The 115,343-nt window shown below is 44.0% G+C and carries 94 protein-coding genes, 1 tRNA gene, 1 other RNA gene, 2 pseudogenes and 1 riboswitch (1 of these 99 running past the window's edge); of the genes and pseudogenes, 56 read left to right on the top strand and 42 right to left on the bottom strand.

The genetic code is table 11. The features are described from left to right. The 5 genes from KFE98_02045 to KFE98_02025 form a co-directional block, all read left to right on the top strand. A protein-coding gene (locus KFE98_02045) for a hypothetical protein (GenBank protein ID UTW62963.1) crosses the window boundary here: on the top strand, positions 1–520 show its final stretch. The gene continues 656 nt to the left of window position 1, outside the view; the window shows 520 of its 1,176 coding nt (coding positions 657–1,176); the start codon falls outside the window, past its left edge; it ends in the stop codon at positions 518–520. Positions 521–681: 161 nt separating this feature from the next. Further along, positions 682–2,157, top strand: a complete 1,476-nt coding sequence (gene proS, locus KFE98_02040; GenBank protein ID UTW62962.1) for a proline--tRNA ligase — start codon at positions 682–684, stop codon at positions 2,155–2,157. Between the two features lie 40 nt (positions 2,158–2,197). Beyond that, complete coding sequence (locus KFE98_02035) at positions 2,198–2,989, top strand: hypothetical protein (GenBank protein ID UTW62961.1); 792 nt, start codon at positions 2,198–2,200, stop codon at positions 2,987–2,989. A 32-nt stretch (positions 2,990–3,021) separates the two neighbouring features. Next, positions 3,022–3,393 (top strand): hypothetical protein, encoded by a 372-nt coding sequence (locus KFE98_02030; protein UTW62960.1) that lies wholly within the window; start codon positions 3,022–3,024, stop codon positions 3,391–3,393. Positions 3,394–3,405: 12 nt separating this feature from the next. Further along, on the top strand, positions 3,406–4,260 hold the full coding sequence (locus KFE98_02025) for a prohibitin family protein (GenBank protein ID UTW62959.1): 855 nt from the start codon (positions 3,406–3,408) through the stop codon (positions 4,258–4,260). A gap of 95 nt (positions 4,261–4,355) precedes the next feature. Here the strand turns inward: KFE98_02025 and KFE98_02020 are convergent, their stop codons facing one another. The 5 genes from KFE98_02020 to KFE98_02000 all read right to left on the bottom strand — a co-directional run bounded on the left by KFE98_02020 (position 4,356) and on the right by KFE98_02000 (position 10,202). Continuing rightward, positions 4,356–5,189 carry an exopolyphosphatase gene (locus tag KFE98_02020; protein ID UTW64616.1) on the bottom strand — a complete coding sequence of 278 codons (834 nt, stop codon included), beginning with the start codon at positions 5,187–5,189 and terminating at the stop codon, positions 4,356–4,358. A gap of 56 nt (positions 5,190–5,245) precedes the next feature. Next, a complete protein-coding gene (gene ppk1, locus KFE98_02015; GenBank protein ID UTW62958.1) occupies positions 5,246–7,309 on the bottom strand; it encodes a polyphosphate kinase 1 in 2,064 nt (687 codons plus the stop codon). Beyond that, positions 7,290–7,811 (bottom strand): histidine phosphatase family protein, encoded by a 522-nt coding sequence (locus KFE98_02010; GenBank protein ID UTW62957.1) that lies wholly within the window; start codon positions 7,809–7,811, stop codon positions 7,290–7,292. Before KFE98_02010 ends, ppk1 begins: the two co-directional genes overlap by 20 nt. A gap of 104 nt (positions 7,812–7,915) precedes the next feature. Continuing rightward, positions 7,916–8,998: an iron-containing alcohol dehydrogenase gene (locus tag KFE98_02005; GenBank protein ID UTW62956.1), complete on the bottom strand. Its 1,083-nt coding sequence runs from the start codon at positions 8,996–8,998 to the stop codon at positions 7,916–7,918. A 10-nt stretch (positions 8,999–9,008) separates the two neighbouring features. Continuing rightward, complete coding sequence (locus tag KFE98_02000) at positions 9,009–10,202, bottom strand: DegT/DnrJ/EryC1/StrS family aminotransferase (GenBank protein UTW62955.1); 1,194 nt, start codon at positions 10,200–10,202, stop codon at positions 9,009–9,011. A gap of 79 nt (positions 10,203–10,281) precedes the next feature. Here KFE98_02000 and kdsB point away from each other — a divergent pair, with 79 nt between their 5' ends. From kdsB to KFE98_01980, 4 genes are all read left to right on the top strand, one after another. Then, positions 10,282–11,052, top strand: coding sequence for a 3-deoxy-manno-octulosonate cytidylyltransferase (gene kdsB, locus KFE98_01995; protein UTW62954.1), 771 nt, complete (start codon positions 10,282–10,284; stop codon positions 11,050–11,052). A 140-nt stretch (positions 11,053–11,192) separates the two neighbouring features. After that, on the top strand, positions 11,193–12,041 hold the full coding sequence (gene kdsA, locus KFE98_01990) for a 3-deoxy-8-phosphooctulonate synthase (GenBank protein ID UTW62953.1): 849 nt from the start codon (positions 11,193–11,195) through the stop codon (positions 12,039–12,041). Positions 12,042–12,091: 50 nt separating this feature from the next. After that, a complete protein-coding gene (locus tag KFE98_01985; GenBank protein ID UTW62952.1) occupies positions 12,092–13,102 on the top strand; it encodes a CBS domain-containing protein in 1,011 nt (336 codons plus the stop codon). Positions 13,103–13,117: 15 nt separating this feature from the next. Continuing rightward, positions 13,118–13,831: a phosphatase gene (locus tag KFE98_01980; protein UTW62951.1), complete on the top strand. Its 714-nt coding sequence runs from the start codon at positions 13,118–13,120 to the stop codon at positions 13,829–13,831. Positions 13,832–13,915: 84 nt separating this feature from the next. Here KFE98_01980 and KFE98_01975 read toward each other — a convergent pair whose 3' ends face one another. Next, the gene (locus KFE98_01975) at positions 13,916–16,471 is read right to left on the bottom strand and encodes a T9SS type A sorting domain-containing protein (GenBank protein UTW62950.1); all 2,556 of its coding nucleotides are present in this window, start codon (positions 16,469–16,471) and stop codon (positions 13,916–13,918) included. Positions 16,472–16,804: 333 nt separating this feature from the next. Between KFE98_01975 and KFE98_01970 the strand changes: the two genes are divergently transcribed. From KFE98_01970 to KFE98_01905, 14 genes are all read left to right on the top strand, one after another. Further along, positions 16,805–17,686 carry a hypothetical protein gene (locus KFE98_01970; GenBank protein UTW62949.1) on the top strand — a complete coding sequence of 294 codons (882 nt, stop codon included), beginning with the start codon at positions 16,805–16,807 and terminating at the stop codon, positions 17,684–17,686. 211 nt (positions 17,687–17,897) lie between these two features. Continuing rightward, the gene (locus tag KFE98_01965; protein UTW62948.1) at positions 17,898–18,170 is read left to right on the top strand and encodes a hypothetical protein; all 273 of its coding nucleotides are present in this window, start codon (positions 17,898–17,900) and stop codon (positions 18,168–18,170) included. 84 nt (positions 18,171–18,254) lie between these two features. Further along, on the top strand, positions 18,255–19,952 hold the full coding sequence (locus tag KFE98_01960) for an ATP-binding cassette domain-containing protein (protein UTW62947.1): 1,698 nt from the start codon (positions 18,255–18,257) through the stop codon (positions 19,950–19,952). Between the two features lie 11 nt (positions 19,953–19,963). Next, complete coding sequence (locus tag KFE98_01955; protein UTW62946.1) at positions 19,964–21,322, top strand: HlyD family efflux transporter periplasmic adaptor subunit; 1,359 nt, start codon at positions 19,964–19,966, stop codon at positions 21,320–21,322. Continuing rightward, complete coding sequence (locus tag KFE98_01950) at positions 21,319–22,137, top strand: TolC family protein (protein UTW62945.1); 819 nt, start codon at positions 21,319–21,321, stop codon at positions 22,135–22,137. Before KFE98_01955 ends, KFE98_01950 begins: the two co-directional genes overlap by 4 nt. Before the next feature lie 53 nt (positions 22,138–22,190). After that, positions 22,191–22,721, top strand: coding sequence for a TolC family protein (locus KFE98_01945; GenBank protein ID UTW62944.1), 531 nt, complete (start codon positions 22,191–22,193; stop codon positions 22,719–22,721). 151 nt (positions 22,722–22,872) lie between these two features. Then, a complete protein-coding gene (locus KFE98_01940) occupies positions 22,873–24,555 on the top strand; it encodes a formate--tetrahydrofolate ligase (GenBank protein ID UTW62943.1) in 1,683 nt (560 codons plus the stop codon). Positions 24,556–24,648: 93 nt separating this feature from the next. Continuing rightward, positions 24,649–25,314, top strand: coding sequence for a hypothetical protein (locus KFE98_01935; protein ID UTW62942.1), 666 nt, complete (start codon positions 24,649–24,651; stop codon positions 25,312–25,314). A 105-nt stretch (positions 25,315–25,419) separates the two neighbouring features. After that, positions 25,420–26,481 (top strand): class I fructose-bisphosphate aldolase, encoded by a 1,062-nt coding sequence (locus KFE98_01930; GenBank protein UTW62941.1) that lies wholly within the window; start codon positions 25,420–25,422, stop codon positions 26,479–26,481. Positions 26,482–26,517: 36 nt separating this feature from the next. Further along, a complete protein-coding gene (locus KFE98_01925) occupies positions 26,518–27,363 on the top strand; it encodes an acetyl-CoA carboxylase carboxyltransferase subunit beta (GenBank protein UTW62940.1) in 846 nt (281 codons plus the stop codon). Positions 27,364–27,440: 77 nt separating this feature from the next. Then, a complete protein-coding gene (gene rpsO / locus KFE98_01920; protein UTW62939.1) occupies positions 27,441–27,710 on the top strand; it encodes a 30S ribosomal protein S15 in 270 nt (89 codons plus the stop codon). Positions 27,711–27,808: 98 nt separating this feature from the next. Further along, entirely contained in the window at positions 27,809–29,944 is a 2,136-nt protein-coding gene (pnp, locus tag KFE98_01915) for a polyribonucleotide nucleotidyltransferase (protein UTW62938.1), read from the top strand. A gap of 281 nt (positions 29,945–30,225) precedes the next feature. Then, positions 30,226–30,885, top strand: a complete 660-nt coding sequence (locus KFE98_01910; GenBank protein ID UTW62937.1) for a ribulose-phosphate 3-epimerase — start codon at positions 30,226–30,228, stop codon at positions 30,883–30,885. 11 nt (positions 30,886–30,896) lie between these two features. Continuing rightward, positions 30,897–31,685: a M48 family metallopeptidase gene (locus KFE98_01905; protein UTW62936.1), complete on the top strand. Its 789-nt coding sequence runs from the start codon at positions 30,897–30,899 to the stop codon at positions 31,683–31,685. Positions 31,686–31,695: 10 nt separating this feature from the next. Here KFE98_01905 and KFE98_01900 read toward each other — a convergent pair whose 3' ends face one another. Both KFE98_01900 and KFE98_01895 read right to left on the bottom strand, forming a co-directional pair. Further along, positions 31,696–32,124 (bottom strand): hypothetical protein, encoded by a 429-nt coding sequence (locus KFE98_01900; GenBank protein ID UTW62935.1) that lies wholly within the window; start codon positions 32,122–32,124, stop codon positions 31,696–31,698. A gap of 1 nt (position 32,125) precedes the next feature. After that, a complete protein-coding gene (locus KFE98_01895) occupies positions 32,126–34,633 on the bottom strand; it encodes a T9SS type A sorting domain-containing protein (protein ID UTW62934.1) in 2,508 nt (835 codons plus the stop codon). A 241-nt stretch (positions 34,634–34,874) separates the two neighbouring features. Here KFE98_01895 and KFE98_01890 point away from each other — a divergent pair, with 241 nt between their 5' ends. The 5 genes from KFE98_01890 to KFE98_01870 all read left to right on the top strand — a co-directional run bounded on the left by KFE98_01890 (position 34,875) and on the right by KFE98_01870 (position 43,568). Continuing rightward, positions 34,875–36,308 carry a T9SS type A sorting domain-containing protein gene (locus KFE98_01890; GenBank protein UTW62933.1) on the top strand — a complete coding sequence of 478 codons (1,434 nt, stop codon included), beginning with the start codon at positions 34,875–34,877 and terminating at the stop codon, positions 36,306–36,308. Between the two features lie 127 nt (positions 36,309–36,435). Beyond that, positions 36,436–37,869 carry a T9SS type A sorting domain-containing protein gene (locus KFE98_01885; protein UTW62932.1) on the top strand — a complete coding sequence of 478 codons (1,434 nt, stop codon included), beginning with the start codon at positions 36,436–36,438 and terminating at the stop codon, positions 37,867–37,869. Positions 37,870–38,007: 138 nt separating this feature from the next. Further along, the gene (locus KFE98_01880) at positions 38,008–40,665 is read left to right on the top strand and encodes a T9SS type A sorting domain-containing protein (protein ID UTW62931.1); all 2,658 of its coding nucleotides are present in this window, start codon (positions 38,008–38,010) and stop codon (positions 40,663–40,665) included. A 268-nt stretch (positions 40,666–40,933) separates the two neighbouring features. After that, the gene (locus KFE98_01875; protein ID UTW62930.1) at positions 40,934–42,577 is read left to right on the top strand and encodes a tetratricopeptide repeat protein; all 1,644 of its coding nucleotides are present in this window, start codon (positions 40,934–40,936) and stop codon (positions 42,575–42,577) included. A 115-nt stretch (positions 42,578–42,692) separates the two neighbouring features. Continuing rightward, entirely contained in the window at positions 42,693–43,568 is an 876-nt protein-coding gene (locus tag KFE98_01870; protein UTW62929.1) for a T9SS type A sorting domain-containing protein, read from the top strand. Between the two features lie 76 nt (positions 43,569–43,644). Here KFE98_01870 and KFE98_01865 read toward each other — a convergent pair whose 3' ends face one another. Genes KFE98_01865 through KFE98_01850 form a run of 4 tightly spaced genes read right to left on the bottom strand, consistent with a single transcriptional unit; the run spans position 43,645 to position 45,943 of the window. Then, positions 43,645–44,151: a GNAT family N-acetyltransferase gene (locus KFE98_01865; GenBank protein UTW62928.1), complete on the bottom strand. Its 507-nt coding sequence runs from the start codon at positions 44,149–44,151 to the stop codon at positions 43,645–43,647. A 12-nt stretch (positions 44,152–44,163) separates the two neighbouring features. Beyond that, positions 44,164–44,427: a hypothetical protein gene (locus KFE98_01860; GenBank protein ID UTW62927.1), complete on the bottom strand. Its 264-nt coding sequence runs from the start codon at positions 44,425–44,427 to the stop codon at positions 44,164–44,166. After that, entirely contained in the window at positions 44,428–45,042 is a 615-nt protein-coding gene (locus KFE98_01855) for a leucine-rich repeat domain-containing protein (protein UTW62926.1), read from the bottom strand. It lies immediately after the preceding gene. After that, positions 45,014–45,943: a bifunctional riboflavin kinase/FAD synthetase gene (locus KFE98_01850; GenBank protein ID UTW62925.1), complete on the bottom strand. Its 930-nt coding sequence runs from the start codon at positions 45,941–45,943 to the stop codon at positions 45,014–45,016. Before KFE98_01850 ends, KFE98_01855 begins: the two co-directional genes overlap by 29 nt. 183 nt (positions 45,944–46,126) lie before the next feature. Here KFE98_01850 and KFE98_01845 point away from each other — a divergent pair, with 183 nt between their 5' ends. From KFE98_01845 to KFE98_01820, 6 genes are all read left to right on the top strand, one after another. Further along, positions 46,127–47,632, top strand: coding sequence for a F0F1 ATP synthase subunit beta (locus tag KFE98_01845; protein ID UTW62924.1), 1,506 nt, complete (start codon positions 46,127–46,129; stop codon positions 47,630–47,632). A gap of 11 nt (positions 47,633–47,643) precedes the next feature. Beyond that, complete coding sequence (gene atpC, locus KFE98_01840; GenBank protein UTW62923.1) at positions 47,644–47,877, top strand: ATP synthase F1 subunit epsilon; 234 nt, start codon at positions 47,644–47,646, stop codon at positions 47,875–47,877. A gap of 498 nt (positions 47,878–48,375) precedes the next feature. Then, positions 48,376–51,081, top strand: a complete 2,706-nt coding sequence (locus KFE98_01835) for a gliding motility-associated C-terminal domain-containing protein (protein UTW62922.1) — start codon at positions 48,376–48,378, stop codon at positions 51,079–51,081. An 11-nt stretch (positions 51,082–51,092) separates the two neighbouring features. Then, positions 51,093–51,674, top strand: a complete 582-nt coding sequence (locus KFE98_01830; protein ID UTW62921.1) for a DNA-3-methyladenine glycosylase I — start codon at positions 51,093–51,095, stop codon at positions 51,672–51,674. A 147-nt stretch (positions 51,675–51,821) separates the two neighbouring features. After that, the gene (locus KFE98_01825; protein UTW62920.1) at positions 51,822–52,568 is read left to right on the top strand and encodes a hypothetical protein; all 747 of its coding nucleotides are present in this window, start codon (positions 51,822–51,824) and stop codon (positions 52,566–52,568) included. Between the two features lie 23 nt (positions 52,569–52,591). Then, a complete protein-coding gene (locus KFE98_01820; GenBank protein UTW62919.1) occupies positions 52,592–53,914 on the top strand; it encodes a hypothetical protein in 1,323 nt (440 codons plus the stop codon). Positions 53,915–53,927: 13 nt separating this feature from the next. On the opposite strand, the gene KFE98_01815 is transcribed toward KFE98_01820, so the two are convergent. From KFE98_01815 to KFE98_01770, 10 genes are all read right to left on the bottom strand, one after another. Continuing rightward, a complete protein-coding gene (locus tag KFE98_01815) occupies positions 53,928–54,254 on the bottom strand; it encodes a nucleotide pyrophosphohydrolase (protein UTW62918.1) in 327 nt (108 codons plus the stop codon). Further along, positions 54,254–54,706, bottom strand: a complete 453-nt coding sequence (dtd, locus tag KFE98_01810; GenBank protein UTW62917.1) for a D-tyrosyl-tRNA(Tyr) deacylase — start codon at positions 54,704–54,706, stop codon at positions 54,254–54,256. Before dtd ends, KFE98_01815 begins: the two co-directional genes overlap by 1 nt. A gap of 27 nt (positions 54,707–54,733) precedes the next feature. Beyond that, positions 54,734–55,390 (bottom strand): fructose-6-phosphate aldolase, encoded by a 657-nt coding sequence (gene fsa, locus KFE98_01805; GenBank protein UTW62916.1) that lies wholly within the window; start codon positions 55,388–55,390, stop codon positions 54,734–54,736. An 82-nt stretch (positions 55,391–55,472) separates the two neighbouring features. Further along, positions 55,473–56,093: a uridine kinase gene (locus tag KFE98_01800; protein ID UTW62915.1), complete on the bottom strand. Its 621-nt coding sequence runs from the start codon at positions 56,091–56,093 to the stop codon at positions 55,473–55,475. 88 nt (positions 56,094–56,181) lie between these two features. After that, positions 56,182–58,299, bottom strand: coding sequence for a helix-hairpin-helix domain-containing protein (locus KFE98_01795; GenBank protein UTW62914.1), 2,118 nt, complete (start codon positions 58,297–58,299; stop codon positions 56,182–56,184). After that, on the bottom strand, positions 58,265–59,113 hold the full coding sequence (locus KFE98_01790) for a hypothetical protein (protein UTW62913.1): 849 nt from the start codon (positions 59,111–59,113) through the stop codon (positions 58,265–58,267). Before KFE98_01790 ends, KFE98_01795 begins: the two co-directional genes overlap by 35 nt. Before the next feature lie 94 nt (positions 59,114–59,207). Beyond that, a complete protein-coding gene (purE, locus tag KFE98_01785) occupies positions 59,208–59,699 on the bottom strand; it encodes a 5-(carboxyamino)imidazole ribonucleotide mutase (protein ID UTW62912.1) in 492 nt (163 codons plus the stop codon). Between the two features lie 19 nt (positions 59,700–59,718). Then, positions 59,719–60,480, bottom strand: coding sequence for a 23S rRNA (guanosine(2251)-2'-O)-methyltransferase RlmB (rlmB, locus tag KFE98_01780; protein ID UTW62911.1), 762 nt, complete (start codon positions 60,478–60,480; stop codon positions 59,719–59,721). Positions 60,481–60,483: 3 nt separating this feature from the next. After that, complete coding sequence (locus KFE98_01775; GenBank protein ID UTW62910.1) at positions 60,484–61,761, bottom strand: GWxTD domain-containing protein; 1,278 nt, start codon at positions 61,759–61,761, stop codon at positions 60,484–60,486. Between the two features lie 31 nt (positions 61,762–61,792). Beyond that, positions 61,793–63,457 carry a hypothetical protein gene (locus KFE98_01770; GenBank protein UTW62909.1) on the bottom strand — a complete coding sequence of 555 codons (1,665 nt, stop codon included), beginning with the start codon at positions 63,455–63,457 and terminating at the stop codon, positions 61,793–61,795. Positions 63,458–63,752: 295 nt separating this feature from the next. Here KFE98_01770 and dnaB point away from each other — a divergent pair, with 295 nt between their 5' ends. From dnaB to KFE98_01750, 4 genes are all read left to right on the top strand, one after another. Beyond that, positions 63,753–65,273, top strand: a complete 1,521-nt coding sequence (gene dnaB / locus KFE98_01765) for a replicative DNA helicase (protein UTW62908.1) — start codon at positions 63,753–63,755, stop codon at positions 65,271–65,273. Between the two features lie 86 nt (positions 65,274–65,359). Continuing rightward, positions 65,360–65,782, top strand: a complete 423-nt coding sequence (locus tag KFE98_01760) for a hypothetical protein (GenBank protein UTW62907.1) — start codon at positions 65,360–65,362, stop codon at positions 65,780–65,782. 111 nt (positions 65,783–65,893) lie between these two features. Continuing rightward, on the top strand, positions 65,894–67,153 hold the full coding sequence (locus KFE98_01755; protein UTW62906.1) for an asparagine synthetase B: 1,260 nt from the start codon (positions 65,894–65,896) through the stop codon (positions 67,151–67,153). A gap of 175 nt (positions 67,154–67,328) precedes the next feature. Beyond that, positions 67,329–67,412: transfer RNA gene (locus KFE98_01750), tRNA-Leu, on the top strand. Between the two features lie 187 nt (positions 67,413–67,599). On the opposite strand, the gene KFE98_01745 is transcribed toward KFE98_01750, so the two are convergent. Genes KFE98_01745 through KFE98_01735 form a run of 3 tightly spaced genes read right to left on the bottom strand, consistent with a single transcriptional unit; the run spans position 67,600 to position 69,304 of the window. Next, entirely contained in the window at positions 67,600–68,124 is a 525-nt protein-coding gene (locus KFE98_01745) for a hypothetical protein (protein ID UTW64615.1), read from the bottom strand. Next, on the bottom strand, positions 68,025–68,837 hold the full coding sequence (locus KFE98_01740; protein ID UTW62905.1) for a hypothetical protein: 813 nt from the start codon (positions 68,835–68,837) through the stop codon (positions 68,025–68,027). The genes KFE98_01745 and KFE98_01740 overlap by 100 nt, the downstream gene beginning before the upstream one ends. Positions 68,838–68,875: 38 nt before the next feature. Further along, positions 68,876–69,304 (bottom strand): hypothetical protein, encoded by a 429-nt coding sequence (locus tag KFE98_01735; GenBank protein ID UTW62904.1) that lies wholly within the window; start codon positions 69,302–69,304, stop codon positions 68,876–68,878. 167 nt (positions 69,305–69,471) lie between these two features. Here KFE98_01735 and KFE98_01730 point away from each other — a divergent pair, with 167 nt between their 5' ends. Beyond that, entirely contained in the window at positions 69,472–70,770 is a 1,299-nt protein-coding gene (locus KFE98_01730) for a hypothetical protein (protein UTW62903.1), read from the top strand. A gap of 8 nt (positions 70,771–70,778) precedes the next feature. Here the strand turns inward: KFE98_01730 and KFE98_01725 are convergent, their stop codons facing one another. The 4 genes from KFE98_01725 to KFE98_01710 form a co-directional block, all read right to left on the bottom strand. Further along, positions 70,779–71,372, bottom strand: coding sequence for a GNAT family N-acetyltransferase (locus tag KFE98_01725; protein UTW62902.1), 594 nt, complete (start codon positions 71,370–71,372; stop codon positions 70,779–70,781). Positions 71,373–71,408: 36 nt separating this feature from the next. Then, on the bottom strand, positions 71,409–72,449 hold the full coding sequence (locus KFE98_01720; protein ID UTW62901.1) for a hypothetical protein: 1,041 nt from the start codon (positions 72,447–72,449) through the stop codon (positions 71,409–71,411). 95 nt (positions 72,450–72,544) lie between these two features. Then, positions 72,545–73,357 carry a hypothetical protein gene (locus KFE98_01715; GenBank protein UTW62900.1) on the bottom strand — a complete coding sequence of 271 codons (813 nt, stop codon included), beginning with the start codon at positions 73,355–73,357 and terminating at the stop codon, positions 72,545–72,547. 49 nt (positions 73,358–73,406) lie between these two features. Then, complete coding sequence (locus tag KFE98_01710; GenBank protein UTW62899.1) at positions 73,407–74,486, bottom strand: hypothetical protein; 1,080 nt, start codon at positions 74,484–74,486, stop codon at positions 73,407–73,409. Positions 74,487–75,040: 554 nt separating this feature from the next. On the opposite strand from KFE98_01710, the gene KFE98_01705 reads away from it, so the two are divergent. Continuing rightward, entirely contained in the window at positions 75,041–79,582 is a 4,542-nt protein-coding gene (locus KFE98_01705) for a hypothetical protein (protein UTW62898.1), read from the top strand. Between the two features lie 263 nt (positions 79,583–79,845). On the opposite strand, the gene KFE98_01700 is transcribed toward KFE98_01705, so the two are convergent. Then, complete coding sequence (locus KFE98_01700) at positions 79,846–80,742, bottom strand: lysophospholipid acyltransferase family protein (protein UTW62897.1); 897 nt, start codon at positions 80,740–80,742, stop codon at positions 79,846–79,848. A gap of 100 nt (positions 80,743–80,842) precedes the next feature. Between KFE98_01700 and KFE98_01695 the strand changes: the two genes are divergently transcribed. Together KFE98_01695 and KFE98_01690 are read left to right on the top strand one after the other, a co-directional pair. Next, a complete protein-coding gene (locus tag KFE98_01695; protein ID UTW62896.1) occupies positions 80,843–83,053 on the top strand; it encodes a carbohydrate binding family 9 domain-containing protein in 2,211 nt (736 codons plus the stop codon). 73 nt (positions 83,054–83,126) lie between these two features. Next, a complete protein-coding gene (locus tag KFE98_01690) occupies positions 83,127–84,110 on the top strand; it encodes a PAS domain-containing protein (protein ID UTW62895.1) in 984 nt (327 codons plus the stop codon). 187 nt (positions 84,111–84,297) lie between these two features. Here KFE98_01690 and KFE98_01685 read toward each other — a convergent pair whose 3' ends face one another. The 6 genes from KFE98_01685 to KFE98_01660 all read right to left on the bottom strand — a co-directional run bounded on the left by KFE98_01685 (position 84,298) and on the right by KFE98_01660 (position 93,055). Further along, entirely contained in the window at positions 84,298–86,415 is a 2,118-nt protein-coding gene (locus KFE98_01685; GenBank protein ID UTW62894.1) for an IPT/TIG domain-containing protein, read from the bottom strand. Positions 86,416–86,644: 229 nt separating this feature from the next. Continuing rightward, positions 86,645–89,116, bottom strand: coding sequence for a TonB-dependent receptor (locus KFE98_01680; GenBank protein UTW62893.1), 2,472 nt, complete (start codon positions 89,114–89,116; stop codon positions 86,645–86,647). Positions 89,117–89,189: 73 nt separating this feature from the next. Next, positions 89,190–89,299: riboswitch (TPP riboswitch) on the bottom strand. 4 nt (positions 89,300–89,303) lie between these two features. Next, positions 89,304–89,843: an ATP-binding protein gene (locus KFE98_01675; protein UTW62892.1), complete on the bottom strand. Its 540-nt coding sequence runs from the start codon at positions 89,841–89,843 to the stop codon at positions 89,304–89,306. 122 nt (positions 89,844–89,965) lie between these two features. Continuing rightward, positions 89,966–90,547: an HNH endonuclease gene (locus KFE98_01670; protein ID UTW62891.1), complete on the bottom strand. Its 582-nt coding sequence runs from the start codon at positions 90,545–90,547 to the stop codon at positions 89,966–89,968. A gap of 93 nt (positions 90,548–90,640) precedes the next feature. Next, positions 90,641–91,855 carry an alanine dehydrogenase gene (locus KFE98_01665; GenBank protein ID UTW62890.1) on the bottom strand — a complete coding sequence of 405 codons (1,215 nt, stop codon included), beginning with the start codon at positions 91,853–91,855 and terminating at the stop codon, positions 90,641–90,643. Positions 91,856–91,930: 75 nt separating this feature from the next. Then, a complete protein-coding gene (locus tag KFE98_01660) occupies positions 91,931–93,055 on the bottom strand; it encodes a metallophosphoesterase (protein ID UTW62889.1) in 1,125 nt (374 codons plus the stop codon). Between the two features lie 178 nt (positions 93,056–93,233). Between KFE98_01660 and ssrA the strand changes: the two genes are divergently transcribed. Continuing rightward, positions 93,234–93,626: a transfer-messenger RNA gene (gene ssrA, locus KFE98_01655) on the top strand. Between the two features lie 541 nt (positions 93,627–94,167). On the opposite strand, the pseudogene KFE98_01650 reads toward ssrA, so the two are convergent. The 6 genes and pseudogenes from KFE98_01650 to KFE98_01625 all read right to left on the bottom strand — a co-directional run bounded on the left by KFE98_01650 (position 94,168) and on the right by KFE98_01625 (position 97,454). Next, positions 94,168–94,410, bottom strand: a pseudogene (locus KFE98_01650) (recombinase zinc beta ribbon domain-containing protein). A gap of 276 nt (positions 94,411–94,686) precedes the next feature. Continuing rightward, positions 94,687–95,145, bottom strand: a pseudogene (locus tag KFE98_01645) (recombinase family protein). Positions 95,146–95,239: 94 nt separating this feature from the next. Beyond that, complete coding sequence (locus KFE98_01640) at positions 95,240–95,419, bottom strand: hypothetical protein (GenBank protein ID UTW62888.1); 180 nt, start codon at positions 95,417–95,419, stop codon at positions 95,240–95,242. 84 nt (positions 95,420–95,503) lie between these two features. Continuing rightward, positions 95,504–95,917 (bottom strand): hypothetical protein, encoded by a 414-nt coding sequence (locus tag KFE98_01635; GenBank protein UTW62887.1) that lies wholly within the window; start codon positions 95,915–95,917, stop codon positions 95,504–95,506. Positions 95,918–95,942: 25 nt separating this feature from the next. Then, the gene (locus KFE98_01630) at positions 95,943–96,863 is read right to left on the bottom strand and encodes a hypothetical protein (protein UTW62886.1); all 921 of its coding nucleotides are present in this window, start codon (positions 96,861–96,863) and stop codon (positions 95,943–95,945) included. Between the two features lie 108 nt (positions 96,864–96,971). Next, positions 96,972–97,454, bottom strand: a complete 483-nt coding sequence (locus KFE98_01625; GenBank protein ID UTW62885.1) for a hypothetical protein — start codon at positions 97,452–97,454, stop codon at positions 96,972–96,974. 888 nt (positions 97,455–98,342) lie between these two features. Between KFE98_01625 and KFE98_01620 the strand changes: the two genes are divergently transcribed. From KFE98_01620 to KFE98_01560, 13 genes are all read left to right on the top strand, one after another. Then, positions 98,343–98,633, top strand: a complete 291-nt coding sequence (locus KFE98_01620) for a hypothetical protein (protein ID UTW62884.1) — start codon at positions 98,343–98,345, stop codon at positions 98,631–98,633. Between the two features lie 4 nt (positions 98,634–98,637). Beyond that, positions 98,638–100,083: a hypothetical protein gene (locus KFE98_01615; GenBank protein ID UTW62883.1), complete on the top strand. Its 1,446-nt coding sequence runs from the start codon at positions 98,638–98,640 to the stop codon at positions 100,081–100,083. Next, positions 100,080–100,715 (top strand): response regulator transcription factor, encoded by a 636-nt coding sequence (locus tag KFE98_01610; GenBank protein UTW62882.1) that lies wholly within the window; start codon positions 100,080–100,082, stop codon positions 100,713–100,715. Before KFE98_01615 ends, KFE98_01610 begins: the two co-directional genes overlap by 4 nt. Before the next feature lie 680 nt (positions 100,716–101,395). Next, positions 101,396–103,222, top strand: coding sequence for a hypothetical protein (locus KFE98_01605; GenBank protein UTW62881.1), 1,827 nt, complete (start codon positions 101,396–101,398; stop codon positions 103,220–103,222). Beyond that, positions 103,156–108,882 carry a hypothetical protein gene (locus KFE98_01600; protein ID UTW62880.1) on the top strand — a complete coding sequence of 1,909 codons (5,727 nt, stop codon included), beginning with the start codon at positions 103,156–103,158 and terminating at the stop codon, positions 108,880–108,882. The genes KFE98_01605 and KFE98_01600 overlap by 67 nt, the downstream gene beginning before the upstream one ends. After that, positions 108,780–110,876: a hypothetical protein gene (locus tag KFE98_01595; GenBank protein UTW62879.1), complete on the top strand. Its 2,097-nt coding sequence runs from the start codon at positions 108,780–108,782 to the stop codon at positions 110,874–110,876. Before KFE98_01600 ends, KFE98_01595 begins: the two co-directional genes overlap by 103 nt. A gap of 29 nt (positions 110,877–110,905) precedes the next feature. Beyond that, complete coding sequence (locus KFE98_01590; GenBank protein ID UTW62878.1) at positions 110,906–111,559, top strand: hypothetical protein; 654 nt, start codon at positions 110,906–110,908, stop codon at positions 111,557–111,559. Next, on the top strand, positions 111,556–112,230 hold the full coding sequence (locus tag KFE98_01585) for a hypothetical protein (GenBank protein ID UTW62877.1): 675 nt from the start codon (positions 111,556–111,558) through the stop codon (positions 112,228–112,230). The genes KFE98_01590 and KFE98_01585 overlap by 4 nt, the downstream gene beginning before the upstream one ends. A gap of 97 nt (positions 112,231–112,327) precedes the next feature. After that, on the top strand, positions 112,328–112,795 hold the full coding sequence (locus KFE98_01580) for a tetratricopeptide repeat protein (GenBank protein ID UTW62876.1): 468 nt from the start codon (positions 112,328–112,330) through the stop codon (positions 112,793–112,795). Positions 112,796–112,827: 32 nt separating this feature from the next. Further along, the gene (locus KFE98_01575) at positions 112,828–113,103 is read left to right on the top strand and encodes a transposase (GenBank protein UTW62875.1); all 276 of its coding nucleotides are present in this window, start codon (positions 112,828–112,830) and stop codon (positions 113,101–113,103) included. Between the two features lie 23 nt (positions 113,104–113,126). Continuing rightward, entirely contained in the window at positions 113,127–113,876 is a 750-nt protein-coding gene (locus KFE98_01570) for an IS3 family transposase (protein ID UTW62874.1), read from the top strand. 177 nt (positions 113,877–114,053) lie between these two features. Beyond that, positions 114,054–114,464, top strand: a complete 411-nt coding sequence (locus KFE98_01565) for an SRPBCC family protein (GenBank protein UTW62873.1) — start codon at positions 114,054–114,056, stop codon at positions 114,462–114,464. 168 nt (positions 114,465–114,632) lie between these two features. Continuing rightward, positions 114,633–115,178 (top strand): SRPBCC domain-containing protein, encoded by a 546-nt coding sequence (locus tag KFE98_01560; protein UTW62872.1) that lies wholly within the window; start codon positions 114,633–114,635, stop codon positions 115,176–115,178. The last annotated feature ends 165 nt before the right edge of the window (positions 115,179–115,343 follow it).

Raw genomic sequence — 115,343 nt, 5'->3', positions numbered from 1 at the left:
GGAATACAAAACCATTGAGCGGCTTATCCTATGTTATACCGGTAGGGGACAAATTGAGAAAAGCGATAGCCTATTTGATGTGATGCGAGCGGGATACGAGGAGGAAGCTTTACCCTCAAAAATGATGGAATATGCCATGTGCCGGTTCGATGAATTTGAAATCGGAGATCAATACGTTTCCGTTTATCAGCTGTTTAAAATACCAGAGGAAATGTTGGAACAGCAATACATTTTCTACGTGTACAATGCAGAAGGAGAATTGGATATTCGAATTCAAACCGAAAAAACCATCAAGTTTTCAGACGACGGACCCAGCCATTTACTCTGTGCCTGGAAAGGGGATACCCATCTGAATTATGGTTTCGGCTGGCCCGAAGAAAACATTCCCTACGCTAAGGCCAAAGCTGGCGTGATTGAAGTGCTAAGTAAAGAGCGGTCACCGGCAGCGAGTTCTACCTCCAATACGAAGTCAGGGAAGTCCAAAAAGAAGAAAAAGAAGAAGGGAAAGAAGAAAGAGTGAGGATGCGATTGCAGACCTCATTATTACCCCAACATTCATCTGAGATTTAGTCCCGTTTTTCTCGATTTATTAAGCTTCTTAAAATAAAAGTTAAACTAAGTACGTCACCACTATGAAGGGTACCGGAAACGGATTATTTTTGCCGGTCAAATTCAATAACAATGGCGAAAGACTTTACCAAACGATCTGAAGACTATTCCAAATGGTATAACGAGTTGGTCATCAAGGCTGACTTGGCTGAATCTTCAGACGTTAGAGGGTGTATGGTTATCAAACCCTACGGATATGCAATTTGGGAAAAAATGCAGGCCGAATTGGATCGTATGTTCAAGGCGACCGGTCACGTAAATGCGTACTTCCCGCTTTTCATCCCGAAGTCTTATCTAAGTAAAGAGGCCGATCACGTTGAAGGATTTGCCAAAGAATGCGCTGTTGTAACCCACTACCGGTTGAAAAACGATCCGGAAGGAAATGGGGTAGTAGTAGATCCTGCTGCTAAATTGGAAGAAGAATTGGTGGTTCGTCCTACTTCGGAAACCATCATCTGGAATACGTACAAAAACTGGATTCAGTCTTACCGCGACCTACCTATTTTGGTCAACCAATGGGCCAATGTGGTGCGCTGGGAAATGAGAACCCGTTTGTTTTTAAGAACTGCGGAATTCCTTTGGCAAGAAGGTCACACGGCCCATGCCACTAAAGATGAAGCCATCGCTGAGGCAGAACAAATGCTTCGTGTTTATGCTGAATTTGCAGAAGAGTGGATGGCCATGCCTGTCATTCAGGGATTAAAAACTGAAAACGAACGTTTTGCAGGTGCCTTGGAAACTTATTGTATCGAAGCATTGATGCAAGACGGAAAGGCGCTGCAGGCTGGGACTTCTCACTTTTTGGGACAAAACTTCGCTCGTGCTTTTGATGTGAAGTTTACCTCGAAAGAAGGAAAAGAGGAACTCGTTTGGGCTACATCCTGGGGTGTTTCTACCCGATTGATGGGAGGTTTGATTATGACCCATTCCGATGACAACGGATTGGTGCTTCCTCCTAAATTGGCTCCTATTCAGGTGGCCATTATTCCAATCTACCGGAAAGAAGAGCAACTGGCTGCGGTAAGCGAAAAGATTCTTCCCATCAAAAAAGAACTGGAAGCTGCGGGAATTAGCGTGAAGTATGATGACCGAGATACACACAAGCCAGGTTGGAAATTCAACGAATACGAATTCAAAGGAGTTCCTGTAAGGTTGGCTGTGGGGCCACGTGATTTGGAAAACGGCACCGTAGAAGTAGCTCGGAGAGACACCCTGGAGAAGCAAGTGGTATCCATGGAAAACCTGGTACAGTATGTCCAGGATCTGTTAGAGGATATTCAGAAAAATCTGTATAAAAAAGCGGCTGATTACCGCAAAGAACACACTACTCAGGTTAACACCTGGGAGGAATTCAAAGACGTTCTCGATTCTAAGGGCGGATTTGTTTTGGCCCATTGGGACGGAACATCGGAAACCGAGGACAAAATCAAAGAGGAAACGAAAGCTACCATTCGCTGTATTCCATTGGATGCAGAAGAGGAGGGTGGTACGTGTATTTACAGTGGAAAACCCTCCACGAAAAGAGTCATTTTTGCCCGTGCTTATTAAATCTTTATCGCCTGCTAAACTTGTTATAGTATTTGTTTTTTTGCTGGGTCTGGCCCTTGAAGGTCAAGCCCAGGACGCCATTCGTAAAGGGCGTGTATTCTTCTATTGGGGGTACAATCGCAGTTGGTATACCAAAAGTGATATCCACCTTCAGGGGAAAAATTATGACGTAACCATTCACGATGCGAAAGGCCAAGACAAACCTGAGCCAGTGGACTTGAGTGTTTATTGTCATCCTGAGCGATTCACCGTTCCGCAATACAATTACGCCTTAGGTTACCACCTCAGTGAAAAGTGGAGTATTGCTGGAGGCTTCGACCACATGAAGTACTTCTTCGTGGCCGATCAGTCCTACAAGATTACAGGGTATGCTCAAACGGAAGAACATCCTGAAGTGAATGGAGAATACCAAGAGGATTTGGTGTTTATCCCATCCGAAGATTTCGAATACGAGCATTCCGATGGATTGAACTACGTGTTTCTGGAAGGAACCTATCACCAGTCCGTTTGGATGAGCCCATCTCAACGCTTCTACCTGGATGTCAATGGAGGATTAGGGGCAGGATTACTCATTCCCAAAACTCGCTTCAGAGCTTTCGATCATGAATCGGATAATCGATTTCATGTGGCCGGTGGTGGATTTAATGGGAAGCTTGAAATGCGATTTACCTTCTACCGCAATTTCTTTCTGCAAACTGCGGCTAAAGGAGGATATCTGTGGATGGGAAATATTCTAACCACTTCAGACCCGGCTGAAAAGGCAGATCAGCGTTTTGGCTTTCTGGAATATTTTGTCTCCCTGGGTTTTAGTGTACCTTTGAATAAGCAATGAAGACAAAACTTCCCTCATTAAATCAACTCACTTTGGCTCTTGTAGTAGCTGTGTTTTCTTTTTCAGGAATCAGTTGCCAGGATAAGAAGTGTAAGGATTTTAAGACCGGTACCTTTCAGGCTGCCGACGAAAAGATTAGCGATATCAAAATCGTTCGAAACGACTCGATTCAAATTGAAACCAGTGAGGCTCGTGGCTTTGAGAATATTTATAAAGTCATCTGGATCAACGATTGTGAATACAAACTCGTCTTGATGTCTTCCAACGAAAGTTACAAGACGCTTTTGAGTCAGTATGACACATTGAATGTAACCATCACCGCTATTGAAGGTGATGCCTATCAATACACCGCATTTTTAAAAGGAAAACAGTTTATTGGCGACCTCGTTCAGGTAGCCGAGTAATACCAAGAAATCATGGCAGAGTATTATCAACAAAACACCGAATTCGATTTTAGAAAGCTCCTTCCCGTAGTGGTTATCGGAGCCATTATTCTAATTCTAATCCTATTTTCATCCAGTATTTTCTACACCATTCAGCCCAATGAAAGAGCAGTGCTCTTCTTGCGGTTTAGCGGTGGGTTAGACAAGGAGAATATCATTCGTCCAGGGTTTCATGTAAAAGCTCCCTGGAACGACTTGATTCGCTACGATGTGTCTGAGAACAAAGCGGAAGAAAGTATGGACGTATTGGATAAAAACGGTCTTTCCATCAAAGTAGAGATTTCCGTTCGTTTCCACCCGAAATATGATCGCATTGGAGACATCCACGAAACCTTCACCAAGGATTATGTGAATCGTTTGGTTATTCCTGAAGTACGTTCAACGGTTCGTCAGGTAATGGGGCGTTACACGGCAGAGGAAATTTACTCAACCAAGCGTCCGGAGGTGGAAAGTGCCATCATTCGCGAAACAGCTGAGGTGTTGAGTAACGATAACAACAACATCGAAATGAAGGCCCTGTTGATTCGTTCCATCATTCTTCCGGCAGAAATCAAGCAGGCGATCGAAAGCAAGCTGAAACAAGAGCAGGAAGCATTGGCCTACAAATTCCGTTTGGAAAAAGAAAAGAGTGAGGCCGAAAGAAAGCGAATTGCCGCTCAAGGGGAAGCCAAAGCAAATGATATCATCAACAGCAGTTTGACCGGAAATCTACTTCGGATGAGAGGTATCGAGGCTACTTTGAAATTGGCCGAATCTGAAAACTCTAAAGTGGTTGTGATTGGATCTGGCGGCGATGGAATGCCGTTGATTCTAAACTCTGATCGCTAAGCTTGTTTTGAATTCTGAATTCTGAATTTCGATGGATTTTGTCCTATTGGATGGACCTCAAAATTCAGAATTCAAGATTCAAGTTTGAAACATCCTTATCTGCTAAAAGTAAGGCCCTGATGCATGCCTTTAATGAGGCCATCGGCAAGTCCCATCTTAGGTACCTGAACTTCGTTTATAGCAGCCCATTTCATCACCTTTAAGAAGATTTTACCGGCAGGTACAATTACGTCGGCACGATCTGGGTGTAGGTGGAAGTTCATAATCCGTTGATCCACATTCATGTCGGAAAGCTCGTCAATCAGAGACTTGATTTCGTTGTAGTATAGGGATTCCCAATTGCTTTTTTGGTGAAGCTTATAGATCTTATTGATGTTTCCACCCGATCCAATAACGACCAAATCCTTGTGTCCTTGGGTGACGTCTTTGACCCATTTTTTCATGTCATCCCAGCGCTCTTCCTTCACTTTGTTTTTTAGTACTCGAATTGTACCAATATCAAAACTGCGTGATTCTTTAGGAACGGTGCCTTCAAACAAACTGATTTCCGTACTACCACCACCTACATCTACGTAGAGGAAGTTCTGGTGATCTTTGATTCGTTCTTCAATATGGGTAGAGTAAATGATCTGCGCTTCTTCGTAACCAGGAATGATATCAATTTTAATTCCTGTTCTTTCAAAGATACCGTCAGCCAGCTCCTGTCCGTTTTTCGCTTCACGCATGGCGGAGGTGGCACACGCTCGGTAACTATCCACTTTGTGAACATGCATTAGGTGATTGTAGGCAATCATGGTGCGTTCCAGATCTTCCGCCTTTTTGGCCGAAATCTGTTGATCTACAAATACATCTTCTCCTAAACGAAGGGGAACCCTAACCAGGGATACTTTTTTATAACTCGTTTGCCCCTTATCTTCAAACACATTCATCAGCAACAGTCGAACGGCGTTCGTACCTATATCGATTGCTGCGTACTTCTTTCTCTTCAATTTCGTTGCATTTTTTTGTAGTAGGTATACAAAACCTGCTGCGAGTCGATCTTCTGCCTTGTGTTTTGAGGAACGTAGGTGTTTGATATTTTGTCATCCAACAGCCTGGCTTTCTGATTGTCCTTCCACTGCAGGTCAAAAATATCCCGAATTTGCTGTTGCAAATGCGGATCGTAAATGGGGCAAGTAACCTCTACACGACGGTCGAGATTCCGTTCCATAAAGTCCGCGGAACCGATGTAGTACTTCGGGCTATTTTCGTTGCAAAATATAAAAATTCGGCTGTGTTCAAGGTATTGTCCGAGAATACTGATGGCTTCAATGTTATCGCTCAATCCACGAACCTGAGGTTTAAGACTACAGATTCCGCGAATGTTGAGTCGAACTTCCACTCCTGCCTTGCTGGCTTGGTAGAGTTTGTCGATCAAATCCGGGTCTACCAAGCTGTTGAGCTTGAGGTGAATATAAGCGGGTTTGCCCTCTCGGGCATTGCGAATCTCTTGGTTGATCATCCTTACCATTCGGTTTCGGGTGCTCAGCGGAGATACGATCAAATGCTTGTAGTAATAAGGCGTGAAATTTCCTTCCAGCAATTCAAATACCCGGCGAACTTCTCCGGTTAAGTTCGGATCCGCCGTCAATAAGCCCAGGTCGCTGTAGATTTTGGCAGTTCCTTCATGGAAGTTTCCGGTGCCTACATAAACATATTCCGTTGTTTTGCGATCCGATTTTCTGCGGATGTAGCAAATCTTGGAGTGCACCTTGAGTCCTTTAAAACCGAACAACACATTCACGCCTTCGTCCTGAAGAACCTTGGACCATTTGATATTAGCTTGCTCATCAAATCGAGCCTGAAGTTCCACCAATACAGTTACATTCTTACCGTTTTTGGCGGCGTTGATTAGTGCGTTGATGATGTGCGAATTGCTCGCTACCCGATAAAGCGAAACCTTAATTTCCTTCACCTTCGAATCAATCGCGGCTTCGCGGAGCAAATCGATAATGTGGTTAAAGGTCTGGTAAGGGTAATGGAGTAAAATGTCTTTTTCCTGAATGGAAGCCAATACACTTTTGAAAGGCTCCAGATTGGGATGTCTTAGAGGCTGCTTTTTGGAAAATTGAAGTTGCTTCTTTCCAACCGTAGGGAAGCCGATAAAGTCCTTAAAGTTGTGGTAGCGACCACTGGCAATCAGGTTGTCATTTTTGAGGGAAAGCCCCAATTTACGAATCAGGTATTGGAGCATGTGATCCGAAATCTCGTTGTCGTAGATAAAGCGGACCGGTTCTCCTTTTTTGCGTCGATTTAAACTCTTCTGCATCGTTTCCAGAAAACTCTTGGAAACATCAGCATCCAGGTCCAATTCCGCGTCGCGCGTCATTTTTATGTTGTGCGCTTCGATGCGTTCGTAGCCAAAGGAACCAAATACATCTCCCAGGCAATAACGAATTACGTCGTCGAGTAGAATGATGAACTTTTTGTTGCCAATGGAAGGCAAAACAAGAAAACGTCCCAATTTCGATGGGATCTCAATCAATACGTATTTCGGGTTCTTTTTCCCGCCTTGGTAAAGGGAGACAGCGAGGTAGGTAGACTTGTCTTTGATCCGTGGAAACTGATCCGCATTTTGCAATACGATTGGAATGAGAGCAGGATAGACCTTTTCGGTAAAGTATTCTTTGATGAACTTTCCTTGCTCTTCGGTCACCTCTTTTTCGTTGACCAGGTAAATGTCTTCCGTTTCCAGTTCTTTGACAATTTCCGCATAGATGCGGTAAAAGTCCTTCTGCTGCTTGAGAATCCTTTTTTGAATTTCATCCAAAAGCACCTGAGCATCTCCTTCGATCAGGTTCTCGGATTTTTTTTCCAATTGGATCCGACGACGCACAGTAGCCACTCGCACCCGAAAAAATTCATCCCGGTTGTTGGAGTAAATTCCTAAAAAACGAAGTCTTTCTATGAGTGGGTTTGAACGGTCTGCCGCTTCTTGCAGCACTCGGGCATTAAAGCCCAGCCAACTAATTTCTCGATTGATGTAGCGATTAATAGTTCTGTTTGGCATATTTCAGTTCTCGGGTTTCTTCACGTTTAAAGTACACGATACGTATTGGATTGGCCTGACGAATATGAGTCCATTTATCAGTCTCCAAGTCCAGTTGAATAATACCTGAGGTTTGCAACTTTTCAAGAGGTACAGCCATGTATTCGTTCACAAAATGGGTGAGCGTAGGATCATGACCGGTAATCATAATGGAATTATAGTCTTCATTGACCTGCTTCACAAGCTCATAAATTCCTTCCTTCCCTTTGTTGTAGAGAGAAGGGCGAATTTCCACGCGATTTTCTGGAAATTCCAGCGTACGCGCATAGATGATAGCCGTGTGCATAGCCCGAATCGCAGGACTGGAATAAATAGCATCCAAGTTCACTTCAGCTTCGATCAATCTTTTGGCCACTTTATAAGCCATCATTACACCACTCGATTTGAGCGGGCGATCGATATCAATCAAGCTCGTATTTCTCCAGCTGGACTTAGCGTGTCGTGCGATATAGAGTGTTTTCATTCGGGGTTACTGTTTTGCGCAAAAGAAGCACACGGCCCAAACTATAAAGTTAAGGTAAGATTAAGAATAAAAGAAGAAGAAAGCCAGCTATTTACAGGCGGTTATTACATTCTTCGGTACAAGTCTTTTATGTAGTCCATGTCTACCTTTTCCTTCCAGTTTTCACCGAAGGCATGGTGCCACATATGCTCCAATCGAATAGCGATTTCGGCCATGGCGGTAATCTCTTCTTCTGTCCAGCCAGCGGCCAAATTTTGAGGAAGATCAATGCCAAATCGATCCAACATTACGTGGAAATCATCTACAGCGTCACCGTAAACATCTTTCAAGTGGTTAAATGCTAAGCAGTTTGCATAACCATGACGGGTTCCGAAAACAAAACTTAATCCGTAGGAAAGGGCGTGACAAACACCCACTTCTGAATAGGTCAAACTCAATCCACCAAACAAGGAGGCCAGCATAAGCTTTTCATCGTTCTCTGGAGTTTGTCCGGCGTTTTCACCCAGGAAAACTTCTTTACAAAGCTCGATGGACTGATCGCCATAAGCCTTAGAGAAAGTATTGTACTTAATACCCGTAGCACTTTCGATGCAATGGATGAACGTGTCCATACCGGTGTAGAACCACTGATCAGTAGGCACTGTTGCCGTTAAATCCGGGTCCAAAACAACTTGGTTGAAAACCGTCCACTCACACTTCAATCCCAATTTTTTCTCAGGTCCACTCAAAACAGCCGTCATCGAACATTCAGCACCCGTACCTGAAATAGTAGGAACACCACAGTGGTAGATACCCGGCTTTTTAATCAGGTTCAATCCCTGATAAAGGGTAGAAGAACCTTCATTGGTCACCATCAAGGACAGGGCTTTGGCAATGTCCATAATGCTACCACCACCAATACCAACGATTCCGGAAGGCAAGCCTTGCTTTTCCAAAATCTCATCTCGCATTTCATCAATTTGAGAAGTCTTGGGTTCATCATGACTTGCATCGATAAAGTAGACCATATCCCTGGATTCCACAGGAAGACGATCCGCCAGTTCTTTACCCTCGAAGTAATCGTCTACACAGAAAACCATGTAGCCTTGGTTATCCGAACGGCGAGGTTCTAAGATTTCTCCGAGTTGATTGAAGCTACCTTTTCCGTAGCAGATCTTACCGATGTTGTTGAAATTAATGTGCTGCATGGTAGGGGAATTACAAGCTTTCACGTACAGCCGCTGCAACCGCATTGGCTAATTCAGTCATTTCTTCTTCGCTCTTAGCACAGCTAATGCCGAAGGAAATCAATCGTCCAACCACTTCCTGAGATTTAGGTAGCTCCAGGTTGTTGTAGTCCTGAGGCAAGTCCATCACATTGATAGGAAGTTTAGAAACCGTGCTCAAATTTTTGAGGTGATCCCATTGATTGATGAAGTGGTACATATTCGTATACCAGTAATTGGCTCCTGGAATTCCTTTTTCGGCCAAAGTGGCTACTACCTTTTGAGAAAGCTCAGCCGTTGGCATAAAGAAGGAAAGGAAAGTACCTGAATCTCCATCCGGATCAGGAATATGACGGAAGCTTACTTCTGGAATAGCAGCAAGCGTGTCTTTTAAAATCTTTTTGTTTCGTTTTTGAGCCTCGATGATTTGAGGTACTCGTCTCATTTGAGCCAAACCTACGGCAGCGTTCAATTCACCCAAGCGGTAATTTACACCCAAGTAGGGGTGAGGCTCCATTCCACGGTTACTTCCCTGGTGGTTGTGTCCATGATCGGAGTAGGTGTCCGCTTTGTGATAAGTATCTGCATCGTTGGTGATCATTACACCACCTTCACCACAGGTAGCAATTTTGAAGAAGTCAAAAGAGAATGCTCCGGCAGCTCCAAACAGACCTACGTGCTTTCCTTTATAAGAAGCACCCAAAGCCTGACCAGCGTCTTCTACCAAAATCAGGTTGTGTTTCTCACACACCGCCATGATTTCATCCATACGGGCCATGGCGCCACACATGTGAACCAAACAAACAGCCCTGGTATTAGGAGTAATAGCCGCTTCAATTCCTTCCGGAGACAAACAAAGTGTTTCATCTACTTCAGCAAATACCGGAATACCTCCTAAGAAGACTACAGCTTCGTTCGTAGCCATAAAGGTGAAAGGCGTGCAAATCACTTCGTCACCATGTCCAATTCCTGCTGCAGCAAGAGCGGTGATAATCGCTGCTGTTCCACTGCTTACGGCATGAGCGTGAGCAGCTCCGGTGAAGGAGGCAACTTCCTGTTCAAAATCACGAGTTTTCCAATGACCATTGCGCTGGGCATCGTGTCCGTAGCGAAATAGAATGCCTGTTTCCAGTACATCATTTACTTCTTTTCTCTCTTCGGCTCCAAATAACTCTGTTCCTGGCATAGTGACGTTTTGATTTAAGCTGTTAAAGGGCACAAAAGTAGGATAAAGTTTGCTCTATATTTGTGCCAAATTCCAAGGAATGAAGAAAGCCGTAGCCATTATTCCCGCTCGATATGGATCCACTCGCCTGGAGGGAAAACCATTGGTTGATATTTTGGGTAAAACGATGATCCAACGGGTCTACGAACAAACGCGTCAAGCTATTGATACTGTATTCGTTGCAACGGATGATGAGCGGATCAAAATGGCGGTGGTTGAATTTGGTGGAAACGTAATTATGACCTCACCGGATCATGAGAATGGTACTACCCGATGCTTAGAGGCCTATGAGCGTATCATGGAATTGACCGGGGAATCCTTTGATATTATAGTCAACGTACAAGGCGACGAGCCTATGCTCGACCCTCAACAACTTAGGGATTTGCTGAGCTGTTTTGAGCAACCCAATACGCAATTGGCCACTTTGGTATTGCCCGTGAGCTCTCAGGAAGATCTGTTTAATGAGAGCGAAGTCTTTGTGGTATTCAACCGAAGAAAGGAAGCGCTTTATTTCAGTCGGGCGGTAATTCCCCACATCAGAGGAGTACATAAAACCCGCTGGATGGAGTTCAATACTTTCTACAAGCACATCGGGCTGTACGGCTATTCCTATGAAGCCTTGAAAGAATTTGCCGGGCTACCCATGTCCAATTTAGAAAAGATGGAATCACTCGAGCAAAATCGCTGGATTGAAAACGGAAATTCCATCCGTATCGAAATCACCGATCACGACTCCATTCCAGTTGACACCATCGACGATCTGGAAAAGGTTCGGTACCTCCTGAAAAGTAGGGAAGAAGGAGAACGGTAAGCCGTAGATTTGGAGGCCGTTTGCAGGTTAAATCCTCGATTCCTGACCCAATTGCGATCAGATTGAAAATTGAGCGTTGAAAATTCAACATTCAAATTTCGAATTAGTCTATTTTTGCCGCTGAAATTTAAACCGGTAGTATGTCCGAAAAAATAATTCAGGTAGGAGATATCTCCTGCGGTTCCGATGAGCTCTTTCTCATTTCAGGACCTTGTGTGATTGAAGATGAGCAGGTGATGTTAAAGACCGCCGAGAAGCTAAAAGAGGTTTCTGAGCGGATGAACCTGAAAATCATTTACAAATCTTCCTTTACCAAAGACAACCGTTCTTCCCTTAAGTATTACCAGGGACCGGGATTGGATGAAGGCCTGAAAATGCTTCAGCGCATCAAAGACGATTTTGGTTTTACCCTGTTGAGTGACATTCACAATCCTTCTCAAGCAGCACCAGCTGGCGAAGTGTTGGATGTAATTCAGATTCCTGCCTACTTGTGTATGCAATCGGAGTTGCTTGTTGAGTCTGCTAAAACCGGTAAGGTAGTTAACCTGAAACATGGACAATTCCTGGCTCCTGAAAACATGATTAAGCCGGTTCAAAAACTGGAAGAATCAGGAAACAGTCAAGTGATATTGACCGAAAGAGGGTACACCTTCGGATACAACGACTTGATTGTTGATCCCAGAAGTTTCTACCATTTGCGTCAATCCGGTTACCCGGTGGTATTCGACATTACGCACTCCATTCGTAAGTATGGAATTCCAAGTGCGGATCCTAAAGGTGGAAACCGTGAGTTCTTGCCTACCATTGCTCGTGCAGGTGTAGCTGCCGGAGTGGATGGTGTATTTATTGAAACGCATCCCGAACCGGAAAAAGCTTTGTGCGATGCTGCCAGTCAACTTTGCGTATACGACCTGGAAGAGTTTATTAAACCGTTAATTGACATACATAATTTAGAAGTGAATTACCGAGAGAAAGTTGTGAATTCTTAATATTGCCTCTCGGAACTCCTATATTCCCATTCACGTAACAACAAAACAACATGGAATTATACCTCGATTCTGCCGATATCAATGAAATTGAAGGAGCCTTTAAATTAGGTTTCCTTACCGGATTGACTACTACTCCTACCTTCATGCACCGTGAAGGAGTGACCGATCTGGATGAAATGATTCTCAAACTGGCTGACATGGTGCCTATCCTTCAGATTGAAGCCCTGGGTTCTACAGCTGAGGAAATCGTAGCAGAAGCCGATCGTCAGCTCGACATGGGCTTGAGCAAGGAAAAAACAGTGTTCAAAATTCCCGTTTCTCTGGAAGGGGTGAGAGCTTGTAAAATGCTTGCCGATCGCGATATCATGGTAAACGTTCACTTGGTGTACACCCTCCAGCAAGCTTATATGGCCATGGAAGCGGGTGCTACCTACGTATGTCCATTGGTTGGACGTCTTCAGGATCAAGGTCACGATGCCTTGGGCTTGATTGAGCAATGTGTGAATGCGGTTAACTACTACCACTACGATTCTAAAATCATGTTCTCCTCGGTACGTCACGCTGAGCACGTTCGCAATGCGATCAACGCCGGTGTACACGTTTGTACGGTACCTTGGAAAGTGATGAAGCAATTGACCGACAACAACTTTACCCGCGTTGGAACGGATCAATTCTTTGAGCACACCCGTTTGATTACAAACACGGTTAAGTCTGCGATTAGCAATGTGAATCCTACTGTTGCCATCAACACGCCACTTCCTGAAGCGGTGATCAAGATGACTGAATATGGATTTGGCTGCATCGTGGTAATGAATGCTGATGGTTCTATGGCTGGTATCTTTACAGATGGCGATCTTCGTCGTTTGATGGGTACTGCTGGTGGAAACATCATGAACATGACCTTGGCCGATGTGGATTACGGTACGCCTGTTTCTATCGAATCTTCAGCTCTATTGGAAGAAGCCAACGGAGTATTCAAGAAGACTCACGTAGACAACTTGTTGGTGCTGGAAAACGGTCAGCCTATCGGTGTGCTGGATATCCAGGACTTGGCGGGTTAATAAAACCCAGAAATTATGGACGACATAGCAACCCTTTTCCTCGAAAGGGGAGGGAAGTTTCACATTTCTGTCAACGAGCTGGTCGAACGATACAGCCAGGTGAAAGCCTTTTTGTTTGATTGGGATGGTGTGTTCAACTCCGGATGGAAAGGGGGAAATGCTTCCAGCGGGTTCTCCGAAATTGATTCCATGGGCACCAATTTGATGCGCTTTGGAAAGTATCTGGAGTCCAACGGGCAAGTTCCCATTACCGCTATTTTGACGGGAGCCGATAATCAAGCGGCTTACGATTTAGCCGGACGTGAGCATTTCAATCAAGTCTATTTTAAGGTTCCTAATAAGACCTTGGCCTGGAAGCATTTTCTGGAGCTCAATTCCTTGAAAGCAGAAGAAGTAGCCTTTTTCTACGATGATGTGCTCGATATTCCTGTGGCTCGAGAAGCGGGGGTTAAAATCTTCATTCATTCTTCGTCCAAAATTTTGTTTGCGGAATACGTTCGAAGCAAACACCTGGCTCATTACGAAACCGGGGGTAGTGGAGAAGAACATGGTGTAAGAGAATCCTGTGAATTGTTGATGGGGCTTTCAGGTCGCCACCAGGAAATATTTGATAACCGTATCGCTTTTAGCGATTCTTATGCAAACTATCTTGGTCAGCGAAATAGCCAGTTAACCACGCTCTACTCCATGAATAAAGAAGGGGCGGTGGCTGAGCATCATGTAATTTGATTTCTCAAAATCGATAACGATAAAATAGAAAGAGGACGACCTATATAGGATCGTCCTCTTTTTTTTACCCATTTCGCTGGTTGTCTATTCCTTAATAAACGATTGGGTTATCGGGTTCCCAAGGTCCGGTATAACTTTAAGAAGATAACTGCCCGGAGAAAGGGTGTGGGTACTAACCTTAATCTCTTCTGAGTCATAAAGTTGTTCCTGTCGGCTTAATACCTGGCCATCTACCGTCAAAATTTCCAGGACAAGGGTTTGCGCCTGATCCGATTGAAATTGAACGTGCAAGTCTCCGTCAGTGGGATTCGGATAAACCTGAAGTTCACCGTGAGTGGATGAACTATTGCCATTTGGTGCCTGCGGTGTATTGTGGTGGCAATTGTTAATCGTAATGGTGATGCACTTCGTGATATGATCTATGCAATTTGGATTTGAGGTGGATTGCACAAAGTAGGTCGCACACACCGTATAAACGCCGTTTGAACTGTAGTTGTGAACTGGGCTCACGTTGTAAGGAAGAGTAACAACCCCACCATCGCCAAAGTCCCAGATAATGTTGGTCGGTTGGCAATCGGAGGAACTGATTACAGGACTGATCGCTGAAAAGGCGGCCGTACAGCCATTTATGTTCGGGTTCAATAGGGTGAAATCACTGATGTCACAGTCGCAAGGTTGGCAATTGGTCACATGGGCAATGACGCATCTGGTCAACGTGTCAAAACATCCTTGATCGAGGGTGGACTGAACTACTGCCGTAGCACAAACCAGGTAATCACCACTGCCCGAATAGGTGTGAACGGGACTTGTACCTGGAGCCAGTGTGGTTGTGTTTCCATCACCAAAATCCCAGTTAATATGCGAGATGTAACAATTGGTGTCTGTAAAACTGAATCCACCAACCGAAAATGAAACTTCACATCGGTTGATCCAATCGATAGCCAGGTTAAAATAATTGAGCTCGCAATGGCAGGTGTCGCATTCGATAAGAATGGAATCAACGGCGGAGCACTCTTCGGTATCTGTAACGGTAACCGAAACCGGGGTATTGACAAAACCGGAGGTAAAGTGTGTGGTGGCTCCATCATCCCACAAGAAGGTATAAGGAGGGGAGGTAAGCGCTTCACCGGTCACCGCGTCAATTACGTAGAGTGTAACTGGAATTTCCGGATTTTCACAAGGGTCGTAACAAGTGTCTCCAGCAAAGGTGATGACGGGAACAAAGTCGCAGCAATCGAAACTTACATCGTTTTCAATTCCCGGTTGTGTATGTATGTCTGTTTCGGTGTGAGTACCACCGGTTAATCCAAATTCTATGGCTACTTCAAAGTCGTATGAACCTGATGGAAAAGGGAAATCGGCTTCGGTAAGGGTAAAACAGAAGGTTTGATCCACCATATTAATCACAGGGGTAACGGTTACTGGGTAAGATGTGGCTCCTTGAATCACGTTAAGCGTGATGCTATTCACCGTTGCTGAAGTACAGGCAACCACCGCCATTTCGAACGAACCGCAAACGGTGTAAGTGCTATCAGTAAAGCAGGTGTCCGATGGATTTAGATCGATGCTTCCGGTAAAGTTGCAGGAGTCGGCGATACAAGGTTCGCAGATGTCATCTACATAGGCGTATCCAAAGTGAGCACCGGCGGCACAGTCAACGGCGTAAAATTCCAGAGTAATTACATCTCCAGGAGATCCACTAACTTCAAGCTCGTCGCAGGTCCAGTCCGAATAGACCACTTGAGATATGGAGCATCCCCCATAAGTTGTGAAGGGAACATTGCCGAAGAAGGGGCTACTTGGATCCGAAACCCGACAGACTCTATCCAGCTCGTTGCCGGAAGCATCCAGAGCACGTGCCAAAAAGAAAGGATTTCCATTGACATGGTTAGGATATTCAAGAACCAGGGCATAATAAAAGCCAATTTCTTCAATCTCTGATGAGGTAAGGGTTACGGTTCGTGACAAACGATTTACACCTTGGTAGGGGCGACAAGGACCTAATGGCCCCAAAGGATTAGCAAGAGGTTTTCCTCCATTGATTCTGGCAGCATAGTTTCCACCTAATCCCGGTGCCGGGTTGATCTGCTGAATGGGAGCGTAGGGATCAGTTCCAACGCCAACAATGTCCAAATTATCCGTATTGATAAGTGGGGTCTCAGGAGTCAGTGACCCAAAGGTGGTAGTAGGAACAAAGCTGCATTCCCCTCCGCTGTAGCCGTTACCCGCTTCCGAATTGCCCGAAGCCAAAGAATATCCGGTAAAATTGCCGAGTTCAAAATCTCCGTTGTTGCAATTGGCCACAGCTTTGGCTTCAAAAACACCATAGGCATCCGGGTTTTCAATAAAATATTGAACTCTCCAATACTGCTTTTTTAGTGTTTCCAGGTGGGCTTCCTTTTGGGCCTCATCAAAATGAAACGATCCGTGATGTTCGTCCTCGTGTTCATAATGGTGGTAAAATTGATCCAAATGTGACTCGGGAATTGGATCATTTAGATGCTCTTGAATAAAGAGTTTGATCTTGCCTTCTTCCTGGTGCATTCTTTCCAGGCGCTTTTCATAATCAGTTTGAGCCTGCAGACCAAATGCAAAGGCAAGCAGCAGTCCAAGGCTTATGAGTATTCTATTCGATTTCATTTTAGTTTCTATTTATTAGGAATTGGGAAGTATTAAAGGAGGTTGGTTGACCGATTTTCGTCGGAATCTGTTTTAAGTTGGGTAGTTAGATAAATGTGAATTTTAAAGGAATGGTGAGATCGTGGACGCTGCGTTCCAGTTAGGTTGAATGATTTCATAATTAGTGAATTAAGGTTTACCCAACAAAGGTCTTTGGCTCGTCTGTTTTGCTTGTCACCATATGTTTTTTATCCGTCAGCTTATGGTTTTTTCTTGGCTAAAGCTTTATTCTTTTGATCTTTCGAACCTTAACGATGCTTGTTTATATTTGACCTGTTCATACTTGACTTGACTATGGCATCATATGACCCACACAGTTGGTTTGCACTAATTTTTAATAATTACAGCAAAGCGATTTACAAACAATTGGCTCCGGCCATGATTCTACTTGCCGTTTATACCACGGCCATTGTTTTGATAATGGAGCACTATTGGACCTTTGAGTACAAGGGAGCTACCACCATTCATAATATTCTGGGTATTGTACTCGGTTTGTTCCTGGTGTTTCGAACCAACACGGCCTACGATCGCTGGTGGGAAGGTCGAAAACAATGGGGAGCTTTGGTAAACTGCTGTCGTAACCTGGCTCTTAAGATCGATGGATTGGTTGGTCCTGAGCATCAAAAGGACCGCGTAGCCTTTGCACGGCTGATCAGCAACTTCGTGTTTGCCATGAAAGAGCACCTGAGAGAAGGAGTGAACATGGATGAAATTCAAGAGCTGGAAGAAGGTGGGTTGAAAGAGGCTATGATGAAAAAAGGCCACAAGCCCATGTACATGGTAGATCTCATCTACAAGCGCTTGAATCGCCTGTTGAAAGATGGAGATATTACTGGTGAGCAAATGATTGTTATCGATCAGGATGCGCAAAAACTCATGAACATTATCGGTGCTTGTGAGCGAATTAGAAACACTCCGATTCCAAGATCTTACAACATGTTCATCAAGAAATTTATCTTCATCTATTCGGTTTCCTTACCCTTTGGATTGATCACGTTGACTCAATATTGGACCATTCCAATTGTGTTGATCATCTTTTACCTGTTGGTAAGCACTGAGTTAATCGCTGAAGAAATTGAAGATCCATTTGGCCGTGACGACAATGACTTGCCGACGGACGAATTGAGTGTTAAAATTCGCGGTAACGTAGAAGAAGCCTTACTTCCCGGAAAGTAGTCCCCTTTTTTTCTGAGTTTTTTTGAACATCATGGAACCTTATTTCCAAGGATGCGTATTCCTATGCGTAAGTGTTAAAATGGTATAATACCTAACACATTGCGATTAAAAATATCAACGTTGATAGTATTACTATTATATTTGAACGGAATTGTATTAGGATTGTCTTGGTAGAGTAAGTTAGGAAACGCCCATGAAAACCAGTTATGTCTTGAGAGTATTATTCATTTTGCTTTGCGCACTTTATGTAGCCAATGATTTACAGGCTGTTTTGGTGTGTGAGGTTGAGACTGAGCAATTCTCAAACGATGGCGAATCCAGTAAAGATTCTACCGAAAAAGAAAAGGAAGAGAAAGAGCTGAACGAAAACTCAGCTTGGTCCTTAAGTATAATGACCAAAGACTATTTCCACTGCTACTCCTTTATGGCAGTCAACTCCCACAATTACTCAGAAATTGTGACTCCCCCTCCCGAACATTCTTGATTTCTTACTGAGTACCGTTTGCCCCATTCCATTGGTTTAGGGCCATTTGTTATAGGCCGTATTGGTCATTAACCTAATATTACAATGAATCAAGAAAACACCTTATCTCCCACCCAACGTCTTTGGCGACTGTTAAACCCGGATCGAAGGGAGATTACCAATATTTATGTCTACTCCATTTTTAATGGATTGGTCAACTTATCGCTGCCCTTGGGTATCCAAGCCATTATTAACCTGATCCAGGGTGGTCGGGTGAGTACTTCTTGGGTAGTCCTCGTAGTCATGGTAGTGTTGGGAGTTGCCGTAACTGGAATACTCCAAATTTTTCAGCTGAGGATTACAGAAAATCTGCAGCAAAAAATCTTTACCCGATCGGCATTTGAGTTTGCCTACCGAATTCCTCGAATTCGAATGGAAGCTCTTTATCGCCACTATGCACCGGAATTGATGAACCGATTTTTTGATACCATTTCGGTTCAAAAAGGATTGTCTAAAATTCTGATCGACTTTTCAGCGGCTGCCCTTCAGGTAATTTTTGGCTTGGTTCTGCTTTCCCTTTACCACCCCTTCTTCATCATCTTTAGTTTTATTCTGGTGGTGATGGTTTATGCCATTTTCAGGCTTACCGGAGCTCGGGGATTGCGCACCAGTTTGGCAGAATCGAAGCATAAATACGAAGTGGCTCACTGGTTAGAAGAGTTGGCCCGAACGAATACCACCTTCAAGCTTGCCGGTAAAACGAACCTTCCTCTGGCTCGAACAGACAAGCAGGTGGATCATTACCTCACAGCACGTGACGGGCACTTTAGAGTATTGGTTCAGCAATATTCTCTTATGGTCATCTTCAAAGTGTTAGTGGCTACTGGGCTTCTTGCCATTGGAGGGATATTGGTGATGCAACAGCAAATGAACATTGGACAGTTTGTGGCCGCCGAAATCATCATTCTATTGGTTATGACTTCAGTGGAAAAGTTTGTACTCAGTCTGGAAACCATTTACGACGTACTTACCTCCCTGGAAAAAATTGGTCAGGTTACCGATTTGGAGTTAGAATCGGACGAAGGATTGGATTTGAATGAGCAATGTCGTGAACCAGGAGTTGCGGTAGAATTGGATCGCGTGGGCTTTACCTACCCGGGTAACAGACAACCTACCTTAAATGACCTTTCCTTAAAGATTGCTCCGGGTGAAAAGGTATTGGTGACTGGTGAAAATGGTTCCGGGAAAAGCACCCTACTTCAGATCATAGCAGGATTGTATCAGGTGCAAGAAGGCGTATTGACTTTTAATGGCTTTCCCAAAGGAAATCTTCATCCGACTTCATTAAGGGCGGTTATTGGTGACTCCCTTTCTCAAGAGCAATTGTTTGAAGGAACGGTACTCGAAAATATTACCATGGGTCGGGAAGCGGCCACTTTTGAAAATGTAAAATGGGCCGTAGAGCATTTAGGACTTTCCCATTTCATTAATCGGATGCCCATGGGCTACAACACCGTATTGGACCCTGAAGGGAAAAGGTTACCCAAGAGTGTGGTGCAGAAAATGCTTCTGGCTCGAAGCATTGCCGACCGTCCAAAATTGCTTTTGCTGGAGGATACATTTGAATTGGTCGAAGTATCTGAACGTCGCCGGATTATTGACTTTTTGACCAATCCAGAAAATGGATGGACCCTGGTAGCCGTATCCACCGACCCCTATTTGGCTCGTCGATTTGATACAGCCGTGTTGCTGGAAAAAGGAAGAGTGACTTCTATTGACATTCCCAATATCCATCAATTTTAAAGCATCGAACCATGTTAAATATTTCTCAAAAGAGTGTGACTCCCTACATTGACAGGGAAAAATACCCAGCATTGAATGGGATTGAGAGCCGGAAATCCAATCGGGTTGTATTGAGTTTACTGGGTATGGTATTTCTGATCGCTTTCATTTTGTTGTTGTTGCCCTGGACCCAGAACATTCGTTCTCAAGGGCAGGTTACCACCCTGAAGCCCGGGCAACGTCCACAAACGATTCATTCCGTTATTGCCGGTAGAATTGAGCGTTGGTATGTACAGGAAGGTGATTATGTGCAACAAGGAGACACCATTATGTATATCTCCGAAGTCAAGGACGAGTACTTCGATCCTCAACTGTTGGGCCGTACCGAATCTCAAATGCAGGCCAAAGAGCAATCGGTTTCCTCATACCGTGAAAAGGTGAAGGCCCTGGATGCTCAAATTGAAGCCTTGGAGAACATGCAAACCCTGAAAAGAACCCAGGCGACCAATAAGGTAGAACAGGCTCGATTGAAAATGGTTAGCGATAGCATCGATTTCGAAGCCGCCCGGATCAACGAGTCCATTGCATTGAAACAGTACGATCGAATCCGTCAGTTGGAAGAACAGGGACTTAAGTCAAAGACCGAACTTGAAAACAGAAAACTGCGCCTTCAAAAGGCTCAGGCTGGGGCTGTGGCTGCTGAAAACAAATGGCTGACCAGTAGCAACGAATGGGTGAATAGCCAGGTAGAGCTTAATGCGGTAAATACTCAATACCAGAAGGATATAGCCAAGGCTCAGTCTGACAAGTATACAGCCATGTCCAATCAATTTGATGCAGAAGCCAGTGTGACCAAATTGCAGAATCAGTATGCTAATTACTCCGTTCGAACTGGACTGTATTACATCACAGCTCCTCAAGATGGATATGTTACCCAAACGATTCAATCCGGAATCGGGGAGACTCTGAAAGAAGGCGAAGCCATTTTGAGCATTATGCCAGCTAAATATGACCTTTCCGTTGCCATGTACATCGATCCTATTGATCTCCCACTCTTGGATAAAGGACAGGAAGTGAGAATTCAATTTGACGGTTGGCCTGCGATTGTGTTTTCCGGTTGGCCCAATACCAGCTATGGAACCTACGGAGGTGAGGTCTTTGCCATTGACAATTTCATCAGTGATAACGGTAAATACCGAATATTGGTTAAACCTGATCCCAAGGATCACCCCTGGCCAGATGCGTTGCGTGTTGGTTCTGGAACCACCAATATGGTATTGCTAAAAGATGTGCCGATCTGGTACGAGCTGTGGCGAAACATTAATGGGTTCCCACCTGATTATTACAAACAGAATCCGTCTAAAGACGCGGTACATATTACGGGAAAATGATCCGATACTGTGCGTTGTTTTTGACCTTGTTTGGGTTAGTTACTCAGGCAACCGGTCAACAGGATAGTACCGTTTTGAGCTTCGATCGATTTTTGAATCAAGTTCAGCAACATCATCCTGTCGCTATTCAAGCTTCTTTGCAAGAGCAGTATGGTAAAGCCAGTCTCCTGAATGCACGAGGTGGGTTCGATCCAAAGGTGTTTGCCGATGTCCGCCAAAAGTATTTTGATGGGACCCAATATTATGCCCTGGGTGGCGGAGGACTTTCGGTTCCAACCTGGTTTGGTTTGGAATTTAAGGGAGGTTATGAGCAGAATCAAGGAGTATATCTAAATCCGGAACAGACGACACCTCGGGCCGGACTCTGGTATTTGGGCCTATCCGTTCCATTGGGTCAGGGATTGCTCATGGACGATCGAAGAGCGCAATTGAAGCAGGCTAAAACCTTTGGGCAAATAACCCTGGCCGAACAGCAGCTCATGTTAAACAAGTTGCAACTCGAAGCAGGTAAAGTTTACTGGGATTGGTTTGTTAGCTTTCATACGCTTAAAGTTTATCGGGAAGCCCTTCAATTGGCTCAATTGCGATTTGATGCCGTTCGTGAAGGAGCTCTCTTAGGTGATCGTCCTTCCATCGATACCGTTGAGGCAGGAATCCAGGTTCAAAATCGCCAGTTGGTTTACCAACAAGCCTTGCTTATGTGGAGCAATTCCTCAGCCTTGCTCGAATCATTTTTGTGGGGCGATGGAGTCATTCCTTTGGAACTGGATTCCACCACTATCCCGAACCCTTCCAAGGATCTGTTCAAGGGGTAGAAGAACCATCCGAATTAAATGCTTTGGATAGCCTTATGGTTAATCATCCGGCCTTGAGAAAGTCCCAACTTCGGATCGATCAAATGGAAGTGGAGCAAAAGCTAAAAAAGGAACAGCTCAAACCCGACCTCCGGTTGAAGTACAATCCTATAGCCGAGGCCAGTAGTGCCGGAATCGCAGAAACCTATTCTCTGGCCAATTATACCTGGGGCGTGTCATTCAGTATGCCTGTGTTTTTGAGAAAGGAGCGGGGAGATGTGCAATTGATGCAACTAAAAATTCAAGAAGCCGAACTCAAATTGAGTAACCAAAATGCCCAATTGAATTATGCGGTAAACGCTTCCTTCAATGAATGGAATACAACACGGCTTCAGGCCGAAATCTACGGGCAAAACGTAGAGGATTACCGAGCGCTTTTAGAAGGGGAGAAGAGACTGTTCAATTCTGGAGAAAGCTCTCTGTTCATGGTAAACGCTCGGGAAGTAGGCTACATTGGTGCACAGATTAAATGGATTGAGGTTTTGGGCAAAGGCAGGAAAGCCGCCCTGAAGACCGCATTTGCTCTGGGCACGTTTGAATTTTGAATTCTGAAATCCCAATTCTGAATTTCGATTCTCGTCTATCAAATCTCGCTTCTCGTTTCTCGAATCTCGTTTCTGTACTTGAAAATTCAGAATTCAAGATTCAGAATTCACAGAATCCCTATTATTGTATTCGCCCAAAAAATTCACAACGATGATTACGAAAGTTCCTACCGATTTAGAGATTGCACAGGATGCGTCCATGCAACATATTAATACTATCGCTGAGAAACTCGGAATTCCTGCCGATGATCTGGAGCACTATGGAAAATACAAGGCGAAACTTCCCTTGGATTTGATTGATGAAAGTAAGTACCAAAACAACAAGTTGATTCTGGTTACCGCTTTGACTCCGACTCCTGCTGGCGAAGGAAAAACCACAGTTTCCATTGGGTTGACCGAAGGGTTAAACAAAATTGGTAAGCAGGCTACCGTTGTGTTGCGGGAACCTTCATTAGGACCCGTTTTTGGAATTAAAGGTGGAGCCGCCGGTGGTGGTTACTCTCAGGTAGTACCAATGGAGGATATCAACCTTCATTTTACCGGAGACTTTTCGGCCGTTGAAAAAGCGAACAATCTCCTTTCCGCTTTGATCGACAACAACCTTCAGAGCAAAACCAAGAATTTGAATTTGGATCCACGCCTGATCTACTGGAAACGGGTGATGGACATGAACGATAGGGCCTTAAGAAACATTACTATCGGATTGGGTGGAGTGACCAATGGCGTTCCTCGTCAAGACGGCTTTAACATTACTCCAGCATCAGAGGTAATGGCCATTCTTTGTATGTCGAACGACATGGAAGATTTGAAGCGTCGTTTAGGTAATATTTTCGTTGGTTTTACCCGTGATCGCAAACCGGTTTACGCCCGTGATTTGAAAGCGGAATCGGCCATGGCTATTTTGTTGAAAGATGCGATTAAACCAAACTTGGTTCAGACCCTGGAAGGCAACCCAGCAATTATCCACGGTGGACCATTTGCTAACATTGCTCAGGGAACCAATACCATTATTGCTACTAAAATGGGGCTATCCCTTAGCGATTATGTAGTTACCGAAGCCGGTTTTGGATCAGATCTGGGTGCTGAGAAATTCCTGGATATTAAGTGTGGATACGCTGGATTGAAACCGAAAACCATCGTATTGGTTGCTACTATTAGAGCATTGCGTCACCATGGTGGAGCCACCAAGGATGAGTACGGAGATATTTCTTTGGAAAGAGTACAGGCCGGTTTTGCAAACCTCGAGAAGCACATTGAAAATGCCCAGCAGTTTGGAATTACACCAGTGGTTGCTATTAACCACAGAACAGGTGACGGCGAAGATGAAATTGCTTTCGTGCAGCAGGCGTGTGAGGCCATGGGCGTAAAAGCCGTGGTAAGTAAAGGTTGGGCAGAAGGAGGAAACGGAACAGCCGCTTTGGCTGAAGCTGTTGTAGACAACATTGAAAATGCCGGTAACGACTTTGCTCCACTTTACGATTGGAACCTATCCGTAGAAGAAAAGGTAGAAATTATTGCCAAGAAAGTTTACGGTGCCGATGGAGTCGATTTCCAGGGAAAAGCAAAAACAGATTTGAAGCGCATTTACAACTTAGGATTGGATAAGCTTCCTATTTGTATGGCTAAAACCCAAAAGTCTTTCTCCGATAACGACAAGCTCATTGGCCGTCCTACTGGATTTACCCTGACCGTAAGGGAATTTGAAATCGCTGCCGGAGCCGGATTTGTGATTCCAATTACCGGAGCCATGATGCGTATGCCAGGATTGCCAGCAACTCCTGCATCCGAAGGCATGGATATCGATGCCAATGGGGTGATTTCAGGGCTGTCTTAAATCAAAAAACACAATATAGAATTGGAAGAGGCGTACTACGGTACGCCTTTTTTGCGTTAAATCAATCTCTGAATTACGTACTTTTGCCCAGTCATGTCGCTCGCTTCTTACAAATCATCTCGTATCCTTTGGATCGCCCTTTTGGGGGTGATGGTACTTTCGTTTGAGGCCTGTAAAAAGGAAGAAGAGTTTGAAATTGTTGAAGAAGAAACTCCCGTAGATACGACTCAGTACTGGGTGTTCGCTGAACAATTTACTTCCAACAGCGATTGGGAGCTTAGCGTGAATGATAGCCTGGTACCCACTTCGGCAGTAGGAAATGGCAATTTGCATTTATCCTCCTCCCAAGGCACGGGTTGCGTGCGTAAACGATTGAAGCGTCCGATTACTATTCCCAGTGAATTTCGTTCAGGGTTCTGGAGCAAGCGGGTAGAAATTGAAATTGATCTGGTGAACTATGATCAAAATGCGATGGGCTACGCCCACGGTTATTTAGATCTGGGAGGTAAACGAATTACCATCAGTTTTACCAAAACCAATACTCCCGTTAAGGCCAAGGCGATCGTCGAAAATGATACCATCGTTATCGAAACCGATTTGGATGAAAAGGACCAAAGCTATCCCGGGGTTTATTTCATAATCGAAGAACCGAAAGAAACCGGCGATCAAATTCAATTCCTGGCCAGTGCCTGTGGTGCCGACCTTTATGCTGCGGCCAGCATTCATATCCAGCATCTTAGAATCCGTCGCTTTTTGTAATTCGACGGTTCCCATTACCTCCATCAACGTTTTTCAACAAAAGGCCTAATCAACGGCCAATAATATTTACATTTGCCGGCTTAAATCGGATTAAAAATTGTTCCTATGAGCACATATGCCCGGATACAAGAATTATTAGGAGATAAAGCGAGTTACTTACTCGACCACACAAGCCAGACGATTGCCAAAGAGGACATCGCTCAACCCAACCCGGATTTTGTTTCCGGTGAATTCATTCAGTCAAACCGAAGCAACCAGGTATTGAACAGCCTGGCCAGATTGTACAATCATGGACGCTTAGGTGGTTCTGGATACTTGTCTATCCTTCCGGTTGACCAGGGAATTGAGCACTCGGCTGCGGCTTCTTTTGCTCCAAACCCTCGTTATTTTAACCCCGATAATATCGTTGAGCTGGCTATCGAAGCTGGATGTAACGGAGTTGCTTCCACGTTTGGTGTTTTGGCTAAATGCTCTCGTAAATATGCCCACAAGATTCCTTTCATTGTAAAGATTAATCACAATGAATTGATGACTTATCCCAATACCTTTAATCAGATTTCTTTCGGTTCCGTTGAGGATGCCTGGAACATGGGTGCTACCGCTGTTGGTGCAACTATCTACTTTGGATCTGATCAGGCCGAGCGCCAAATTGTGGAAATTGCTGAGGCATTTGAGCGTGCTCACGAATTGGGAATGGCTACCATTCTATGGTGCTACTTGCGTAACTCCGGATTCAAGAAAGACGGTGTAGACTACCACACTGCAGCTGACTTGACTGGACAAGCAAACCACATCGGTGTAACTATCCAAGCCGATATCATTAAGCAAAAGATGGCTACCAACAACGGCGGATTCAACGCTGTTGGCTTTGGTAAGACCCACGATAAAGTATACAGCGAATTGTCCTCTGATCACCCCATTGACTTGGTACGCTACCAAGTGGCAAACTGCTACATGGGTAAAATCGGATTGATCAACTCAGGTGGTGCTTCTGCAGGAGACTCTGACTTGCAAGAAGCCGTAATGACAGCTGTAGTAAACAAACGTGCTGGTGGTCAAGGATTGATCATGGGACGTAAAGCCTTCCAAAAACCGGTCGCAGAAGGAGTTAATCTAATTCAAGCGGTTCAAGACGTATACTTGGAGTCTCAGGTAACGCTCGCTTGATTTTCTTTAATTTTATCCGGTTAATGAAGGACGCGTATGAGTTGGTTTAAAAGGATGAAGCAAGGGGTGAACACCCCAACCAAAGACAAAAAGGAAACTCCTGAAGGACTTTGGTACAAATGTCGTCAGTGTAAGCATGTAACCCCATCAGAAGATCACGCCACCAATGTGTGGGTATGTGAAAGCTGTGGGTATCACGAACGTATTGGATCCATTGAATATTTCCGTATCCTGTTTGACGAGAATAAGTTCGATGAATTGAATCGTAACCTTTCTTCAGGCGATCCCCTGGAGTTTGAGGATACTAAGAAATACACGGACCGTTTGAATTCGTCCAAGAAGAAAACAGGATTGGTAGACGCTATTCGTACGGCTACGGGTAAGCTGAAAGGCCATGAAGTGGTAATCGGCTGTATGGACTTCAATTTTATTGGAGGTTCCATGGGTTCAGTTGTGGGTGAGAAAATTGCCCGGGCTGTTGATTACTGCATTGAGCACAATCTTCCCTTCATTATGATTTCTAAATCAGGTGGAGCTCGGATGATGGAGGCTGCCTTCTCGCTGATGCAAATGGCGAAAACTTCGGCAAAATTGACCTTGTTGGCTAAAGCAGGTCTTCCTTATATTTCCTTGTTGACTGATCCTACTACCGGAGGTGTAACCGCATCTTACGCTATGTTGGGTGATATCAACATTGCAGAACCTGGCGCATTGATCGGTTTTGCAGGACCTCGTGTCGTTAAAGAAACCATTGGAAAAGAACTTCCTGAAGGATTTCAAACCTCTGAGTTTCTGGTGGAACACGGGTTCTTAGATTACATTGTAGAAAGAAAAGATTTAAAGACGAATCTGGCTCAAATGATTCGTCTATTTAAAAATTAAAATTATTTTCCGACAGACTCAAAATAAATGGCTACATTTGCACCCTTAATTTTGAGACGGATAATTTGTTGATAGATATGTATTTAACAGCAGAGAAGAAAAAAGAGTTTTACAAGCAGTTTGGAGGTTCAGAAACCAACACGGGTAATGCCGAGGCACAAATTGCCCAATTTACCTTTAAAATTGCTCACTTGACCGAGCACCTAAAAAAGAACCGAAAAGACTTTAATACTCAGCGCTCGCTGATTAAGATGGTAGGAAAGCGGAGAAGTCTGTTAGACTACCTGAAGCACCGAGATATTGAAAGATATCGTAAGGTGATCAAAGACCTGGGATTAAGAAAATAATCGTACGCTATACGAAACAGAAAAGGCAATTGAAAAATTGCCTTTTTTGGTATATTGACCTTTCGTTTCCCACTAAACAAGAGAATAAATTAAAATAGATGAATAAAATAGGAACAACCCACACATTTGAAGTCGACGGGCAGGAGATTACCCTCGAAACGGGAAAGTTGGCCAAGCAGGCAAACGGATCCGTAGTTGTGAAATGTGGTGGAACAATGTTACTGGCTACGGCAGTTGCCGCAACGGAAGCCAGAGAAGGGGTAAACTTTATGCCTCTTACGGTAGATTACCGTGAAAAATTTGCAGCCGGAGGACGATTCCCTGGTGGATTTATCAAAAGAGAAGCTCGTCCTTCTGACGTTGAAGTATTGACCTCTCGTTTGATTGACCGTGCTCTTAGACCTATGTTCCCTGAAGATTTCCATGCGGAAACTCAGGTGTTGGTTTATCTGATTTCAACAGATGGCCAAACCATGCCAGACTCATTGGCCTGTTTAGGTGCCTCTGCAGCTATTGCTGTTTCAGACATTCCTTTTCAGGAGCCTATCTCCGAAGTACGCGTTGCTCGGATCGATGGACAGTTTGTGATCAACCCGACTAAAGATGCTTTGGAAAGCGAAGGAACCGATATCGATATCATGGTTGCTGCTACCAAGGATAGCATCGTAATGGTGGAAGGTGAGATGAAAGAAATCTCTGAAGAGGAAATGCTCGAAGCGATCGAAAAAGCTCATGATGCCATTAAGATTCAGTGTGAGGCGCAATTGAAATTGGCCGAAATGTTTGGCGCTCCTAAAGAGAAGCGTGAATATTCACACGAAACTCACAACGAAGAACTTCGTCAGCAAGTACACGCTGCTTGTTACGATAAAGTATATGAGTTAGCCAAAAAAGGTACTTCTAAAAAAGAACGTGGCGAAGGTTTTGCTGCGATCCGTGAAGAGTTCAAAGAAACTCTTAGCGAAGAAGTATTGGACGAATGGGGCGGCTTGGTAAATGAATACTACCACGATGTAGAAAAAGAAGCCATGCGTAACATGATCTTGAATGATCGCGTTCGTTTGGATGGTCGTGGAACTGAAGATATTCGTGCCATTTGGTCAGAAGTTGATTACTTGCCTTATACACACGGTTCTGCAGTATTTACCCGTGGAGAAACTCAGTCTTTGACTACCGTTACTTTGGGTAGCAAAACGGATCAGCAAGACATCGACGGTGTTATGCACCAAGGTTCTGAGAAGTTTATGTTGCACTACAACTTCCCTCCATTCTCAGTAGGAGAAGCCAGAATGATTCGCGGTGTATCTCGTCGTGAAGTAGGTCATGGTAACTTGGCTTACCGTGCATTGAAGCCAATGATTCCAGACGGAGCAGATAACCCATACACAGTACGTGTTGTATCTGATATCCTGGAGTCTAATGGTTCCAGTTCGATGGCTACTGTTTGTGCCGGTTCTTTGGCCTTGATGGATGCTGGTATCAAAATTCCTAAGGGAGTTTCTGGTATCGCCATGGGATTGATTTTGGATAAATCAGGTAACTACGCTGTATTGTCTGACATCTTGGGTGATGAAGATCACTTGGGAGATATGGACTTTAAAGTGGCAGGTACCAAAGACGGTTTGACAGCTTGTCAAATGGATATCAAAGTAGGTGGTTTGACTTACGAGATTATGAAAAACGCCTTGGCTCAGTCCAAAAACGGTCGTTTGCACATTCTCAATGAGATGAACAAAACCCTTGAAGTTCACAACCCAGATTACAAACCACACGCTCCAAGAATCGAGGAAATGACTATTCCAAAAGATTTGATTGGTGCTGTGATTGGCCCTGGTGGAAAAGTGATTCAGGAAATCCAAGCCGAAACCAATACCACTATCGCTATTGAAGAGGTAGACGGTAAAGGAATCGTTCAGATTGCTGCTGTTGGCGCTGAAGATATGGATCAGGCATTGATGCGTATCAAAATGATCGTAGCTGTACCAGAAGTAGGTGAAACTTACCAAGGTAAAGTGAAGTCGATCCAGGCTTACGGAGCATTTGTTGAAGTGTTGCCAGGTAAAGACGGTTTGTTGCACATCTCTGAAATTGACCACAAGCGGGTTAAAGATGTGAACGAATACCTGAAAGAAGGTGACGAAGTGGAAGTGAAAATTATCGGCATCGATGAGAAGTCAGGTAAAATGAAGCTTTCTCGCAAAGTATTGATTCCAAAACCGGCTCAGCAAGATTAAGCAAGAACTGGTTGATTGATATAAAGAAAAGCCCTTCGAATTCCGAAGGGCTTTTTTATTACCCATACTCATCCGGATTTGCAATCCGGATGTCTGAGCCTCGGATTTGTAATCCGAGAAGTCATAGCAGATTACATACTGAGTTTGCGACCTCATGAACGAAGGGAGCAATCCGCATCTTTAGCTATCGGATAACATATCCGAAAGAATTGAGCACTTGTTGGCTATTGAATAATTATTATCCAGCCCCTTTTTTACCTAACAAATTTTACTTTTGAAGCATGAATAAACCGGTGATTGCTCCGTCACTATTGGCGGCTGATTTTGGGAATTTACAACGCGATGTAGAAATGATTCAACGCTCCGAAGCCGAGTGGCTTCACATGGATGTGATGGATGGAGTTTTCGTACCCAACATTTCTTATGGTCCTTCTATTATCAAGAAAATGGCCAGCTACACCGACAAGTACATCGATACGCATTTGATGATCGTTGACCCAGATCGCTACATTGAAGATTTTCGCCAAGCCGGAACTCACAACCTCACCGTACACTATGAAGCTTGTACGCATTTGCATCGCACCGTAGCGGCTATCAAAGATGCCGGAATGCAAGCTGGCGTTTCTCTAAATCCACATACCCCGGTTCATCTGCTTAACGACATCATTGGTGACCTGGACTTGGTTTTGTTGATGTCAGTTAACCCGGGATTTGGGGGGCAAAAATTCATCGAAAATACCTACTCCAAAATCACCGATCTTAAGAATTTGATTGAGCAAAAGAACGCTTCAGCCAAGATTGAAATTGATGGTGGGGTAAACAGTGGAAATGCTGGAAAACTTGTAGAACACGGTGCCGACGTGCTGGTTGCCGGAAGTTTTGTCTTTCGATCGGAGAATCCTGAACAGACCATCACAGATTTAAGAAATTGCGTCGCCTAAAATTGAATGTCATGAGAAAGCTTTTTTGGATTGTATTTGCCATCACCTTTGTTGCTTGTAATTCTGTGCCCATTACGGGACGTAAGCAGCTCAAATTGGTTAACAACAGTGAACTTCTGCCCATGAGTTTTGGCCAGTACAAAGAAGTGTTGGCTGAGAGTCAGCTGTCCAACAATTCGGAGCAGGTTCAAATGATTAAAAGAGTAGGAACTCGTATCCAACAAGCTGCCGAAAAGTACTACGCCGATCACGGAATTTCTTCGAAACTCGATGGCTATGCCTGGGAGTTTAATCTAATTGAATCCGAGCAGGTAAATGCCTGGTGTATGCCCGGTGGAAAGGTGGCTTTTTACACTGGAATTCTACCCGTTTGTAAAGATGAAACTGGAGTGGCAGTTGTTATGGGGCACGAAGTGGCCCACGCCTTGGCGAATCACGGAAACGAAAGAATGAGCCAGGCTATGGTTGCCAATATGGGTATCGGAAGTTTGTCTGCCGCCATGGGCGAGAACCCAACGATGACCAAGCAGATCTTCATGCAATCGGTAGGAATGGGAACCCAAGTAGGTATGCTTAAGTTTTCTCGTAACAATGAATCTGAAGCCGATCACATAGGATTGATCTTGATGGCTATGGCGGGTTATGATCCCAATCAGGCCGTTGAATTCTGGCAACGTATGGATGCGATGGCTGGCGGTGGACAGCCTATGGAGTTTATGTCGACTCACCCTTCACACGACACCCGTGTTTCTGATCTCAAGGCTTTGATGCCTGAGGCCATGAAATACTACAAGCCCTAATTACTGAAGGTTAGCGCCTGTTTATATCCTCTATTTTAAAGGAATCCACTTCGAATGTTTTAGCCTTGCCGTTTTCGGTGAGGTAGAGAATGACCTTTTCCTCTGACGAGTCGCAACTTCTTTCTGAGGCAATCTGCTCTTTTCGCATAGATGCCTCGATTAAATAGGTCCCTTCGGAATCCATTTTCTGGAGTTGCATGGAGCTACCCGATTTGACCAGAGAAAAACCCACATTATAGCAGGTTTGCCCGTCTCTCACAATCACACTATCTATTTGAGCGAGCTGTGCGCTTTTGCGTAGTATTTCGATGGAGTATTGACGATAGGCCGGAGCAGAAGGGACTCCAGGGCGTATGTTTTGTTTGGACGCCTGTGTGATTTGAGAGCTATTACAGCCCCAGATCAGAACAACGATTAATGGAATTAGAAGCTTTTTCATCCTACTCAATAACCAATCTATGGGTCGTGATTTTGCCCCCTTGTTTTAATCCAACCAGATAAATACCTGAGGGAGGATTTCCAAGGTTCACCTGATTTTCCATTCCTCTTAGGGTGCTGTGATGAAGTACACCACCAATCAAGTTGTAAACCACTACCTCAAATTCAGATTCTTGATCCTGTTTAATATGGAAAGACCCTTGATTCACTGTCGGATAAACCTGGAACCCATTATCTCCTTGATCCGTATGATCCAATCCGAGAGTAGAGTGGTTTTCTAAAGGAGATTTCCAAACTCCGCGACCGTAGGTGGCTGCAAATAGCGTTTGACTCGCATAGTTGATTTCCAATTCATAGACTTGAGTATAGGGTAAGTTTGCCTGAAAAGGAACCCAATTGGAAGAACCGTTTGTATTCAGGTATACACCCAGGTCCGTAGCGACATAAATATCGTCGTTGGTTCCTGTCGCATAAGCAATGTGATGCACCGCGATGTTGGGTAGATCATGAGAGATATTACTGAACGTTTGTCCTCCATCCGTCGTACGATAAACCTTCTCGCCGGCCGAAAACCCGGAAATAGAAACATAAAAGATGTCTGGATTAGTCCCGTGAATAGAAATCCCTGAAATCCGATGGTTTTGAGGGGCCGGTGAAGAGAGCTTCGTCCAGTTTTGTCCACCATTGGTAGTTCGTTGTATTTCGCCATCGCTATCTGCCACCACAATTACATCGCCATTGGATGGGGCAATATCCATTTCAGCCAGCGAGCTGAAGTTACCCGCCAGCTGCAAAATAGACGTCCAGTTATCGCCGTTATCCGTGCTTTTCATTAAGTGATTACCTCCCACAAAAACAATGGCAGGATTAGTCGGGTGCATCGCCATAGGAACTTCCCAGGCAGAGCCAAAGTTGTTGGGAGTTACCTCATTCGAAGTAGCCCAGGCATCCTCCGTTTTGTGAATGGCACCACCTGTTATCGAGATTAAGCCAATATCTGGGTTGGAGTAGTTGATTAGTCCATCGAAACCGTCGCTTCCCGGGATCAATCCAATAGCGCTATTGCCAGACATAAAGACACCGTCATTATCCTGAGCGCCCCCAATAATTTTACTCGCATCCGATCGCAAAACACCGATGCCATAGTACTGAGTAGTGTACAGTCCTTCGGTAATGTCCGTAAAAGAAGAGTCCTTGGACAGATCACCATAAAAAAGGCCACCGTCATTGGCATCATAAAGAATATTTGTTCCCGGCTTAAAGGCTGCATCATGGTGGTCAGAGTGCACATAAAAATAGGGTTCACCCTGTTCCCAGTAACCATCCAGGTATTTCTCCCAGGAAGTTCCTCCATCAGACGAACGCCAGCCTTCTATACCTCCAATGAGGATGAGATTGGTATCCAATGGCGAAACGGCCAAGGTCATATTGTAGCCTTGTTGAGAATCGTAATTTCTTATTCGGGTAGCGGTAGTCCAAGTGGCACCAGCATCATTGGACTTTAGGGTAGTTCCTTGCATGTCGATAGCAAAAAGGAAATTTGAATCCAGATCACTTACAGCCAATTCTACTCGGGCAAATAAAGAAGTTCCTTGCGGAGAAATATCCGTCCAGTTGCTTCCACCATCCGTTGATTTTAGAATTTCTCCGCCTCGAGTTCCCACGTAAAAGGTGGTAGAGCTTCCAGGTTTTTTGACCAAAGCAGAACCTCCCTTTTTGGAATCAACGACCGTCCAGTTACTTCCACCATCCGTGGACCGTTGAATGCCTGAGCTGGTGGTCGCCAGGATCGTGTTGGCCGGACTTTCGGGCATAGCCAAGCGCCGAATGAAAAGCTTATCGCTTAAATCCCGGGGTAATCCAACAATACTCCAGGTTTCCCCACCATCTGTCGATTTGTAAATTCCAGTGGAGTAAACAGCCCTGTTTCCATCGGCATCTCCTGTGGCCGCGTATATGATGTTGTGGTCATTGGGATCGAAAACAATATCGCTGATGCCAATACTGGGTAGATGTTCCGTTTTTGATGTCCAGGTTTTTCCATTATCCGTCGATTTCCAAATGCCACTGCTCGCACCACCAGCGAGTAGGATTTGGTGATTAACCGGATGGATGGCAATTGCGTTAATTCGACCTAATCCAGGATAATATTCCACCGATGAGGTAACCATTTTTTTTGGCCCCACGTAGCTCCAATTAGCCGCATTATCGGTTTTGTTTCGGGCAAGATACTCAGCTTGTTCCCAAGCCGTGTAGATGAGTGAACTCGAAGCAAAGTCCCCATTTGACGTTAATCGATGTTTCCAGAAAAATTGCCAACGCTTAAATTGTTTGTAAGCCCGCGAATAATTGGGGGTGCCTTTGATGACCGAGCGGCCTTCAAAACGAGTTTCCATGATCCTGGAGATCTCCTCAAATTTTTTCCCCTGGCTCATTAGCTCCTCCACCGATTGACCAAAAGAGCTGGCAACCAGAATGATGGCTGATAGAGTAAGCACAAAACTTCTCATGATTAAATGCAGATTAGATATAAAACACGAATGCCTCGAATATAGGGCTACATTTTTGAATGAAGCTTAGGGATATCCCCTAATTCAGGGATGGGTCATATGCTCTACTTTTCCAGCAAACCAACCTTAAAAAATGGATTTCGTTTAAGGGTAAGGCGAGCAGATTCATGTGGAGATTTAATTTCTGCGATACTATGTATCTTCACCCGAGGTTATTCTGAATAAGTAAAACCTAAACAACATGCCCCTTAAACTGTACATATCCTTTATCCTTTCCATATTGAGCTTGGGTTCAGTACAAGCCCAGCATTGGGAAGCACTTTCACCAAGATTAGAGTCGCAGTTTGTGGGAAGCTTTTACCACGATACCGTAACCGATCACCTTTATCATACTGGTCAATACTTGGTCAACGGTTCACCTGGTGGACTCTTTCGCTGGGATTCCCTGGGCAATTTTGAAAAACTGGACAGTACTGTAAGTCAAACTCCACATAGTAACTACTCCAAATCGGTCCTCCGGCACAACAATGAATTGTTTGTTGGGGGAGTCTACAAATACATGGGTGACACCAATAACCCGATTAATTGCTTATCCATTCTCGATAATGACTCCTTTTATCCAACTTCGGTACGATTGGATACTTGGAATCCGAGCATCAATACATTGTATAGTTATAAGGGGAATTTACTTATAGGTGGGGCCTTTGATTCAATTAATGGCTTATTTGCTCCGGGAATGGTTCTGTGGGATGGGGTAGAATTTAGAACGATGCCGGTAATTCAATCCAGAAACTACTTGGCGGTGGATGTTCATGTCTTTGCCGAGTATAAGGACAACCTGTATGTCGGGGGATTGTTTAGTAAATCCAAGCAAGAAAGGAATTTGCAGGTTTTGGCTAATGACCGGTGGCAAAAAGTAAACGGCTGGCAAGTTTTGGGTCTATTTGGAGAAGTTTTTACCATGAAGGTCTATAAAGGGGAGCTTTATATTGGCGGTACTTTTAGCAAACAACATGGAGGAATTGCCAATTACATTGTGAAATACGACGGAGAGCACTTTTACGAGTTAGGTGAGGGTTTTGATTTTTATGTGTATGATTTTGAGGTATACAATGACTACCTCTATGTGTTTGGACTATTTGAAGAAGTTGATGGCCTGCCATGTCCCAGTAAGGTAGCCAGATGGGATGGAGAGCGATGGTGTCGCTTTTCTTCGGATTCTATAGAAACGTATCGTGGAATTTCAGATGGTATTTTTTACCACGATTCCTTGTATGTGACAGGTAGGTTTGATTCAATTTCGAATGATAAGAGCATAGTGAATACGGCCAAATGGACAGGAGATTTGGAAACCACCATCTGCCACCCAGATAAAGCCAATATCCAAAAGGTGGGTGTTTATGATGTAGGAGTCTCAGAGCTCGAAGGAGAACAAGAAACATTTTCATTCTACCCGAACCCAACGTCAGGTTTGGTGACCATCCAGAGCGAGAAATGGATGGATATCGGGGTAGTGGATTTAAGTGGTCGGGTGCTTTTGCGGCAAAGTATTCATCCGGGAGGTCAGAGCATGGATCTTAGTAATCTTTCTTCCGGAGCGTATTACCTGATTAGTATTGACCCAAAAGAATTGCCTGCCCGAAATGGTCATTCGGGTTTGCTTATTAAATACTGATGCTAATTTGAATATGGCGTTGAATTATAATGCGTTAAGAAGGTTGAGTGCCTATTGGATTGAAATTTTAAATGGTACTATGTATCTTCACCCAAGGTTTTACCTGAATGAGTAAAACTAAAACATCATGAGCCTTAAACTGTACATATCCTTTATCCTTTCCGTATTGAGCGTGGGATCAGTTCAGGCCCAGCATTGGGAGGCGCTATCGCCAAAAATGAAGTTAGGGGCCGTGGGTAGTTACTACCATGATACCGTTACAGATCATCTTTATCATACTGGAGAGTACTTGGTGAGCGGAAATTGGGGGGCACTTTTTAGATGGGATTCTATAGGGAATTTTGAAATGCTCGATAGCTCCAGAAGTAACACTCCGCACGGTAATTCCACCTCCTCCTTAGTCAGAGTTGATAATGAATTGTATGTAGGTGGAAATTATAAGTACCTCGGAGATACCAATAATCCATTAAATTTTCTTTCCGTTCTTGAGAATGATACATTCTGGCCTACTTCCCAACATATAGACGATACCGGATGGAATACGAGTATAAGAACTCTGAAAAACTACAAAGGGGATCTGCTAATTGGTGGAATATTTGACAGTATTAACGACATGCTTGCCCCGGGCATGGTTTTATGGGACGGATTCCAATTTAAGCCCATGCCTTTGATTCGATCTAGAAACTACTTTGCGGTCGGAGTGGAAACCTTTGCGGAGTATAAAGACAAACTTTATGTTGGAGGATTGTTTCGCGAAACGGTGTACGATCGAAATTTGCAAGTGCTTGAAGGGGATGAATGGCAGGCGGTAAATGGTTGGCAGGTTCTGGGTTTGTTAGGTGATGTACTAACCATGAAAGTCTATAAAGGGGAGCTTTACATCGGAGGCGGATTTCAGAAAAAATATGGTGGGATTGCCAATTGCATTGTTAAATACGATGGAAAACATTTCTACGAATTGGGTGAAGGCTTTGATTATGCGGTGTATGACTTAGAAGTTCACAATGGTTATTTGTATGTCTTTGGGCATTTTACATCGGTTGATGGTGAGCCATGCAAGAGTAATGTGGCACGTTGGGATGGTGAACGATGGTGCCAATTTTCATCGGATTCCATGGATAATAGCATAGATGACGGGATCTTCTACCATGATACGATGTACATCACAGGAGGATTTCAACACATTTCCGGGAATTCATCTATCGCCTATCAAGCCAAATGGACAGGAGATTTGGAAACCACCATCTGCCACCCAGATAAAGCCAATATTCAAAAGGTGGGGGTTTATGATGTAGGAGTTTCAGAGCTCGAAAGAGAACAAGAAACATTTACATTCTTCCCGAATCCAACTTCAGGTTTGGTGACCATCCGGAGCGAGGAATGGATGGATATCAGGGTAGTGGATTTAAGTGGTCGGGTCCTTTTGCAACGAAGCATTCATCCGGGAGGTCAGAGCATGGATCTTAGCGATCTTTCTTCCGGAGCGTATTACCTTATTGGAGTTGACCCAAAAGATTTGCCGGCCCGAAATGGTCATTCGGGTTTGCTTATTAAATACTGATTGTAGCAGTGAACAAGACTAAAATCCTAGGAAGGAATTCTGGAACTGTTGCTTGACCATTGAATTATAAACCGGCCTGTGCATTCCGGTTATTACACAGCTTATTTTACCGGCTCAGGTCCCTTAAACTTGACAGTAATGTGTTATTTCAAACCCCTGGGATTGTCCTTACTCGGATGTATCCTTACTTTTTCTATTTATTCTCAAACCTATCAACTTCCGGATGGGAAAGGGGAACCACCTTCTGATCGTTTGTATTTCCGAGAAAACCTTGGGCAGGTATGTGATCCCAATTTTGACTCAGTTCCTCGAGTGAAGTTTGCTTGTACGGGAACTCCGTTGGATCTTTATTTATTGGATAGTACCCGAATTTCCTGGGTTCATCTTGTTCCGGCCCTTGATTCCTTGGCTCCAGATAGCCTAAGGCGATTGGATATGTTTCATGTAAACAACGATGAGATAACCTCTCAGGTTTTTTCCAGTCCGGTAGGATGGGATTCTCTACCGGGAGAGGATAATTTCTGGTTACCGCAATGTCCCCAAGGAGTAACGGGTGTTAGGTCCTTTAACCGGGTGGTCTATCCAGACATATACCCTCAAATTGACGAACATATCTACAGCAATGCGGGAGGCTATAAACTCTATTGGGTAATTCATCCGGGTGGAGATCCGGCCGATATTCGGGTCAAATTTGAGGGGTATGATTTAATGAATGTAACACCTCAGCAGATCACTCTTTTTCAAAATCAATTACAAATTGCCCTGGAGCAGGCCATCGCCTACCAAGTGGACGCTAATGGTCAGGTCCTTTCTCTAAACTGGCAACCCGGGTATACCCAATTTCCTGATCATACGGTAGGTATAACAATTGGAGCTTTCGATCCAGCTAAAATGTTGGTGATTCAAGCTGGGCCACCTATACCTCTGAGCACTCCTTCCATATCTGGTAATCCAGATGGGTTGGAGTGGAGTACCTATGTGAGTACTAGTCTAAATGATGAACCGCTTGGCCTGTTTCAAAGCAATCAAGGATTCACCTATATGGTAGGACATACAGGAAGTTCAGCGTTTCCAATTTTTTTAAATACCCCCCAGAGGTTTCAAGGAAATCAAGATGCCTTTATAGGATCATTTACCGATTTAGGGGAGAAATTTTATGGTAATTATTATGGTGGGAGGTTGGAAGACCGGTTTACATGTGGTGAGGTTCTTCCGAATGGTGAAATTTTGGTAGCTGGTCATACTAAAAGTGATTCTCTAAGAAATTTAGGAAAGAATCCTTCCTTGGATAGCAACGATTATACAGGTGTACTGGTTCGATTTAATGCCCAATTGGACCAGCCAATAATAGAAACCTACATAGGCGGCGAAGAAAACGACGAAATCTATGACCTGGATTATGCCGGAAACAACGAAGTCATTATCGTGGGTAAAACCAATACACCCCAAGGAAAGTTTCCTCTTGCCCGTCAAACCAGCAACAGTAGCTATTACCAGATCATGCAATCGGATGACGAGGGGTTTATTGGACGGTACAATGTCAATAATTTTAACCTTTCCTATGGATCTTATTTTGGTGGTGGATACGATGATGCAGTTACTGCGGTAGAACATGATGGCGAAGGGAATTATTACATCGCCGGGTATACCAAGACCAAGGATGGCTTAACGGGAAGTTGTGTGTGGCCGCATAGCAATTTAAACCTCCATCGCCACCTCTTTCCCGTATGTGACAAATCGGGTAACTCCTACATCCAAGCCAATGGAAAAGGCAATTGGGGACACGACTACTTCATTGCCGCCTTAAATGACCAGGATGAAATGCAGTGGTCTACCTTTTTAGGTAGTGACTGGGAAGAAATCACCGATCCCAGTTTGGCGATCGATCCAAACGATTCTTCTCAGGTTTATTTAGGTGGAACTACCAAGGACCCTTCTACCTTCCCAGGGGCAACCACAAGCAACGGTTATCAATGGGTGCCCACCGTATCCAACCCAGGTCAGGGAGTGATTGTCCGTTTCAAAGACCGCCAACAAATTGAGTGGCGCACCTTCGTGGGCTGTAACGATGCGAATTCCTTTTCTTCGGTGGAGGATTTGGAATTTGTTCCGGGCGTAGGCCTCTATGTAACTGGTAGTACTACCTGCAATCAACCTCAGTCACGAGCCAATTATGGAACACCTCCTACAGGTTCGACCTTTGTTTTAACAGACAATGATCAGGAACTCTGGCTTCAGGAAGACACCAACGGAAATGCCTGGCAAAAGGGTTCTCAGGATTCTTACATTCAAGCCTACAGCCGTACTGATCGATTGGCCTGGAGCAGTTGGTATGGAGGCGGAGCTGGAGAGCAAAAGCAGTTGATTTCCTATAACTCGGGAACGGACCGGGTGTTTATTTCAGGAGGAATCAATCCGGACCCATCCAATACCATTCCGCTTAAGAAACCGAATCCGAGCAGTTACCTTCAGTCTAATGTGACTGGGCATGGTGGACAGACGGGAGGTTACCTGGCTCGCTTTGAAAGTGGATTTACTCCGGTTTCGGTGGCTGAGCTTACTAGCGAATTTGCCCGTTTTACTGTTTGGCCAAATCCGAGCTCAACTCTGGTTCATGTGGAACTTGAGGAAGAGGCAGAATTCGAAGTTTACTCCCTAACAGGGCAACGGGTTTTAAGCGGTAGATTAACGGCTTCTGTTAATGCCATTCATGTGGAAGCTCTTGCTCAAGGAAGCTATGTGGTAAGGGTTCGATCTCAAACCAAAAGCGGCTCATTCAAATTGATTAAAGAATAGCCTTTTACTTGAATTCAGATGGCTGTTCCTTGAGGACACCTAAAGAATGAAGGACATTTAAAACTCCCATTCCAGTCAAAGAAGTTTTACCGGATTGGGAGTTTTTGTTTTCCGCCTTTCAACAGATGGATTTGTACTTGGGTACACTCTTCAAACTCACCCTTACGCTCAATAAAACCAAACCGCCTCTTGGTAGATTGAAGGCGTTTTTTTGACCAACGACTTAATTTAGAGCTTGTTTCGATCATTGGATAAGTAGAATTTGTAAATGACCAAACCAATATTTCGGGTGATTACTCGCTTCCTGTTCCTGTTGGGATCTCTGGGGATGCCCTGGCTTTCCGCTGCGCAAACCCCGGATACCGAAGTATACACCTATTACAGTGATCACTACAACCAATACAGACACAGTCAGACCGATTCCTCTCGACTTTACCTGGATTCCATGAATCGATCGGTGGTGGCTATTTCGGATTCGGTTTACCATGCCTACAACGACCTGGCCAATGGCGCCTGGTATTGGATTGCAGGAGATTTGGATTCAGCATTGTTCTACTATTTCCGATCACTCAAACTCTCTCAGACTCATCAATACGATCACCTTACCGTTAGAGCTTGCAACGGTCTGGGCATCCTATACATTGATTTAGGCGAATGGGAATGGGCAGAGAAATACCAGCGCCAATCCCTTGAACTTGGCAAGCAACGCAAGGATCGGTATGCTCAAATGCTGAATTTAATCAACCTCGGAGTAATCTATCAAAAGCAGCAAAGGAGTCAGGAAAGCCTGGAGCATTTGAACCAAGCTTTGCATTTGGCAGATAGCCTGTCTGATTCAGCCTGCCTCGCATTGAGCTACCAAAACAAGGCCTTGGTCTTTTCGGATTTGGGTGAAGGGGATTCTGCGGTTTTCTATGGGCGTAGGGGGCTTTACTGTGCGCAACAATCGGGTGATAGGAAAGCGGAGGTGCACTGCTGGATTAATGCCAGTAAGGGCTACCTCATACAAGGATTTCCAGATTCGGCGCGATGGGCTGCGGATAAGGCCTTGAAGTATGCGGACGAACTCGAATTCACAGAAGGGCAAAAAGATGCCCACCGGCTTTGGAAAGATTTGGAGCAACAAGCAGGTAATCATAAAGCAGCTCTCTTTCATGCTGAACAGGCTAAGATCTATGAGGATTCATTGTACAGCCTTCGAAAAATGAGCAATATTAAGGCCCTCGAGAAAAAGCAGGTGACCGAAGAAGCTCAGCGGGATTTGGCGTCCACCCAAAACTTTTGGAAAAGGCAATTGAATAAAAGGCAAAAACTACTGACTTGGTTGGCCATCGCTCTCCTTGTAATCCTGGTTTTGGCTATGGTCTACATGGTGTTGTATCGAAAAAGCCGCTTGAAGGGTAAGCAGAAAGAAGTTTTATGGGATGCCGAGAGAAAATCCAGGTCCGCTCATATTGAGCAACTGGAGTCGGATGCGGAACAACTTCATTTGAAATTGGAAGAAAAAGAAAAGCACCTGCTTACCTACACCCTCGAACTGGAGCGCAAACAGAAGATCATTCGCCAGGTGGAAGAAAAGCTGGCTACAGGAAATCCAGGTAGGGAGGAGGCGATCGAGCTGAGAACCTATTTGAAGAGTACTCAATTGAACGAGCAGGAGTGGAAGGAATTCAACCTGCGATTTGAAGCGGTTCATCAATCCTTTTTTCAGAAACTAACCCAGCTTTATCCCGGATTGTCTTCTACGGATTTAAAACTCTGTGCATTTCTGCGCATGAATTTATCCTCCAAACAGATGGCATCCTTGCTCAATATTGCCCCCCAAAGTGTGGATATGGCCCGTTACCGATTGCGTAAAAAACTGGGGTTGTCTTCCAAAGATGGGCTTTCAGAAGTCATACATTCAATTTGACTAAATTGATTTATAGGTAGTTATCGGTTTTGTATAGATAATGTAGAGACCCGATTTGCCAACGATCAGGCTACCCCCTCGTCTGTCAGGCTAAGTCTCATTTAATTATCTACTTATGAAAACCATTATTTATCTCTTTTCCATTTGTTTTTTGATCGGCACCCAACTTTCCGCTCAAACCTACACTACCTTACTAACAGATCAATCTGGCGATGGGAGTAATGCCATGCTCCTTGACGGTACGGAATTGGCCGTTTCCTACGAGCCTGCATCCGACAGCCTCTGGTTTCGAATAGCCGTGAATAACCTCTCAGGAATAAATCTGAATCAGCTTGGAGTAAACCTCATGATCAATATTCCTGGCGGAGGAGCCACCTTCAACTTTTGGGGGCAAACCAATACAGCACCTTACCACAAGCTACTCACTTTTTGGGTAACCGGAACGGCTCCGTCCAACTACATTGGAACCATAGGGATATCCAATGCTGCCGGAGTAAACGGGTCCAATTACCGAAACCTTCACTCCAACAATTTATCGGCACGGGTAAGTGCTGCAGAAGGGTATATATACCTGGGTATGAAAAGGACAGATTTGATTACTGATGCCGAGATGGGAGGAGACAAGATAACCCTGAAAGTTGCGGCAGCCGTAGGTTCCAATACCGTGTGGAACGACGATTTATATGACCCTTCAAAGAATTGGGAGCTTGATAAAAGCTCTTCGCCCAACGTCACGGGAATTAATGTGGTAGAAGAAGCTAAGGTGAGTGTTTATCCCAACCCGGTTAGTGATGTGCTAACTATTCGTTATACCGGGGTTGAGGTAGGTACAAAGCTTACCCTTAGATCACCAGCTGGTAGGAAAATCCGGGAATCCCGAATTGGGACTGAGGAAAACTGGGATTTGTCGGATTTTCCCGCTGGGATTTACCTTCTTGAAGTTCATCAAGAGGGCCAACTCTTAGAATATCATCGCATTGTAGTTTTTTAATTTAGGTCGAGTATCCTGAATTAGCGCTGGTGCAGCTCATCTTTATTTGAGGTGGGCTGCATTTCTTTTATCCATTCTACGCTTTGATGATGGCGTAGCGCAATTCATCGTAAAATTGGTCTCCTTTGAATACGGCCATTCGGGCTATTCCTTCCTTTTCAAAGCCGCATTTCTCCAAAACCCGTGCCGAGGCTTGGTTGTAATCAAAGATGCCGGCGTGAATTCGTTTGAGATTCAAGGTTTCAAATCCAAATTCCACCATCTGTTTTACAGCTGCGCTCGCTATGCCTTGATTCCAAAAAGGTTCTCCAATGAAATAGCCGATTTCGGCGCTCTTTCGATAAACATCTTCGGCTTTGTGCAGGCCTATGTTTCCAACGTAAGTTCCATCGGCCTCGATGGCGAATATTGTGACAGGATCCATCGAGTTGGCCATGCCAATAAATTCCAATGCATTTTCGCGGGTATAGGGATGCGGGAAGGCGTTGCGCATATTTTGGCTAATCGAAGCATTGTTAGCCAATTCCGCCATTCTCGGCGCATCTTCTCGGGTAAATGGTCGTAAGGTGATTTGTTGGTTCATAAGTCTTTGTGGCTAAAACTGGGGAGCTTCCGGATCGAGGTCCGCATTTAGGATTTTCATGGAAAACACCGTCTTAGAATCGTCGATGAAAGATTGCTTAATACAGGCCTGGAGGGCTCGCATTACTAAATCGTATTCGCCAAATATTTGGGTGCTCATGGTATTGGTTTCCACCTTTATGTCCGGATAGGTGTGAAGCTGGTCAATAAAATTTTGAATAGGTTCCAGGTAATCCTTGGTGAGGGGATACTTACTGATTTCGACAGAAACTTTCATCTAATAGCAATTACAATCGTAGGAGAAGTGCATTTTAGCGGATGGAAGCCAGTCCTGCATTTCTACTTGTACTTCTTCCTTAACCGCGTTGACACGCATATCTAATTCCTTCAAATTTTTGAGTTCCTTAATGGTATTGGGCAGTCCAATAAGATCGTTACTCCAAATATCCCAGTATTCGAGAGAAGCCAATTTACCAACCGCTGGATCCACATAAACCAGCATATTTTCTCCGATGTGAAAACGTTTTAGTTCGGTGAGCTCACCGATTACTTCCGGGATTTCCCGAATCACGTTTTTGTTGAGCTTGAGCACTTGCAGGTGCTTTAGTTGCCCCAATTCAGGAGGAAGCGTGTCAATCTTATTTTTTTCCAGGTTCAGGCTTTGCAGGTTGGTTAAGGTAAAGACAGCCTTGGGGATCGAGTCCAGTTTTTTCTTTCGCAAGTTGAGTTTGATAACGTCCTCAGGATTTTTGAGCGCTTCGTCTAAAGAAGTGTAGGTATAGACCGTGTCAAGTTGTTCGAGGGAGTAATGTTGGCCCTGAACCGTAAAGGTCATCAGCCCAAGAATAAAGGTGGCCAAGGCATTAGCCCAATATGGAAAGACTTTTTTCACGATCAGCATGCAATTGTTTCTGGAGTGCCTCTATACCTTCAAATTTAACTTCATTCCGGATACGGTCAACCAATTCCACTTGAATCGATTCTCCATAAATGCTTTGGTCAAAATCAAAAATGTGCACCTCAAGGGTTAACTGGTTCCCAGTATTAACTGTTGGGCGTATCCCAATATTGAGCATACCCTTGAAAAAATTTCCTAAACAACGCACCCGAACGGCATAAGCACCCGGTGCCGGAATAAGTTTGTGGGCAAAGTCCAGGGCAATATTGGCAGTGGGGAATCCAATTTTCCGGCCCAGTTTTTCTCCTTCGACTACGGTTCCGGAAAGGAGGTAGTTCGAGCTGAGGTATGCATTAGCCTTTGCCGCATCTCCAGCATTCAAAGCCTTGCGAATCTTGGTGGAACTTACGTCGATTTCGCCAAAATTTTGAGCCTGCACTTCTTCCACTTCAAAACCGTAGAGATCACTGAGCTCCACCAATTCCTCAAAAGATCCTTCCCGATTGCGACCAAATTGATGATCATAACCAATCACCAATTTCTTCACGTGCAATTGGTGGATGAGGATATCCCGGACAAACTCAATGGAGGTGTGCCTTGAAAACTCACGGGTAAAAGGGTGAATAACCAAATGGTCCAATCCGGTTTCGCGAAGAAGTTCAATTTTTTCTTCTTGAGAGCACAACAATCGCAGGTCATTATTCTCGGGAAACAGCACCATCCTTGGGTGAGGGTAGAAGGTGAGAAGGAGCGTTTCTCCTTCCATTTCGCGAGCCGATTCCGACATGCGTTTTAAAATTTGTCTATGACCGAGATGAACACCGTCAAAGGTTCCTGTTGTTCCGACAATGGGGAGAGTGGTGGAAAACTCCGAAATGCTGTTGTAAATTTTCAACTTCTTAGCGGGTGTGTAAGGTTCAGGAAATCAATGATTTACAAAAATAATTTTGAGGCTTCTGATTTCGCTCAAAAGTAGCTAATTTAAATTATCAACAAACGCATTTTTCTTAACTCAAAAAGACCTACTTTTGCGCTCAAATTTAGAGTTAGCTATTATACTAAAATAATCAGACGAAAAATGTCCGCACAAGTAGGTAAAATTTCTCAGATCATCGGCCCGGTTCTCGATATCACTTTCGAGACACGCGGAGTTGAGCTTCCCAATATTTATGACGCCCTTGAGGTGACCCGTGAAGACGGTTCTAAAGTAGTGCTTGAATGTCAGCAGCACATTGGTGAAGATACCATTCGTACCATTGCAATGGATGCCACAGATGGTTTGCAAAGAGGTATGGAAGCGGTGGCTCAGGGAGCTCCAATCCGTATGCCGATTGGTGACGATGTAAACGGCCGACTGTTTAACGTAGTGGGAGATACCATCGACGGTATCGGTACCATTGATAAAACTGGGGGACGCGCTATCCACAATGCCGCTCCTAAATTTGAAGACTTGTCAACTTCTTCTGAAGTACTTTTTACCGGTATTAAGGTAATCGACTTGATCGAGCCTTACGCTAAAGGGGGAAAAATTGGATTGTTTGGTGGTGCCGGTGTAGGTAAAACCGTATTGATCCAGGAGTTGATTAACAATATTGCAAAAGGATACGACGGTTTGTCTGTATTCGCCGGTGTAGGTGAACGTACTCGTGAAGGAAATGACCTTCTTCGTGAGATGATCGAATCCGGAATTATCAAGTACGGTGAAGCGTTTAACGAGTCCATGGAAAATGGCGGTTGGGACCTTACCAAGGTTGATAAAAACACATTGAAAGAATCTAAAGCGGCATTCGTATTCGGTCAGATGAATGAGCCTCCAGGAGCACGTGCTCGTGTGGCTTTGTCAGGATTGACCTTGGCTGAGTACTACCGCGACGGTGATGGAACTGGATCTGGAAAAGATATCCTGTTCTTTATCGATAACATTTTCCGTTTTACCCAGGCAGGTTCTGAGGTATCAGCCCTTTTGGGTCGTATGCCATCTGCAGTAGGTTACCAGCCTACCCTGTCTTCAGAAATGGGTGTAATGCAGGAACGAATTACTTCTACTAAGAATGGTTCGATTACTTCGGTTCAGGCGGTTTACGTACCAGCGGATGACTTGACTGACCCTGCTCCTGCAACAACCTTTGCTCACTTGGATGCAACTACGGTACTTTCTCGTAAGATTGCTGAGTTGGGTATCTACCCAGCGGTAGATCCATTGGATTCTACTTCTCGTATTCTTACTCCAGAGATCGTAGGTGAAGCACACTACAAATGTGCTCAGCGTGTAAAAGAAACCCTTCAACGATACAAAGAACTTCAGGATATCATCGCCATTTTGGGTATGGATGAATTGAGTGAAGAAGATAAGTTGATCGTACACCGCGCTCGTCGTGTTCAGCGTTTCTTGTCTCAACCTTTCCACGTAGCTGAGCAGTTTACAGGTATCCCAGGAGTTATGGTGCCGATCGAGGAAACGATCAAAGGGTTTAACATGATTATGGATGGTGAAGTAGACCAATATCCGGAAGCCGCTTTCAACTTGAAAGGAAGTATTGAAGAGGCTATCGAGACCGGTGAGTCTATGTTGGCCATGGCCTAATAAAGGAAAACATGACGGTTGAGATTTTAACTGCAGACAAAAACATATACCAGGGTGATGCCGAATTGGTAACCTTCCCTGGAAAAGACGGATCATTCGGTGTGATGAATAATCATGCACCGATGATCGCTTCCCTACGCCAGGGTGAGATCGTGGTAAAAAACGGTCAAAACGAAGAAAGTTTCCAGGTTAATGGAGGCGTAGTTGAAGTGTTAAACAACAACGTTGTAGTACTAGCGGAGTAATTTGTTTTTAGTTAATAGTTCTAATTCCGCAAAGGGAGCTTACTGACATAGCTCCCTTTTTTTTGCTCCATACTCTTGTAACCACCAATCCAGCCCGGCCGTTCATTCGCCCGGTCTACCGATTTGTCATTCAAGCTCCTAAAGCTCGGGATAATGGCTATATTTGGAACCATCGAACTGGTGGTTCATGACTGTTTTTCTGGGAATAAGATTTAAACTCATAATTGCACTTTGGGTAGCGACCGCATTTTCTATGGTCTCTCATGCCCAATACACGGTAACCGGAACGGCTGCTGTATTGGGTAATGGGTGCTTTCGAATTACCCAGGCTCTCAACAGTCAACGCGGTGCGGTTTACAACAATACCCGGGTCAACTTTAAGCACGATTTTGAATACACCTTCGATGCTTACCTTGGAAGTAATAATGGGGGAGCGGATGGAATGGCTTTTCTATTTCGACCTTCGCGAAGTCCTTCGAATGGTACTGGGGAGGAGGTATGGGCTACCAAGGTCTTGATAGCTCGGTGGTCATTGAGTTTGATACCTGGCAAAATGGAAACCTCTCGGATCCCTGGTACGATCACCTCGCCATCCTGGCCAAAGGGAATAATAATCATTCCGGCGTCAACAACTTAGCTGGACCGATCCAGATTTCACCCACCACAACCAATGTGGAAGATGGGCAATGGCACCACGTAAAAATTTCATGGGATGCGGATTCCACCCGCTTATCGGTTTGGTTCGATTGCGATTTCAGAACCTCTTACCAGGGCAACTTAATTGACTCTGTTTTTAAAGATTCTTTGGTTTATTGGGGAATCGTTGCTTCCACAGGTGGGGCGAGCAACCTGCAGCAGTTTTGTGTTTACCAGAATATTCTGAATAGCTACACCAGCATTTTAAAAGACACCACCATTTGTGGAGGAGATAGTGCTGCCTTAGATGTAGGTGGAACGGGCTACAGCTATAAGTGGGGGCCTTCCAACGGTCTCAGTAGTGATACGGTGGCCAATCCCAAGGCATCACCAGCCGCCACAACAAAGTATTACGTCACGGTCACGGCGGGTTGTGATTCCATATTGGACTCGGTCACGGTCAATATAGACCCATCATCCTTCGATGCTACCATAACAACCACCAAAAGAATTTACTGCAAAAGTGATCCTCCTTTTACGCTGACCACCGCAGATCCAGGTGGAACATGGCAGGGAGGCTCGGGACTGAATACAAGCAATGGCCAGTTTTCACCAGGGCAAGCCCTCTTCGATACCAATTGGGTTACCTATTCTTCCGGTGGACTTTGTGGAGATACACAAACCATTTTCCTCATCGTGGATACCTTTCCAACGGTTCAAACCTTTGTGCCCGATACCATTTGTACAGGACCACCTAACGTCACCTTTACCGCTAACCCTTCTACCGGAACCTGGAGCGGAAATCCTTTTCTTTCTCAACAAGGAACTTTCTTGCTCAATTTTCAACCTCCCTTTGGAAACAATGCCACCGTTTATACCGTGGGAAATCATTGTAAAACCACCATTCGAGATACCTTTTGGTTAGCTCAGGGAAATGATGCCAGCTTTAATGGTCCTACGGTGAAGTGCTTTAATGATGCTCCATCTATGCTTGTACCCGTTCAAACGGGCGGAACCTGGAGTGGCAATGGAGTAAACGGTACCGGCCAGTTCAATCCCCGAATTGTACTTCCTGGAACCCATCAAATAGTCTATTCCTTTACCGGTGGTTGTCCGGATAGTGATACCCTAAATATTCTGGTTTCTAAGCCGGATGATCCAACCTTTAATTTGAAAACGGCCCTTTGCACCAATTCACCAAACGATACGGCACTTACCCTCACTTCCAACGGTAGCTTCCTAGGGAATGGCCTTTCTGATTTTAAACTGGGTGTCTTTAATCCAAGAAATGTTCCGGCTGGTAATTATCCAATTAGCCACATCACGCTCGATACGAATGGATGCCGAGATACAGCTGCTGTTAATGTAGTAGTTACCCAGGCTGCTGATGCGACCTTATTGACCAATGGCCCGTTTTGTGAAAACCACAACGATACTGTTCTTAGATCCCGAAACCCTGGAGGAACTTGGTTTGGACGGGGGATCACGCATCAAATTGTTGGGCGGTTTAGCCCTTCTACGGCTGGTCCCGGGTTACACAATATTCGTTATGAAATTGCTGGGGCTTGTGGTGATACGGGACACCAGCAAATTCGAATTCATGCGAAACCGGATGCTGAATTTACCGCACCTGATTTTGCCTGTAATTCGGATCAAATTATCCAGTTGACCCCAAATACTCCGGGAGGTGAATTTTCGGGCAAAGGAGTTGTAGATTCTGCGCAGGGTTGGTTTAATCCTGATGGACTTAATGTGGGTAATCATGCCATAAGGTACGTGGTTTCTGATTCCAACGGTTGTCGCTTCCGGGAGACTAAATTCATCTTTGTGCATGAGTACAAGGACCCTACCATTCTCAACCAGACTCATTATTGTTTGTCGGTGGAAAGTGTACGTTTAGAAAGTCGTGCAAACGGCGGTACATGGACCATTGATGGGGTAATTAATACCACGGGCAGATTTAGGCCCAGAGATAGTGGCGAAGGGGTTTATCAGGTCATTCATTCATACGATGGTAAATGTGCCATTTCTGATACGCTCGATATCAATGTGGTGGGAGATCCGGAAATTACCTTTGACCCTGACCTGGATTTTACCTGGTGTAATTTGAACTATTTCCTCGGGCCTGAAGATGATTTTGCAGTATACTATTGGAGCAATGGGAGCAGGCGAAAAGAGATTCTTATTCAAAAAGAAGGGCGCTATACTCTGGAAGTATTGGATGAGCACGGCTGTATGGATACGGCGATTATCAATATAGAAAAGCTCTGCGATAGTATCACCCTTTGGATTCCGAATTCGTTTTCACCGAATGGAGATGAAATCAATGATGAATTCAGAATTTACGGTCAGAACGTACTTGAATTTCACATGTTCATTTACGATCGATGGGGGCAACTCGTTTTTACCGGTCATGAACTCGAAGCGGCCTGGGATGGAAATCATCCGAATGGAACCAAGTGTCCGGCAGGAGTCTATACTTATGTGATTCAATATGCCGGCCTTAAAGACAACTTTGGATACGAGCAATCCGAAACCGGAATCATCTATTTAATAGAAGGCCAATAATTCCTTATACAATGTCAGAAACCAACTCCCGCAATAGATGTAGCTGGTGCGGAACAGATCCTTTGTATGTCCAATACCACGATGAAGAATGGGGAACTCCTTTATACGATGAGGATCGCTTGTTTGAGTTTTTGATTTTGGAAACCTTTCAGGCTGGCTTAAGCTGGATAACCGTGTTGCGGAAAAGAGAGAATTTTCGAAGGGCTTTTGACCAATTCGATTACCGCAAGATTGCCCAATACGATGATGCCAAGGTCAAAGAATTGCTACAGGATGCCGGGATAATTCGAAATCGATTGAAGATTTTGGCCACCATTTCTAATGCACAGGCCTATATAAAGGTGCAAGAAGAGGAAGGGTCCTTCAGTTCTTATATCTGGAATTTTGTGGGTGGAAAACCACAGGTGAATCAGTTTAAGGAGATGGGAGAAGTACCTGCCAAAACAGAACTATCGGATAAGATTAGCAAGGATTTGAAAAAACGGGGATTCAAATTTGTTGGATCCACTGTTATCTACGCCCATATGCAGGCTACAGGAATGGTGAATGACCACATGCAGGATTGCTTTCGCTATCAGGAACTTACTTCCTAATTTCTTGGGTATCTATTTAAAGTGCTGATAGCCAATAGTGTTTTAGACTCTTAGATCCAGGGGAATCCCCTAGTGCTCAGAACATTTTTTTTTGCGTTTAACAGGAAATGAATATTTTTAGCCCCTGACCAGGGGAAAATATTCTACATGGTTGAAATTTTAAGAAGGGCAGATATCATTTCCCGAAAGGGAAAGTGGACAGGATTGCTATTGTTGGCATTGATGGCTATGTTTCAATCTTGTAAAGAATCGGGGTGTGCTGATCCCAATGCGGACAACTACAACGCAAATGCACAACCTGAGGGATGCAGTTGCTCCTACCTTCCGGGAACCATCTCATTTTGCACCAATACTGAAAAAGGAGGAGCCATAAATGTTGAGCTCAAAAAGGTAGAATGCTACGATGGAGGAAGTATGGGATCTGGTACATTCAATTTTCACCCTATTGAAGAAGATGCCTGTATAGGTGGAGAAGGTCAGCTAACCTTTACTCGCTTTGTTCCTCAAGCCTATAATTACCGGGCTACCGATCAGGCGGGTAATGAATGGGAGGGAAGTGTGGATTTGATTCCTGAGGCTTGCCAGAAAGTGATGCTTACACGGGAAGCTTTTTCCGAAACGCAGGTAGTTTTCTATTCTTCCCAACCTTTAAATTCTACCTGGACCCTGCGCGTAGATGATGATTATGTGGTTGAGATCAACTCTTCCGATTATGATGTTGATCCCGTTCCATGTGACACCCGTTCACCTTTGGATCCGGGAAAGAGCCTGCGACTAACTCAGGGTAAGCATATTTTGGAATTACACACTTCACCTGGTACCGTAGTTTCCAGAGAGGTAACCATTCTCGGGGACCCTTGCACTTATTTTGACCTAAGCCAGCTTATTCCTTAGGATTTTTATTCCTTTACACCTTCATGTTACAACCGCTTAAAAAGATAAAACCTTCAGGGTGGGTTCTATTGGTTATGACGGCCCTTTTGCTGGCCATTTGCTCCAATGTGAATTGGGGTAAGGAAAGATGGAAAAACATTTTGGAAGCGGACGGAAAGGGCTATTATGCTTACCTGCCTGCGGTATTCATTTACCAGGATTTAAACTACGGCTTTTTCGATATGATCGAAAGAGAGAAATACCACGATCCCAATCTTTTCTACGACTACCGTACCCAATCCAATGGAAAGGTCACCAACAAGTATTTTGCGGGAACCGCTTTGGCACAGGCCCCTTTCTTTGGTATGGCCCATGTGCTTACTTGGATGTCGGGTGGTGATGCCGATGGATATTCGCGGCTTTATCCCATGTTTATTAATGTAGCGGCGGTGTTTTATACCCTGCTTGGCTTATTGTTTCTCGGGGCTTGGTTGCGTCGGTATGGAGTGAAGGAAGGTGCTCAAATTTTGGTTTTCATTGGACTCGTGTTTGGTACCAATTTGTTCTACTACATCGTGAGTGAACCTGGTATGTCGCATGTCTATTCCTTTGCTTTTGTAAGTGGTTTTTTAGCCTTGGGAGATCGCTATTTTCGGAAGCCAAATGGGTTATCAGCCATGGGCGTTGCAGCCGTATTGGGGATGATTGTTTTGATCAGACCGGTTAATGGTTTGGTGGTTTTGTTGCTTCCTTTTTTGGCTGGATCTCTATCTCAGTTTTTACTTGGTGCTCGATATCTCCTTCAACGACCTGCCCAGCTGCTACCTGTAATTTTAATAGGTCTTTTCTTTCCTTTTATCCAGGGATTGATCTACTACGTTTCGGTGGACTCTTTTTGGGTGTATTCCTACGGTGAAGAAGGTTTTATCTGGACTGACCCACATATGTGGGATATTCTGTTTAGTTACAAAAAGGGGCTGTTCCTGTACACTCCTTTATACCTCTTAGCTCTTGTTTCAGGTCTTTGGGGACTTTGGAAATTTAACCGGTTTCAAGCCTGGAATGTACTCCTCTTTTTTGCGGTTTTAACCTACGTCCTTTCCAGCTGGTGGATGTGGTTTTATGGAGGTAGTTTTTCTTCTCGGGTTTATATCGAGTACCTTCCTCTATTCGGCTTTTTGTTGGCTATGGCCCTGCACCAGTTTGCCGGATGGCGGCACAAAGTACTGGTTGGAGGAGTGCTTACATTACTACTCCTGTGTCAGATTCAAACCTACCAATACCGCTATTATCAAATCCATTGGGCCGACATGACCCAGGAAAAGTATTGGGATGTGTTTCTAAGGGTAGATAAACTGATGGAGTAGCAGGGTGCTTACCTTATTTAAGCTTCTCGTTATTCTTGTGACGATCCTTGTCCCTTTTCGTTTTGCGCTCCATTCGCTTTTCAAACGCTTCCGTTAGGTCCACACCCGTTTGATTCGCCAGGCAAATCAATACGAATAAAACATCGGCGAATTCTTCACCAAGGTCCTTGTCCTTATCCGATTCCTTTTCGCTTTGTTCTCCATATCGACGAGCGATAATACGGGCAACTTCACCCACTTCTTCGGTCAATTGTGCCATATTGGTCAATTCGTTGAAGTAGCGAACGCCAATCGTATTGATCCATTCATCAACCGTTTTTTGTGCTTCTTGGATTGTCATTATTCCTTGTTTTTGGTATCTATCCAGATCGTTACCGGTCCGTCGTTAATCAATTCAATGTGCATCATCGCACCAAATTCTCCCGTTTGCACAGGTTTGCCCATATCGGCTTCCATCTGTTTTACGGTAGCTTCATAGAGGGGAATCGCCGTTTCCGGACGAGCTGCCTTGATGAAAGAGGGCCGAGTACCCTTTTTGGTTTTGGCGTGTAGGGTAAATTGGCTTACCACCAACAAATCACCACCCACATCCTGAACGCTCAGGTTCATGGCCCCGTTTTCATCGGCAAATATGCGTAGCTGACAAATCTTTCGACTCAGCCACTCCATGTCATTTTGATCGTCTTCCTCTTCGATCCCCAGCAGCACCAAAAGGCCCTGATCAATTTTGCCCGCAATGCGGTCGTCAATGGCCACGCTGGCTCGACTCACTCGTTGAATTACTGCCCGCATGAAGCTAAAGAGGGATTAACGAAGAACTTAAGCGTTTCCTTTGCGGTAGTCCGCCAGGAATTTTTCCAAACCGATATCGGTCAAAGGGTGCTTAAGCAATCCAGTGATGGAAGAAAGTGGTCCGGTCATAACATCAGCACCCACTTCAGCACATTTAATCACGTGCATGGTGTGACGTACAGACGCAGCCAAAATTTGCGTGTCGTATAGGTAGTTATCATAGATCTGACGAATCTGAGCAATCAAATCCATACCGTCTGTAGATACATCGTCCAAACGACCGATGAAAGGAGAAACATAAGTAGCTCCGGCCTTAGCAGCCAAAAGGGCTTGTCCAGCGGAGAATACGAGGGTACAGTTAGTCTTAATTCCTTTATCCGAAAAGTATTTTAAGGCCTTAACACCGTCTTTGATCATAGGGATCTTTACTACGATGTTCTCATGAAGAGAAGCCAGGTGCTCACCTTCTTTTACCATACCGTCAAAATCGGTAGAGATAACCTCTGCACTTACGTCACCATCTACAATGTTGCAGATGTCAATGTAGTGTTGAATGATGCGTTCTTGTCCGGTAATTCCTTCCTTGGCCATAAGCGAAGGATTGGTAGTTACTCCATCAAGAATTCCGAGGGAAGCAGCCTCTTGAATCTGTTCCAGATTTGCCGTATCGATAAAGAATTTCATAGTACCCTTATTGTGCGTTTATGTTTTGCGCAAAGGTAATTTTACCCGGGCAGCACACCAAGTAAATTGGGGTACAAGTTTTTCACGAAATTTTGGACCGCAGGTGGCTCAAAAGAACATCCAATCCTTTGTTGTAAGAAGTATTGTTGGTGATGATTACATGGGCATCATCCCGGTAGGGACGCAGGTACTTTTTGTAAGATGGGGTCACATGATTGTCCCACTGATAGCGAACTTCATGTTCCGGATAGCCGCGCTCTTCTGCATCTCGTTTGATGCGGCGCTGCAATTTGATGTCTTCTCTAACGTCCAGATAAACCCGCAAGTCGAGTAGTTTACGAATCTCCTCGTAGTGGAAAACAAATAGGCCTTCCATCACTACTATAGGGGCAGGCTGAATCACAATTTCCTCTGGTTCTTTGTCCGCGTTGTTGAAGGTGTATTCCGTTTTAACAATGGAATGTCCTTCCTTCAAGCGAAGGATATCGGTCAAAAAAGTTTGACGATCGATGGAGGTGGGTAGATCAAAATTGATCCATCCGTTTTCATCCTGTTGTTGTTTCTCCTTAGGCAGGTAATAGTGGTCTTGTGAAATAACGGCCAACGAATGTTTGGGTAAGGCATTTCGAATATCCCGAATGAAAGACGTTTTTCCTGAGGCACTTCCGCCAGCTATTCCTACGATATATGGAGTTAAACTCATGGGGCAAAAATAGAGTTGAATTTCGAATTCTGGATTCTGAACTTCGAATTTTGAGCTGCCTCAGAAATCAGCATTGAAATTTCAATATTCAGAATTTAAGAATCAGCTGTGCTTTCAGGTCGGTTCGGGTGTCTTGTTCGATCAGGTCCTTTCCACTTCCAAAGTAATCTCTTGAAGATAGGTAGGTTTGGCCAACTTTGAGGTAGAAGGTGGCCCAATCGGTAAACTTGTAACTTCCCGTTAGGTATATTCGACTACCTCGCTCTGAAAAGGCAGGCACGATGAACTGATAACGAATGTCGTTTTCGTAGGCATAAATTCGGGCATCGTAGTCGTCTGTGTCAAACAAGGCATAGCGGAGTTTCAAAGCCAGTTTGTTTTCCAAAGCATAGAAGTACAAATCCTGGTAGAACAAATAGCCGTATTTCGTACCATCATTGCCCAGTTTATAATCCTTAACTTCCAATCGCGTTCTTAGGGTAAGCCAGCTGTTGGCGTCGGCAGTCATTTGAATCCGGTAGCGGTTGTTGCGCTCATCTTTCACTTGATTAATGGCAGCTTCCTGGGGATTGTAGTTTTTGCTTCTGGTCTCGTGGCGGTACAAGAAGAGGAATTCAATTTTACGTGCCGGTCGGAAAACCACTTGGGTGGAGTACTCATTTCCCCTTCCCGGAGCATCGGTTCGGTAGGATATCCAAGGGAAGGTGTAGAAATCGGCAAAGGCATGAACCGAAAAACGTCGAATGGGGTAGAACTCTGCACCCAGGTATATTCCGGATTCGTTCCTTACCCCACTACGTTCACCAAAGGCTTCGCTGTACAAAGACTGGTAATCGGGGGAGTAATATCGATGCAAAGCGCTCATCTTAAAGCGTTGGTCCAGGTTCATCACAGCTCCGTTGAGCAAGGCATACCCTCCGTTTTCACTGATGGCTTCTTCTCCAAATAAGGTGAATCGGTTGAGTACGAATTTGTAGTTCAAGCCGGCCACGGTATTCTGGTCATTGTTAAATTCAAAAAGCTGATACAACTGTAAGTCCCGGTTGAGGGTAGGGGAGTATTCGGAACGAACGGCGGTAACTCCCAGCTGTCCAAATTTGAACTTGTATTCCAAAGCCCCTCCATAAATGATTTCACGAATCGCTTTTCTGTCCTCTATTTCCGAAGGAGTCCGGTGTAATCCTGAGGTTTGAAAAGAGGTAAAACTGGCTGCTTCCTCGGCAGAAAGGGTATCCCGATCTCCCAGATTTCCATCAATCCCCTTATTGGAATAAAACGCCGATATTTCCACAGGCCCTAAAGCAACGGTGGTAGCGGCACCTCTTAGGTAGTTGTTTTCATCGGTAGAAGTATAAGGACGAAACACCTGGGCATAACGCTGTACTTCTACGGTTTGAGCCGGAGTTTTTCGGAAACCAAAACCTGACCAGAAAGTAACTCCCTGCCCAAATTGAAAATGGTAGTCACCAATTGCCAGTCGTTTGATAACACCGATATCTCGCACAAAAACGTGAGCTGAGTAAAAGTCAAATCCTCTTTTTTGAGTTCCGGTAAAGAACTCCTCACCTGGATCTTTTTCCGCGGTAAAACCCGCACTTATTTTTTGACGGTACTGGAATCGGTAACGGAAGTAATACCGATCTGGATTTCCCAGGTAACGGGCATTTGGGTTTTCTTCCAAAACTGAATCGGCTACAGGCTGATACCCTACAGACTCTGGAAAAACCCGGGTGTATCGCATCACCACTTCGTGCTTGCCGTACTTGGGAACCAATTTCCAATTGAATTGACCCTTTTCTTTTTTGGGCGTCACCTGGATAAAAGGCAATATCATTTGAATAGCCTTGGGGTCAAACCCTTCAACCCGGGTAAGTTCATACACCGTTGCCATCGAGCCGTATTCATCCAGGTAGCGAAGGAGGTTGTTGATTTGAAAATCGTTGAGAATATGCAACTGGTTTAACTCTTCTCGGGTAGCTTCATTGAGGTTCAAAGGATTCTCGTAGTAGAAGTACAGATCGTCGAAAAGGGTGGTGAAATCGGCATCACTTATTTCCAGAGATTGCGTGAGGTATTCGATGCGTTCTTCGACCAAATTGATCGCTTGCTCGCTTCTGTTTTTCTGGGCATGTAGCCCTGAGAAAACCAGTAGCAAAAGCGCAGTCAGAAAACTACTTCTGAGCTTTTTTGGAAGCAGATTTTTCAAAAACATATCGAATAGAAGCCTGGGGGGTGAACCCTAAGGCATAGTGGTATTCGGAAGACAAATCAATTCGCCAGTTGCCAAAAAGAAATCCTGCCCCTAAAGAAGGAGAAGCTGGAGAGGTGTTGAACCCTGCTCGAATGGCCAATTTTTGCACCGGTTTGTATTCCACGCCCACCCGAAAGTCCGGGTTGTGATCCAGGTCTTTGTTGATTTCAAAAGTGGTGAGCAGTTTTTCTGAGAATTCATAGGCCAACCCTGCCTTAATGTACGTGGGAACCCGTTCGTCCACATCTTTGTTCAAATAGGCCCGGGTAGGGTTGTATACATGAAAACCAAATCTCAAATCTTGGGTCAATTGGGCTTGCACTCCGAATTCACCCAGCAAAACTCCAGTGCTTCCGTAGGGTTCGTTGAATTGCAGTTGCAAATAATCCAGTTGAAGAGCCATAGACAGCTTCTTGCCAAATTGCTTGGCATAGGCCAATCCAATTTGATGCTCTCCATAGGCTGAATAACCGAAGGAGGAAAAGCTCACCCCGATAACTCCAAACGATTTAAAAGGAACGGCAACAGCAGCGGCCTTGTAACCCGTTTCGCTCAGCATAAAGTGATTCCGGTAGGCGATACCTGCTTCGGCATACTCAAGTCCTCCCAATCCAGCTTGGTTGTTGAAAGCCGAATAAACCGAAGAAAAGGTAACAGAAGCGTTTCCCATAGCACCCGATCGGGCACCGGTAATACGGTCGTTTTTGGTGGCCATCAAGGAAAATCCAAGACATATTGCCAAGAAGGATAGGGCAAGTTCTTTTTTCATGTTGAACAGATACCGAAAATAGAGCTTTTGAGCCGAAAGTGAGTTAGCTGCCCGTTAAATTTAGGCTTTCTCTTTGCGTTTAGCAGAATCAGACCTAAAGTCCTTCCACTTCGCGCACGGTCTCCATGACCTTCTCTTTCAAAGATTCCTGGTAGGCAGCGTTTTTGGCCAACATTTCAGAATCAAAGGCTCCGATGATTTGGGCGGCCAAAATTCCAGCATTTTTTGCGGCATTCAGGGCAACTGTGGCCACAGGAACTCCATTAGGCATTTGAAGAATGGATAGAATAGAATCCCAGCCATCAATCGAGTTACTTGATTTAATCGGAACACCGATTACGGGTAGGGGAGTGAGCGAAGCCGTCATTCCAGGAAGGTGGGCTGCACCTCCTGCTCCGGCAATGATCACCTTGATTCCACGACCGGCTGCTCCGCGTGCATAGTCCACCATGCGTTCTGGAGTTCGGTGAGCCGAAACAATGGTCAATTCGTAATCAATTCCAAATTCTTTTAAGATGTCGGCAGCCTCTTGCATGACCGGAAGGTCACTCTTGCTACCCATGATAATACCTACTTGTGCTGACATGCTGCAAAAATGAGAATTTTCATTCGGATAAGCGCTGCCGGTTGCATTCAGAAAGAAGCATTCCGGTAGCTACGGAAACGTTTAAGGATGAGGTTTTTCCTTTCATGGGAATACCGATATGCTGATCCACGCGTTCCAGGGTCTTTTCATGAATTCCCACGCCTTCATCACCCATAATCACAGCAAGAGGGCCGGTTAGCCGAGCAGTATACATGGGAATGAGCGCCTTCTCGGAGCACGCCAATAAACGAACTCCAGACTCTTGAATGAATTGAAGAATGCTTCCAAAGTGCTTTTCCTTGCAGATGGGTATATTGAAGACTGCTCCAGCAGAGGTTTTTACAGCATCTGCATTAATAGGAGACGCATTTCGGGCCGGCATCACCACAGCATCTACGCCCATGCACTCGGCAGTTCTCACGATGGATCCAAAGTTTCTTACATCGGTGATTCCATCCAAAACCAGAAGCAATGGAGCCTCCTTTTTTTCCATCAATTGAGGTAGTAATTGTTCAATAGATTGAAAGCTTATTGGAGAAATAAAGGCCACCACACCCTGGTGATTTTTACGGGTAATGCGATTCAATTTATCTACGGGAACGTAGTTGATCGCAACCGATTTTTTACGAGCATTTTCTTTGATCTCGTCCAAACTTCCCGTGCGCACACTGGGTTGCCCTTTTTCCTGACGGGCAATTAAAATTTTATCGATCTGAACCGATGAACGTAGCGCTTCCTCCACAGGGTGGAGACCAAATATTAAATCCGAAGAATGTTCCATGAATTAGTAACTATACACCCGCCCTTGTCGCCAGGTATCTACCGATTTGTACCAGAAGTTTTTGTACTCCGGGCTTCGGTTCAACCGAAAATCGTTGGCGCTAAAAGGATTAAAAGTCAAGGAGAAATTAAACGTTAGGGTAGGTTGACTTTTGCCATTGCCATAAATCCAGCTTTCGCCGTTGGCACTTTTGTAAATCACATCAGGTGGTCCAAAAACAATGTAGATCAAACCCCGATCCGATTTCCACCCCTGAATATGGGAAGTAAAATACCGGTTCGACTCTTCTACACGACCGTAGTAGCTGCGAATCAACTCTCGAGCCCGATCATTGCTGCTGGAAATGGTTTGCCAAAATTCTTCTACCTGTTTACGGGTGTCGTCCGCCATTTGGATACGTTCATACTCCCGATTGGTAGTGATAAAGCGTAACACACCTACCATCTCTTCTGGAGTGCGAACCTGAGGGAAGTAATCGTCGAAACAGAGCAGGGTAAGTCCCTCACGAGTAGAAGTATCGGTTTGAATGTGGTACAAACCATTTTTATTGACGTCCAGCACAAAGGAGTTTTCGATGTCCAGATTCACTTCATAGAGGCTATCTGGAGTAAAGTCGAACCGCTTGGGCGAGTAGGAGGCAAAGGGTGGAGGAGACAGTGGAAAATCCCGATCGTAGTATTTTACATAGAGCTTGCGGGCGTAAACCGAGTTGTAGGTAATCTTGATTTGTTCTCCTTTCACACAAGTGTAGGTATACTTGACTTCGCGTTTTTCCGGATTTTCAAGCAAATAGTTTTGCCGTCCTTGACGAGAAGTTTTGTCCACAACCAGAAGTGTCGTTTCGCTGGAGTTTTTATTTAAGTCCTGAGCCGTGATTTTGAGCACATATTTGTTGGGATACTTCGCTTTGAGCTTAATCTGTCCATTGATTTCCTTAAGCACTTTGGCATTGTTGGTATCCGTTACGTGGAAAGTTCCACTATCCGCGATGAGGTTCGAGTTAAAGGATTCATACATCACGTAGTTAAACCGAAGTTTAGATGTGTAGCTTCCCTTGTCGCCCTTTTTGGCGTAGAGCAGTTTTTTACTTTGAATTCGGAAATTCAATTCCGTTTCTTCATCATTGAGGTGGTAAACCTGAAAATCAGGGCGAACTTGCTGGTCGGTTTGTTTGTAGATCTGGGCTACGTTTTCATTGCTAATGTTGTAGCTCGACGAGCAGGCACTAACAATTCCAACGATCAGTATCCACAGAGGAAGGTATGCGATTCTACTTTTCAAGGACACAAATTTACGACTTAATCCCATCCTTTTAGAAATAGTTTATAAAGCCAAAGTGAATTTTTCCTGCACGGAATTCAATGGGGTTATCAAATTGTTTTCCAAGGGCATAGTTCAAGGAGAATATACCCACTTTCGTTTCAAAGCTTACACCGGCTCCAAATCCAAAGGGAGTGTCGGTAATCAATTCCGGAGCAGCTTGATTTTCATACCAGGCCTGATCGAAGAACAAACTGAAAAAAGAATTGCGCTCGAGTAGAAAACGGTATTCAACCGTAAATATGGTGTAGGAGGATGCAAAAATGGATTCCTCATCCGATCCTCTCAAGGATTTCAAACCACCGATACGATAGAGCTCATTGGTAAACAATTGATCGGCAATAATGAGCCCAGCTCGGGATCCAACCATTACAGTGTGGCGATCTAAAAATGGAAAAAACACCCGGGCATCCAGTTTTCCACGGTATCGATTAGAGGTTAAATCCAGCGAATCGTACACTTCTTGATTCACTGCTGGATTTCGCCGTATTTCACGGGTACCAAAACTGACTTCTCCGGTAAGGTCCAACCCGCTCCGGGGATTGAGGCGGTAATCCAATTGAGAAAGCTGAGTTCCTACACCAAAGGAATTACTGCGTACATCGGCATATTCGGGTAGCTCGGTAATGACATCGAGACCTTCAACTGAAATGAGATTGGATTGGTTGTTTTCAAAAAAGACTTTAACGTAATCACCTCCGCGCAAAATGAACTGCGCACCCAGATTGCTGTTGACGGTGGTAAAGGTGGTATCGCGTCGATAGATGCTTAGGGACAGGTCGGCGCCCAAAGGAGTATTGAACAAAAAGGGAAACTCCAATCGGGCAAAAAGATCCTGGGTTTGGGTTTGTAGTTTCTTCCAATTGAGCTCCAATTCTTCGCCTTTACCAATGGCGTTTTTGAGGCTTAGGTTCACATCACCGGTGATGAGGATATCTCCCGTTCCTTCTTCAGGCAATACACCTACAATTCCACTGAAGTTGTTTGCTTTTTTGTGTTTTAGAAAAAGAGTAAGCGTGGTTTTGTCGGTGTAGAAATGAACTTCAGGACTTCGAATTTCATCCACGAAAGCCAGTTCCTGAATTCGGGTGGTAATCTCTTTAACCAGCTTTTCACTGTACGGATCATCCTGCTTGATACCAATGTAATTACTGATGTATTGCTTGGTGATTTTTGCGTCTCCCTGAATGATGATGGAATCGAATTGCACCGCTGCGTTTTTTTCCAGTAGAAGCTCCGCTGAAATCTGGTTGTTTTCAATTTTGACTTGATCCAGACGGATTCCAGCAAAGGGATAACCGTTGTTTTCGTAGTACTCAATTATGCGTTTGAAAAGCAGTCGAATTTCCCGCTGAGAAAGGGCCTTGTTTCGGTACAATTTATCGCGAAAACCAACCTTGTTTAAAACCCCTTCATCCACATTTCCAGAGGATAACCCGGCCCATTCATAAACGGGACCCGTTTCAATAATCACCTGGTAATGGTCACGCTGAAAAAAGAAGGAATCTACCTGGGCTTCAATCATGCCCATAGCGTATAAAGACTCCAGGGTTCGGTTTACTTGCTTCCAGGCTTGGACAGAGTCTACGCGTGTTTGAGATGTTTTTAACTTTCTGAAATCCAGATTTTTGGGAGCGTTAATGAATTCGTATTCCACCAGAAATTGAAGCGAGTCAGGGGTGCTGAATCCAGACCGAGGCAGAAATAATAACCCCAGCAGAATGACCCCTAACAGGTTCCGATATCTTGTGAATGATCCCAAAATAATAGCTGCTTTACAACGCAGATTGCGTGCAAAATTGTTTCAAAGTTACGTGAAATGAGCGGCTGGTCTTCGTTTAAACCTGTATTCCACAATTGTTTAAAACTACCTTTGATAACTTATGATGACTTTGTGAAGAAACTTGAGCTTGATTCAGGAACTTTAGTCTTTAATTTGCGCCATGGACAGTATGAAGGATATAATAGGGGAGTCAACTGGTAGGAGGAGAAAAAAAGCACCCATGCCAACAGGATTGGAATTGGGTAAAATACCACCTCAAGCCGTTGAACTTGAAGAGGCTGTCCTGGGAGCGATGATGCTGGAGAAGGAAGCGGTCAACGATGTGATCGATATTCTGAAGCCAGAAAGTTTCTACAAAGAAGCGCACCAAAAAATCTTCGAGGCCATCATGTTGCTCTTCCACGAGTCGGAGCCTGTAGATATTCTAACGGTTACTCAACAATTGAAAAGTGCCGGTCACCTCGACTTTATTGGTGGGCCCTACTACATTTCTCAGCTGACGAACCGAGTGGCTTCTACGGCGAATGTGGAATACCACGCTCGTATTATTTCTCAGAAATTTATTCTTCGTGAATTGATTCGGATTTCGTCCGACACGATCAAAAACGCTTACGACGATACCACCGACGTATTTAGCTTGTTGAATCAAGCTGAGCAGGATCTGTTTGGAATTGCTCAGGGTAACCTGAAACGGAGTTCCGAGAAAATGCACGAACTCATTCATCAGGCGATCCAGCAAATTGAAGAAGTAGCTCAAAAAGAAGGTGGGGTTTCCGGGGTTGAAACCGGATTCCGCGATCTGGACCAGTTAACTTCTGGTTTCCAGCCTTCGGATATGATTGTACTGGCTGCACGTCCTGGTATGGGTAAAACGGCCTTCGTACTTTCTTTGGCTCGTAACACGGCGGTGGAATTTAACAAAGGGGTTGCGGTGTTCTCGCTGGAGATGTCAGCCCTTCAGTTGGTCAATCGTTTGATTGCGAGTGAAACTGAACTGTCTCAGGAAAAACTGAAAAAAGGTACGCTTGAGAATCACGAATGGGAGCAGCTTAATGCCAAGATTAATCGCTTGTCTGAAGCTCCGATTTTTATTGATGATACTCCGGCCCTTTCGATCTTCGAACTCCGTGCAAAATGTCGACGCCTGAAGTCGCAACACGATATTCAATTGGTAATCATCGATTACCTCCAGCTGATGACATCCGGAAGTAATGACGGAAACCGGGAGCAGGAAATCTCGACCATTTCCCGATCGATCAAGAGTATTGCGAAAGAATTGAGTGTTCCAATTATCGCTCTGTCTCAGTTGAGTCGTGCGGTAGAAACCAGGGGAGGGGAGAAACGTCCGATGCTGTCTGACCTTAGGGAATCGGGAGCGATCGAGCAGGATGCGGATATGGTAATGTTCATCTACCGTCCGGCCTACTACGGAATTACCGAAGACGAAGACGGAATGCCAACAGATGACTTGGGAGAATTGATCGTAGCGAAGCACAGGAATGGTAGTCTTGATACCGTTAAACTTCGATTCGTAGCAAACCTTGCCAAGTTTATGAACCGCGAAGAATTCAACAACGAAGGCTTTGGCCCAATTGGAGTGGTCAACAACGAATTCGACGAAACCGGCGGCATGATCCGAAGTTCAAAAATGAACGACGACGGCAGTGGATCGGATGAGGTTCCGTTTTAAGAATCTTAAATCATAAAGAGAAATCTTAAATCTTAACATTAAAGATTGTCTCGGATTGGAGTTTAGCCTTAACCTATAAAATTGCCATGAACTCCACTGATATCCTATCCGCCCTTCCCACCTATGGAGTTGGAATTCTAATTATTATTCTTGGTCTTTTTCTTTGGTGGAGAACAAAACGATTGGAGCGAGACGGAACGCAAACCGATGCCGAAATTGTTGGGTTCAAGGAATATTCAGATGAGGACGGCAAACAGTATTTTCCAATCGTTCAATTTTATGACCAAGAAGGCGAAGTAGTTCGTCAAAAGTTAAAGTCTGGAAGCTTTTGGAAACCCAAAGAAAAGGTCATCAAAATCATCTATCAGAAAAAGGGGAGTAAATATGAAGTCATGAAGAATGATTACTCCACTCGAGTTCTGGTTCCTCTTGGAGTAATAGTGGTTGGTGCACTATTCATTTTAGGCGGAATGGCAGCCAGTCTAGGAATCTCGAATTTCCAATCTTGAATCTTCAAAAGGCGTAAACCCTCAAGATTCAAGATTCAAGATTCAAGATTGAAAATTGATTTAACGCTCCTTAAGACTATCCAGCCTTTTCATTCGTTACATTTGTTCACCATGATTCGAATTCTAACCGTCACGTTGTTGGTGCTGTTTTCTGTAAATGCTTGGTCTACACGCATTTTGTTGCCGATGGATCATTCACAGAAGAACCACCTGAAATCTTATGGCATCGCCTATTGGGTATTGGCTCATGAGGTAGATGTAGAATGGCTGCTCAACTACAGAGGCGGGAGCTTTATGACCCAATACTCCAAGGATATTGAGAGTGAGTGTATCATTCGAGGGGTGAGTTATGAGATTATTCCTGATGCTCAAGCCGCCTCGATTAAGGCTGAAATAGCCAATCCCGAAGTAAACATGGAGGTGATGAAGCTGGAAAAATCTCCCAAGATTGCAGTCTATTCACCCAAAGGAAAACAACCTTGGGATGATGCTGTAACTCTGGTTTTGACCTATGCTGAGATTCCTTATGACGTAATTTATGACGACGAAATTGTACGTGGCGATTTGCACCTGTACGATTGGTTGCACTTGCATCATGAAGATTTTACCGGGCAATATGGAAGATTTTATGCGGCCTACCGAAATGCTGCCTGGTACCAGGCTCAGGTAAAGGAATTTGAAGAAACAGCGGCTCGATTGGGATTCAATAAAGTATCTGAGCTGAAGCTGGGAGTGGCATTAAAAATCAAAGAATACACGGCTGGTGGAGGATTTCTATTCACCATGTGCTCCGGTACCGATTCTTACGATATTGCCCTTAGTGCTGAGGAAGTTGATATTTGTGAAAGCATGTTTGATGGTGACCCTGCCGATGCCCATGCTCATGAACATTTGGATTTTGCCAAAACCTTTGCCTTCAAAGACTTTATGTTGACCCGCAATCCGATGGAGTACGAATTCAGCACCATTGATGCGACCATGGTTCATGCCCGGACTCCTGAGAATATCGATTTCTTTACCCTGTTTGATTACAGTGCCAAGTGGGATCCTGTTCCCACCATGTTGACCCAGAGTCATGAGAAAAGAATCAAAGGGTTTATGGGACAAACCACCGCCTTCAATAAGCGATACATCAAGCCCGAAGTGTTGATCATGGGAGAGAATAAATCCCTGGAGAGTGCCAAGTACATTCACGGAAAATATGGAAAAGGGCAGTGGACCTTCTATGGAGGTCATGATCCGGAAGATTACCAGCATTATGTAGGTGATCCTCCCACCGACCTGGACTTACACCCCAATTCACCAGGGTATCGTTTGATTCTAAACAATGTGCTGTTTCCAGCTGCTCGTAAGAAGAAGCAGAAGACTTAAGCCCTTATTTTTTTGAATGACCTATGTTGTTCTAATTCGGAGAGTTATTCAATTGGAGTATGGGTTTTTCTAAAGTTATTCCAGCTTTTTTTCATTACCCGATTGTACAAATCAAACATTTGAATAAATTTGCACCCCGCTAATCCAAATGGCGAAAGCCAGGAAGATTAAACTTGCCGAAGTGGCGGAACTGGTAGACGCGCTGGATTCAAAATCCAGTTCTGGCAACAGAGTGCGGGTTCGATTCCCGCCTTCGGTACTACAGAAAGACCCTCTCGAAAGATTGGGTCTTTTTTTTTGGCCTAAACTGAAATTGGTGAAAGCGATCTCTGGTTACAGAGTGAGGGTTCCCCGCCCGGCAGAACGCTGTTCGGATGGGGCTTCCCGCCTTCGGTACGAAGACAGAACGAGAGTGAAGTCAGAGAACGAGAATTTTCAATAGAAGTTTATCGATCTTTCAGAACTTCGATTGCTTTCAACAAAACGGTATCCCGGCCCTCAATTACATCCTGAATGGTAGTTTCCACCTCTATTTCGGGCTCAATTCCATAACCGACAAATTCCTTTCCATCAACGTAGGAATCTCTTTTTATGGTGACTTGACCATAACCGCCACCAGGAAGATCGAATCCGGTAGAGTTTCCGGTGCTCCCTGAGGTTTTGGTGCCGATTTTAATTCCTCGATGGGCCTGATCGAAGGCGAGGCAGAAGTCTTCTGCTGCGGAGTAGGTTCCACTTCCAATGAGTAGAATCACGGGCTTGGCGTAAATCTCTTTATTGGATTGCGGATAGATGGTGTCTGCCGGAAATTCTTCCCACTGTCCGTCAGGACCGCTTCTCGTTTTGTACTTAGCTGAAAGAGTAGGGGATTCTATAAAATGCGATAGGATATAATTTCCCTGAAGACCTGAACCTCCACCGTTTTGCCTAAGATCGATGAGAAGGCCATCGGTGGGAGAATGACTGAATATAGCGAGTCAAAAATGGCTTTGTAATTCCGTTCGTAAAAAGTGTTGATTTTTAGGTAGCCGACGTTATCCGAAAGAACCTGGAATTCGTAGGATTGAAAGGTATTGGTGAACTCCAAATTCCGGCTAACCTGGATGGTTTGAACGCTATTATCCTGTTGTCTTTTTAGTTCCAGTCTTACATCCTCATCCATGTTTCCTAAAAACAGATCGTAGGAATAGGTTCGTAAGAGCAAATCCTGCTCGGTGCTGCTGCTCACAAAAGGCATGATGAATTGTCTCCCGTATTCTATCGCGGAAATTCCCTGGATGGTCACTATTTCGTCTCCTCGATGAATCCTTTTGGATAACTCGGGATTAAGCACATTGGTTACGATAATCTTGTTTTCGATCAGGGCGGTTTCAATTGGGATAGTATTGAGTTGATCGTTGATGGAATCCGGGTACCAAATCCAGGTGTGCCCATCTTTAAGTTGAGCGTAGAATTTTATCAGAATTTCATAATACTCCTTAGTGGAGTTTGAGGCCAAAACCTGGGGTAGGTTAGCTTGGTACAAACTGTCCCAATTCACCGAGACTTGATCGAAATAGACAAATTGGTCTTGAGCCGTTTTCCAGGCAAGGGTTAAGCCGGCCTTTTTTTCCTCCTGAGACAGGCCCTGGCCTTGAGTCGAGATTACGGAAAGAAATAGCCCTAAGAAGATTGTGATCCTCATGAAATTATTTTGGAATGGATATCGTAATCTGGCCGATTTTATTTTTTGTTTACATCGGGTACTTCACCACGCAGCTCTCTCATTTTGTTAAGGAGCTTAAGTTGCTTTTCTCCGGAGTAAGCAATTCTATCCTTTTGGATGAAGATGTAGTTTTCGTCTACTAGGGCTTGGTTCTCTTCATCGTTCAATTGTTGGTGATCATTATTGAGCCCGGCAATACTTTTTTTGAGCCATAGAATAAAACTTTGAATGAATTCATCCCGGTTGGTGAATGGAATGGAGTTGGAGTTTGTGAGAAGCAAAAAGTGCTTCTTTCCTGAGATCAGATTATGCATTTCAAAAATCTTCTCGAATACTACTCCACTTCCTTTCATGTGGGTTTTAAATTTTAGTCCGGTAATTTGGCTCACTTTTTCATAAACCTCATTGTTGTAGTCCAAGATCATTCTATCGGGGTTAAATTTCATTTGTTCAAGTTTGATTGTACGGGATACGAAATCTTTGGAGTTTTTTTGGTCATCCAAAGGCGTCCACTGAATAATGAGCAATGTACAACGATGCTGGGATATTAGCCATTAGGTTCATTCCATAAATGTGTTCGGATTGATTAGTTTTAGCAGCAAAAGAAGACCTAATGAATAAAGCATTGATGCTTTTACTGATAGCCTTTTGTGCTTCCTGTCAGTCACCTGAATTAAAGACCAGCCATGTGGTAACTTCAGATATTGACAACTTCTGGCAGGCCTTTGATGCAGTAGTCCAGGAAACCGATAGCGCCCGACAAATGCACCTAATAGATTCGCTCTACATTCAAAGAGGTTCTGTTGGCCTGGATCGAATTCGGGAAGTTCGTCAATACACCTTGGAGGATTACCGGGAAATGATCAATCGTTACCCCAAATTCCTGAATTCCCTTCGAGCCAATACGCTTCAGTCCAAAAGGATGGCCAAGGAACTGAATGACGGGATCACCAAATTGGAGGCAATCTATTCGCCCCTGCGACCCGCAGCTATTTATTTTACCATGGGTTGTATGCGTACCAATGGAACTACTCGCGACAGTTTAGTACTAATTGGCAGTGAGTTGGCCATGGCGGATAGCTCGATCGATATTTCCGAATTCGAAGGTCGAACGCATGATTGGTTGGCAACTTACTTCGGCTCCAATCCATTGGATCATTTGGTATTACTCAATGTTCATGAATACGTTCATACCCAGCAACATCCCATTTCCGATCGTTTGCTTTATCGTGTATTGTACGAAGGTGTGGCTGAATTTGTATCTGTTAAGGCCATGGGTGTCCCTTCCGCTGCTCCGGCCATTGAGTATGGCAAGGGAAATCCCCGTGTAAAGGAAAAGTTTGAAAAGGAAATGTTCTACGAATGGACACACGATTGGCTGTGGAGTAACTCCGTGAATGAATTTGGGGTACGCGATTTGGGCTATTACATTGGATACGCTATCGCTGAAAGTCATTACGAACAAGCAGCGGATAAGCGACAAGCCATCAAGGAGCTTATTGAGCTGGATTATGAGGATTCAGAAAGCGTTGATGCCTTTATCAACCAAACTGGTTTTTTCTCCAAGGCCATTGACGATCTCTGGAAAGAGGATCAAAAGAATCGTCCAAGTGTTGTTCGCCTTCAGCCCTTCGAAAATGGATCCAAAGCGGTGGACCCGAACACCGAGCAAATCACTATCCAGTTTTCGGAACCCCTCAATGGTTTTAACACTGGAGTTAACTATTCTGATTTGGGAGAGGATGCTTTTCCTCTTGTTACGGATAGGATCTGGGCAGAGGATTCGCTTTCGTGGACACTTCAGGTGAAGCTGGAACCACAAACCAAGTACAAGTTTTGGGTGACAAGTAATTTCAGAACCTCCAACGACGTAGCGCTATTGCCACATTTGGTGGAATTCGAAACAGAATAAAGGGGCTACTATTTCCGCTGCATCATTTGTTCCAGTGAACTTTTCACCACAGGCCATTCGCTGTTAAGGATGGAGAAAACAACCGTGTCTCGGAGGCCACCTCTTTTATCGATAGAATGATTTCTCAATATCCCATCTTGTTTGGCTCCCAATCGTTCAATGGCTTTTCGGGAAGCTTGATTGTGCCAGTGTGTCCTAAACTCCACTGCAATGCAATTTAGGTTTTCAAAAGCATAGTGGAGCAGGAGGTATTTACATGCAGTGTTTACTCCGGTGCGTTGAGCGGATTTGGAGTACCAGGTAGTCCCAATTTCCAATCGCTTGTTCCGGCCATCCGCATTCATGTAGCGAGTGGTGCCAATGATTTTAGAATCTGCTTTTCGAATAACGACAAAGGGAAGGGAAACATCCTTGTCGTATTCTCCTAAAGCTGTTTCAATGTATCGCCTTACGTTCTCTGGCTCCGGAGCGGTAGTGTACCAAAGTTCCCATAGGTTACCGTCCCGAACAGCAATCGTTAAGCCATCCAGATGCTCAAGTGTCATGGGTACTAAACGGACCAAATTATCCTGTAGCTCTATTTTGTTAAGCCATTTATTCATAAAGATTGTCTGATTTATAGAGGGTCAAGATAATTTTTACGCCTTTTCGGTATTCTTTATTTCGAGTGATCCACAAACCTGTTCCAGCTGCTGTTTGAAAACCTTGGGTTCATCTAGATGAAAAGCAATAACCTGAAACTTCTTTTTGATCCCATAAAGGCCGGATAGGGTATGTTCTTCTTTGAGATGGAGAATCAGATTATGGCTTTCTGCTTCACCAAGAGGGGATAGGGTACACCACAATTTATCCTCTTTTAAGGACTGCTGAGAAAGCTCGAGAGCTTCAATTTGATTCAATGGAATTTGTACCTGACTCATGATTCCGTAGCGCAATATGAGGGAATCCTCATGGATAGAAATCGGCCGTTGCATCAGAGATTTGGTAATGCCAAATACCTGTAGTCCGGAGTAGATGCTCAAACCTGAAAAAATCCAGGCGGCATAGATGCTCCAGCGTTCAAGCAGAATGTGAAAGGTCGTGGTCTCAATGGCGATTACAAACAAGGCAGCTCCCAATAAGGCTGGTGTTCCACTGTTTTTGTGGTAGCTGAATTCGCCGGCGTTTAAAGTTCTCTTTCTCCATCGGATAAAGCCGTAATAGATGACTGCCAATTCAGTGGCAAAGGGTCCGGCTACTCTGGAAGGAAGAATTTCTCGAGAGGTGAGCAAAAGCGCATCGAATACATCAGGTGTGGTCCCCTTTTGAGCTCGGTAGGTTTTTATACCTCGACGCACCTTGTAGATAACAAATCCAATCACTAGGAATTCGATCAGTGGAAGGGCCCAGGTTTTGAAAAGTTTCAGGTAGGTTTGATTCTCCTCGGGTAAGAAGTAAATCCCAAGGAACATACCAATAACCATGACGGGAACCACGGTTGTTTTGGGAATGGATGTCCGACGAATGAGTAAAAAATAGACCAGCGGAATGGTGAGGAGCAGGTCTATGGTTATGGCCAGATCGAGGTGGTTGTGATCGCTCATTAAAGACGATCGCATAAGGATAACCAGAACGCCCAAAAGGCTTAAGGGGAGAGCAAATCCGAAGAGGTTTTTGGAGAGACTTATGGTCTTATTCATAGATCAGGTTTTGGCCTTGTAAAGATACGAAGTATCCCCGTGAATAAAGGCAGAAAACTGATCGGAAGAGCAGGGAATGTTTGGGTGAAATTGGCCTATTTGGGAAACAGAAAAACCAACTGAGCCCTCACTCCAAAATCGGCACTGGGAACTCCTGATGAGGTAAAGTTGAATCGAGGTCCAATCAAAAATTGAGTCTTCTGATTTCCTAAGCTGGTAATGGCATTTACAAAAGGATTGAACCAGGCATTGGTGCTGTTCGTTTCCCAGTTTTGAGTGATTTCGAAATTACCACCGATTCCCGCTCCCGATTTCCAGTTGTAGGTCATAAAGGGCTGAATAAACATTTGATTGACATCCCCGCGGTTATCATTTCCAGCAACACTCCAAATTTGGTTCACCAAACCTCCGAAGGTCCAACCATTCGATTGGTAGAGCGCAACTGCTGTAGGGCCAACTCCGAATTTTTCGGTACCCAATAGTTGATCGGTTGCCGTGGGAACGAGAAACACAGGGCCAGCACCCCAGGTGAGTCCTTCAGCCGATTGGGTAGGGCTAAAGAAGGCACTCACCACGGCATCCGACAGGCCAAATTCAGAGGTGCCTTCTCCGGAAATATCGTACTGGGAAATGACGGGTTGAACCCATCGGGTTATCAGGTTCATTTTGTCACCCAGAGAGATGGGAACAACAGGTTGAATATTTAGCGTGTTTCTTGAACCATTATTGGGGCCTATACCCAAGTCCATGTTGTTTTGAAAAGGAACACTGATTAAACTGGCAATTGGGTTCGCCAATTTTTTGGCCAGTTCTTCTTTCGTCAGGGCCTTACTTTCTTGTGCTGATGTCCATTGAAAGGAGCCAACGAACAACAGGATAAGGAGGATGGCAATCTTGTTAGGTATCATTAAGCGAATCTTGATTGTATCGATTTGGATTTTATACGGAAGTCTTTTTTTACCTCCTTCCTCCTTTGGGCTTAGCTCTATTCGCTGGAGCTTTGTTGGGTTTATTCGCCGGTTTACTTGAGGGTTTAGAATTTGGCTTTTTAGCTTGGGTGTTAGGTTTGTTCTCCTTGAGGTTATCCTTGTTAACATTTGGTTTCTGATTAGGCTGAGCCTGAGGAGTGGGATTGTTAGGCTTATTCGGCTTGTCTATCTTCTGTGGTGCTTTATTGGGGCTTTGATCTCTTTTGTAGTTGCCTTCGTTTTTGTTGCGCACCACAGTGTTGGAGGTCTTTTTGTTTACGCTGTAATTGTTGTAGGTACGGTTGTTATTGATGATAACCGTGTTTCCTCCGCGATGCCCACCATAATAGCGGTTGTGGTAGTGTCGGGTCCTGCCAAAGTAAATATGAAAAGAAACTACCGGGTAGGGGCGATAATAGGGAGGGTAATAACCATAATAATAAGGCGGTATATAAGGAACGTAAACTGGGGAATAGATGTAACGAACAATGGGTTCTGATTCCAACACAACCACGGTGGCTGGTTGACTTTCCACAACCACGGTGTCCGGACCTGAGTAGGCTGGATTGGCCGTTACCGCAGGGGTCTCAGGTTTGGGCTCAATCACATAGTCCTTTCCATAAAGCTCCTCATCTCCCACGAGCTGAATATCTACTTTTTCCTCGCTGTCCTTGGTCACCAGAATGACGGCCACGTCCTGCGTCTCATTTTCCAGCACATCTACTTGAAGTACAAAGGCAAAATCGTCGTCTTCTTGTTGAGTAGTCACTTTGATGAAGTCCACCTCTCCGTCTGCGTTTAAGTCCAGGTTGTTTATTCCGGTCTCCTCTTTATTCAGTGCGGCTTCAAACTCTTCTATGGTTTTTGAGTTTTGAAAAAGGTCCAGGGTAGCATATAAGTCTAAGTTATCTCCAGGTAGTCCCAAGCTTTCGTTTTCGCTGGCTGGAGTGATTTCGGCACGGGTATTTAGCGGAGCCATCCCCAGGAGAATAACCACCATTAGAAGGGCTGCCTTTGTAGCTATATCAAGTTGAAATAGGATTGTGGGTTTTGTTTTTTGAGTCATCATTAGGTCTTGGATAAGCTGAGTAACTTTTGGTCTGCAAGATTCGAAAAGATTGGGCAGGGAATCAAGGAAAGCAGCGAAAAAATTGAACCTATTTTTTCAGGACGATGAAGAGGTATATAGAAGCATGGGCTCAATGAGCAGGAAACGGATTCACTTTCTTCTATTGAATTCTACATTAGAATAGAAAAAGGGACAATCAGAAAGTTTCAATTTAGTTTCATTTTTCATCAAAAAGAGGCGTTTTTTCCTCTCATTTCGTCATTTTTTGGTAGAAAAACTGTCAAATGCCCAACTTTGGCTCTTGCATTTCATCCAAGAAAAAGTCCATTTGACCGAACCGAAAATCCGTTTTTTGTGACCATTCACACTTAAAAACCAACCGGTCGGTCTCAAAATTATTTCGCTGTGAAGCGTGGTCTCTGAATCCGCTAAAAAGTTTGCAAATCACCATCTCAAAATGTTAAAGAAGTGAAAGTTTTCTTTCACCCTTTTTAACGAATCCTCCTTCTAAGTGGCTGCGTATCAGCATCCTTTATTCATCAAAATTTTTAACTATGATAGGTAACACACTTGAAAAAAAAGCATCCTGGCCTTTCTTAAATGAAATGGCAACGGGGTCAAGAAACCTCTTCTTGTTGATTTTGACTTTAGCATTTTCCCAGTTAAGTGCTCAAACGTCAAACTATCAATACACGAAGAATCAGCACCAAAAGGAAGTCATAGGTTATTTCACGCAGTGGGATGCCTGGAAAGGAGCGAACCACGGAGTGCCGAAAGGATTCTACAACCAACTTAACATAGATTACAGCCAATACACCATGCTCAACTGGTCCTTCTTTGGAGTAGCGGTGGACGGAAGTTTGCATAGTGGCGACCTTCGGGATCCTAATATCCACCAACAGGGCGTGGACCAGCAGCCTGGGGAATTGTTGTTTAGCGATACCTACTCCAGCTGGGACTACTGGTTGCTGTACGGTGATATCCAGATTATCCACTACTTGCCCACAAACCTGGATCAGCAACCCACACACGCTGACTACTGGGCATTCCGCGACTACCACTACAAAGGTGACCCGAACGGAACGGGGTGGATTAATACCCAGACCAATGAAACAGGTAGTTACCCCTTGTCATTGCCAAAGCCTGGTGGTGCCAAAGGAGTAATGGAACTGGCTCACGACAATGGCGTGAAATTGATGGCCTCTATCGGTGGATGGAGTATGTCTAAGCACTTCCCTGATGTGGCGGCTGATTCTGCCAAGAGAAAGAAGTTTGTAGAAGATTGCCAGAAGCTCATCAACATGGGATTTGATGGTATCGATATCGACTGGGAGTTTCCAGGTGCATTCAGTGGGATGAACTTCACCGGTTCTAACGCTGATTACGCCAACTTTCAAACCTTGATGACCGAAATCAGAGCTGCTATTGGCCCCAACAAGTTGTTGACGGCAGCATTTAATGCTTCCTCGGTTAAACTGAACGGGTTCAACTGGTCTGCCTTGAGCACCACCATGGATTACTTCAACATGATGACTTACGACATGCATGGCGGGTGGAGCAACAAAGCCGGACACAATTCTCCGTTGTATCCTTACACCAATGAGGAAGAAGCTGGAATGTCTTGGGACAGTACCTTTAAGTTTCTCGTATCTCAAGGCGTAAACCCAAGTCAAATTAACATGGGAGTTGCTTTTTACGGGCGTGGTGTAATCACCAATGGAAGTGCTCAGTTGAATGCTCCAACGGTAAAAGTGTCTAAAAACATCTCTCCTGACGGATTGGTGATGACGGCTGCCGATTACACCAATTGGGGACCTTTTGATGGAACTCCAACACACTATGCCATCAAAAACGATTCGGCCAATGGCTGGACCTATCACTGGGATAATGAAGCCAAGGTTCCTTACCTAACCAAGGGCAACTACTTTCTGAGTTATGACAACGTTCAATCCGTTGAGGAAAAAGCCAAGTATGTGAACACCCACAATATTGGTGGTGTAATCATCTGGCATGCCTTCGGTGATTTGGTTCCTGGTACGGTTACTCAAACCTATTCCAACAAACTGCCTCATGCACCAAGTACCTCAGCGCCTTTGGTAAATGCACTAAACCGTGTATTTGTTTCTAAAGACACTTTAGGTGGTGGAACCATTACCCCTCCACCAGCATCTCACTTGAAAGTGGTGATTAACAACCCGGCCAATGGTCAGGTCATTAGTCAAACCGCCTTGGATACCATTCCTATGGCTGTGTCCATCGAAGATACCAGCTCAAGTATCGTATACACTGCATTTACCGTAAACAATACTGCCATGAGCTTTCAGCAAGTGGGAAGCGATTATACGTTTGACTTTGTTCCTTCGGCTTTTGGAAACTACACCCTGGCTGTGGAAGCGGCCAATGCCAAAGGAGATACTTTACGGAAAAGCGTAGCCTTTAGCGTTAATCAATTGACCACTCCTCCAACAGGAACCTTGATTACCGCTACTCAGTGGGATAGTTTATTCCCTTACCGTCATGGTGGAAGTTTTGTGGGCAACAACTACGTGATCACAAACGACTTCTTCAGCTACAACAACTTCATTTCAGCCTTGGGTAAAATGGCCAATATTGAAGTGACTTTTGAAAGAAGATGTGCTACGAATTTGTACAAGATTACCCGGAAGGACAAAACCACTGGGGTAACTACTGTGATTCGCAACGATGCTGGATTTGATGGGCATTCCGCTCAGATAATGACCGAAGTGGTGGACTACGGAAACTTTGCCAACACAGGTTCTCTCGAAACCAAGCAGCGTGATTTGATGGCGTTCTTGGCCAACATTTCTCAGGAAACTACTGGCGGGTGGCCTACTGCACCAGGTGGACAATATGCCTGGGGGCTTCACTTCAAAGAGGAACAAGGTTATGCCGGTACCAACAACATTGGTTACGTGGATGCCGGAAATGCCCAATATCCTGCTGTTGCGGGTAAGTCTTACCACGGCCGTGGACCGATTCAGTTGAGCTGGAACTACAACTACGGACAAGTGAGTGAATTCCTGTATGGAGACAAAAACGTATTGCTGTCCAATCCTGATTTGGTTGCTTCTGACGGTGTATTGGCCTTTCAAACAGCCATTTGGTTTTGGATGACTCCGCAATACCCTAAGCCATCTTGCCATGACGTAATGGTAGGTAATTGGGTTGCTACCCCAGCTCAAATTCAGAGTGGGTTGCGTCCGGGATTTGGAGCTACTGTGAACATCATCAACGGTGGAATTGAGTGTAACGGCGGAACCGAAAATGCAAAAGTGTTGGGCCGTATTGCGCACTTTGATCGCTATACTGACATTATTGGTATAGGAATGGCCTTGGACGGATCCGATAATCCTTTGGAGTTGGGATGTGCCAACATGCCCGCTTTCCAAATCGATTACCAAGAGTGTAACCATGTAGCCGGAATCGCATTCCAGGCACCGGTACACAACAGTACTATTGCCATCACTTTAGGAGACACCGTTCCTGTAGCCATTACCCTCATGGATCCTAACAATGAGATCCTAAGTACGGCTACCATCGTGGAAGGAGTGACTTATACCTCGGCTTCCGTAGATTGGACTCCAAGTGCCTTTACTACTTATACTTTAGAGGCTATTGCCTACACTGCAACTGATTCTATTACAGCCAGTATTCAGGTGACCATTATCGATGAGTCTACCTCTACCGGATGTGAGGGCATTGCTGCCTGGGATGCAAGCCTGGCTTACCCAACGCCTAATCAGCAAGTAGCGCACAACAACAAGATTTACAAAAACAAATGGTATGCGAATCCAGGTGAAGAGCCTGGCGTAAACCAAGTTTGGGAATTTGTACAGAACTGTGGAACATCTGGTAATCTGGCACCAGTTATCAGTGGCGTTTCTCCAGCGGACCAAGCGGTGATTACTGCGGCTACATTAGCCCCAATTACCCTGGTGGCAACCGTTACCGATGACGATGCGGTAACCTCTGTGGATTTTGCGATCAATGGACAAACGTTGTCCGGGTCAGCTCAAGGTAGCCTATATAGCACCAGTTGGACTCCAGCGGCGTATGGAAACTACTCCTTAACTGTAACAGCTACCGACAACGATGGAGCAAGTAGTACATCTGTTGTAACCTTCACCGTTCAAAATGTGAGCACTTCCCAGGCACCTGTGGTTGGCATCAGCTACCCATTGGCCGGTGCCGATTTGGTACAAGCCAGTTTGCAGTCCATTAATCTTCAAGCTACTGCTACCGATGCGGACGGTGATCTCGCTACCGTGCAATTCCAGATTGGAGGGCAAACCTTGAATGCTGTGGCCTCTGGAAACAGTTATTCAGCCGGTTGGACTCCAGCAGCCTACGGAAGCTTTAGCCTTACTGCTATTGCTACGGATAGTACTGGAAAGGCCGATACCGCCAGCGTAAGCTTTAGCGTAAGTGCGCCAAGTACCACCGGTTCTCCTTGTGATACCATTGCAAACTGGGTTCCTCAAGTATACGCCACTGCCGGAAGCTATGTGAAGTACGATGGCAAAGTGTACCACAACGACTGGTGGTTAGCAGCTACCGATACACCTGGAGTAAGTACAGGATGGAAATTTGATTTCTACTGTAATCCTTCTACCGAGCCTAAGTTATGTGGCTACCGCATTTGGGATGCCGCTGTAATCTACGCCACTGGATACGCCGATACCGTTGTACACAATGGTGATGTATGGGTAAACCAATGGTATGCCAATGCTGGCGACGAACCTGGAGTAAACTCTGTATGGGTTGACATCGACGACTGTTCTACCGGAACCCGTTCTGCAGGTGTAGTTTCCTCCGTTCAGGATGATGTAGAGGATGAGCAAGCTATCCGGGTGGCCGTTATTCAGCATCGTTTGACCGTGAACTACGAGCAGGCGAATCAGACTTTCGCCGACCTGTTTGTTCTGGATTTGAATGGACGTGTGGTGATGCAAGAAAAGTTGGAGTTGAATACGGTGACTCAAAGTTTTGATGCTTCCAGTCTTCACGGTATTTATATCGTTAGAATGCTTGGACGTCAAGGTGAGTTTTCTAATCAACGTGTATACTTTCCCTAATCGCGATTAGAACCTAATCCTAAAGCCCCTTTGGAAGAGCCTAGCTTGACTGAAGGGGCTTTTCTTTTTACTCTTCAATCAAGGAATGAACGTCCATTCCTTCCAAAACTAAGCGTAGTTTGTAACTACGCGCTTCATATCCATTTCAAATCCATTATTCAGTTTTTAATGTGTTGGATACAGTTACAGCTGAGTGAAACGATCACTGACAACAGAGAAGTAACAAAGGGAATAATCTACTCAAAGAATGAGACGGAAACCATTTATAAAGAATGGACGTCCATTCCTTCCGGTTTCTCCCGCTTCCAACGTTTATGGGTCCAAAGCCAGCCTACTGGATCTCGTTGAATGGTTTGCTCGAGCAGAAGGGTAAACTTCTTGGTAATGTCTCCATGGTTGGTTTCTTTAGGATCGGAGCAAACATCGAGGTATTCAAACTCAAAGTGGCCACGTTTCAGCCGATTGATTCGGCAAAAAACAACAGGGATGTCTTTTTCCACGGCAAACTTCTCCGCCCCAAAGGCCACAGGAGTTTCCTGATTTAGAAAATGAACCCAATACGCCTTGTTGGCCTTATGAGGAGCCTGGTCGCTTCCAAAAATGTAACCGAAGCTTCCATTTTCTTTTTCTGCAAAAAAGCCTCTTACATCCTGAAAAGCCAGGGGCAGTAGCCCAAAGGAAGAGCGAACCGATTTTAGTTTCCCTTCCAGATAGGCGTTGCTCAATTGCTTATAGATTAATACGATTTTGTGCTTAACCGGCATATCTATGGCGAGAAACCACCATTCCCAGCTGTAGTAGTGTCCGGTAGTAATAATCACGGACTTGCCTTGCTCAAAGTAGCGGTCGAGTAATTCCGGATTGCGACAAACCATGCGTTTTTTGATGAACTCTGGACTCAGGGTCAATCCTTTTACACTTTCAATGAGGTTGTCACAGAACTGCTCGTAGAATTTCTTTTCAATGTCCTGAAGTTCCTGGTCCGATTTCTCGGGAAAGGAATTTCTAAGGTTCATCTGAACCACCTTTCTTCGGTAGCCTACCACCCGGTACATGAGGAAAAACAAAAAGTTGGAAAAGCCATAAAGTACCTTCATGGGGAGACTGCTGATAGGAAACAGCACGAGGTAGTACAAACAGGCCGTGAGAAAGTAACTCATTGCCGGCAAAATTAGGTTTTGTCGGCTTAGGTTCAGCAAGGGGTGGTTTGCTCATTTTTAGCTCTTATGGGAAGGGGATAAGTGTACCTTTGGGCCGGGAATGAAACGAGTGCTTTTGGGGATATTGCTTCTGCTGTTGATCACCGTAAACCGATCAATGGCGCAAACCCGGCCTGCCATGTCCATATCCAAAACGGATTCTGTGGTTAAGGTGGATGGGCTGCTCGATGATTTCTGCTGGAAAAATGCAGACACCATTTCTCAGTTTATTCAACACTATCCGACTGATAGTGCGCCTTCGGTCAACCGTACGGAGGTGATGATGACCTACAACGATCGCTTTATTTATGTGGCTGCTATATGCCGGAATCAATCTCGGAAGGAGTATGTTTTACAATCCTTAAAACGGGATTTTGATCTGATGACCAACGACCATTTTGCGGTCTATATCGATCCCTTCAACGATCAAGTCAATGGATTTGTATTTGCCCTGAATCCGCTGGGAACTCAAATGGAGGGAGCCCTTCAAAATGGAAGCAACATTGATAATGTTTGGGATCACATCTGGTACTCAGAAGTAAAAGATTGGGGCGATTATTGGACTTTGGAAATGGCTATTCCGCTTAAATCGATTCGCTATAAAACCGGGTTGGAAAACTGGAATATCAACTTTAGCCGTACGACTTTTAAGGATAATGAAATTGCAACCTGGGCCCAGGTTCCTTTCAACTTTAGCACCTCTACCTTGTCCAATACCGGAGCTTTGACCTGGGATAGACCCATAGAAAAAGCGAAACGCAACGTATCGATAATACCCTACGCAATTGCTCGGGCTGAGCAGGATATGGAAAATGGTGAAGCAACCAAGTTGTCAGCCAATGCCGGTGGAGACGCCAAGATCGTATTAACTCCATCGCTGAATTTGGACTTGACGATCAACCCGGATTTCTCCCAGGTTGAGGTGGATGATCAAGTGACTAACCTTAGCCGATTTGAACTTTTCTTTCCTGAAAAACGAACCTTTTTTATTGAGAATTCTGACCTCTTCGCCAAGTTTGGCTTCCGGCAAATACGGCCCTTTTTTAGCCGTCGTATCGGATTGCATCGGGGAGAGGTAGTGCCGATTATTGGTGGGGCAAGAATAAGCGGTAAGCTGTCTCGGAAACTGCGGGTTGGCGCTATGACCATGCAAACCGCACCTTTGGAAACCTCAGATTTTAAGCTGGATGGGCAGAATTACTCGGTGGCCGCTTTTCAGCAGCAAATTTTTGGACGAAGCAACATTGGGGTGATCGCGGTAAATCGACAGGCCTTTGCCAACAACCGTTTTTCGGTGAATGATTACAACCGGGTTCTTGGTGTGGATTATGATATTTATTCAGCCGACAACAAGTGGCGAGGAAAAGTCTTTTACCACAAGTCATTCGTTCCGGAAAACTACAAGTATTCGGATGCCCATGCCTCTTGGTTAATGTACAATAGCCATCATTGGTTTGTGATGTGGAATCATGAATACGTGGCGAAAAACTATGAAGCACAAACGGGCTTCGTTCCCCGAAATCGCCGGTTTAACCCCATTCAGGACACGGTGGTTCGTCAAGGGTATTGGAGGTTGGAGCCCAAACTGACCTACCGGACCTATCCGAAAAACAGCAAGATTGTAAACAACCAGTTTAGCCTGTATTTGGATCAATACATGGACGTCAATTTTGAAACCACCGACTACGATTTTCAGGTCAGCTGGGAGCAGAATCGAACCAACACCTCAGGCTGGGTACTTCGCTACAGTGAAAAGATGACCTGGCTGCTCTACGATCGGGATATCACCTTCTCGGGCAACGATCCTCATCCAGCTGGTAAGTACCAATACCGCGATGTTAAAGCCACCTACAATTCTGATATCCGCCGAAAGCTGAATGGAGAACTCGCCGTTAAGTACGGATCATACTACACCGGACAGGTATTTGATGCCACCTTGGGAATGAGGTTGAGGTTGCAGCCCTTTCTCAATTTATCCCTGGATTACAGACGGACGGAGATTCGAATGCCTCAGCCCTATGCACATACCTTTTTCGATTTGATTCAAAGCAAGGTTGAGTTAACTTTCACCCGCACCCTCTACTGGACAACCTATTTCCAATACAATGCCCAGTTAACCAACTTTAATGTGAACTCCAGGGTGCAGTGGCGCTTCCGACCCATGAGTGATTTTTATGTAGTCTACACGGATAATTATGGCACTACAGATGCTCCTTGGAGTCCCCGAAACCGCTCTTTGGTTTTTAAACTCGTCTACTGGCTTAACATCTGACCCCGGAATGTCGCTTAGCTTCCAAATGAACTGACTTATTGGAGGTAAATTAGTGAGTTAATTTGCGACACCAATGGCCCTTTCTCAACTTCTCTTAACTGAATCCGGTGATGTATTTGCTTTGTTGGATAAGGAGTTTAAGTGGGTTGAAGTTTCCGTGTCTCTGGAGCGGTTATGGGGCCACAAGCCGTCGTCCATCCTGGGTAATTCATTTCTTTCCTTGGTTCATGATGCAGATTTGAAAAGGGTTCAAGAATCTTTTTTGGAGTGCCAAAACCAGGAAGGAATTCTGGAGTTGAGAATAGGTACTACTTCAGGTGAAATTAGTTGGAACCGGCTTTCCTGGAAGAAGTTATCTGGCCCCCGATACCTCTGTACTTTCAAACCGATTGCTCCTTTAACCGAACGCGAACTTCGCATAAAACTCAACGAAGCAGCCCTTACCGATTCAGAGAAAATTGCCAAAATGGGTAGCTGGTGGGTAAATGTACAAACCCGTGAAAACCGATGGAGCAATGGCAATTTTGCCTTGTGGGGATTACCCGTTTCCGATAAGCCTCCCTCCGTGGATTGGGTCTTCGAGCAAATGGACCCGAAGGATTCGAAACGGATTCGTGATGCCATGGAGGAGGTACAACGAACGGGAGAGCAGGTGGAGTTGATGTTCCGAATTCCTCATTCTAAAGAAGGGCCGAGGTACATTATTTCCCGGGTACGGCCCTGGTATATTCAAGGCAAATTGATGGAAGTAAAGGGCGTTAATTTTGATGTAACCGATTTGGTAAAAGCCAACTTAGAATTGGAGAAAAGAAACGCCACCCTCAATCGCAAAAACGAGCAAATGCGGAATTATGCCTTCCTGAATTCTCATCATGTTAGAGGTCCCTTGAGCAGTATTTTAGGACTCATTGATTTGATCCGAATGGAACCACAAGCCTCCATGCAATACCTTCAATTGATCGAGCAATGTGCCCATGAATTGGACGAGGTGATCAACAAGATAAATCGTGAACTCGGAGAGGAAGATGGGGCAAGGATAATATCCGAAAAGGACTAATTTTTGATCGAAAGGCTTCCTAAAATCCGTTTAGCAAGAAAGCATTGAATCCTCAATAATAGGATGGAATTTGTAAAAAAAATAAGTGGTAGAAGGTAAGAGGTAAGAAGGTCAACTGGAAGGGCGGGCTGGGTTGAAAAGAAAAAGAAAACGAGTCCCAATCCGAAGATCGGGACTCGCTGAAATATTATTGCGCTACTACGATTTTCTTAGCAACGAGGGCTTGTCCTTTTTCGGCAACAGACACTACATAAGTTCCATTGCTTAACTCAAGAGCAAGACGCTGATTTACCTGAGTACCGGCATTAATCTGACGGGTAGCGATCAATTTACCTTCCAGGTTAAACACACTCAAACTCAAATCGCTTAACGATTGGGCATTTTGAAGATCCAATACCACTTCGTTATTAGCGTAGTATACCTTGTTGATTTTAACTCCTTTGATTTCTTCAACGCTCAAGGCAGAAACCGAGAAAGTCATGTTAGAAATCTCTGTAAATCCATTTACCTCAACAGATACAGACTGAGCACCGGCCTTAGCATTGAAAGGCACTTCTACAATCAGTTTTTTACCATCAGCCGAAGCTACTGGAGTACCTGCCTGAGCCGTACCAAAGTATACGGTGTTGTTAGCAGCAACTGGAGAGAAATTGAATCCTTCAATAGTTACCGTAGTTTGAACCGGACCTTGCTTAGGATTGAAGTCAGTGATAATAGGAGTAGTCACCACGTTGAAGTCAGTTGCAGACTGAACCGTAATTCCTCCAGTGGTCAATGAGATCTTTCCTGTGGTAGCACCGGCTGGAACTTCAACAATCAATTGAGAAGCATTTCCAGATTTTACGGTAGCGTTGGCTCCGTTGAAGGTAACCGTATTGTTAGCCGCAATCGGATCAAAATTGGTACCTGTAATGGTCACTTCCATTCCGGGCGCACCTGTTTTAGGATTGAAATCCGTGATGCTTGGAACAGGGCCAGTGGTCACAGTAAAGGTGTCAGGAGATACGGCAAAAAATCCATTTAACCGAACCTCTACATTTCCTGTAACAGCGTTGTTTGGAACGGTTACGATCAATTGATTTGCCGTTGACGAATTCACGGTAGCTACTGCAGCAGCTGAACCAAATCTAACGGTGTGATCTGAAGGGTTTGTACTAAATCCAGAACCGTTGATGGTAACTTGAGAACCTACTTGACCTGCATTTGGAGAAATGGAGGTAATGGTATGGATAGGTGTAGTAGTCACGGTAAAATAAGGTCCGTTTACTGGCGTACCATTAGATACCAAAGCAATAACACCGGAATTGGCTCCTACAGGGACAGTAACATCCACTTCTGTAGACGTACTTCGCGTTACGTTTCCAGGAACACCGGGTGAGAAGTACACCGCAATGTTTGAAGTAGAGAAGTTTTTACCGAAAACGGTCACTTTGGAACCTACAGGACCTGCATTGGTAGAGAGGTAATCAATAGTTGGTTGGCTACCGCCACCGGTAACCATCGCCCAACTGGAGCATGATCCATCATTGTTTGTGTTCGGATCGTTTGACATGGTAGTTTCTACACAAATCTGAAAACCTCCTGTTACCGTAGGTAGACTTTCATCAATCCCGGCAGGAGAACAATCAATGGTAAAGTTGGTTGTACCACCTGCAGCCAAGGTCTGGCCTAAGGAACCGCTTAATGGGATGGTAGTTCCGTTTCCAATTTTCAAATCAATGGTGATTGTTGTACCTGCTGGTACCGATGAGGAACCGTAGTTTACCACATCAAAGGCCAATTCGTTCAATGGAGTTCCAATTGGAATCGTAGAATTAGGATTATAACCCGTTGGGTTGGTAATTTCAACCGAACCTGGGCCAACACCCAAATCGAAGCCTTGAGAAGCTAAGGTGTAGCTTACACAGCGCGTATCGTTGGACGAAGTGGGGTCGCTTTTCAAACGGGTTCTTAAGCAATAGGTAAAAGTAGAACCTGGAGTCAGGTTATAATTACCAAAATCGAAGTTGATGTTCCAGGACTCACTTGCTCCAGGGGCAAGGGCAGCCGTGGCGAGAGGTCGAATATAGGTTTCAACCAGATTGTTATTGATCAAGCATTCGATAAAAACGGTGTCCGAATGATTCATCGGGAGTGTCATCGTCCCGTAATTTCTTATGTCGAACCCAACTTGGGTTACAACAGGGCTAACCGTAGATCCAGTGGCCGGAGAGGATATGGTACTGATTCCTACGTCAATTTGAGCGTTCAACAGGGAAGTTGAAAACAGCACAATGGCTAATGATAGGTATTTTAAAAATTTCATGTGATAGTTTTTAACGGCACAAATATACAGGTATAAACTCTTCGAGATACCTTATGCGCAGCGGTTTTGCATTTGTTAAGCCGAAATGAATCGGTTCATTTAATACAGCCGTTGGCAAAAATTGTTCCGAAAAAAATCAAACTACTCAGAATCAGTACCCACCAAAAAAAAGAACCGCCCTGTTGGAGAACAAGGCGGCTCTTTTGAGGCAGTTATGGGGCAATAACGCCTACAACTTAAAGGTTAACCCGAACAGGAAGTTCCGGGTTGCATTGGGCATGTAGCCAATCATATTGTAACGGTCTCCACCTTCGTGGTTTACGTAAGGATCTCCGGAAGAAGGATCAAATCCAGGTGAGCGGAAAGAGTAACTCCAGGCATTGGATACGTATTCTTCGCTCAGCAAATTGTTAACTTGAAAAGAAGCAACTACTTCTTTAAATAACCATTTTCTAACCCGGAATTCCAGGCGCAAATCGCTTACGAAGTAGCCATCGAGCTTGCGGTTATCGTTCTGCGTATTGTCGATGTACTGAGGCCCAACATACTTTCCAAGAAGGGAAGCGTTCAGATCGTAACGGTACTTAACTCCCTGGTCATCAAGCAGCTTAAAAAGCAATTCACCACCTGAGATAACGTTTGGAGAAAAAGCGATGTCTGTATTGTTGCGTGTAACGGCCACTTGTTCTCCAGTACTCCAATCATCGTGATAGGAAGTAAAGGACTCAATTTTGTTGGTACTGATCGTTGCATTCGCATTCAATTCCAACCAATTCAACGGAGCTACACCAATGATCATTTCCAATCCGGTACGGTAACTCTTCGGCACATTGATTTTTTTAGCTGATCCCACATCGTTTAACTCACCTGTTACTACCAATTGATCCGTGTAGTCCATGTAGTAGAAGTTCAAGTTTGCTCTCAGCTTTTTCATCTTCAAGTTGTAGCCCAACTCGTAATCGATCATTTGCTCTGGCTTTGGACGATTGCTTGCCGTGTTTTCGGTGTAATCATCGCGATTGGGCTCCCTGTTGGCCATAGACGCAGAGGCATAAAGCTCATTCACAGAATTCAAACGAACCATCAAACCAGCCTTCGGATTAAAGAAGTTTAGCTGATCGGTTTGACGCAATGGATTTCCTTGATCATCCACTCCGGTAAACTCATAAAATACATTGCGGTACTGAAGGTCAGCCGAAATGGTGATGAATTTGGCTACCAGGTAATTGGCTTTAGCGTAGACATTAAAGTCATTCTTGGTAGCGTCATTGTCATAGTAGCGGTGACGAATCTGGCTGTTGCTGCTATACTCCGACCAAATTACTTCACCATAGTGCTTACCCACATACTGGTTCCAGCCTCCACCCAAGGTGGCTTTCAATTTTCCACCCTTATCGTAGTTCAGGGAGAAAACGGTTCCGTAGAAATCGTTGTCTAACCAACGACGACGAATCAGATTTGTCTGGGTGATGGTATCGCCACCAATAATTACTGGAGCCATTCCATAATCAGCAAGGTCTTCTTTTCCGCCTTTGTTCAGCAAATCATTGTATTGATCGCCTTTGTACTGCTCAAAATAGCCGCCACCATCGGTATAGTGCAAATTGATATTGGCGCTCCAGGCATCACTGATTTTTTGGGTAAACAAAGCCTGGTAATGTGTTTGACCGTAGTTGTCCACCTCATTGTCGTAGTCATAGGGGTTGAAGGTGCGGGCACTGTCCAGGTATCGTCCTGGTATTCCGTTCCAGGCTTGGTAAGTTTTTTCCTTTCCGGCAAATGTGATCAACCTTAAGCTGGTGTTCTTTCCAACGTAAGCTGCAGACAAATAGTAGGATTTTAGATCAGAGCTTGCCCGATCCATGTAGCCATCTGAGGTAATCGTAGAAAGACGTCCATCTACTGTAAAGTGCTTACCGATCAGTCCGGTTCCAAAACCTACGCTGGCTCTTTGGGTATTGAAAGATCCACCGCCCAAAGCAACTTCTCCATAGGGTTTGTCCTTCAACTGGTTCGTTTGCATTTTAATAGATCCACCAAAGGCACCTGCACCGTTGGTAGAGGATCCTACACCACGCTGAACTTGAATTCCGTCTACCGAGGATACCAAATCAGGCATGTTGACCCACCAAACTCCTTGGCTTTCTGCATCATTAATCGGAATACCATTCATGGTTACGTTAATCCGAGTTGCGTCGGAACCTCGAATTCGAATACTGGTATAACCAATTCCTGCACCCGCATCCGATGTGGTAACCACACTGGGAGTTAAGCGAAGGACATAAGGCATATCCTGTCCAACGTTGTTGCGTTCCAATTCTTTCTTGTCGAGATCGGTGGAAGCAATTGGATCACCACTTCCAGCTCGGGTAGCACTTACCACGATTTCATCCGTTACCAAAGCATTTGGAGTTAGACTGAAGTTTAGGTCCAGGGGATCGCTACCGACTGTAATGGAGTCGATTTGTTTTTCATAACCCAGATAGCTTACCTGAATGCTGTAGTTACCTGGCTTAACCTGTAAGATTTCAAACTTCCCATCGTCACCTGAAAAGGCACCCTGATAGGTTTCGAGCAGAGCCACGGAGGCTCCAACAATAGCATTACCGTTTTCTCCGGTAACGGTTCCTTTCACTGATGTTTGCGCTTGCAGGATTGTCCCCCAAAGTGCAAACAGTACTAAAAAGCCGAGTTTCTTCATCGCTTTTCGATTTGAGCATGCAGAACCGAGTACGGGGGATGTACCACAGCACCGATGCGATTTAAGTAAATTGTGTTTCATAAAATTAATTTCCTACGCCGGCATTATCCGGATCAGGTTCCCCCGCTGTGATAGCGAAGATGGGTATGATCTCAGCCCATTCGGGCACCCCATTCAGTGGGCAAATTTAGTCCCTTTTTTTAGATGACAAATCGTTTATATAACGGATTGCACACTCGGTTCTACTTTTTCCTTGTCCTTTTAAGATGAGTGCTTCAGGGTAGCGCTTTAAGATGTTGGTTTCGTAAAGTTTGTAAAGTCGGTCGCGGTCTTCCAAATTGGGATGTTCCCGCATATCATCATGCTGCCAGGGAAGATCAGGATAGCATAAGATGACTCCGTCGTAGGTCTTTTGATCCATCCACGCCGAGGCAAAGGGATACTCTTGCCTTAGGGTATAGTGAGCCCACACCCACAACACAAAGGGACCCGTATCGCAGAGGAGCATTTTTTCTGCTTTCGAAAAAGCTTCATTCTCTGCTGCAAATTGTAGGTCACCAATGCGTTTTAGGTCTTCAAAATCGTAGTCAGGACCATATTTCTCCAGGTAGGGTCGCGCTTGTTCCCAAACTACAGGAGCCTGGAAATGATCGCTAAGTTCCTGTGCCAGGGTTGATTTTCCCGTGCTTTCAGGTCCGGAGATTAATAACCGTAGAGGTGCCATCATTTTGGGCAAAAGTACGGTTATGAATTTTGAATTCTGAATATCGAATTTTGAATTCCGACAGTTTTGGACAGAGGTCTATCGGAATTCAAAATTCAACATTCGATATTCAGACTTCAAAAAAGCTATTGGCTATTTTGAGGTTTCAGCTTCAGCGGGTTAATTCCTACATCAGCCCAGTTTTCTCCACGTTTGATTCGGTAGAGTTGCATTTCGCTGATGCCGAATTCCCGAGCCAGCATTTTGAGCCGGGTTCTTCTTTTGGGGTCAAAAATTCTCTTCTTAAGCCGGATTACCTCAGTTTCGGTGAGCTTGGTGTAATTTCTTTGTCCGTACACGATTCTTCGGTTCGGGTTTTTGGAGAGGTGCTCATTCAATGAATCCTGATTGGCCCAGGCCAAATTGGTCACGTGATTATTGGTTTTAACAAAATCGCGGTGAATCACACTTGACTCACCTTCTTCTGGAGGAGCTAAAAAATGAAGCGCCACCAGTTTGTGGATGTACTTTAACGAGGCCTTTCTATTGGCCATGCGAAAAGTAATGGCGGGGTAGCCATCTACAAGATGGGCTTTTAGAAGACTTCCCTCTGGATTTTGGGCATAACTTCTAATTCTACCGTGGTTCGATATTTCGTATTTCTTTTTGGGTTGGAAGCCGGGCATGGACAGTTCTTTCCATTCCTCGTCCCGAAAGCTGGTGCTCATGGTTGTTCGAATTTTAAATGAAAAAGGGTACAAATTGGTTTAACGACCGAAGTCGGTTCCTACAAAGGTAACGATAAAATGTACCCACAAGTATCAGGCCACATAATCGGCCAGGTAGGAGTAGTAGCTGGTGAGCTCTCCGTCCTGGGTAATGGTGGCGCGATCTATGATCGAGGTAGGATCATCTCCTAACAGGGCTGGCAAAATGTTCTGAATGAACTCTTGACCAAAGTCCCGGGAGGCGTCCTTAGGCAGCTCGCAAGGTAGATTGTCTACGGCCATCACGGTGATTCCTGCTGGGTTGTTCCAGTCGGTTTCGGTTTCGCTTTCGGCCAGGTATCCGTACAATGGATCGGCGATGGTAGATGGACGTAGGGTAGAGGCTACCGGTCCATCAATGTCGCAGGAAATATCGGCCACTACTTCGATTTTGAAATCGGAACTCTTGGCTTGCTCACGGGTGAACAAGTATGGAGAACCGTCTTTCCAGAAGTGACAGGCAAAATAAAGATCAGACACCTGAGCAAAACGCATAAAATCGTCTGTATACAAATCTGGGTGCTCGAAAAACTCCGCGGTAGATCCTTCGCCACCGTCTTTTCTTTTGTTGTAATCGGTTACCCGAAGCTGGCAGTAAACGGCTTCATCATAGGACTGAGTAAGAAAATCATCGGCGCTCACTTTTTTAATCGACAAGGCAGATAGAATTTCCATCGCTCCATGAGCAACACGACCATTTCCAGTCAATACCATTTTGGGTGGATTTGCCGGATCGAATTTCACCTTGGCCAATTCACCTTCCATTTCAGCGCGGTCTTCACATTTCCAGGCCGGCTTTAGGTCGTATAAACCATGACGTTTTCCATAGGCCAAAAGACCGTTGTAAGCTCCCACGATTCCAGCATATCGGCCAAATCCGATTAGGCGGCGTCCTTTATCATTGGTCAGGCATTCGTAATCGATCAGGCGAATTTTATCGGCCATGATTTTCCGAAGCAAATCCCGGTTGTAAGGCTGCTTTTTAATCGTGTGGGAGAAGAAGAAATAGGTTTTTCCCGGAATCAATTGATCCTTGGGAACCTCTTTTACACCCATCAAAACGTCACAATCGCTTAAATCAGTCACCACAGATACACCCAGGTTGGCATATTCTTCGTCTTTAAATCGACGGATCGGGCTACTTTCAACCACCCATTCCACTTGAGGATATTCCTTCATCATTGCAGCAACCTGCTCAGGTGCCAATGGGACTCTCTCGTCTGGTGGAGTTTTACCTTCTCTGATAATGCCGATTTTAAGCTGATCCATGGGTTCCAAATTTGCCGGCAAAAATAGCCTATTCAAGCGATTGGCAAAAGGCCTTGTACGATCAAAAAGAGCGAATTAATTTCCTGATCGATAAGGGTTCGTATTCTTCGTCCAGGTGAGTATTGTACTGTCTCTAACGGAATTGGGAGAATCAGGCATGCCCAGGTAGTAGTGTTGGGGATTTACGTCGACTCCTTTAGAGATAAGTTTTACCTCGCCATTGCTGAGAATATGAATCATAGAATAGCCAAAGAAGGTGGCAGTACCCTCCGTTCCACCGTTACCGGCAATGATCTGATAGGTGCCTGTGTCTTGAGGTTGCATGCGTTGGTAATCATGAACGTGGGCGGACAACATGGCTAACACATGATGCTTTTGCATAGCGGGCCAAAGTACAGGACCTTCGGGCAGTCCTCTATGACCAGTTTCCGGAACACCGCTCACGTAATAAGGCTTGTGGCCCAAAACAAAAACGTGGTCAATATCGGGATCGTTCTGAAATTGCTTGATTTTGGCAATGATCCAATCGGTTGGAATCAAGCCTTCATCCCCTTTTGGATCGGTTGGTCGAATAGCATTATAGGTATCCGTATTCATCAGGATAAAACCAATTCGGTTTCGAACAATGGAGTAGGTCAATCGATTCGCCAAACTGTCCGGTCCTCCAATTCGATCACGATCGTTTGGCATGTATCGACTCATGTGTTTAAGCCAGGTATCAGTCGCTCCCTGGAGTGGCCATTCGTCGTGTACAGAATCTCCTGGGTACTCCTTGTAGTAGAGCATTTCGTGGTTACCCGGCACCGCAATCAGTTCTATGCCCATTTTGCTAATGTTACTAAAGGCGGGATCCTGATATTGTGCCACCCAGGCTTGCAATTGGGTGTCAAGCTTTGAAGTATCCGACAGCCCTTCTACCAAATCTCCTAGAAAGAATAACACATCAGGCCTTTCTTTTTCCGCCGCAATCTCGTTGAGTGTTCGTTTTAGTACCTGAACATTTGCCGTTGAGGCATTCGTTGCCGCCGGGTTATCCCGATCCGAGTAATTGACTCGGTTGCATCCCACGAAGGCGAATTTGTAAACCACTTCTGGTTCAGCTTCAACGATCGGTTTATCTTTGGGTTTATTCGTTTCCGACTGGCAAGCCGAAAGCATTATCAAGAGGCATAAGGCCGAGTAGAGGAGGGGAGATTTCATAAAGGTGCGTTTGAATGAAACAGCAAGATTGGATTTTCCAAGCAGGCTGGCAATAGGTAATTTTACTTGAATCTCGGATGGTATGGATGACTCAGAATGAATGCTTTAACAAGCTATAAGCCAGATACAGGTAAATCAATGTTTTTTAGACCTATTTTTGCGTCAGTTCTTTATTTCAGGGGTCGACTGGTTTTGACAGCATGATGAAGAGTTGAGTAAGCATGTCGGGTTTGGCAGAATCTCCCGTAATCGATATTGCAACTTTTTAGTTGGCGAAAACAACTATGCACTCGCAGCTTAATAGCCCAAGGCAATTGGCTTAATTCCTACACAAGGTGTATGGAACGAGTACCTCCCGCACCTGGATCGTTCAACAACGGGTGTAGCCGGAGGTCCATTAGGTTGAACTGGTCCTAATAAGGCTTCGGTATTAGGATAAGATTAAGAAGATAAGTTCGGAATTCGGCTTCCTATGGCCTGATCCGGATCGAAAACCAATTGTAGGATAAACATGTAGAAAGCTGGATTGTTCCATGTTTGGACGCGGGTTCGAATCCCGCCGACTCCACTACTAGGGATTGAATGGCATCAGTGTCGTTTGATCCCTTTTTTGATTCTTGTAATTGATTGATTACTTGGGTGATGTGTTTGAGAGGGGCGATAAGTTCAAGGGTTCGAACTTCATTTTTGAAAAAAACAATCGGTTTGGCAAGGATCGAAACCATGAGTTTCTTTTTTAACTCAGTAGAGGCGGAATCATAGTATTTGTCGAGGTTTTGGACAAAGCCGACAGACCAATTCAGTAAACGGGTTAAATCCGAATTGGTATTTTCCATCCCTTTCAATTCTTGTTTTTTCATGGAGCATTCCAAGTCCATTCGCTGCTTCATTTCGCTGTAATCCTCAATTTCGAGTTTGCCACTTAGGAGCATATCTTGGAGCCTTTGTTTCTTTTCTGAAAGCTCTTTTATTTCTTTCCGTATTACCCTAGCCTTGCTTTTGGCATTTCCCTTGGTGCTTTCAAAAACATCCTTCAAGATTTTTTTATACAATTCCACAGATTCAGGGCAAAACTTGATGGAGGCGAAATACCTTTGGATTGCTTCGTGAATAAGATCGGCTCGAAATCTCTCTTTGCATCCATTGCGACAGTGGTAGTAATAGTATTTTTTGCCCAGTTTTCCTCGTGAGCCTGAACCGGTAAGATTGCTACCACAATATCCACATTTAAGGTGCCCACGCAGATACAATGAATCTTCAATTTCGGAGTTGTTTTTTACCACTATTGGTTTTAGACCTTTCAATACTCTTTGGGTTTTGTAAAAAAGGTCTTCCGACACTAGTGGTTCGTGTATTCCCTCTACCCAAAACTCCGGTTCATTTTTTGAAGCAGGAACTTTGACTTTTCCTAAATAGTAGTTGTGCCTCAATATTCGGTGGAATTGGTTAATGCTTCTATCCAATCCTTTTTGACGCATCATTCTATGCGCCTCAACGATGGAGTACAAGCCGGAACCAACGAGCTCAAATGCCTTGGAAATCAGTTTTGATTTTTCAGGATGGGGAATAACGATGGGTCTGTTGTTTTCATCTCGGGAATTTTTGTAACCGAAAGGTGCCAATTTAGTGGTTCTTCCCATGAGGCTTGCTCGCCTGATTCCTTTACGTATGTTCAACGCTCGTCTGGCATTTTCGGCTTGCGGCATCGAAATATAAACTCCAAGGGTAATTGCGCTTTCTGGAATGCTGAAGTCAATGGGTTGCTCAACTGATTGAATTTCTATTCCATACTTTTCGAATTCCTGCATCATTTGGTAAGCGTCTGCCGCATTTCGACTAAACCGACTCCAATTCACAAAGAGTAACTGATCAATAGACCGCTTATTCGCCTGGGCAAATTTTTTGAGTTTTTGGAATTCCGGACGGTTAAAGGATCTAGCTGAGTATCCATCGTCACTGAATTCAGCAACGATCTCGTAGTTTTTGGCTTCGCAATGTTCTCTAAGCCGAATCACTTGGTCGTGGAGACTGTAATTCGATTGATCATCGGTACTTACCCTTGAATATAAAATGACTCTTTTGGTATGCATAGTTTAGAAGTTATAAGCCAGTTAGCCCGCAAGTTTCTGCCGAAGGCAGAAGCAACAAGCGGGCCAAACTCAAGTTAACAAAAATGAAAATTGATTAAGCTGCTCTTTTGGAAGATTTTTTACCCATCTGTTTCTTTCGATGGTCGTCCAAATAAGCACGAACCTGAATTCGGGCTATTTGATAAAAGAAATCCCGGATTTGTGCTACCTGATCGGGAGAGAATTTGTCCTTACCCGAGTTAAGGGTTTTTTCAGATTGTTTCAATGAAATCATTGTTTGATCATTTTGGGTTCAACAATCGCAGAAAGCCTTTTGACTTCTACCTTAATTCAAGCAGGTGAGGGTGAATCGGACGGGTTAACCAAAGGTCTGCCCGAGAGTAAAAGCCATGTGGAAGGCCCTGGATGCTTGGGTATTCGGCTCGTTATATTTGTAGTTCAGCCAATTGATAAAATCCAAAAGCCAAAAAAGCTGGTCCGTTTTTTCATGCGTGGCAAGACCATAGTTAAAAACGATTTCCTGGTTTTTTGACGCTGCTATTCCCATAATAAAGGGAAGTTCATTTGCGTCAAACTCTTTAGAATGGGTTTTTCCAGAGTCGTCCAAAAACTCAATTTTTACGGGCTCATTGGGATCAACATTTTTGATTTCAAAAAATGCTGTAAACCTGAGGTCTGCCATTTTCAGTTTTCCTTTTTTGGTATAGTAAACCAAAACACATCGAGTTAGAATAAAGCCTTCTTCGTCGAATATATATCCTCTTAGTTTCATAATTCAAAGTTTATTGGGTTAACATTTAAAGGTTTGGTTGCGAGTGGTTGTGTGCTTCTCTGTCAGGCGATTCATTACCTGGGGTGTTTTCTTGAGAGGTTTGACTTTTGACTTTTTGAACAGAATCAGCAAAGTGTTTCATCTTTAGATATTCGCCAACTACAAAAGCTTCTATGCGATCCATTTTCAATAAACAATTCATTAAGTGATCATGGTATTCACTTTTGCTTCGGACTTCTTCCACTTCTCTTTCAGCCCCATCCAATGAACTATTAGAAAGTTTTGATGCCCATGCAGAAACCAGAGTTTTGCCGATTGACGTAATATTGTTTAACGCCTGTTCATTCCCTAATACTCGATCGGCAATGCCTCCTAAACCCGAATCCTGATCCTGTTGAATTCGTCTTTGCTCAAGTTCATGTTCGGCATGCAACATCTTCAGTTCTGAACGTAAATTGAAGTTTTTGTTTTTTAGCTTCTTTATTCGTTGCTCTAACTTACTTCTGAGTTTTCGAATACGTTCTTCAGACTCATCTCGATATTGAATATAATAGCCTTCTAATTGCGCTATTCTATCCTGGTATTCCTGAATATTCTCTTTTCCTTGCTCGACCAATTGATACAGGAAAATTTCAGTGTTTCCCTTGGGGCGAAACAATGGAATAGATACCCCATCTTTAGTCTTCGCATTTGACACTCCTTCACGATTTTTTTCTTGACCATTCATACTTATAAAATTATTTGTGCGATAATCCTTATCGCAAGATTTACATCGATAGCTATAGCCGTTATTAGATTCCCTGGAACTGTCTTTGGAGAATTGATTTAGGGGTTTCTCTTCTCCGCATTTATTGCAGGTCTTTGTGTTTTTTACTGGACGAAATTGAAATTCATCTTCTCCCCATTCTCCATTTTCAGGATACTCATTCGAACACGATTCTTCCATTGTAAATCTGATTAAGTCACATAGGGAAATATGCCCCTACATTTGGAGGTAGTCAGAAAAAGGAAAAACCTAAATCAGAAAACGAAATAATTATAGAATTTAACAGACTTAGTAATCTTTTGAGAACTCCAATCCCTTGTCTTTTAGGTATTTTCGAACCTTTCCAATAATTACATAAAAATACGCGGGTTCAATGCTGTAATGGAGACAAATGGCCTTAGTTGACATGCCGTTATAGTATCTTAGGAATACATCTGTATAGGTCGAATTGGGAAATTTTCCAAGCCAGAACATAATCACCGCTTCCATCATTTGGGCTTCGGCCTTAGGCTGATCAATTATTATGTGTTTTTCTGCATCGAATTGAGTCCAATAGGTAAATCGCTTTTTCTCTTTAAAGAGATACTTTCCATCTTTTTGGTGTAGTTCTTCTTGTTTGGCAGATCGTCTTCTTTTCCACTTGAAAATTTCTTGTTTAATGGCTTTTTTTATGAGAGCTTTTGGACTTTTTACGTCAATTTTTTTGCATTTGATAAAATGAAATAGGGTAGCCGTGAAGATTTCATCAAACGTAGAAGGATATTTTGCCAAGGTTCCTTTATTGCAGAGATCTCGACATAGCTGAAGTATTAAAAAATAATGTTCAAAGGCAAATTCCTTCATGGGTTAGGCCGTGGGTTGTTACTAACCTGCAAGTGGATTTAGTCGTTGAGTTTGCTGAAAGATCGAAACTATGGTTGGTATTAGGACGCAGCAATTCTGATTTTGGTACGTATTAAGTTGTTAAAAACCAATGTTTGGTTGGAAATTGATGCTAAATGGTCTAATTGAAAGGCTAAAACCATCGAACCATTGGTTTTTTTAATTAAATACCACGATAAAACCACAGCTATTGATCTGGGAATGGTATTTTTTTCACATATACCGGATTAATCGGTTAAGCAAGAAGAAAAACCATTGGACCCAATGGTTTTTCTTGGTTCTGGGTATTTAAGATTAAAATGACTTCCCGATTATTAAATTTTCAACTCATTTTTTTTTAAATCACGCAGAATAGTTGAAAAAGGTTAAAAACTATGGTTCTTACTACCCGAATTTACTTCCACCAATTTCCAATATATCCAGTAAGAACCGGGATTAGTTGTAATAATTAAAACTACCCATTCAGGTGGGCAATATTGGATGAAACAACTATTTATTTGGAACTAATGAGCCATTCGGGGATTAGGGTCATTCTGAACTCCTATTGGACAGTTTAGTTTTAAGGTTGGCACGTTTGCGGAGTATTCTGCATTCGTTGCATGGAACCTCGCATTGGCGGGGTTCTTTTTAAGATTGGTTGGTTGGCCTTCTCCTTGTGAGGAGGTGGTTTTGCCCTCGCTGTTGAATCGGCGGGGGCTTTTTATGGTATTATTTATCTTTGGGTCAAACCGTCAGCCTTCACTAAAATTGCAGGATTGCTGGCCTTAAACAATTACCATGATTTATGACCCTTTTGATGTTTCATTAGTTGCTAATGGTTCAACCGATGCCGATTTACAATTTAAGTGCAATGTTGGAGAAGGATTCAATTTACAGTTTCAGACCCGAACACCAGGTAGTCCTGAAGGGAAAGTATCCTTCGATAGGATACCTGATGCATCGCAGACTAGTCCAACAGTTTTGATTAATCATGAAATTACAGATCGTGCCTCTGGGGAAAATGAACTATTGATTTTGGTAACAAGTGGTGGAAAGGTAAGAGGGCGTAGGGTGGTAGCCTATTCATGATCTTTTGAATGCAGTAGTTAAAATACTCTCAATATGTCTTCTAATATTGATATTCGGCAAGACTTCAAGAGCCCACTTGGATTCGATAACCATTTATATCAATTCAGGAGATCTGGTTAAGGCTTCAAGACTTTGTCATAGTGTTTTATCTGGTGAGGACCCTGTTGGAAGAATTAATGCCTATAGAAACTTGGGTACCATAAATTCCATTCAAGGGTTTAATAAGAAAGCGAATGAGTATTACAGAAAGTCTATTTCAGAGGCATGTACATTAAGAGCTGATTCTCTTGAGGTTTTAGCCTTGAATAATTTAGGAATCCATTTTCTCCAGATGGGGAGGTTGGATTCAGCCCAGCGAGTGTTTTTCAGATGCAGGGAGAAAGCTGAGGTTTTGAAAGATACCGTCCAATTGATTAAATCTCATATAAATCTGACTGCTCTTGCCACCGAAAAAGGAGATTTTGATCAAGCTGATTCTTTGATTAGAAAGGCGACAAGATGGGCTGAATCAAAACAAAATGTTCGCCTTCAATTTATTTGTAACCATAGCATTGGCGACCTGAGAAATCAACAGACGAGGTACCAAGATGCCAAAATCTGGTTACACAAGGCCGAAAAGCTTGGTACAAAACTGAGCGATTCACTTTTGTTAGCTGACTTATACCATAATCTTTATGTCGCCTACCATAATTCAGGAGACTATTCTATTGCGACTGAGTACAAAAAAAACAGAGATCGAATTGAGAATTCCAGATTCTCTGCTAACGAAAAGGCTGTGATTCTTTCTCAAGATTGGGAGGCTAATATCCTTCAAGGTTTGCGCCAAAATAACAGGTTTTGGCTTATCGTCATTACTTTTTTTCTGTTGATTATAATCGGCTTGGTGGCAACAGTATTTGTCGTTAAGAAGAGAAAACGAGATCAAGATTCCTTGAGGCAAATATTGACCAACTCAAATAAGCGTGACCAAAAAAATTCGAGATTGATTTATGATGAGATCATGAATGAATTGCTGTCCCTGCGTTTCAGGTATCCCGAAGATTCAGATTTTCAAGAGGTGCTTCAAAATGCAACGGATAGCCTCGCCATGATTGCGGATGTCATTTCGCCGGCAAGTATGAGAGATTCTGGATTACGTTTAACTGTTGAGTGGTTGGCCAAAGCCCATGAAAGAGTGAATGGAACCCGAATAAATATTGAGTATAAGAACCTTGAAGAAACCTATGCAGGAAAGAATGATTTAAGTATCTATTACTTGATAAATTACCTGCTGTCTTATGTAAAAAAGGGTGAACTGTACCTCACTTTGGAGCGTGATGATCAATCAACGATAATTACAGCAGATGTTGGTAAGCCCTTGACTCCTCTAAAGATATTATTAGAAACCTCCATCCCTGATGGTGGCCGATTAACCTTAAACAAGACTAAATTAAATGCAGTTATTCCATGATCCACCTTGTTTGTATTGACCACCATCAATCTTTTTTGGACGGTCTATCCCTGCACTTATCTCAGCAGGAAAAAATGGAAGTGGTTGGTTGTTTCTCCGACCCACTTGAGGCTATTCGAAAAATTGATTGGACATCCGTCGAGGTCCTAATAATAGAAGTTCGACTAAAAAAGGCTTCGGCCTATGAATTTGCGGCTATTGCAAGAGCATTTAATTCAGAGATTCGAATAATTGGAATATCGGCCATAAGTATTGGTAAAAGTCGACAACGACTAAAGGAGTTTGATCTGTTCAATGATTTCGTTGAGAAGCGCGAACCCATAAAATCATTAATAGCTTCAGTTCACCATGTTTTGACGTTTCCAACGTCTAAGAAATCGTCCAAATTTCTTTATCAGATTAAATCAGCTAAAAGTAAAGGACTGGATGTGGAGTTAAGTGAACATCAATTAAGATTACTCAAACTACTCCTTGATGATTGTACTTATTCAGAAATGGCCGATATCCAACATGTCTCTGTCAATACCGTTAAATATCACCTTAAGTTGCTTTATAAGAATTTGGGAGTGACAAGTCGAGGCGCTGCGATTCAGGCGGCTTATGAATTTGGTTTTGTTGATTCGGCCTCTTAAAACAATGAAAAATGGATCACAACGACCCAATAGGGTAGTGGGTTTTCGTTGAGAAATACCATTTGCTAGTGATTTTCAAGATGTGAAATGGGGCCACTCGGAACCAAATTGTATGGATCGGGAGAAAATACAGACAACTACCTAACAGGGTAGTCTCCGATCATTCTAAAGCTCTTTTATTTGAGCTAATAAACCACCTTAGCAGCCTACTTAGATATTTCATTTTTTTCGGGCTAATAAGATACCAAAACGATTAATGTGAATAGATCGACCTGTTTCGTCATGAGCCAACCCGACAAGATTCGGGTTGAGTTCCCAACAACCTAGACTCCAAACCAACGGAGTCGTCCTGATCCAAATGCAACCTTTTGAATGGGTGGAACCCTACCATCCACCGAATGGGTTGAAAGGCCTTATCTATTTTTTTTCTGAGCAATCAATTTTCAGGAATTTTCGTTGCTACAATTTGTAGCGAACTTCGGGTTTATTCGAAGTAAAATTGTAGTAATTTTTTAATTCATTGAAAATCAGATAAATAAAAAGTTTTCAACTTCGGGTTTATTCGAGTCTGTTTTGAAAAAGACTTTCTACCTTAGATAAGCAAAATGCTTAAAACCAGCCTTTTCTGAACCAAAAAGGCCAACAAATAACCACTTGTTAAACCAAATTTCTATACTGCTATGTACCGCAAAATCGTCTTGCTTTTCGCCTCATTGGCCCTAATTCCTTTTGCTCAGGCTCAACTCATTGGAACCGGAGAAAACGGAGCACCTCTACCTCGACAGGCCGAACCATTCAAAATAGATGCCGGAGCTTATCGAGGTGATGTAAACTTGTTTAACGGAACCTATACTTCTTCTCACGATTTAGGAACAGTTTCCAATCCCAATGGACTATCCTATACCCTCAGTCTGAATTATTCCTCGACCTATACCGGAGGAAATGATGTTGGGATATTAGGTGGTATCCCTTACGGCGAGGGGTGGAGTTTAAACATTCCTTCCATTTCGGTGAGTAGCGAGATTTACGAAGACAATAACTATTACGATTGGAATCAATACCACAACGGAGTTAATGGATGTAATTCCTCTGGGTTTGTGAACAATCTGACCCACAGTGCAGCCAATGGTCAAGTTTATTGGTATGCTCCTTATGTATCTGTGCCGGGCGTGGTCAGTGGCCGAGCGGTTTATAAATACTACGATGCTACGGACAACCGGCATGTTTTCGTCTTGAACGGATTTGACCGTTATGTGGAAGTTTGGTTGGCTGGAAGTAGTTGGCATTTAAGATTGGATAATGGGGTAGAGTATCACTTTAGAAAGGCGATAAAGACATACCGACAAGCCAATCACAGAAGAGTATTTGAAAATACAAATACCACCCTGGTCAATGATCCGGAAAATTCTACGGTACGAGAAAAATTAAAGGCCGAGATTGATCCGAAGAGCGAGTATCTGAAATGGTACTGTACAAGTATTGAAGATCCGTCAAAACCTTCAACACCAGCTATTGGATTCGAGTACGAAGATTTCGGAGGCTTCAACTATTTTGCCGAATACCAAAACGAAAACCAACAGTACTTTGATGAAGCGATGCGTACCCGGTTGCACTTTATTGACTTGGGATCTGGGAATAAAGACATTGCCATGGAACTTCCAGATTTGACGGTTTATAAAGATGTGCTGCTAACCAAAGTAGTAGCCCGCAATTTCTACGGCAACGAAGAATGGTTGGAACTGGACTATTCCACTTTTGGAGGCAGTGTGGCCAATCCTTATTACATGGATCACAAGGATAGTGATGTATTTAGAAAGGATTCTATGTACAACTACGAATCGGTGTACTATGCCGGCGAATATGGGGATGGATCTTCCGTTTATGACCCTGTAAAGCCTGGGGTAAGTTCTTCGGGTGTAAATTTCGGAAGCTGGGACCGTGTTTTGCACGGAATGCACGACAATGTCCAGAACAATTTGAGTAGTGTTTCCTCATTTTCTTCCACCTCCAATCCTTATTACATCAATCATAACAGCCATGGAGATATTTATGTAAAAGAGAACGTTTCTGGAAGCAATAATTTGGTTTTTGATCATGGCTATTTGAGTGGATATGTGGCGGCTGGAAATGGAAACAAGGACACCCGAATTCCTGGAGACTTATACGAGTTAAGAACGGTGGTTAGCAACAAACAGGGCGGTACGAACCCCTCGGGATTTTTGAACCTGGATATATCGGTAAACTCTGGTGGAAATACCAATTCCGATGTAGCCTTAAGCGGTTCTTTTCCGCCTTTGGATTACCAGTTAAAGACCTACGAAGAGGAAAAACACAACCAACCGATATTTTCGACTTTTTCGCGATCGGTTAAGTGGAATGCCCGGGCAATACAGATCCCGCAAATCCTAATGGGTTATTGGTCACTTCCAATTTGTTTTCCATGCCCCTGTTTAATCAGGATAACCCGGGGATTTACATTCAGATTGGTCCTGCCAATGGTGACTTGAATTACAATGCAGCCTTCAATGATGTGAAGAGCGGAGCTGGCCCTACCTATTCTTCAGCCGATGCCCTAGGGGCTTATGACTACAACAACCAAATGCCTTGTGAATTTAAGAATATGCCCTCCACTTTCGGAGTGGGATTGCCCTGGTTTCAGGTAAAACACTTGTATGAATACTATTATCAGTCTTCACCGGATGATATTTATAATTTTTGGTGGAATGACCAGTCATCGGGCACCTATACATGGGATAATACACCAACTCTTGCCAATGATGAAGCCAAGCTGAGAGCAGTAGAGTTGATACGATACAGCAAAAATCCCTACATGCTTTCTCATGTAAAAAAATACGTAATCAATGGAGCGGTTTCTGCTCAGGCAGCCACAGGCCTTACTGGACCCGGTATCAGTCAAGTGGCAGATTATGAATTGACCTATACAACCGAGAATTATCAATTTCCATCTTATCGCGGAGCCAATCCAGCGCAAAGTGAATTCTACCGAACAGCTTTTTTGTTGGAATCGGTGAGGGAGAATCCAACTTATCCTACAAACAATGCCCAACAGTCAACCCTCACGCAAGCCGATTACGACGCGGCGCCCTTGACTCAATTTGATTATGGAACAGCGGTGAATTACGGGGACACCTTTTGCACTGGGGTAGGAGATTGTGAGTTGTACTTGTTTACCTTTTATCCCTTAACTGAAGTGGTGAACCCGCTCGGAGGAAAAACTAAAATCACCTATCAGAATAACCCCAATTTTAAAGGTCAAACTACCGAGGTCAATTATTCCGGGCGTAGGGAAAACTATGCGTGGAAGTACCAAAAAAGAAACACGGATGTAGTCCAACTGAATCATCAGGTGAGTGCGGTTGAATTACAGGATGAAAACGGCTGGCAAACGACGTCTTATCAATTCTCTAATCCTACCTTAAAACACGAACTCCAGGAGTTAAATACCAGTCATTTTAAGACCCACAGTAGGAAATCAGATATTGGTTTTACTACTGCTACGGTGACGCATCCAGCCATTAATGGAAAAGAAAATACAACTGTTTACACCCACTATACTACTGAACTGGGAGGATTGGTATTTGGAAAGCTAAAAACCATTGAAAAGAAAGATGACAACGGTGTGCTTTTCGAAAAAACGGAGATTAGCTTCGATACTACCCACGCCTTTGAAAACGGCTTTTTCAAGCACAGTAATGTATTTAACCGCAACAAATGGCGCTTCGATTATACCGACCGCGTACTTTCTTCCACCGATCCCTTCTTCGACGGAGGTGCTGGGGACGAACAAGTGAGTAGCGCTGATATTCAATTTTCTGGTACTACGCCTCGAACCACTCCTCCGGTGTTTTATGAAGCTATTTATGCCGATCCCAATGACCGGCTGTATTGGGACAGTTGGTTTATTAAGAAAACCCAGACCAAAACCACTGAATACGACCCAAATGGTTGCGTGATTGATGATAGTTATTACTTGACTTCCGGTGGTGGGTTTACTTCTAATCCCTATGATCACGATGTATTGACTCAGGTATTGGGAGTTGGTACAGGAAGTGAGAAGGAGAGCATTTTGATTGAAAATTCGCCTTTGAGTGATTCCTTGCAGTATTACCTGACCGATCCCGCCTACGGCTTGAGTAATGAGAATTATTCCACCGTGTTTTCCCATCAAGATCACATTCAGGAAGATGTTTTAGACAAACTCATTGATCGCATCCCGTTGATTAGTGAGGACGCTTTGAAAACCATTTTGCTCTCCCAAAACAGAGATTACAGTCAGGAGCTGTTAGAAACTCTGATGGATTATCCTTCTCTGGACGATCATTTTGCCCTTAAGGAAACCATGATCGCCCAGGACTCCATTGGGGATTCGGTATTTTATGCTTTAATGGACCGTACACAGATTGACCGCGGCTTGCTAAAGACGGTTCTTTTAAGCCGGGAGCACATCAGCGGTAATGTGATTGAGCGAATCAGTGATTCGGTGGCGGTATGGACAGATGGAGGAGAGCTTTTAAAAAGTGCAGCGCAAAGCAGTGCCGTATATCCGAATAATACCACCATGAATTACCTGGCGGGAAATGCGGTGCTATCCGATAACCTATTGAAAGATCTTTTCACAGCTTGTCCTTACCAAACTGAGAATGCGGTTATCTCTACTCTGGATAGCAGGTTTCCGAACATTGATCCACAAATCAGGGCAGATATTGTGAATAGCCAAACGGGCAAGCCGATATATACGAACTACCTGGATTCCATGGGTTACGATACGCTTTGGCAAGCAGCTCTCTATGTGAATACATCCGAAGTTGTTGATCTTCAGAAGGAGTTGGATCTAATTGAGCAAGTAGAAGAAAACAACCTGAATGAAGAAGATTTTATAACTGAAGCATCCGATTTATCGCCTCTGAGGGATACAGTACTGCTGGCTATTTTAAAATACGCTTCAAACTACTCTTCGGAAACCTGGTTTTCCGTTTTGAGCATTCAACCTGCCTTTTCCGATCAGGTGGTTCAAACTATTATTGATGAACCAACCTTTCAAGATCATCATTTGACCGCCCTTTTAAATGCTCAACCTTCCGGGCTAAGTGAAGTGGGGTTAGCTACCCTTTTGCAACGAATTAGTCTGGTAGGCGAGGAAATGATTAAACCGGTTTTACTCACTCAACCGGTAATTTCAGAGGCCAATTTTAACCACTTGTTGTCTACCACCTACAGCAATGGATTGGTGGAAGCCCTGTTACACAAACGAGGAAACTTTTCCGATTCCTTTTTAACCGGATTGATGGGAAGCAGCCGAAATTTTTCTTCAACAGTAATCGCCCAGGTGTTACTCAAGCAACACCATTTTCCATCAGACAATGTCCTTCATGCTTTGCTGGATCATACACCGACCTATGATGAAGATGATCTGTTTAACGTACTGGCCTCTATTGATCGACCCTACGATAGTTTGTTACTCCCTAAAATAAACTCGACTTTGCCCACCTACAACGTGTTGCTGGGCTACTTGAACAACAAATTGAAAGTGACAGGGAATGCACCCAACCTGACCTATTACTGCAACAATCCCTATTTGACCCAGGCCCTGAGCATTGAAACCATTACCCAATACGATTACTATGAGGCTAATTACAAAGGAGAAACCACCACAGAAGGTTATGCTCATTTATTGCCTAAATCAGGAGTTGCCTCAAACCAATTACTATTCGAACCAACCTGGCAGCTCTACCGGCAAAAGACTTATTCGCCTCAACTGCCTGGAGCTTTTGACCAAAAAGAGTACTTCTACTACTATGATCTAAAAAACCGGTATGACAATACCACCTGCGGAACGGTGGATAATACCAGCCCGATTTATTCCAACACGCGATGTCATGCCACGGCAGGAACCAATGGAGCGATCAATAAGTCCCACAGGCATGGCCTGCGCGATATTGTTTTTGAACAGCGCCAAAGTAGTCGCTATGCGATCAACCAGGATGTATTAACCCGATCCAACTATTACCTGTACGATACCCTTTGGAATCCGATGTATGAACCGGAAGACACTGTGATTACCATCAATGGAGATCCTTGCGGTCCAGTGGTGACATTTGAAGATAGTGTTGCTTCTTTGGGATGCCAGCAAGTAAAGGTTCCCTTCTGGTATGCCACCGGAAATATTGGTTTTTGGAACATTGTAATGTATGTGAAAACCCAGCCGGATTATACCTTCTATGCCTGTCCGTGTGAAGGGGCAGATAGCGCTCGTAGTTGGTGGGGATGGAATGTGGGTTGGTCCAATCCTGTCGGATTAACCACTCAGTGCTTGGGAGACTCTATAGAGACGGAAGAAGAAGGCGGTGGAGCAGAACAAGTGTTGGTTAGCGAATACTATTCCGGTCGTTTCTTGATGCTTCGTTCGATTCACTCCCAGGTGGATACGCTTTCGCTGGATGACTGGAACAATTATACTGCTGGAAACTACGGAGCTTCCACCGCCAAGAAATACTTGCTTGAGTTTGAAGATCACGATGTGGTATTTCCTTACGACACCTTACGCACGTTTTATGTGCATGACCGGGGAGAATATGGACAGGTCAAACTATATGAAAATGAACGAGGCTTAAAAACACGGTTATACTATGGAGCCAAGAAGGATCTGTACTACATGGACCCCAATTGCCACCGGAATGATTACAGTGGGTTCTACAATCCAGCTCCGGGACTGCCCTACAGGGTGACTCAAGGGTATGGACGTAGCGATTCACTCTCTACCACATTTAGTTATTACCCGAACAAGGAACTTAAGAATTCCACCGATCCGAATGGAATGTTGGTTCAGGGAGATTTTGATGCCTTTGGAAGGTTAGAGAGGACCTATCGTAACGGAGAATTGACTCAGCGCTATGACTATCACTTTTCTAATGGTACAAATGGTGTTTTCGCTACCGATGCGGAAAACAACTATACCGAAGTCTTTACCCGAAACCGAGTAGGATCGAATGCTGGATCGCAATTGCGCACTTATCTGGATCCTTTGGGCAGGGAATTCTATACGGTGAATGCTATGACCAGCGATGTGACGCAAGGCTCTTCTCACTTTGCCCCCTATGTGAATTCGGGAAGTGTTTCCTATGATGATCTTAACCGACGGTTGCAATCCTTCCGACCCTTTGCCCGAATCAGCGGTTCGATGGCCCCTCAGGGAAATGGTCAGTATAGCGGAGCCGATGCTACTAACCACCAGGCCTATGCTTATGAAGAACATGGCAAGAACCGTATTTTGTTTCAGGCCGAACCAGGAGAGGACATTAATACAGGCCATGTAAAGGCTTATGAGTATCAGATGACCAACTACCTATGTATGTTCTGTGACTTGGGAGTTTCTTTAGCCCGGGGTCAGCAGTTAATGCCTGCCTTAAGCGCCCTAACGCCAGATAGCAACTACGTGTTCAGCAAACAGACCATGATTGATGAGGATGGAAAGATGACAGCGACCTTTACTAATGCCCTGGGTCAAAAGGTGGCAACTAAAAGCCAAATCAGCAATACCCGGGATGCAGTGACGCTGTTCTTATACGATGCCTATGGAAACCTGACTCAGACGATTAACCCGGAGGATAATCCAACTTACTACGATTACAACATCTTAGGATGGATTTACCGTCAGGTAGCACCTGCCGATGGGGGAGAGAAGAAGTTTCAATATGACCTGAGCGGTAACGTAGTTTTAGAGATTGACGAAAACGGTAAGGCAGATCCAGATAGTTTGATTTACCGGAAATACGAATACGATGCCTATGGTCGAATGACTGTACAATACCGTCTGTCTCCCGATCACATCGGGGAGAATGCCAGCTTTTTGGGTTACCATTTTGATTACTTAATCTATGAGGATGATACCTTGTTTGAGGATTTGGGAAGCGGGTATTACAATTACGAATACATCTATGACTTTAGTGGACGTTCGACCCTAAGTTGGTTAAACTCCATGCGAACCGGAAATGGGACCAAGTATCCAGGCTCAAATACATTCACTGAAACCGGTACTTTGAGCTTATGGGGGAAGTACAAAATTCACTCACTTGGCCGGAGAAAAAATGGTACTATCCGATCCATACCGATCTGGTCAATCCTGAAGGCAATGGACGAATTTTTCTAACAGAATCTTACGGAAACCAGGTGGACCAGTATTCCGCTCCACGTAAGATCGAAGTGGCTAATTATACCTACAATGAAGAAGGTCAGTTGGAAAGCTTAAAACGAACTTTCGCAGCCAATGGATTGAGCCGAGTTCCAGGCCTTTCTACCGTTATTGATTTTGCTGAATACGATTTGCTCGGAAACCCATTAACAGTTAATGTGGATGTAAACGACGATCAAACCTTGGATATTCAGTACCACTATACCTACGATGGCTTTGCCCGATTGAAGGAGGTATATGCCAATTTTGACAATAGCAAGGAGCTGGGTAATCGCATTGCAAAGTACTTCTACGACGATGCCCAGGGGTTGATTCAGCGCATTCACTACGACAAAAACTGTTCGTCTTCAGTAGGCTCCCCGGGATATACGGGAGTAACTGTTGACACGATCAAAATGAGTTACGATGTTAGGAATCGATTAACTGGAATAGATAGTAAGTTCTACGATGAAACCTTGTATTACGATAGTAGCAAGCCCCATAACGGTACTTACGCGATGGGAACCAGCAATTACAACGGAAACATGAATGCGGCGTTGCATGAGTATGATATGGCTTTGTTTCCTATGGCCTCCAACTTTACCGACCCCACCTATTATGGGTATTCCTACGACGGCATTAACCGCTTGACTGTCGCCGATGCCTATTCGAATCAGTTTAGCTCCATTGGCGGCCAAGACTTAGTTGGGGATGCTTCTTTTACCTATGACAGAAGTGGAAATATTTTAACCCTTAAGCGAAACTACGAAGAGTCCTCACAGGTAAAAGACCACAATTGGAAATACCAGTACTTGCATACCACACGGAAAAATCAATTGAGTTCCATTCAAAGCCTGGGGCAGGGAGCTGGACGTTTGTATGCTTATGATCCAAACGGAAACTTGAACCTGGACAACGCCCGTAATTTGAGCCAATTTAGCTACGGTAGGGCCAACCTTCCTTTTGAATTATTTACCCAGAATGATCAGGTTAACTATCTTTATTCGGTCAATGACAACCGAATCTATAAACGAGCTATGAACACTTCCGGGACAACAATCCATCCGATTCAATCCTTGGAGTATTACCTGTACGATAATCAGGGCAAAACACTGGGTGTTTTGGATATGAATAAAGGGGAGTGGACCTGGTACGTATTCGGTCACCAGCGCATTGCCCGCCTTACACCAGATAGCGACCAACAGCCCTATTTTACCAGTGGAAATACCGGGAAACCTCAAGACACTTTGGGTTTGAACAACGATTGGAAAGTTCACGTTGGAGGATCTTTATCGGCTCACGACTGGGTGGACCCTGATGCGCTGGAAAACGGACGAAACGATGGGAATTATCCCCTGGTATTAAACTCCACCCGAGTAGATGGAGAACCGATGGTCTTTACCGATGATAGTTTGGTGACATACCAGCAACAAAATCCGGGAGCCACGGTAATCCTACTTTCAGACATGATCTTTTCCAATGGGTACAATGCGATTGGCTTATGGGATACTGAAGGTCACTACCTCGACTTCCACCTCACCGATTGGGCCATTCCTCTGGAACACCCCGGAGCGGAGGATCAAAATACCGATGCCACCAATCCGCCGGCGACTCCAAACCCAGGACAGCCTTATGCATACCACGGAAATGTTTCATTGGGAGAAGTTACCTACTACGTACAGGATCATTTGGGGAATACTCGGGTGTTGTATAGTCCGGAGGTAACGAATTGTGACTCGACTTATATAGATACCACTTGGGTGTTTGTCAGTGATTCCTGTTATTTTGATCAACAGTTGGAACAAACGGTTTGTGATACTACCTGGATGGCGGTATTGAATACCGCTGGCTTTGATTTGAGTTATGATTTGAAGGGGCTTATGATTATTTTCCCTATGGTCGGAGTCTCCGCGAATTTTTGCCTGGAGAAGAGAAATACAAATATCAAGGCTCCAATGAAGCATCTGAGTTAAGTCGTCATACCTTTTCGACTCATTACCGAATGTTGGATACAGAAGTGGCACGTTGGTGGAGTGTAGATCCCAAGGCGAATGAGCTTCCTTGGCAGTCGGTATATAATTCTATGGATGGAAATCCTATTGGTAATACTGATGTTCTTGGGGATAAGGTGAGATATAAGGGTAAAGGTGCTCGGAGAGATGCTCGTCAGGCGGCAAAAGTTGATGAGACTTGGGCTCAGGAATTGGAAGCAATGAAGCATTCTGAAGAGGTGTACACACTGATAAATACCAAAACTTATAAAAAGAAAGGCAAAATCGTTTACGATGGTGTTAAAGCGGGAACTTTGACAGGGAAAAAAGAAGTTGTGGCCAAAAATCAGGAATTCAGAACATTTAAAGGAAAGACCCGAGATTTGGATGTTCTCTATAGTTCAAGTGGAGTCGAAAGACACAAAGTAGGAAAGTCTCGTAGCAATATTGACCTTCCTGGAGATATGAGGGATGTGAAGGAAAATGGATATGAGGCTCATCAGCAAAAAATGGATCGAAGGGCATCATTTAGTCGAGCTGTGGGAAAAGTACTCTATATTCTTCAAGGTCCGGGAACGTTAGGTTATAGTCAAGATCCTGAACCAATACATCCGTCTATTATAATAAAAGCTGAACAGCGTGCTAAGGAAAAAGGAAATTTATGAAAAGTCTATTGGTATTCTTATTTTTTATTTTGAATGGCACTTTGTTTGCGGCACGAGATACCATTTTTATCATTCAAGCTCCCTCAACCGATGTCTTGGCAGCTAAGCTGGTTTGTATTGATACGGTAGCGAGAGTATTTATGCGTTCGAATAATCCAGAACTTGAAAGGTTTGTTCGTCTAAAGGGATCGGAAAGATGTTATGGAATTGAATCTCAAAAGAAATATTCACCCAAAAAGGATTTTCTGTGGAGTTCAATGATAATGATTCACATTTTCGAATATTCAGACCTTATGCCTGATACGCTTAATAGTCCTTTCGATATACCCATTTGTTATCATGATTACCAAAGTTTGGTCAGGCCTTATACTGGCTTTCATCGCACTTCGAAGTTGTTTAGGCAATATTCAAAATTGAACGGGATAATGTCAGATTTAAAGCCTTTTTTCTTAAATCAAAAAGATTGTTTTTATCCCGGAATGCAACTTAAGTATTTGGATGTTCTCTTGATCTTGAATCGAATCGAGATGTCTTTAAAAGAAGAGGAGCCGAATTTTGACAATGTTCTGGATACGATTATTTCGCAAACAGAATCTGATACCGTTGTGGTAGCCTACTATTCCATTAATAAAAAGGGAAATTTGGTGCTGGATGAAATTGAGAATAAATAGTCTTACAAGGATAATACGGTAGAATTAGGTCTACTTGGGTTTAATGCACCCTCAGTATATCTTTTTGTTAAAGATTCTAATTCAAAATTTCTTATTTATGAAGGAGCGGGGAGAGTTTATGCACCCTATCGAAAAAAGGGGAGTGACTATGTTGAATTTGACATGGATGACTAAACTCTTATTCATAGGTATCGTTCAAATACTTCTGATTTCTTGTTCGAATAAAACTGAAGTCAGGCAGTTGAATGAATTGGGGTTCTCTCAATATAACTCTGAAGAGTATGAAAAGGCTATTCTTACTTTTTCTGTGGCCTTGGAGCTGGATGAAAAAAGTCATGAGTCCTATAATGGAAGAGCTTTAGCGAAAAAGGCGATGGGAAGGACAAAAGAAGCACTTTCAGATTATGATAGGGCAATTCAAATTTTAGAGGATACGGTATATCTAAATAGTCGAGCAAAAGCAAAATTCGATTTGGATGATTTGGAAGGAGCTGTTTCGGATTATTCCAGGTGTTTAGAGCTTAATCCAAATTATTATTTGCCCTGTAGATACCCCAAAAAATAGGACAGTAAGTTTAATTGATAAATTTACTGATTATGACCCGACGGAAGTTTACCTCTAAGTTCAAGACCAAAGTGGTTTTGGAAGCCTTAAAAGAACGAAGCAGTTTAGCAGAACTGGCTCAGAAATACGAATTACAACCCACCCAGATCAGCGCCTGGAAACGAGAGTTTTTAGAAGGAGCTACCCAAGTGTTTGATTCTGGGAAATCAAGCAAGAAAAGCGAAGCCGAGCAGGAGAAGGATAAATTACTCAAGACCATCGGTAAGCTCAAAGTGGAAAACGATTTTTTAAAAGACGCCTTGCGCTAAGACCCTTAGCAGAACGCCGTGATATGATACGCAAGGGTCATTCTACTTTGAGCTTAGTCAAGCAGTGTAAAATGCTGGACATTCATCGCTCAGGACTGTATTACAAGCCCCAACCCGAAAGTGATTTCAATCTAAAACTGATGCGGGAAATAGATGAACACTACCTTCACCATCCTTTCAAAGGAGCTAAACGCATGCACATCTGGCTTACCCGTGACAAAGGGTACCAGGTGAGCAAAAATCGGATAGAACGGCTTTATTACCGGGTTATGGGATTAAGAGCCATTATGCCGGGCAGACATACTTCCAGGCGATGCAAGTCTCATCCGGTATATCCCTACTTGCTCAGAAACCTGACCATAGATCGACCGAACCAGGTATGGGCCACGGACATCACTTACATCCCCATGGAAAAGGGATATATGTATTTAGTGGCCATCATTGATCTATACAGCCGGTATGTGGTTAACTGGAGCATCTCCAATAGCATGGATGCAGCTTGGTGTAGAGCAACCCTTCAGGATGCTATTGAAATGCATGGAAAACCTGAGATTATCAATACTGATCAGGGCAGTCAGTTTACCGCAGAGGAGTTCTCTTCTTTTGTACTCAAACAAGGAATAAGACTGAGCATGGATGGAAAAGGACGAGCAACGGACAATGCTTTTATTGAAAGGCTTTGGAGAAATATCAAATACGAAAAACTCTATCTGAATCCTCCCACCGATGGACTGGATCTTTACCTGAAAACAGCAGAATACTTTAACTACTAAAACAACGAAAGAAGGCATCAGGCTTTGGACTATCAAATACCTATTCACCGATATGAAAAAGCTGCCTAAAACAAACTTAACTTTGACAAATAGCTGTCCTCATACTTGGGGTATCTACATACAATCGTTGTGGTGCATTTAAGAAACGAACGAAATAACAAGTAAAATATAGGAATTATGGATAGAATAACTGTAAAAACTTCTGTTCAAGCGGAAATTGACAAAGTTTGGAATTATTGGACTGAACCAAAACATATAACGAATTGGAATTTTGCGACTGATGAATGGACTTGCCCAAGTGCAGAAAATGACCTAAAACCGAATGGAACATTTTCTTGGCGAATGGAAGCTAAAGATGGAAGTATTGGATTTGACTTTGAGGGAACTTACGAGAAAATTGTTGACAAAGAATTGATTTCTTACAAAATGTCGGACGGACGAAAGGTTGACATTGAATTCACTCAAAACGGAAATGAAATTCAAGTCAGCGAAACATTTGATGCAGAGGGAACAAACTCTGACGAACAGCAACGTGCAGGATGGCAAGCTATACTTGGGAATTTTAAAAAATACGTTGAATCGGAATAAAAAAAACGACACCACAACAATGGCTATAAGTAATTGCTTTTTCTCGCCTACTTCTGAAAATCCGCGAGGATTTTCAGTTTGGTGTGTACTTGCAAAGTTAATCGCTAACCCACGCAACTACTCATAGCCGGGACCGTTGTGCGGCAGCTAAAACCTAACTGCAAATAGATGAAACAAGTATTTGGACTTTTAACATTAATGCTTTTGACATTATCGGCTTGTAATAACATGACCGACAAATCGAGCAAACAACAAAATCAGAATACAGAAATGAAACAGATAAAAATCGTTAGACAATTTGAAGTGTTACCTGATAAGGTATTTGCGGCATTTACAAAACCCAATGATATGATTGTTTGGTGGACATCAGACACCAAATTCGATATTGACTTGCGAGTAGGCGGACAGTACACCATAACGAGAACGGAAGGAAAAGATACTTTTGTTATGACAGGGAAATATTTGGAAGTTGAACAACCTAATAAACTCAAATACACCTGTGCAATGCCTGACTTTTCACCTGTCGTAGATACAATAACTGTAGAAATTAAACCTGATGGGAAACGAGGTTCTCAGTTAATATTTATTCAAGTAGGTGAAGGTATTAGCGAAGAGTTACGAAAGCTTCCTGAAGGAACTATTTCGGATACTGAAAAAGGTTGGAATTACGGATTTGATCTAATGGAAAAATCTTGGAAACAAAACAAAAAATAAAAGCCGACCGCACAACAATGGCTATACGTAATGCGAGCTATACTACCGATATGAGAGTAATTACATTTAATAAACTTTACGGTAGGCAGACAATGAAGTGCCTTGAAATCCCGCACTACGCATAGCCGAGACCGTTAGCCTCAATTATCAAAATAAAAAAGAACA

The sequence above is a fragment of the bacterium SCSIO 12741 genome (genome assembly GCA_024398055.1).
Taxonomy (GTDB): domain Bacteria; phylum Bacteroidota; class Bacteroidia; order Flavobacteriales_G; family Salibacteraceae; genus SCSIO-12741.
The sequence above is the reverse complement of the archived record's forward strand: the minus strand, read 5'-3'. Positions and strand labels throughout refer to the sequence as shown.

Coding starts and splice junctions, on each gene's coding strand:
- proS (UTW62962.1), top strand. CDS start 682: ATGGCGAAAGACTTTACCAAACGATCTGAAGACTATTCCAAATGGTAT.
- KFE98_02025 (UTW62959.1), top strand. CDS start 3,406: ATGGCAGAGTATTATCAACAAAACACCGAATTCGATTTTAGAAAGCTC.
- KFE98_02020 (UTW64616.1), bottom strand. CDS start 5,189: ATGAATGTGTTTGAAGATAAGGGGCAAACGAGTTATAAAAAAGTATCC.
- ppk1 (UTW62958.1), bottom strand. CDS start 7,309: ATGCCAAACAGAACTATTAATCGCTACATCAATCGAGAAATTAGTTGG.
- KFE98_02010 (UTW62957.1), bottom strand. CDS start 7,811: ATGAAAACACTCTATATCGCACGACACGCTAAGTCCAGCTGGAGAAAT.
- KFE98_02005 (UTW62956.1), bottom strand. CDS start 8,998: ATGCAGCACATTAATTTCAACAACATCGGTAAGATCTGCTACGGAAAA.
- KFE98_02000 (UTW62955.1), bottom strand. CDS start 10,202: ATGCCAGGAACAGAGTTATTTGGAGCCGAAGAGAGAAAAGAAGTAAAT.
- kdsB (UTW62954.1), top strand. CDS start 10,282: ATGAAGAAAGCCGTAGCCATTATTCCCGCTCGATATGGATCCACTCGC.
- kdsA (UTW62953.1), top strand. CDS start 11,193: ATGTCCGAAAAAATAATTCAGGTAGGAGATATCTCCTGCGGTTCCGAT.
- KFE98_01985 (UTW62952.1), top strand. CDS start 12,092: ATGGAATTATACCTCGATTCTGCCGATATCAATGAAATTGAAGGAGCC.
- KFE98_01980 (UTW62951.1), top strand. CDS start 13,118: ATGGACGACATAGCAACCCTTTTCCTCGAAAGGGGAGGGAAGTTTCAC.
- KFE98_01975 (UTW62950.1), bottom strand. CDS start 16,471: ATGAAATCGAATAGAATACTCATAAGCCTTGGACTGCTGCTTGCCTTT.
- KFE98_01970 (UTW62949.1), top strand. CDS start 16,805: ATGGCATCATATGACCCACACAGTTGGTTTGCACTAATTTTTAATAAT.
- KFE98_01960 (UTW62947.1), top strand. CDS start 18,255: ATGAATCAAGAAAACACCTTATCTCCCACCCAACGTCTTTGGCGACTG.
- KFE98_01955 (UTW62946.1), top strand. CDS start 19,964: ATGTTAAATATTTCTCAAAAGAGTGTGACTCCCTACATTGACAGGGAA.
- KFE98_01950 (UTW62945.1), top strand. CDS start 21,319: ATGATCCGATACTGTGCGTTGTTTTTGACCTTGTTTGGGTTAGTTACT.
- KFE98_01940 (UTW62943.1), top strand. CDS start 22,873: ATGATTACGAAAGTTCCTACCGATTTAGAGATTGCACAGGATGCGTCC.
- KFE98_01935 (UTW62942.1), top strand. CDS start 24,649: ATGTCGCTCGCTTCTTACAAATCATCTCGTATCCTTTGGATCGCCCTT.
- KFE98_01930 (UTW62941.1), top strand. CDS start 25,420: ATGAGCACATATGCCCGGATACAAGAATTATTAGGAGATAAAGCGAGT.
- KFE98_01925 (UTW62940.1), top strand. CDS start 26,518: ATGAGTTGGTTTAAAAGGATGAAGCAAGGGGTGAACACCCCAACCAAA.
- rpsO (UTW62939.1), top strand. CDS start 27,441: ATGTATTTAACAGCAGAGAAGAAAAAAGAGTTTTACAAGCAGTTTGGA.
- pnp (UTW62938.1), top strand. CDS start 27,809: ATGAATAAAATAGGAACAACCCACACATTTGAAGTCGACGGGCAGGAG.
- KFE98_01910 (UTW62937.1), top strand. CDS start 30,226: ATGAATAAACCGGTGATTGCTCCGTCACTATTGGCGGCTGATTTTGGG.
- KFE98_01905 (UTW62936.1), top strand. CDS start 30,897: ATGAGAAAGCTTTTTTGGATTGTATTTGCCATCACCTTTGTTGCTTGT.
- KFE98_01900 (UTW62935.1), bottom strand. CDS start 32,124: ATGAAAAAGCTTCTAATTCCATTAATCGTTGTTCTGATCTGGGGCTGT.
- KFE98_01895 (UTW62934.1), bottom strand. CDS start 34,633: ATGAGAAGTTTTGTGCTTACTCTATCAGCCATCATTCTGGTTGCCAGC.
- KFE98_01890 (UTW62933.1), top strand. CDS start 34,875: ATGCCCCTTAAACTGTACATATCCTTTATCCTTTCCATATTGAGCTTG.
- KFE98_01885 (UTW62932.1), top strand. CDS start 36,436: ATGAGCCTTAAACTGTACATATCCTTTATCCTTTCCGTATTGAGCGTG.
- KFE98_01880 (UTW62931.1), top strand. CDS start 38,008: ATGTGTTATTTCAAACCCCTGGGATTGTCCTTACTCGGATGTATCCTT.
- KFE98_01875 (UTW62930.1), top strand. CDS start 40,934: ATGACCAAACCAATATTTCGGGTGATTACTCGCTTCCTGTTCCTGTTG.
- KFE98_01870 (UTW62929.1), top strand. CDS start 42,693: ATGAAAACCATTATTTATCTCTTTTCCATTTGTTTTTTGATCGGCACC.
- KFE98_01865 (UTW62928.1), bottom strand. CDS start 44,151: ATGAACCAACAAATCACCTTACGACCATTTACCCGAGAAGATGCGCCG.
- KFE98_01860 (UTW62927.1), bottom strand. CDS start 44,427: ATGAAAGTTTCTGTCGAAATCAGTAAGTATCCCCTCACCAAGGATTAC.
- KFE98_01845 (UTW62924.1), top strand. CDS start 46,127: ATGTCCGCACAAGTAGGTAAAATTTCTCAGATCATCGGCCCGGTTCTC.
- atpC (UTW62923.1), top strand. CDS start 47,644: ATGACGGTTGAGATTTTAACTGCAGACAAAAACATATACCAGGGTGAT.
- KFE98_01835 (UTW62922.1), top strand. CDS start 48,376: ATGGGCTACCAAGGTCTTGATAGCTCGGTGGTCATTGAGTTTGATACC.
- KFE98_01830 (UTW62921.1), top strand. CDS start 51,093: ATGTCAGAAACCAACTCCCGCAATAGATGTAGCTGGTGCGGAACAGAT.
- KFE98_01825 (UTW62920.1), top strand. CDS start 51,822: ATGGTTGAAATTTTAAGAAGGGCAGATATCATTTCCCGAAAGGGAAAG.
- KFE98_01820 (UTW62919.1), top strand. CDS start 52,592: ATGTTACAACCGCTTAAAAAGATAAAACCTTCAGGGTGGGTTCTATTG.
- KFE98_01815 (UTW62918.1), bottom strand. CDS start 54,254: ATGACAATCCAAGAAGCACAAAAAACGGTTGATGAATGGATCAATACG.
- dtd (UTW62917.1), bottom strand. CDS start 54,706: ATGCGGGCAGTAATTCAACGAGTGAGTCGAGCCAGCGTGGCCATTGAC.
- fsa (UTW62916.1), bottom strand. CDS start 55,390: ATGAAATTCTTTATCGATACGGCAAATCTGGAACAGATTCAAGAGGCT.
- KFE98_01800 (UTW62915.1), bottom strand. CDS start 56,093: ATGAGTTTAACTCCATATATCGTAGGAATAGCTGGCGGAAGTGCCTCA.
- KFE98_01790 (UTW62913.1), bottom strand. CDS start 59,113: ATGAAAAAAGAACTTGCCCTATCCTTCTTGGCAATATGTCTTGGATTT.
- purE (UTW62912.1), bottom strand. CDS start 59,699: ATGTCAGCACAAGTAGGTATTATCATGGGTAGCAAGAGTGACCTTCCG.
- rlmB (UTW62911.1), bottom strand. CDS start 60,480: ATGGAACATTCTTCGGATTTAATATTTGGTCTCCACCCTGTGGAGGAA.
- dnaB (UTW62908.1), top strand. CDS start 63,753: ATGAAGGATATAATAGGGGAGTCAACTGGTAGGAGGAGAAAAAAAGCA.
- KFE98_01760 (UTW62907.1), top strand. CDS start 65,360: ATGAACTCCACTGATATCCTATCCGCCCTTCCCACCTATGGAGTTGGA.
- KFE98_01755 (UTW62906.1), top strand. CDS start 65,894: ATGATTCGAATTCTAACCGTCACGTTGTTGGTGCTGTTTTCTGTAAAT.
- KFE98_01740 (UTW62905.1), bottom strand. CDS start 68,837: ATGAGGATCACAATCTTCTTAGGGCTATTTCTTTCCGTAATCTCGACT.
- KFE98_01735 (UTW62904.1), bottom strand. CDS start 69,304: ATGAAATTTAACCCCGATAGAATGATCTTGGACTACAACAATGAGGTT.
- KFE98_01730 (UTW62903.1), top strand. CDS start 69,472: ATGAATAAAGCATTGATGCTTTTACTGATAGCCTTTTGTGCTTCCTGT.
- KFE98_01725 (UTW62902.1), bottom strand. CDS start 71,372: ATGAATAAATGGCTTAACAAAATAGAGCTACAGGATAATTTGGTCCGT.
- KFE98_01720 (UTW62901.1), bottom strand. CDS start 72,449: ATGAATAAGACCATAAGTCTCTCCAAAAACCTCTTCGGATTTGCTCTC.
- KFE98_01715 (UTW62900.1), bottom strand. CDS start 73,357: ATGATACCTAACAAGATTGCCATCCTCCTTATCCTGTTGTTCGTTGGC.
- KFE98_01710 (UTW62899.1), bottom strand. CDS start 74,486: ATGATGACTCAAAAAACAAAACCCACAATCCTATTTCAACTTGATATA.
- KFE98_01705 (UTW62898.1), top strand. CDS start 75,041: ATGATAGGTAACACACTTGAAAAAAAAGCATCCTGGCCTTTCTTAAAT.
- KFE98_01700 (UTW62897.1), bottom strand. CDS start 80,742: ATGAGTTACTTTCTCACGGCCTGTTTGTACTACCTCGTGCTGTTTCCT.
- KFE98_01695 (UTW62896.1), top strand. CDS start 80,843: ATGAAACGAGTGCTTTTGGGGATATTGCTTCTGCTGTTGATCACCGTA.
- KFE98_01690 (UTW62895.1), top strand. CDS start 83,127: ATGGCCCTTTCTCAACTTCTCTTAACTGAATCCGGTGATGTATTTGCT.
- KFE98_01685 (UTW62894.1), bottom strand. CDS start 86,415: ATGAAATTTTTAAAATACCTATCATTAGCCATTGTGCTGTTTTCAACT.
- KFE98_01680 (UTW62893.1), bottom strand. CDS start 89,116: ATGAAGAAACTCGGCTTTTTAGTACTGTTTGCACTTTGGGGGACAATC.
- KFE98_01675 (UTW62892.1), bottom strand. CDS start 89,843: ATGATGGCACCTCTACGGTTATTAATCTCCGGACCTGAAAGCACGGGA.
- KFE98_01670 (UTW62891.1), bottom strand. CDS start 90,547: ATGAGCACCAGCTTTCGGGACGAGGAATGGAAAGAACTGTCCATGCCC.
- KFE98_01665 (UTW62890.1), bottom strand. CDS start 91,855: ATGGATCAGCTTAAAATCGGCATTATCAGAGAAGGTAAAACTCCACCA.
- KFE98_01660 (UTW62889.1), bottom strand. CDS start 93,055: ATGAAATCTCCCCTCCTCTACTCGGCCTTATGCCTCTTGATAATGCTT.
- KFE98_01640 (UTW62888.1), bottom strand. CDS start 95,419: ATGATTTCATTGAAACAATCTGAAAAAACCCTTAACTCGGGTAAGGAC.
- KFE98_01635 (UTW62887.1), bottom strand. CDS start 95,917: ATGAAACTAAGAGGATATATATTCGACGAAGAAGGCTTTATTCTAACT.
- KFE98_01630 (UTW62886.1), bottom strand. CDS start 96,863: ATGGAAGAATCGTGTTCGAATGAGTATCCTGAAAATGGAGAATGGGGA.
- KFE98_01620 (UTW62884.1), top strand. CDS start 98,343: ATGATTTATGACCCTTTTGATGTTTCATTAGTTGCTAATGGTTCAACC.
- KFE98_01610 (UTW62882.1), top strand. CDS start 100,080: ATGATCCACCTTGTTTGTATTGACCACCATCAATCTTTTTTGGACGGT.
- KFE98_01605 (UTW62881.1), top strand. CDS start 101,396: ATGTACCGCAAAATCGTCTTGCTTTTCGCCTCATTGGCCCTAATTCCT.
- KFE98_01600 (UTW62880.1), top strand. CDS start 103,156: ATGCCCCTGTTTAATCAGGATAACCCGGGGATTTACATTCAGATTGGT.
- KFE98_01595 (UTW62879.1), top strand. CDS start 108,780: ATGGGGGAAGTACAAAATTCACTCACTTGGCCGGAGAAAAAATGGTAC.
- KFE98_01590 (UTW62878.1), top strand. CDS start 110,906: ATGTTGGATACAGAAGTGGCACGTTGGTGGAGTGTAGATCCCAAGGCG.
- KFE98_01585 (UTW62877.1), top strand. CDS start 111,556: ATGAAAAGTCTATTGGTATTCTTATTTTTTATTTTGAATGGCACTTTG.
- KFE98_01580 (UTW62876.1), top strand. CDS start 112,328: ATGAAGGAGCGGGGAGAGTTTATGCACCCTATCGAAAAAAGGGGAGTG.
- KFE98_01575 (UTW62875.1), top strand. CDS start 112,828: ATGACCCGACGGAAGTTTACCTCTAAGTTCAAGACCAAAGTGGTTTTG.
- KFE98_01570 (UTW62874.1), top strand. CDS start 113,127: ATGATACGCAAGGGTCATTCTACTTTGAGCTTAGTCAAGCAGTGTAAA.
- KFE98_01565 (UTW62873.1), top strand. CDS start 114,054: ATGGATAGAATAACTGTAAAAACTTCTGTTCAAGCGGAAATTGACAAA.
- KFE98_01560 (UTW62872.1), top strand. CDS start 114,633: ATGAAACAAGTATTTGGACTTTTAACATTAATGCTTTTGACATTATCG.